The organism is Zobellella iuensis (assembly GCF_016746085.1).
In the GTDB taxonomy this organism is placed as follows: domain Bacteria; phylum Pseudomonadota; class Gammaproteobacteria; order Enterobacterales; family Aeromonadaceae; genus Oceanimonas; species Oceanimonas iuensis.
In genome coordinates, this window is sequence record NZ_JAERTZ010000018.1 from 284,913 (window position 1) to 396,436 (window position 111,524).

The 111,524-nt window shown below is 63.4% G+C and carries 111 protein-coding genes, 3 tRNA genes and 1 other annotated feature (2 of these 115 cut by a window edge); of the genes, 52 read left to right on the forward strand and 62 right to left on the reverse strand.

Annotated features, from left to right (window positions below; all coding sequences use genetic code 11):
* On the forward strand, positions 1-815 hold the end of the coding sequence (locus JKV55_RS08105; RefSeq protein WP_202084004.1) for an AMP-binding protein. Its footprint begins 2,047 nt before the window's first position; the window shows 815 of its 2,862 coding nt (coding positions 2,048-2,862); its start codon lies off the left edge, out of view; its stop codon occupies positions 813-815.
* Positions 816-852: 37 nt separating this feature from the next.
* On the opposite strand, the gene JKV55_RS08110 is transcribed toward JKV55_RS08105, so the two are convergent.
* Positions 853-1,044 (reverse strand): hypothetical protein, encoded by a 192-nt coding sequence (locus tag JKV55_RS08110; RefSeq protein WP_094038805.1) that lies wholly within the window; start codon positions 1,042-1,044, stop codon positions 853-855.
* 113 nt (positions 1,045-1,157) lie between these two features.
* On the opposite strand from JKV55_RS08110, the gene JKV55_RS08115 reads away from it, so the two are divergent.
* Positions 1,158-1,934, forward strand: a complete 777-nt coding sequence (locus tag JKV55_RS08115) for a dienelactone hydrolase family protein (protein ID WP_202084006.1) — start codon at positions 1,158-1,160, stop codon at positions 1,932-1,934.
* Between the two features lie 283 nt (positions 1,935-2,217).
* Here JKV55_RS08115 and JKV55_RS08120 read toward each other — a convergent pair whose 3' ends face one another.
* The 8 genes from JKV55_RS08120 to JKV55_RS08155 are packed head-to-tail and all read right to left on the reverse strand — an operon-like array spanning position 2,218 to position 8,731.
* Positions 2,218-2,814 carry a VOC family protein gene (locus JKV55_RS08120; protein ID WP_202084008.1) on the reverse strand — a complete coding sequence of 199 codons (597 nt, stop codon included), beginning with the start codon at positions 2,812-2,814 and terminating at the stop codon, positions 2,218-2,220.
* A 29-nt stretch (positions 2,815-2,843) separates the two neighbouring features.
* Positions 2,844-4,418 (reverse strand): GMC family oxidoreductase, encoded by a 1,575-nt coding sequence (locus tag JKV55_RS08125; protein ID WP_202084010.1) that lies wholly within the window; start codon positions 4,416-4,418, stop codon positions 2,844-2,846.
* A 40-nt stretch (positions 4,419-4,458) separates the two neighbouring features.
* Entirely contained in the window at positions 4,459-5,043 is a 585-nt protein-coding gene (locus JKV55_RS08130) for a gluconate 2-dehydrogenase subunit 3 family protein (RefSeq protein WP_202084012.1), read from the reverse strand.
* The gene (locus tag JKV55_RS08135; RefSeq protein ID WP_202084014.1) at positions 5,027-5,767 is read right to left on the reverse strand and encodes a lipoate--protein ligase family protein; all 741 of its coding nucleotides are present in this window, start codon (positions 5,765-5,767) and stop codon (positions 5,027-5,029) included. The genes JKV55_RS08130 and JKV55_RS08135 overlap by 17 nt, the downstream gene beginning before the upstream one ends.
* Positions 5,748-6,455 (reverse strand): 2-oxo acid dehydrogenase subunit E2, encoded by a 708-nt coding sequence (locus JKV55_RS08140; RefSeq protein WP_202084016.1) that lies wholly within the window; start codon positions 6,453-6,455, stop codon positions 5,748-5,750. The genes JKV55_RS08135 and JKV55_RS08140 overlap by 20 nt, the downstream gene beginning before the upstream one ends.
* The gene (locus JKV55_RS08145) at positions 6,452-6,694 is read right to left on the reverse strand and encodes a biotin/lipoyl-containing protein (RefSeq protein ID WP_106728269.1); all 243 of its coding nucleotides are present in this window, start codon (positions 6,692-6,694) and stop codon (positions 6,452-6,454) included. The genes JKV55_RS08140 and JKV55_RS08145 overlap by 4 nt, the downstream gene beginning before the upstream one ends.
* Entirely contained in the window at positions 6,691-7,719 is a 1,029-nt protein-coding gene (locus JKV55_RS08150) for an alpha-ketoacid dehydrogenase subunit beta (RefSeq protein WP_202084018.1), read from the reverse strand. The genes JKV55_RS08145 and JKV55_RS08150 overlap by 4 nt, the downstream gene beginning before the upstream one ends.
* A 25-nt stretch (positions 7,720-7,744) precedes the next feature.
* Positions 7,745-8,731, reverse strand: a complete 987-nt coding sequence (locus JKV55_RS08155) for a thiamine pyrophosphate-dependent dehydrogenase E1 component subunit alpha (protein ID WP_094041379.1) — start codon at positions 8,729-8,731, stop codon at positions 7,745-7,747.
* A gap of 222 nt (positions 8,732-8,953) precedes the next feature.
* Between JKV55_RS08155 and JKV55_RS08160 the strand changes: the two genes are divergently transcribed.
* Positions 8,954-10,846 (forward strand): sigma-54-dependent Fis family transcriptional regulator, encoded by a 1,893-nt coding sequence (locus JKV55_RS08160; protein WP_202084020.1) that lies wholly within the window; start codon positions 8,954-8,956, stop codon positions 10,844-10,846.
* Positions 10,847-10,849: 3 nt separating this feature from the next.
* On the opposite strand, the gene JKV55_RS08165 is transcribed toward JKV55_RS08160, so the two are convergent.
* Complete coding sequence (locus JKV55_RS08165) at positions 10,850-11,320, reverse strand: hypothetical protein (protein ID WP_202084022.1); 471 nt, start codon at positions 11,318-11,320, stop codon at positions 10,850-10,852.
* A gap of 309 nt (positions 11,321-11,629) precedes the next feature.
* Between JKV55_RS08165 and ccoN the strand changes: the two genes are divergently transcribed.
* From ccoN to ttcA, 11 genes are all read left to right on the forward strand, one after another.
* The gene (ccoN, locus tag JKV55_RS08170) at positions 11,630-13,054 is read left to right on the forward strand and encodes a cytochrome-c oxidase, cbb3-type subunit I (protein ID WP_202084024.1); all 1,425 of its coding nucleotides are present in this window, start codon (positions 11,630-11,632) and stop codon (positions 13,052-13,054) included.
* A 12-nt stretch (positions 13,055-13,066) separates the two neighbouring features.
* Positions 13,067-13,675 (forward strand): cytochrome-c oxidase, cbb3-type subunit II, encoded by a 609-nt coding sequence (ccoO, locus tag JKV55_RS08175; protein ID WP_202084026.1) that lies wholly within the window; start codon positions 13,067-13,069, stop codon positions 13,673-13,675.
* 12 nt (positions 13,676-13,687) lie between these two features.
* The gene (locus tag JKV55_RS08180) at positions 13,688-13,906 is read left to right on the forward strand and encodes a cbb3-type cytochrome oxidase subunit 3 (RefSeq protein WP_202084028.1); all 219 of its coding nucleotides are present in this window, start codon (positions 13,688-13,690) and stop codon (positions 13,904-13,906) included.
* Positions 13,903-14,871 carry a cytochrome-c oxidase, cbb3-type subunit III gene (gene ccoP / locus JKV55_RS08185; RefSeq protein ID WP_202084030.1) on the forward strand — a complete coding sequence of 323 codons (969 nt, stop codon included), beginning with the start codon at positions 13,903-13,905 and terminating at the stop codon, positions 14,869-14,871. The genes JKV55_RS08180 and ccoP overlap by 4 nt, the downstream gene beginning before the upstream one ends.
* Before the next feature lie 86 nt (positions 14,872-14,957).
* Positions 14,958-15,443 carry a FixH family protein gene (locus tag JKV55_RS08190; protein ID WP_202084032.1) on the forward strand — a complete coding sequence of 162 codons (486 nt, stop codon included), beginning with the start codon at positions 14,958-14,960 and terminating at the stop codon, positions 15,441-15,443.
* Between the two features lie 7 nt (positions 15,444-15,450).
* Entirely contained in the window at positions 15,451-17,820 is a 2,370-nt protein-coding gene (locus tag JKV55_RS08195) for a heavy metal translocating P-type ATPase (protein ID WP_202084273.1), read from the forward strand.
* Complete coding sequence (gene ccoS / locus JKV55_RS08200) at positions 17,817-18,017, forward strand: cbb3-type cytochrome oxidase assembly protein CcoS (protein ID WP_202084034.1); 201 nt, start codon at positions 17,817-17,819, stop codon at positions 18,015-18,017. The genes JKV55_RS08195 and ccoS overlap by 4 nt, the downstream gene beginning before the upstream one ends.
* Entirely contained in the window at positions 18,001-18,684 is a 684-nt protein-coding gene (locus JKV55_RS08205; RefSeq protein WP_202084036.1) for a sulfite exporter TauE/SafE family protein, read from the forward strand. The genes ccoS and JKV55_RS08205 overlap by 17 nt, the downstream gene beginning before the upstream one ends.
* A gap of 64 nt (positions 18,685-18,748) precedes the next feature.
* Positions 18,749-19,495, forward strand: coding sequence for a fumarate/nitrate reduction transcriptional regulator Fnr (gene fnr, locus JKV55_RS08210; RefSeq protein ID WP_202084038.1), 747 nt, complete (start codon positions 18,749-18,751; stop codon positions 19,493-19,495).
* 29 nt (positions 19,496-19,524) lie between these two features.
* On the forward strand, positions 19,525-20,445 hold the full coding sequence (gene uspE / locus JKV55_RS08215) for a universal stress protein UspE (protein ID WP_202084040.1): 921 nt from the start codon (positions 19,525-19,527) through the stop codon (positions 20,443-20,445).
* A 69-nt stretch (positions 20,446-20,514) separates the two neighbouring features.
* A complete protein-coding gene (gene ttcA, locus JKV55_RS08220) occupies positions 20,515-21,441 on the forward strand; it encodes a tRNA 2-thiocytidine(32) synthetase TtcA (RefSeq protein WP_439654903.1) in 927 nt (308 codons plus the stop codon).
* A gap of 26 nt (positions 21,442-21,467) precedes the next feature.
* Here ttcA and JKV55_RS08225 read toward each other — a convergent pair whose 3' ends face one another.
* Both JKV55_RS08225 and JKV55_RS08230 read right to left on the reverse strand, forming a co-directional pair.
* Entirely contained in the window at positions 21,468-22,067 is a 600-nt protein-coding gene (locus tag JKV55_RS08225) for a DUF2987 domain-containing protein (RefSeq protein ID WP_202084044.1), read from the reverse strand.
* Entirely contained in the window at positions 22,064-22,837 is a 774-nt protein-coding gene (locus JKV55_RS08230) for a DUF2189 domain-containing protein (protein WP_202084046.1), read from the reverse strand. The genes JKV55_RS08225 and JKV55_RS08230 overlap by 4 nt, the downstream gene beginning before the upstream one ends.
* 225 nt (positions 22,838-23,062) lie before the next feature.
* Here JKV55_RS08230 and potA point away from each other — a divergent pair, with 225 nt between their 5' ends.
* Genes potA through JKV55_RS08250 form a run of 4 tightly spaced genes read left to right on the forward strand, consistent with a single transcriptional unit; the run spans position 23,063 to position 26,845 of the window.
* Positions 23,063-24,172, forward strand: coding sequence for a spermidine/putrescine ABC transporter ATP-binding protein PotA (gene potA, locus JKV55_RS08235; RefSeq protein ID WP_202084048.1), 1,110 nt, complete (start codon positions 23,063-23,065; stop codon positions 24,170-24,172).
* Positions 24,159-25,034: a spermidine/putrescine ABC transporter permease PotB gene (potB, locus tag JKV55_RS08240; protein ID WP_202084050.1), complete on the forward strand. Its 876-nt coding sequence runs from the start codon at positions 24,159-24,161 to the stop codon at positions 25,032-25,034. The genes potA and potB overlap by 14 nt, the downstream gene beginning before the upstream one ends.
* On the forward strand, positions 25,027-25,794 hold the full coding sequence (gene potC, locus JKV55_RS08245) for a spermidine/putrescine ABC transporter permease PotC (RefSeq protein WP_202084052.1): 768 nt from the start codon (positions 25,027-25,029) through the stop codon (positions 25,792-25,794). Before potB ends, potC begins: the two co-directional genes overlap by 8 nt.
* Position 25,795: 1 nt before the next feature.
* Entirely contained in the window at positions 25,796-26,845 is a 1,050-nt protein-coding gene (locus JKV55_RS08250) for an extracellular solute-binding protein (protein ID WP_202084054.1), read from the forward strand.
* A 53-nt stretch (positions 26,846-26,898) separates the two neighbouring features.
* On the opposite strand, the gene cobB is transcribed toward JKV55_RS08250, so the two are convergent.
* From cobB to JKV55_RS08295, 9 genes are all read right to left on the reverse strand, one after another.
* Entirely contained in the window at positions 26,899-27,609 is a 711-nt protein-coding gene (gene cobB, locus JKV55_RS08255; protein WP_202084056.1) for a Sir2 family NAD+-dependent deacetylase, read from the reverse strand.
* 116 nt (positions 27,610-27,725) lie between these two features.
* Positions 27,726-28,031, reverse strand: a complete 306-nt coding sequence (gene ihfA / locus JKV55_RS08260) for an integration host factor subunit alpha (protein ID WP_202084058.1) — start codon at positions 28,029-28,031, stop codon at positions 27,726-27,728.
* Positions 28,032-28,035: 4 nt separating this feature from the next.
* Complete coding sequence (gene pheT, locus JKV55_RS08265) at positions 28,036-30,423, reverse strand: phenylalanine--tRNA ligase subunit beta (RefSeq protein WP_202084060.1); 2,388 nt, start codon at positions 30,421-30,423, stop codon at positions 28,036-28,038.
* Positions 30,424-30,438: 15 nt separating this feature from the next.
* Positions 30,439-31,422, reverse strand: a complete 984-nt coding sequence (pheS, locus tag JKV55_RS08270; protein ID WP_202084062.1) for a phenylalanine--tRNA ligase subunit alpha — start codon at positions 31,420-31,422, stop codon at positions 30,439-30,441.
* Positions 31,423-31,578: 156 nt separating this feature from the next.
* Positions 31,579-31,935, reverse strand: coding sequence for a 50S ribosomal protein L20 (gene rplT, locus JKV55_RS08275; protein ID WP_202084064.1), 357 nt, complete (start codon positions 31,933-31,935; stop codon positions 31,579-31,581).
* Positions 31,936-31,949: 14 nt separating this feature from the next.
* On the reverse strand, positions 31,950-32,147 hold the full coding sequence (rpmI, locus tag JKV55_RS08280) for a 50S ribosomal protein L35 (protein ID WP_014292509.1): 198 nt from the start codon (positions 32,145-32,147) through the stop codon (positions 31,950-31,952).
* A gap of 75 nt (positions 32,148-32,222) precedes the next feature.
* Positions 32,223-32,765 (reverse strand): translation initiation factor IF-3, encoded by a 543-nt coding sequence (gene infC, locus JKV55_RS08285; protein WP_202084275.1) that lies wholly within the window; start codon positions 32,763-32,765, stop codon positions 32,223-32,225.
* Positions 32,762-34,696, reverse strand: coding sequence for a threonine--tRNA ligase (gene thrS / locus JKV55_RS08290; protein WP_202084066.1), 1,935 nt, complete (start codon positions 34,694-34,696; stop codon positions 32,762-32,764). Before thrS ends, infC begins: the two co-directional genes overlap by 4 nt.
* A gap of 194 nt (positions 34,697-34,890) precedes the next feature.
* The gene (locus JKV55_RS08295) at positions 34,891-35,331 is read right to left on the reverse strand and encodes a tellurite resistance TerB family protein (protein ID WP_202084068.1); all 441 of its coding nucleotides are present in this window, start codon (positions 35,329-35,331) and stop codon (positions 34,891-34,893) included.
* An 85-nt stretch (positions 35,332-35,416) separates the two neighbouring features.
* Here JKV55_RS08295 and JKV55_RS08300 point away from each other — a divergent pair, with 85 nt between their 5' ends.
* From JKV55_RS08300 to JKV55_RS08310, 3 genes are read left to right on the forward strand one after another with little or no spacing between them, the layout of a single operon-like run.
* Positions 35,417-36,280, forward strand: coding sequence for a fructosamine kinase family protein (locus tag JKV55_RS08300; RefSeq protein WP_202084070.1), 864 nt, complete (start codon positions 35,417-35,419; stop codon positions 36,278-36,280).
* A gap of 8 nt (positions 36,281-36,288) precedes the next feature.
* Positions 36,289-37,035: a pteridine reductase gene (locus tag JKV55_RS08305; RefSeq protein WP_202084072.1), complete on the forward strand. Its 747-nt coding sequence runs from the start codon at positions 36,289-36,291 to the stop codon at positions 37,033-37,035.
* A gap of 27 nt (positions 37,036-37,062) precedes the next feature.
* Positions 37,063-37,266: a CPXCG motif-containing cysteine-rich protein gene (locus tag JKV55_RS08310; protein WP_202084074.1), complete on the forward strand. Its 204-nt coding sequence runs from the start codon at positions 37,063-37,065 to the stop codon at positions 37,264-37,266.
* 41 nt (positions 37,267-37,307) lie between these two features.
* On the opposite strand, the gene JKV55_RS08315 is transcribed toward JKV55_RS08310, so the two are convergent.
* Entirely contained in the window at positions 37,308-37,913 is a 606-nt protein-coding gene (locus JKV55_RS08315; protein WP_202084076.1) for a riboflavin synthase subunit alpha, read from the reverse strand.
* Between the two features lie 174 nt (positions 37,914-38,087).
* On the opposite strand from JKV55_RS08315, the gene JKV55_RS08320 reads away from it, so the two are divergent.
* The 6 genes from JKV55_RS08320 (at position 38,088) to aptA (ending at position 42,314) form a co-directional block, all read left to right on the forward strand.
* Positions 38,088-39,470 (forward strand): MATE family efflux transporter, encoded by a 1,383-nt coding sequence (locus JKV55_RS08320; RefSeq protein ID WP_202084277.1) that lies wholly within the window; start codon positions 38,088-38,090, stop codon positions 39,468-39,470.
* Positions 39,457-40,449: a DUF3080 family protein gene (locus JKV55_RS08325; RefSeq protein ID WP_237332746.1), complete on the forward strand. Its 993-nt coding sequence runs from the start codon at positions 39,457-39,459 to the stop codon at positions 40,447-40,449. Before JKV55_RS08320 ends, JKV55_RS08325 begins: the two co-directional genes overlap by 14 nt.
* A gap of 91 nt (positions 40,450-40,540) precedes the next feature.
* A tRNA-Val gene (locus tag JKV55_RS08330) sits at positions 40,541-40,617 on the forward strand.
* A 35-nt stretch (positions 40,618-40,652) separates the two neighbouring features.
* Positions 40,653-40,729, forward strand: a tRNA-Val gene (locus tag JKV55_RS08335).
* 15 nt (positions 40,730-40,744) lie between these two features.
* A tRNA-Val gene (locus tag JKV55_RS08340) sits at positions 40,745-40,821 on the forward strand.
* Between the two features lie 170 nt (positions 40,822-40,991).
* On the forward strand, positions 40,992-42,314 hold the full coding sequence (gene aptA / locus JKV55_RS08345; RefSeq protein ID WP_202084080.1) for an omega-aminotransferase AptA: 1,323 nt from the start codon (positions 40,992-40,994) through the stop codon (positions 42,312-42,314).
* 56 nt (positions 42,315-42,370) lie between these two features.
* Here aptA and JKV55_RS08350 read toward each other — a convergent pair whose 3' ends face one another.
* The gene (locus tag JKV55_RS08350; protein ID WP_202084082.1) at positions 42,371-42,958 is read right to left on the reverse strand and encodes an FMN-dependent NADH-azoreductase; all 588 of its coding nucleotides are present in this window, start codon (positions 42,956-42,958) and stop codon (positions 42,371-42,373) included.
* Between the two features lie 698 nt (positions 42,959-43,656).
* Here JKV55_RS08350 and JKV55_RS08355 point away from each other — a divergent pair.
* From JKV55_RS08355 to JKV55_RS08365, 3 genes are read left to right on the forward strand one after another with little or no spacing between them, the layout of a single operon-like run.
* Positions 43,657-45,579, forward strand: a complete 1,923-nt coding sequence (locus tag JKV55_RS08355) for a PrkA family serine protein kinase (RefSeq protein WP_202084084.1) — start codon at positions 43,657-43,659, stop codon at positions 45,577-45,579.
* Between the two features lie 22 nt (positions 45,580-45,601).
* Positions 45,602-46,870 (forward strand): YeaH/YhbH family protein, encoded by a 1,269-nt coding sequence (locus JKV55_RS08360; protein ID WP_202084086.1) that lies wholly within the window; start codon positions 45,602-45,604, stop codon positions 46,868-46,870.
* 7 nt (positions 46,871-46,877) lie between these two features.
* Entirely contained in the window at positions 46,878-48,401 is a 1,524-nt protein-coding gene (locus tag JKV55_RS08365) for a SpoVR family protein (RefSeq protein ID WP_202084088.1), read from the forward strand.
* A 28-nt stretch (positions 48,402-48,429) separates the two neighbouring features.
* Here JKV55_RS08365 and fadR read toward each other — a convergent pair whose 3' ends face one another.
* Complete coding sequence (gene fadR, locus JKV55_RS08370; protein WP_202084090.1) at positions 48,430-49,143, reverse strand: fatty acid metabolism transcriptional regulator FadR; 714 nt, start codon at positions 49,141-49,143, stop codon at positions 48,430-48,432.
* A 130-nt stretch (positions 49,144-49,273) separates the two neighbouring features.
* On the opposite strand from fadR, the gene dsbB reads away from it, so the two are divergent.
* Entirely contained in the window at positions 49,274-49,789 is a 516-nt protein-coding gene (gene dsbB, locus JKV55_RS08375) for a disulfide bond formation protein DsbB (RefSeq protein ID WP_237332747.1), read from the forward strand.
* 25 nt (positions 49,790-49,814) lie between these two features.
* Here the strand turns inward: dsbB and JKV55_RS08380 are convergent, their stop codons facing one another.
* From JKV55_RS08380 to JKV55_RS08390, 3 genes are read right to left on the reverse strand one after another with little or no spacing between them, the layout of a single operon-like run.
* A complete protein-coding gene (locus JKV55_RS08380; protein WP_202084092.1) occupies positions 49,815-50,249 on the reverse strand; it encodes a YcgN family cysteine cluster protein in 435 nt (144 codons plus the stop codon).
* Positions 50,250-50,254: 5 nt separating this feature from the next.
* Positions 50,255-50,917, reverse strand: a complete 663-nt coding sequence (locus tag JKV55_RS08385; protein ID WP_202084093.1) for a fumarylacetoacetate hydrolase family protein — start codon at positions 50,915-50,917, stop codon at positions 50,255-50,257.
* A gap of 42 nt (positions 50,918-50,959) precedes the next feature.
* Positions 50,960-51,241, reverse strand: coding sequence for a YcgL domain-containing protein (locus JKV55_RS08390; RefSeq protein WP_202084095.1), 282 nt, complete (start codon positions 51,239-51,241; stop codon positions 50,960-50,962).
* 105 nt (positions 51,242-51,346) lie between these two features.
* Here JKV55_RS08390 and minC point away from each other — a divergent pair, with 105 nt between their 5' ends.
* From minC to minE, 3 genes are read left to right on the forward strand one after another with little or no spacing between them, the layout of a single operon-like run.
* A complete protein-coding gene (gene minC / locus JKV55_RS08395) occupies positions 51,347-52,018 on the forward strand; it encodes a septum site-determining protein MinC (protein WP_202084097.1) in 672 nt (223 codons plus the stop codon).
* A gap of 25 nt (positions 52,019-52,043) precedes the next feature.
* A complete protein-coding gene (gene minD / locus JKV55_RS08400; RefSeq protein WP_202084098.1) occupies positions 52,044-52,856 on the forward strand; it encodes a septum site-determining protein MinD in 813 nt (270 codons plus the stop codon).
* 3 nt (positions 52,857-52,859) lie between these two features.
* Positions 52,860-53,159 (forward strand): cell division topological specificity factor MinE, encoded by a 300-nt coding sequence (minE, locus tag JKV55_RS08405; protein WP_202084100.1) that lies wholly within the window; start codon positions 52,860-52,862, stop codon positions 53,157-53,159.
* 41 nt (positions 53,160-53,200) lie between these two features.
* Here the strand turns inward: minE and rnd are convergent, their stop codons facing one another.
* The 6 genes from rnd to JKV55_RS08435 all read right to left on the reverse strand — a co-directional run bounded on the left by rnd (position 53,201) and on the right by JKV55_RS08435 (position 60,045).
* On the reverse strand, positions 53,201-54,298 hold the full coding sequence (gene rnd, locus JKV55_RS08410; RefSeq protein WP_202084102.1) for a ribonuclease D: 1,098 nt from the start codon (positions 54,296-54,298) through the stop codon (positions 53,201-53,203).
* A 72-nt stretch (positions 54,299-54,370) separates the two neighbouring features.
* Positions 54,371-56,080: a long-chain-fatty-acid--CoA ligase FadD gene (fadD, locus tag JKV55_RS08415; RefSeq protein ID WP_202084104.1), complete on the reverse strand. Its 1,710-nt coding sequence runs from the start codon at positions 56,078-56,080 to the stop codon at positions 54,371-54,373.
* A 122-nt stretch (positions 56,081-56,202) separates the two neighbouring features.
* Entirely contained in the window at positions 56,203-56,355 is a 153-nt protein-coding gene (locus JKV55_RS08420; protein WP_202084106.1) for a hypothetical protein, read from the reverse strand.
* Positions 56,356-56,366: 11 nt separating this feature from the next.
* Positions 56,367-57,047 (reverse strand): tRNA (adenosine(37)-N6)-threonylcarbamoyltransferase complex dimerization subunit type 1 TsaB, encoded by a 681-nt coding sequence (gene tsaB, locus JKV55_RS08425; RefSeq protein WP_202084108.1) that lies wholly within the window; start codon positions 57,045-57,047, stop codon positions 56,367-56,369.
* 8 nt (positions 57,048-57,055) lie between these two features.
* On the reverse strand, positions 57,056-58,975 hold the full coding sequence (gene yoaA / locus JKV55_RS08430; protein ID WP_202084110.1) for a DNA repair helicase YoaA: 1,920 nt from the start codon (positions 58,973-58,975) through the stop codon (positions 57,056-57,058).
* A gap of 95 nt (positions 58,976-59,070) precedes the next feature.
* A complete protein-coding gene (locus JKV55_RS08435; protein ID WP_202084112.1) occupies positions 59,071-60,045 on the reverse strand; it encodes an AraC family transcriptional regulator in 975 nt (324 codons plus the stop codon).
* A 152-nt stretch (positions 60,046-60,197) separates the two neighbouring features.
* Here JKV55_RS08435 and JKV55_RS08440 point away from each other — a divergent pair, with 152 nt between their 5' ends.
* Together JKV55_RS08440 and JKV55_RS08445 are read left to right on the forward strand one after the other, a co-directional pair.
* A complete protein-coding gene (locus JKV55_RS08440) occupies positions 60,198-61,517 on the forward strand; it encodes a tetratricopeptide repeat protein (protein ID WP_202084114.1) in 1,320 nt (439 codons plus the stop codon).
* A 36-nt stretch (positions 61,518-61,553) separates the two neighbouring features.
* Positions 61,554-61,970, forward strand: coding sequence for a DsrE family protein (locus tag JKV55_RS08445; protein WP_202084116.1), 417 nt, complete (start codon positions 61,554-61,556; stop codon positions 61,968-61,970).
* 21 nt (positions 61,971-61,991) lie between these two features.
* On the opposite strand, the gene JKV55_RS08450 is transcribed toward JKV55_RS08445, so the two are convergent.
* Entirely contained in the window at positions 61,992-62,828 is an 837-nt protein-coding gene (locus JKV55_RS08450) for a DUF2279 domain-containing protein (RefSeq protein WP_202084118.1), read from the reverse strand.
* Positions 62,829-63,191: 363 nt separating this feature from the next.
* Positions 63,192-63,316: a sequence feature (His leader region), on the forward strand.
* Between the two features lie 42 nt (positions 63,317-63,358).
* Between JKV55_RS08450 and hisG the strand changes: the two genes are divergently transcribed.
* The 11 genes from hisG (at position 63,359) to JKV55_RS08505 (ending at position 74,016) form a co-directional block, all read left to right on the forward strand.
* Entirely contained in the window at positions 63,359-64,255 is an 897-nt protein-coding gene (gene hisG / locus JKV55_RS08455) for an ATP phosphoribosyltransferase (RefSeq protein ID WP_237332769.1), read from the forward strand.
* A gap of 3 nt (positions 64,256-64,258) precedes the next feature.
* Positions 64,259-65,551 (forward strand): histidinol dehydrogenase, encoded by a 1,293-nt coding sequence (gene hisD / locus JKV55_RS08460; protein ID WP_202084122.1) that lies wholly within the window; start codon positions 64,259-64,261, stop codon positions 65,549-65,551.
* Complete coding sequence (hisC, locus tag JKV55_RS08465; RefSeq protein WP_202084124.1) at positions 65,548-66,606, forward strand: histidinol-phosphate transaminase; 1,059 nt, start codon at positions 65,548-65,550, stop codon at positions 66,604-66,606. Before hisD ends, hisC begins: the two co-directional genes overlap by 4 nt.
* On the forward strand, positions 66,607-67,677 hold the full coding sequence (gene hisB / locus JKV55_RS08470) for a bifunctional histidinol-phosphatase/imidazoleglycerol-phosphate dehydratase HisB (RefSeq protein ID WP_202084126.1): 1,071 nt from the start codon (positions 66,607-66,609) through the stop codon (positions 67,675-67,677).
* Entirely contained in the window at positions 67,674-68,264 is a 591-nt protein-coding gene (gene hisH / locus JKV55_RS08475; protein WP_202084128.1) for an imidazole glycerol phosphate synthase subunit HisH, read from the forward strand. Before hisB ends, hisH begins: the two co-directional genes overlap by 4 nt.
* 3 nt (positions 68,265-68,267) lie before the next feature.
* The gene (gene hisA / locus JKV55_RS08480) at positions 68,268-69,005 is read left to right on the forward strand and encodes a 1-(5-phosphoribosyl)-5-[(5-phosphoribosylamino)methylideneamino]imidazole-4-carboxamide isomerase (protein ID WP_202084130.1); all 738 of its coding nucleotides are present in this window, start codon (positions 68,268-68,270) and stop codon (positions 69,003-69,005) included.
* Positions 68,987-69,760, forward strand: coding sequence for an imidazole glycerol phosphate synthase subunit HisF (hisF, locus tag JKV55_RS08485; protein WP_202084132.1), 774 nt, complete (start codon positions 68,987-68,989; stop codon positions 69,758-69,760). Before hisA ends, hisF begins: the two co-directional genes overlap by 19 nt.
* Positions 69,753-70,358: a bifunctional phosphoribosyl-AMP cyclohydrolase/phosphoribosyl-ATP diphosphatase HisIE gene (gene hisIE / locus JKV55_RS08490; RefSeq protein WP_202084133.1), complete on the forward strand. Its 606-nt coding sequence runs from the start codon at positions 69,753-69,755 to the stop codon at positions 70,356-70,358. The genes hisF and hisIE overlap by 8 nt, the downstream gene beginning before the upstream one ends.
* A 208-nt stretch (positions 70,359-70,566) precedes the next feature.
* Positions 70,567-71,454 carry a DNA replication terminus site-binding protein gene (locus tag JKV55_RS08495; protein ID WP_202084135.1) on the forward strand — a complete coding sequence of 296 codons (888 nt, stop codon included), beginning with the start codon at positions 70,567-70,569 and terminating at the stop codon, positions 71,452-71,454.
* Positions 71,455-71,526: 72 nt separating this feature from the next.
* Positions 71,527-72,717 (forward strand): Bcr/CflA family multidrug efflux MFS transporter, encoded by a 1,191-nt coding sequence (locus JKV55_RS08500; protein ID WP_202084137.1) that lies wholly within the window; start codon positions 71,527-71,529, stop codon positions 72,715-72,717.
* 108 nt (positions 72,718-72,825) lie between these two features.
* Positions 72,826-74,016 carry an amino acid aminotransferase gene (locus tag JKV55_RS08505; protein WP_202084139.1) on the forward strand — a complete coding sequence of 397 codons (1,191 nt, stop codon included), beginning with the start codon at positions 72,826-72,828 and terminating at the stop codon, positions 74,014-74,016.
* A gap of 75 nt (positions 74,017-74,091) precedes the next feature.
* Here JKV55_RS08505 and JKV55_RS08510 read toward each other — a convergent pair whose 3' ends face one another.
* The 6 genes from JKV55_RS08510 to JKV55_RS08535 all read right to left on the reverse strand — a co-directional run bounded on the left by JKV55_RS08510 (position 74,092) and on the right by JKV55_RS08535 (position 83,564).
* Positions 74,092-76,251 carry an EAL domain-containing protein gene (locus JKV55_RS08510; RefSeq protein WP_202084142.1) on the reverse strand — a complete coding sequence of 720 codons (2,160 nt, stop codon included), beginning with the start codon at positions 76,249-76,251 and terminating at the stop codon, positions 74,092-74,094.
* 20 nt (positions 76,252-76,271) lie between these two features.
* Positions 76,272-78,671 carry an ATP-binding protein gene (locus tag JKV55_RS08515; RefSeq protein ID WP_202084144.1) on the reverse strand — a complete coding sequence of 800 codons (2,400 nt, stop codon included), beginning with the start codon at positions 78,669-78,671 and terminating at the stop codon, positions 76,272-76,274.
* 91 nt (positions 78,672-78,762) lie between these two features.
* Entirely contained in the window at positions 78,763-80,589 is a 1,827-nt protein-coding gene (locus JKV55_RS08520; protein WP_202084152.1) for a sensor domain-containing protein, read from the reverse strand.
* Between the two features lie 11 nt (positions 80,590-80,600).
* Positions 80,601-81,224, reverse strand: a complete 624-nt coding sequence (locus JKV55_RS08525) for a chemotaxis protein CheC (RefSeq protein WP_202084154.1) — start codon at positions 81,222-81,224, stop codon at positions 80,601-80,603.
* Entirely contained in the window at positions 81,221-81,592 is a 372-nt protein-coding gene (locus JKV55_RS08530) for a response regulator transcription factor (protein ID WP_202084156.1), read from the reverse strand. The genes JKV55_RS08525 and JKV55_RS08530 overlap by 4 nt, the downstream gene beginning before the upstream one ends.
* A 139-nt stretch (positions 81,593-81,731) precedes the next feature.
* Entirely contained in the window at positions 81,732-83,564 is a 1,833-nt protein-coding gene (locus tag JKV55_RS08535; RefSeq protein WP_202084158.1) for a sensor domain-containing diguanylate cyclase, read from the reverse strand.
* 366 nt (positions 83,565-83,930) lie between these two features.
* On the opposite strand from JKV55_RS08535, the gene JKV55_RS08540 reads away from it, so the two are divergent.
* The 4 genes from JKV55_RS08540 (at position 83,931) to JKV55_RS08555 (ending at position 89,250) form a co-directional block, all read left to right on the forward strand.
* On the forward strand, positions 83,931-85,235 hold the full coding sequence (locus JKV55_RS08540) for a PqiA/YebS family transporter subunit (RefSeq protein WP_202084160.1): 1,305 nt from the start codon (positions 83,931-83,933) through the stop codon (positions 85,233-85,235).
* Entirely contained in the window at positions 85,228-86,865 is a 1,638-nt protein-coding gene (gene pqiB, locus JKV55_RS08545; protein WP_202084162.1) for an intermembrane transport protein PqiB, read from the forward strand. The genes JKV55_RS08540 and pqiB overlap by 8 nt, the downstream gene beginning before the upstream one ends.
* 2 nt (positions 86,866-86,867) lie before the next feature.
* A complete protein-coding gene (locus tag JKV55_RS08550) occupies positions 86,868-87,452 on the forward strand; it encodes a PqiC family protein (protein ID WP_237332748.1) in 585 nt (194 codons plus the stop codon).
* Between the two features lie 73 nt (positions 87,453-87,525).
* Complete coding sequence (locus JKV55_RS08555) at positions 87,526-89,250, forward strand: GGDEF domain-containing protein (protein WP_202084166.1); 1,725 nt, start codon at positions 87,526-87,528, stop codon at positions 89,248-89,250.
* A 40-nt stretch (positions 89,251-89,290) separates the two neighbouring features.
* Here JKV55_RS08555 and JKV55_RS08560 read toward each other — a convergent pair whose 3' ends face one another.
* Positions 89,291-89,767, reverse strand: coding sequence for an SgcJ/EcaC family oxidoreductase (locus tag JKV55_RS08560; protein ID WP_202084172.1), 477 nt, complete (start codon positions 89,765-89,767; stop codon positions 89,291-89,293).
* Between the two features lie 186 nt (positions 89,768-89,953).
* Positions 89,954-90,820 carry a helix-turn-helix domain-containing protein gene (locus JKV55_RS08565; protein ID WP_202084174.1) on the reverse strand — a complete coding sequence of 289 codons (867 nt, stop codon included), beginning with the start codon at positions 90,818-90,820 and terminating at the stop codon, positions 89,954-89,956.
* Between the two features lie 174 nt (positions 90,821-90,994).
* Between JKV55_RS08565 and JKV55_RS08570 the strand changes: the two genes are divergently transcribed.
* The gene (locus JKV55_RS08570; RefSeq protein WP_202084176.1) at positions 90,995-91,930 is read left to right on the forward strand and encodes a DMT family transporter; all 936 of its coding nucleotides are present in this window, start codon (positions 90,995-90,997) and stop codon (positions 91,928-91,930) included.
* A gap of 7 nt (positions 91,931-91,937) precedes the next feature.
* On the opposite strand, the gene JKV55_RS08575 is transcribed toward JKV55_RS08570, so the two are convergent.
* From JKV55_RS08575 to JKV55_RS08670, 20 genes are all read right to left on the reverse strand, one after another.
* Positions 91,938-92,414, reverse strand: a complete 477-nt coding sequence (locus tag JKV55_RS08575) for a group I truncated hemoglobin (RefSeq protein WP_202084178.1) — start codon at positions 92,412-92,414, stop codon at positions 91,938-91,940.
* Positions 92,415-92,669: 255 nt separating this feature from the next.
* Complete coding sequence (locus JKV55_RS08580; RefSeq protein ID WP_202084180.1) at positions 92,670-92,960, reverse strand: sll1863 family stress response protein; 291 nt, start codon at positions 92,958-92,960, stop codon at positions 92,670-92,672.
* A 68-nt stretch (positions 92,961-93,028) separates the two neighbouring features.
* A complete protein-coding gene (locus tag JKV55_RS08585) occupies positions 93,029-93,502 on the reverse strand; it encodes a hypothetical protein (protein ID WP_202084182.1) in 474 nt (157 codons plus the stop codon).
* 209 nt (positions 93,503-93,711) lie between these two features.
* Positions 93,712-95,487: a methyl-accepting chemotaxis protein gene (locus JKV55_RS20090; RefSeq protein ID WP_202084184.1), complete on the reverse strand. Its 1,776-nt coding sequence runs from the start codon at positions 95,485-95,487 to the stop codon at positions 93,712-93,714.
* A 99-nt stretch (positions 95,488-95,586) separates the two neighbouring features.
* Entirely contained in the window at positions 95,587-96,192 is a 606-nt protein-coding gene (locus JKV55_RS08595; protein ID WP_202084186.1) for a PepSY domain-containing protein, read from the reverse strand.
* Between the two features lie 16 nt (positions 96,193-96,208).
* A complete protein-coding gene (locus JKV55_RS08600; RefSeq protein WP_202084188.1) occupies positions 96,209-96,991 on the reverse strand; it encodes a carbon-nitrogen hydrolase family protein in 783 nt (260 codons plus the stop codon).
* Positions 96,992-97,164: 173 nt separating this feature from the next.
* A complete protein-coding gene (locus JKV55_RS08605; RefSeq protein ID WP_202084190.1) occupies positions 97,165-98,532 on the reverse strand; it encodes a hypothetical protein in 1,368 nt (455 codons plus the stop codon).
* Position 98,533: 1 nt separating this feature from the next.
* On the reverse strand, positions 98,534-99,301 hold the full coding sequence (locus JKV55_RS08610) for a potassium channel family protein (protein WP_202084192.1): 768 nt from the start codon (positions 99,299-99,301) through the stop codon (positions 98,534-98,536).
* Between the two features lie 64 nt (positions 99,302-99,365).
* Positions 99,366-99,926 (reverse strand): hypothetical protein, encoded by a 561-nt coding sequence (locus JKV55_RS08615; RefSeq protein WP_202084194.1) that lies wholly within the window; start codon positions 99,924-99,926, stop codon positions 99,366-99,368.
* Between the two features lie 34 nt (positions 99,927-99,960).
* A complete protein-coding gene (locus tag JKV55_RS08620; protein ID WP_202084196.1) occupies positions 99,961-100,359 on the reverse strand; it encodes a GFA family protein in 399 nt (132 codons plus the stop codon).
* A gap of 93 nt (positions 100,360-100,452) precedes the next feature.
* The gene (locus JKV55_RS08625) at positions 100,453-102,009 is read right to left on the reverse strand and encodes a methyl-accepting chemotaxis protein (protein WP_202084198.1); all 1,557 of its coding nucleotides are present in this window, start codon (positions 102,007-102,009) and stop codon (positions 100,453-100,455) included.
* 263 nt (positions 102,010-102,272) lie between these two features.
* Complete coding sequence (locus JKV55_RS08630; protein WP_202084200.1) at positions 102,273-102,683, reverse strand: hypothetical protein; 411 nt, start codon at positions 102,681-102,683, stop codon at positions 102,273-102,275.
* A gap of 325 nt (positions 102,684-103,008) precedes the next feature.
* Positions 103,009-103,572, reverse strand: a complete 564-nt coding sequence (locus JKV55_RS08635; RefSeq protein ID WP_202084202.1) for a hypothetical protein — start codon at positions 103,570-103,572, stop codon at positions 103,009-103,011.
* A gap of 345 nt (positions 103,573-103,917) precedes the next feature.
* Positions 103,918-104,292: a VOC family protein gene (locus tag JKV55_RS08640; RefSeq protein ID WP_202084204.1), complete on the reverse strand. Its 375-nt coding sequence runs from the start codon at positions 104,290-104,292 to the stop codon at positions 103,918-103,920.
* Between the two features lie 204 nt (positions 104,293-104,496).
* Complete coding sequence (locus JKV55_RS08645) at positions 104,497-107,598, reverse strand: efflux RND transporter permease subunit (RefSeq protein ID WP_202084206.1); 3,102 nt, start codon at positions 107,596-107,598, stop codon at positions 104,497-104,499.
* A 10-nt stretch (positions 107,599-107,608) separates the two neighbouring features.
* Positions 107,609-108,736 (reverse strand): efflux RND transporter periplasmic adaptor subunit, encoded by a 1,128-nt coding sequence (locus JKV55_RS08650; RefSeq protein WP_202084208.1) that lies wholly within the window; start codon positions 108,734-108,736, stop codon positions 107,609-107,611.
* A 132-nt stretch (positions 108,737-108,868) separates the two neighbouring features.
* On the reverse strand, positions 108,869-109,672 hold the full coding sequence (locus JKV55_RS08655) for an SDR family oxidoreductase (RefSeq protein ID WP_202084210.1): 804 nt from the start codon (positions 109,670-109,672) through the stop codon (positions 108,869-108,871).
* Positions 109,673-109,733: 61 nt separating this feature from the next.
* A complete protein-coding gene (locus tag JKV55_RS08660) occupies positions 109,734-110,720 on the reverse strand; it encodes a magnesium transporter (RefSeq protein WP_202084212.1) in 987 nt (328 codons plus the stop codon).
* An 82-nt stretch (positions 110,721-110,802) separates the two neighbouring features.
* Positions 110,803-111,315 (reverse strand): GNAT family N-acetyltransferase, encoded by a 513-nt coding sequence (locus JKV55_RS08665; RefSeq protein ID WP_202084214.1) that lies wholly within the window; start codon positions 111,313-111,315, stop codon positions 110,803-110,805.
* Between the two features lie 78 nt (positions 111,316-111,393).
* Positions 111,394-111,524 carry the 3' portion of a VOC family protein gene (locus tag JKV55_RS08670; RefSeq protein ID WP_202084216.1) on the reverse strand. 244 nt of this gene lie beyond the right edge of the window, so the window shows 131 of its 375 coding nt (coding positions 245-375); its start codon lies off the right edge, out of view — the gene reads right to left on this strand; the stop codon is at positions 111,394-111,396.

A 111,524-nucleotide genomic window follows, 5' to 3' on the forward strand; every position in this document is an offset into this window, starting at 1 on the left:
ACATCGGCCAGGTCGCGCCCACGGCCCGGGTACAACTGCTGCGCTTAGGGGTAGGCAGCGCTGTGCTCTGGTTGCGCCGCCTGGGCGGGAAACTGGTTCGTGCCGCCTTCGGCCTGCACGCCATGCTGATGCTCGGACTGCTGACTCCCCCTGTCTGGCTGGCGACCCTCGCCACCCCATCGCCCACCGCCGCCTGGCGCCTGGGCGGCTGGGCGGCCCGCTGGCTGCTGCGCCTGACCGGCATCCCCTTCAGGGTGGAAGGCGTGGATCGGCTGCCGGCGGGCCCCTGCGTGCTGGTGTGCAACCACGCCAGCTACCTGGATGGCCTCTTGCTGGTGGCGGCCCTGCCCCGGCCCTACGCCTTCGTCGCCAAACAGGAACTGCGCGACCAGCTCGTCGCGGGTAGCTACCTGAAGAAGCTGGGGGTGGCCTTCGTCGAGCGCTTCGAACTGCGGCGCAGCGTGGAGGACGCCAACCGCATGGCCGGGTTGGTCAAGGGCGGGCACCCGCTGCTGGTGTTCCCGGAGGGAACCTTCGTCGCCCGCCCGGGGCTGCTGCCCTTCCACCTGGGCGGTTTTCTCGCCGCCGCCGGCGCGGCCGTGCCGGTGGTACCGGTCGCCATCAGCGGCAGCCGGGCGGTGTTGCCCGCCGAACGCTGGTGGCCCCGGCACGGCGCCCTGGCGGTGACCATCGGCTCCCCCCTGCCGCCCCGACGAGAGGACGAAGAAGTGTTTGCGGCGGCGGTGCGGCTCCGGCAGGCGGCCCGTGCCTGGATCGCCCAGCAGTTGGCAACGACAGAGCAGGAGGAGGAATAAGGGAATAAAAAACGACCCGCCGGAGCGGGTCGGATGGTCAGTAGTAGATATCTTCCGGGTTGTGCACCTGGGGGTCGTCCAGAATATCATCCAGATCCACGTCGAACTCCCGCTCTTCCCCCTGGGCCTTCATATGCAAGCTATGGTGTTCGGCATCGATCGACATTATCCAACCCGGGCCTTTTCGGGTGGCACAGAGCATGCCGCTGTGCAGCCTTGACAGTTCCATGATGGTTACCTCCTCCGCTGTACCTCTCTTCTAAAGTATTAACCCTCTGGCCAATACCCCCAAGTCGGCGGGTCTACACTGGGAGTGACGCGACATCAAAGGGAGACAACATCATGAAGGCAATGGCCATTCCCCTGCTGCTGGGCGCCTCCGCCCAGGCCGCCGTGGTTACCGAAGAGGTGCGCTACCAGCTCGACGGCCAGTCCTACCTGGGCTACCTCGTCTACGACGACAGCCTGCCTGCGCCCCTGCCCGGGGTGCTGGTGGTGCACGAGTGGTGGGGCCACAACGACTATGTGCGCCAACGGGCCGACATGCTGGCCGAGCTGGGTTATGCCGCCCTGGCCCTGGACATGTACGGCGACGGCCGGAACACCGAACACCCGTCCGAGGCGGGCGAGTTCGCCAAGGCGTCCCTGGCCTCCCTGCCCCTGGCGGAGCGGCGCTTCAACGCCGCCCGGGACTGGCTGGCCGCCCACAAACGGGTCGATGACGGCCGTATCGCCGCCATCGGCTACTGCTACGGCGGCGGCGTGGTGCTGCACATGGCCCGCGCCGGCGCCGAGTTGAAGGCGGTGGCCAGCTTCCACGGCTCGCTCGCGCCGCTGGCGGATCCCCTGCCCGCCGGCAGCCCGGTGCGCATCGCCGTGTTCAACGGCGCCGCCGATCCCTTGGTGCCGGCGGAGCAGGTGGCCGCCTTCCGCCAGGAAATGGACGCCGCCGGCGCCGACTACCTGCTGGTGGACTACCCGGGCGCCCTGCACGCCTTTACCAACCCCAGGGCGGACAGCGTGGCCGCCGAGTTCAATATGCCGCTCGGCTACGACGCTCAGGCCGACAAGGACTCCTGGCTGCAGTTGCAGGCGTTTTTGCATGAAAGCCTGGAATAAGAAAAGCCGGCCCGATGGCCGGCTCAGCTTGATGACAAGGCTGTTGTCATGACCGCATAAGTCGGCCAAAGGGCCAACTCCGCCGACACGCTGCAAGCACATCCCTGTGACGCTCGGCACATGCCGTCCCTGGCATGTGACGGTCGGCGGAGCCGTTCCCTTCGTCCGCCTGTTTTTGCATGGGTGTTACCTGTCTGGGTAAGCCTGAAGGGCAGTCTTAGCCGGCCTGGCGGCCGGCACAGGGCGAGTAGCGGGATCTGCGTTCCCGCCGGCCCAGACGGTGCTATTTCTCCGGCGTGCGCGGATCCCAGAGCCCGCGCTCCAGCCCCTGCTCGTAGGCCATGCCGCCGGGGGCGCTCACCAGCTCCAGCTGCAGGCCCCAGGGCGCCAGGAAGTAGACCCAGGTCAGCCCCGCCGCCGGCCCCTCGGTGAAGGTGCTGGGCTCACCCAGCACCCGCACGCCCTGCTCTGTCAGGTAGGTCACGGCGGCGGCCATGTCGTCCACGTAAAACGCCAGGTGATGGCCGCCGATATCGCTGTTGCGCGGCCCGCGCCGGTTCTGATCCGGGGCGCTGTACTCGAACACCTCCAGGTTGGTGCCGTTGCCGCAGCGCACCATCTGGAAGTCGCGGATGCGGGCCCGCGGGTGCACGTTCAGGTGGCGCTCCATCCAGTCGTCCTCGGAGCTGAACTCGCCGAAGGTGAAGAAGGGCTCGCAGCCGAGCACCCGTTCGAAGAAGTCGACCGCCTGCTCCAGTCGGGGCACGGTAATGCCGATGTGCTGCAGTCCCTTCATGCCCGGCATGGGATCGGCGGCGGCCGGGAGGTGGGTGGCCAGGGCGGCCCCGATCAGGGTACCGGTCAGTCCTTGTTTGATCATTGTTGCTTCCTTTTTGGTCAAGGGCGGGATCAGAGTTCCCGCCGGCTCATGGCGTTGGCGATGTATTCGGCCTGGCGTACCGCCAGCGCGACTATGGTCAGGGTCGGGTTGGCGGCGGAGCTGGAGGTGAACTGGCTGCCGTCGGAGACGAAGAGGTTGCCCACGTCGTGGCTCTGGCCCCACTTGTTGACCACCCCGTCCCGCGCCTTGGCACTCATGCGGTTGGTGCCCATGTTGTGGCTGGCCGGATAGGGCGGCATGTCGACAACCCGGGTGGCCCCCACCGCCTCCGACACCTTGCGCCACTGGGCCAGGCCGTGGCGGCGCATGATGGCGTCGTTGGTGTGATCGGTCTTGGTGACCACGGGCACCGGCAGGCCGTACTGATCCTTTTCGCTGGCATGCAGGCTGATGCCGTTCTCCTCCTGGGGCATGTCCTCGCCACAGACCCATACGCAGCTCATGTGGTCGTACTGCTCCAGGGCCGAGGTCACTTCCCGGCCCCAGCCGCCCGGCTTCATAAAGGCGGCGGTAAAGGGCAGGTGCAGGGCCAGGCCTTCCAGGTGGTAGCCGCCGAGGAAGCCCCGCTCCGGCTTGAGCTCGGCCTCGTCCGAGATCACCGCGGCGATGTCGAAGCCCCGGTACATGCGCACCGGCCCCTTGTGGATGGCCACCGCCGCCGCCGTGGTGTGGGTCATGTAGTTGCGGCCCACCTGGCCGGAGGAATTGGCCAGGCCGTCGGGGAACAGGCTGGAGGCGGAGTTGAGCAGCAGCCGGGGCGATTCGATGGAATTGCCCGCCACGCACACCACCCGCGCCTTCTGCAACTGCAGCTTGCCGTCCTTGTCGGCGTAGAGCACGCCGCTGGCCTTGCCCTGGGCGTCGTGCTCGATGCGCAGCACCATGCTCTGGGGCCGCAGCTCGGCGAGCCCGGTCTTCAGTGCACGGGGGATCTCCGCATACAGGGTCGACCACTTGGCGCCTATCTTGCAGCCCTGCATGCAAAAGCCGATCTGCTGGCAGGCGGGACGACCGTCGTTGGGCCGGGTGTTGGAGGCCACCGGCCGGCTGATGTCCTTGTAGCCCACCTTGCGGGCGCCGGCGGCGATCACCTGGTAGTGGTTGTTGGGCGGCATCTCGGGCAGGCCGCTGGCCTTGGTGCCCGCCACCCCCATCTTGCGCTCGGCGATGTCGTAGTAGGGAGCCAGCTCGTCATAGCCGATGGGCCAGTCCAGCACATTGGCGCCCTTGACCTCGCCGTAGACGCTGCGGGTCTCGAAGTCGTGGGGCAAAAAGCGCAGGGCCAGGCCGGAGAAGTGCATGGTCGAGCCCCCCACTCCCTTCACTATCCAGGCCGGCAGGTTGGGGTAGGTTTCGGCGTGGTGCCAGCCGCCGGCGGAAATGCGCTTGTCCAGCCAGGAAATCTTGTGGAACATGGCCCATTCGTCGTTCTCGAAGTCGGCCTGGGTGTAGTGTTTGCCCGCTTCGAGGATCACCACCTTGACGCCTTTTTGGGTCAGTTCGTCGGCCAGGGTGCCGCCACCGGCGCCGGAGCCGATGATCACCACGACGCTGTCGTCGTCCAGTGAGAAGGTCGCGCTCATAATGCTCTCCTTGGGATGGTTGTTGGCCGGGGCCGCCCGCTCAGGCGTCCTGCTCCAGCCAGTCGATGTCGTTGAAGCCCCGGTTGAGGTAGCCGCCCTGCTCCCAGGACGAGCCCTCGTAGCCGAACAGGGGCCAGACTTCCTTGTTGTCGTAAAAACCGGTGACCAGGTGGCCCTTCAGCCGCTGGAAGAAGGCGCCGTGCTCGATCTGGTAGAGCAGCACCAGGCGATCGCTCTCCCGCTCGATGGCGGCGTAGGGCCGCTGGAAGCGCGCCCCGGCCAGCTCGTCCAGGGCGGCCGTGCCCTCGGCCAGCAGTTGCCTGAGTTCGGCGTCGTCGGCGGCTTGGGCCTCAAGCGGCGCCAGGGCCTGCCGGTAGTAGCGGTCCTCGATGTGGTCGTGGGGAAAGATGTCCCGGGCCAGCACCAGCAGGGTGTTGCCGGCCTCGGCGCCCAGCAGGGTGAACTCCCGGGCCAGGGCTTCCCGGGCCGAGGCCTCGAGGCCGGTGGCCGACAGGGCACCCACCCCCAGGGCCACCATGCTGCCCGCGGCCAGAAAGCGCCGCCGGCTCAGGCCAGGGGGGGCCCCCACCTCGACTACCGGTATCCGTTCATGCTTGTCCTTCATCTTCATTCCTCCGTGAAAGATGCTGCTGCAGGGTGCGCCCCAGCAGCGCCATGGCGCTGTGGCCGGGCCCCAGCCCCAGCAGGCGGGAGACGGTCACGTGCCGGTCTTCCCGCACCCGCTGGGGTTGCCGGCAGTAGCGGTAAAAGTCGTTGGTCAGCCGGCACAGCTCGCCCTCGTCCTCGTCGCAGAGGATGGCGGCATGGGCCAGCACCGCCTGGGTCTCCCGCCCCTGCGCCTTGCGCCAACGCTGGGCGGTGCCGGCGAGCTTGCGGCCGTCCACCACCAGGTTGTAATCGCCATCGCAGAAGGCCCCGGGCACGGCGCCGCAGTAGGCGTCGATGCCCATCTCGGCCAGGGCCGCGAGCAGCGGCCGGCAGAAGCGCCGGTAGGCCTGGCCGATGGCCCCGGGGGCCGGGCTGAGGGTGAACACCATGGCCACGTTGAGCAGGTGCGGGCTCTGCACCGTGAGATCGCCCCCGGTCTGGCGCAGCACCAGGGGCCAGCCGCGCCGGGCCAGGCGCTGGCCGGCGAGCTCGAAGCCCGGCAGTCGGCTCGAGGCGGTGGGCACCACCAGGGCGCGGCGGCTGCGCCAGAGCAGGAAGCCGTAGTCCCGCTCGCCGCGCACCACCGCCTCCAGCAGTTGCTGCTCCCGGGCCAGCCCCTGCTCCGGGCCCAGCAGCGGCGGCAGGCCGCCGGGCAGGGCATCAGGGTTGGGCAGGCTCATCGGGTTCTCCTTCCAGCAACCGGCACAGGGTGTCGAAGAAGGCGGCGGCCGGTCCGCCGTCCACCGCCCGGTGGTCGAAGGTGAGCGACAGCCCCATCAGGGAGCGCACCCGTATCTCGCCGTCGGCGCCGACCACCGGCACCCGCCGGGTTTCGCCGATACCGAGGATGGCCAGCTGCGGCAGGTTGACCACCGGGGTGAAGAAGCGCACCCGCGAGCGACCCAGGTTGGTGAGGGTGAAGGTGCCGCCGGTCATCTCGCTCACCGACAGCCGGCCGGCCCGGGCCCGCGCCACCAGCGCCTTGCGCGCCGTCGCCAGCTCGGTCAGGCTCAGCCGCTCGGCGTCGAACAGCGCCGGGGCCACCAGTTGGGTCTCGCTCAGGGCCATGGCAAAACTCAGGTGCACCGCGTCGTAGTGCAGGATCTCGTTGCCCTCCAAACGGCCGTTGAGCAGCGGATGCCGCCGCAGCGCCCGGATCAGGCCGTGGGCCAGCAGATCCTCCAGCGACACCCGGATACCCGCCTCGGCCAGGGCCGCCCTGTGCTCCAGCAGGGCGGTGACGTCGCACTCCCCCTGGTGGCTGAGCTGGGCCGCCTCGTCCAGGCTCTTGCGCATGGCGCCGGCGATCATGGCGCGCATGCCCCGGAGCGGGGTGCGGCGGATGTCGGCAACCGCGGTCATGGTCATGATGCGTCCTCCAGTGCGGCGATCTGCTCGCCCTTGGCGACCACCTCGTCCGCGTCCTTAAGGATACGCAGGCGGCCGGCCGCCGGGGCCAGGATGTCGTGCTGTATCTTCTGCACCATGATCTCGGCCACCACCTGGCCGGCCTCGACCGCGTCGCCGTCGGACGACAGCCAGGCGGTGATCACGGCGTCGTCGGCTTCTTCCCAGAGATCATGGGGGATGAGTATGGCGTGGCTCATGCTTGTTGCTCCTGCATCAGTTGCCGACAGGCCTGGACGACCTTGTCCGCGTTGGGCAGCGCCCATTGCTCCATCGGCGGGGTAAAGGGAATGGGAATATCGGGAAAGGCCAGCCGTTTGGGCGGGGCCTTCAGGGCCAGCCCCCGTTCGGCGACGGAGGCGATGATCTCGCCGCTCAGCCCGAAGCTGTGGTAGTCCTCGTCCACCACCAGCAGCCGGCCGGTCCTGGCCACCGAGGCCAGCACGGTGTCGCGGTCCAGCGGCACCAGGGCGCGCAGGTCCACCACCTCGGCGCTGATGCCCTCCTCCGCCAGCAGGCGGGCCGCCTTCAGGCCGTGGTGCACCCCGGAGGTGATGCCGACGATGGTGATGTCGCTGCCTTCGCGCACCACCGCCGCCTGGCCGATGGGCAACTGGTAGGCCTCTTCCGGCACGTGGACGATGGCGTCCTTCTCGGTGCCGAGCCAGCCCATGCCCTGCAGCGCCTTGTGGAACAGGAACACCACCGGGTTGTTGTCGCGGATGGCGGCGATCATCAGCCCCTTGGCGTCGTAGGCGTTGGAGGGAGCCACCACCTTCATGCCCGGCAGGTGGGCGAAGGTGGCGTGCAGGCACTGGGAATGCTGGCCGGCGTCGCTGTAGCCGCCGCCGGTGGAGGCCATCAGCACCATGGGCACCGGGATCTTGCCGCCGGAGAAGTAGGTGTTCTTGGCCATCAGGTTGTAGATGGCGTCCATGCAGACCCCGAAGAAGTCGACGAACATCAGCTCGACGATGGGCCTCATGCCGTCGGAGGCCGCCCCCACGGCGGCGCCGATAAAGGCGGTTTCCGAGATGGGGGTGTCGCGCACCCGCTCCGGGCCGAATTCGTCGTAGAGGCCGCGGGTGTTGCCGAACACCCCGCCGAGCGGGCCTATGTCCTCGCCCATCACGAACACGGTGGGATCGGTGCGCATCTCCTGGGCGATGGCCTCGGCCATGGCCCGGGCTATGGTCAGTTTGCGTTCTTTGGTCTGGGTACTCATCAGGCTTTCCTCAAGGTTGAATGTTTCAAACGAATACCTTTTCCAGGGCGGCTTCCGGCGCCGGGTAGGCACTGTCCCGGGCGAAGCGGATGGCGGCGTCCACCCGCTCGCGGGCGGCCTGCACCAGGCGCTGATCTTCCGCCTCGGTCAGGGTGCCCTCTTCGAGCAGCAGGGTGCGGAAGGCGGGAATGGGATCCCTTGCCTGCAGCGCCTCCTTCTCGCCCTTGGGCCGGTAGCCCTCGGCGTCGCCCATAAAGTGGCCGGCCAGGCGGTAGGTTTCGATTTCGATAAGGCTGGGCCCCTCGCCCCGGCGGGCCCGGTCGATGGCCTCGCCCGCCGCCGCGAAGATGGCGACGGGGTCGTTGCCGGGCACGAAGGTGCCGGGCATGCCGTAGGCGGCGGCGCGGCCGTCGTTACGGTCCACCGCGGTGGACTGGCGCTTGGCCACCGAGATGCCCCAGGCGTTGTCCTCGATCACGAACACCACCGGCAGCTGCCATACCGCCGCCAGGTTCAGGGTTTCGTGGAAGGCGCCCTGGTTGGCCGCGCCTTCGCCGAGAAAGGCCACCGCCACCCCGGGTTTGCCCTGCAGCTTGCGCGACAGGGCCGCGCCCACCGCCGGGCCCATGCCCTGGGCGATGATGCCGGAGCAGGAGAAGTTCACCCGGCCGTCGAACAGGTGCATATGGCCGCCGCGGCCGCCGCTCAGCCCCGTTTCCTTGCCGAAGATCTCCGCCGCCATCTCGTTCAGGTTCACCCCCTTAGCGATGGCGATATGGTGGGGCCTGTGGGTGGCGGTGACGATGTCGCTGGCCGACAGGTGGGCACAGACCCCCACGGCGCAGGGCTCCTGGCCGTTGGACAGGTGCATTTCGCCGGGGATGGGGCCCTTGGCCATGTTGAAGGCGGGGCTCTTGCCTTCCATGTAGATTGTCTCGATCGCTTCCTCGAAGAAGCGACTGACCAGCATCTGTTGATACATCCAGTGCAATTGGGTGCGTTCGGGTTTCATATCCCCTCCTTCGCTGTGGTGATGACGAAGCAACACTCGCAAAGGCTGTGCCAAAGATGATAAAAGAGTGTTAATAGTGTGTTTACAGGCGGTGCCGGGGATCCGAGCGGGTGCTATCGGCGCCCAGGTGTTGCAGCCCTGCAACAGCTGTCGCAGCCCGGGTATTACAGCTGTCGCAAGCTGGACGATACTGAAACAAAGGAAAGAGCAAGGAGAGGTGCCATGTCGTTACCGGATGATGCCGTTGTCCGATTGCTGGGGGAGCGCCTGGGGCCGGACAACCGGATAGCGGATCCGCAGATTGTCGGCTCCTGGCGCCGTTGCCTGGAGCAGTACCGGCTCGATCCCGGCCATGCCCATCCCCGTCCCCGGCTGAGCGCCGCCGAACTGAAGGCTCTGCGCGAGCCCCTGGACGAACTGCTGAACCAGCCGGTCCCGGCCCTGACCCGGCTGCGCCGCAGCGCCTTCGAGGCCGGCTACAATCTGCTGCTGACCGACGCCCAGGGCGTGGTGGTGGCCAGCTACCAGGATGCGGACGCCAACCCCGAGCTGGCCCGCAAGGGCATGGCCCCCGGCTCGGTCTGGACCGAGGCCCTGGTCGGCACCAATGGCCTGGGTACCTGCCTGGCCACCGGCCAGCCCATCACCGTCTACGCGGGCGAGCATTTCGATGCCGGCCTCCACCCCTTCAGCTGCTCCACCGCCCCCCTGTTCGCCGGCGACGGCAGCCTGCTGGGGGCCATCGACATCTCCACCTACGCCCGGGGCAGCAAGGTTCGCCAGCAACTGGCCCTGGGGCTGGTGCAGCAGACCGCCGACGAGCTGGAGGCCCTGCTGTTCCGCCGCCACCACGCCGATGCCCTGCTGGTGGCGGTGAGCGCCCGGGGCCCGGTGGCGGAGCCCACCGCCCTGCTGGCCCTGGACGGGGGTGGCCGGGTGCAGGGCCTGACCACCGCCCTGCTGCGCCTGCTCTCCTTCCACCAGCGGGGCTCCCTGCTGGGCATGCCGGTGAGCGAGCTGCTCGGGGTCGGGATCGAGCCCCTGCTGGCCAGCCGGCCCGAGTCCCCCTGTCCCCTCGGCCTGTGCCATTGGCAGGCCTGGCGGCTGGCACCGGCCTTCCGCACCATCCCCGCCGTCAACACCAGCCGGGAGCCGGATCCGCTGGCGCAGGCCGCCAGCGAGGATCCCGGCCTGCTGCGCCAGGCCGCCATCTGCCGGCGCATGGTGGACAAGGGTATCAGCATCCTGATCCAGGGGGAAACCGGCACCGGCAAGGAAGTCTGGGCCCGGGCCCTGCATAGCAGCAGCGCACGGCGCGACCAGCCCTTCGTGACCCTCAACTGCGCCGCCATTCCCGAAAGCCTGATCGAAAGCGAGCTGTTCGGCTACGGCGCCGGCAGCTTTACCGGGGCGCTCAAGGGCGGCAAGGTGGGCAAGATTGCCGCCAGCTCCGGCGGCACCCTGTTTCTGGACGAGATTGGCGACATGCCGCTGGCGTTGCAGACCCGGCTGTTGCGGGTGCTGGCGGAGCAGGAGGTGACCCCGGTGGGCGAGCTCAGGCCGGTGCCGGTCGAGCTCAACGTGATCTGTGCCACCCACCGGGAGCTGACCGGACTGGTGACCGAGGGACGGTTTCGGGAAGATCTCTACTACCGGATCAGCGCGCTCAAGGTCGCCCTGCCGCCGCTGCGGGCGCGGCAGGACCGCCGTATCCTGATCCGGCGGCTGCTGGCGGAGCTGGCGGACGGGCCGGCCCCGGCGCTCGGCGCCGAGGTGGAACAACGGCTGCTCGGCTACGCCTGGCCCGGCAATATCCGCCAGCTCAAGAGCGTGCTGCAGTATGCCCTGGCCATGGCCGATGAGGAAATGATCGGGCCCGAACACCTGCCCGACGAGGTGACCGGCCCCGGTCTCGCACCATCACGGGAAGAGGAGGCGCCGCCGCCCCTGGCGGCGGTCCGGGAGCAGCAGGAGCGGCAGCTGTTGCTGGACACCCTGGAACGCTGCCAGTGGACCATTACCCGGGCGGCCGAGGCGCTCGGCATCAGCCGGGCCACCCTGCACCGCAAGATCAACCGCCACGGCCTGGTGTCGCCCAACAAGGGCGGGCGCTGAGGTTCAGCGACGCAGCTCGAACAGGAATGTCAGCCGCCGGCTTTCTTCCCCCTGCTCGATATCCAGCACCCAGGCCCAGACCATGCGGGCCTCGGTGCAGGCCCCCACCAGCGCCTGGCCCTGCCAGTGGCCGGGCTCGCCCTGCTCCAGCAGGGCCGGCAGGGTGCCCATGTACATGCTCTCCCCTTCCAGCACGCTGCGGGTCACCCTTACCTGCGGATCGGAGAAGCGCACCTCCAGCCGGAAGGGCTGCTCGGCCGCCAGCGGCTCCGCCAGCAGCCGTGCTTCTATTGCCAGGCCATCCAGGTGTTGCCGGCAGGCTTCGTGAGCGATGTCACAAAAATCAACATTTTCTTTCTCTAATACAGTGGTATCTTGGCCATCGGCGCAGGTTCGCAGCCAAAAGGCTCCCGACAAAATCCCCAACACCACCAAGATTTGCACCAGCTTGGGGCCGGTAAGACGGTCTCTCATACCAATTTATATCCTGTATTGCATACAATTCACTACTCCGATTGATCTCGATCAAAGCGGCCCCCTATGCCTTGTGGCGGGGTGAAGTGGTAATCATATTACTGTTTATACTGTTATTTTTGCAGCCACTCATTTATCATCTGCGCGGTGTCTTCAGTGCCTTCCGATTGCCTTTGTTAACAAACAGTTAACGAAGCCGTTCTGGCGCCTGAATATACCGATGAAAAACGGTTGTCTTTAATCCTTCCGACGTGAGCACCCTGGGTGAGCACAAACCTGAATAACAGCAGTGGAAGCGGAACTATAACGATGAGTCAAACTAATAATCAACCAAACTACAACTACACCGTAGTTCGCCAGTTTACGGTCATGACCGTGATCTGGGGCGTTGTAGGTATGTCGTTAGGCGTGCTTATCGCAGCACAACTTATCTGGCCTGCCCTCAACTTTGAAACTCCCTGGCTGACCTACAGCCGGTTGCGTCCGTTGCACACCAATGCGGTTATTTTCGCCTTTGGTGTCAGCGCCCTGATGGCAACCTCTTTTTACGTGGTACAGCGCACCTGTCAGGCCCGCCTGTTCGGCGGCCCCCTGGCATCCTTCGTATTCTGGGGCTGGCAGGCCATCATCCTCTCCGCGGTGATCACCCTGCCCCTGGGCTACACCAGCAGCAAGGAATACGCCGAGCTGGAATGGCCGATCGACATCGCCATCGCCGTGGTGTGGGTGGCCTACGCCATCGTGTTTTTCGGTACCCTGTATAAACGCAACACCTCCCACATCTATGTGGCCAACTGGTTCTACGGCGGCTTTATCCTGACCGTGGCGGTGCTGCATATCGTCAACAGCATGGCGATCCCGCTGAACGGCATGAAGTCCTACTCCATGTACGCCGGTGCCGCCGATGCCATGATCCAGTGGTGGTACGGCCACAACGCCGTGGGCTTCCTGCTCACCGCCGGCTTCCTCGGCATGATGTACTACTTCGTGCCCAAGCAGGCGGGCCGTCCGGTCTACTCCTACCGTCTGTCCATAGTGCACTTCTGGGCGCTGATCACCCTCTATATCTGGGCCGGTCCGCACCACCTGCACTACACCGCCCTGCCCGACTGGGCCCAGTCCCTCGGCATGGTAATGTCACTGATCCTGTTCGTGCCCTCCTGGGGCGGCATGATCAACGGCATCATGACCCTGTCCGGCGCCTGGCACAAGCTGCGCTACGACCCGGTGCTGCGCTTCCTGATCGTGTCCCTGTCGTTCTACGGCATGTCCACCTTCGAAGGCCCCATGATGGCGATCAAGACGGTGAATGCCCTGTCCCACTACACCGACTGGACCGTCGGCCACGTGCACTCCGGTGCCCTGGGCTGGGTCGCCATGGTCTCCATCGGTGCCGTGTATCACCTGATCCCCAACCTGTTCAATCAGGAACGGATGTACAGCATCAAGCTTATCAACACCCATTTCTGGCTGGCCACCATCGGTACCGTGCTGTACATCGTGGCCATGTGGATCAGCGGTGTGATGCAGGGTCTGATGTGGCGGGCGGTGAACGAAGACGGCACCCTGACCTACAGCTTCGTGGAAAGCCTGCAGGCGTCCTATCCGTTCTACTTCGTCCGCTTTATCGGTGGTTGCTTCTTCGTGGCCGGTATGCTGCTGATGCTGTACAACGCCTATCGCACCATTAAGGCGCCTAACGGCTCCCTTCAAGCTATCCCCCAACCGGCATAAGGAGACTCGTGAATGAAAAACCGTCATGAACTGGTCGAAAAGAACGTAACCTGGTTGGCGTTGTTGACCGTGGTCGCCATCAGCTTCGGTGGCCTGGTGGAAATCGTGCCGCTGTTCTTCCAGCAGCAGACCAACGAGCCGGTGGAAGGGCTGCGCCCTTATACCGCGCTGGAGATGGAAGGCCGCGATATTTATATCCGCGAAGGCTGCCATGTCTGCCACAGCCAGATGATCCGCCCATTCCGGGCCGAAACCGAGCGCTATGGCCACTATTCCGTAGCCGGTGAGAGCGTGTGGGAGCATCCCTTCCTGTGGGGCTCCAAGCGTACCGGCCCGGATCTGGCCCGGGTGGGGGGGCGTTACTCCGACGAATGGCACCGGGTGCACCTGATCGATCCGCGCGCCGTGGTGCCGGAGTCGAACATGCCGGCCTTCCCCTGGCTGGAAACCACCGAGCTGGACGGCAAGTATTCCGCCGCCAAGCTGCGTCTGTTCCGGGATCGCTTCGGTGTGCCCTATACCGATGCCGATATTGAAGGTGCCGAGGCCGCGGTGAAGGGCAAGTCCGAGATGGATGCCATCATTGCCTATCTGCAGTCCCTGGGACACGCCCTTAAATAACCGGAGTCGATAATGGATATCAGTACCTTGGAAGCCCTGAAGCCCATGCTGATCAGCTTTCAGACCCTGGCGTTGCTGGTGTTGTTTGCAGGCATCGTATTGTGGGCTTACAGCAAGCGTCGTAAAGGCTCGTTTGACGATGCCGCCAACTCCATTTTTGATGATGAAGACAAGGCGAAGGGAACACGCCAGGGTACTGAGCAGGATCGCGCAGGAGCTAACAAAAAATGAATACTTTTCTAAGTGTCTTTGTAACCGTGATTAGCTTGGGGACCATTTTCGGCTGCTTGGCGCTGCTGATCTGGTGTACCAAGGACAAGATGGGCATGGAAGAAGGCGCCCCGACCGGCCACACCTTCGACGGCATCTCCGAACTGAACAACCCTCTGCCCAAGTGGTGGAGCTACCTGTTCGTGTTCATGATCGTGTTCTCCCTGTTTTACCTGGCGCTCTACCCGGGCCTGGGCAACTTCAAGGGGCTGCTCGGCTGGCAGAGTTCCCACCAGGACATCCGTTCCCTGGAGGAGTCCCGCGCCGCCGCGGCCGAATCCCGTGAACAGGGGCTGCTGGTGCAATACGACCGCGAGATGATCCGGGCCGATGAGGTCTTTGGGGCCCGTTTCCGTGAACTGGCCTATGAGGCCGATGGCGAGACTTACCGCGCCATTGCCGATATCGCCCAGGATGCAAACGCCATCAAGGTGGGCCAGCGCCTGTTCCTGCAGAACTGTGCCCAGTGCCATGGCTCCGATGCCCGCGGTGCCCGCGGCTTCCCCAACCTGACCAACAACGACTGGTTGTGGGGCGGTTCGCCCGAGCAAATCAAGGCCACCATCATGCACGGTCGCCAGGGCATCATGGCCGCCTGGGGCGATATGCTGGGTGAGGAGGGCGTGAAGGAAGTGGCGTCCTACGTGCTGAGCCTGTCCGGTCGCCGGGTGGACGAGGTCGAAGCCCAGAAAGGCCAGGCCCGCTTCGCGGTCTGTGCCGCCTGTCACGGTGCGGACGGCACCGGCAATACCGCCCTGGGCGCGCCCAACCTGACCAACGGCATCTGGCTGTACGGGGGTTCCCGTGCCGCAGTAGAGGAAACCATCCGCTACGGTCGCCATGGCGTGATGCCGGCCTGGAACGACATCCTGGGCGAAGACAAGGTACACCTGCTCGCCTCTTATGTTTACAGTCTGAACAACTGATAAGCCCCCCGGGCTTGGATGAAAAAGCCCCGCTCGCCGGGGCTTTTTGTTATATTAAGCCCGCTTTTTTGTCGTAGGAATTTTTTATGCAACGTCCCTGGTATCTACAATTCTGGCCCTGGTTTCTGATCACCCTGCCGATGTGTGCGGTCGTCGCCAGCCTGTACACCTTCCATATTGCCCACAAGGGAGCCGACAGCATGGTGGTGGATGACTACTACAAAAAAGGCCGGGCCATCAACCAGGATCTGAGCGAGCTGAAGGAAGCCGAGCGCCTCGGCCTGGTGGCCGAGCTCATGCTTCAGGATGGCCTGCTGTCCCTGCGCCTGCAGGGAAACCACACCGAAGGCGAAGCCGTCCGCGTCCGCTTCAGCCACCCCACCCTGGCCGACCAGGATTTGGAGCGCCTGCTCACCAGCGGCGGTGACGGGGCCTATCGCTACCGCCCCGAACGCCCCCTGATGGAGGGCCAGTGGAACCTGCAGCTCGAAGCCTTCGACGGCCGCTGGCGGATACAGCGACGCATCGCCCTGCCGATAACGGACCGGCTTATTATTCGTGCAGAAGGTTAGCATGAGCATGGCCGGCTGTTTTCACTGCGGTGAGCCGGTACCGGCCGGCGCCGACTTCCGTTTCGAGTTCGACGGCGAGCAGAAGGCGTGCTGCTGCCCGGGTTGCCAGGCGGTGGCCCGCACCATCATCGACTGCGGCCTCGGCAGCTACTACCAGCACCGCAGTGCGCCGGCCCCCAAGGCCGATGCGGTCCCCGACGAGCTGAAGCAGCTGCAACATTACGATCTGGCGGAGATACAGCAGGACTTCGTCAGTGAAAAGGACCGCCTGAAGGAGGTACAGCTGTCCATCGCCGGCCTCAGCTGCGCCGCCTGTGCCTGGTTGATCGAACGGCACCTGTCCCAGGTGGCGGGGGTGGCCCTGATCCAGGTGAATACCACCACCGAGCGGGCCCGGCTACGCTGGAACGATGACACCGTCCCCTTGAGCCGCCTGCTGGCCGCCTTTGCCGAAATCGGCTACCAGGCCCGCCCCTTCCTGCCCCATCAGCAGGAGCAGGACTATAACCGCCAGGTGAAATCCTATTTGCTGCGACTGGGCGTGGCCGGCATCGCCAGCATGCAGGTGATGATGGTCGGCTTCGCCCTCTACGAAGATCTCTTTCCCGACATCGATGCGGATCTTATCCAGTATTTCCGCTGGATAAGCCTCTGGCTGTCGGTGCCGGTGATGGGCTATTCCGCCCTGCCCTTCTACCGCAATGCCTGGCGCGGGGTGAAAAACCGGGCGCTGAACATGGACCTGCCGGTGTCGCTGGCCATGATCTTCGCGTTCGTGGCCTCCGTCTATGCCACCGTCACCCATACCGGCGAGGTGTATTACGAATGTGTGTCCATGTTCGCCTTCCTGCTGCTGACCGGCCGCTTCCTGGAAATGCGCGCCAGGCGCAAGGCCTCGGAGACCACCGCCAACCTCAGCCACCATATCCCCATGCTGGCCCGGCTGGACACTCCGGACGGCGAGCAGGAAGTGGCCGCCAAGACCCTGATTCCCGGGCAGCGGGTGCTGGTGGCCCCGGGCAGCGTGATCCCGGCCGATGCGGTGATCCTGGACGGCACCACCAGCGTGGACGAGTCCATGCTTACCGGTGAACACCTGCCGGTGATCAGGCAGGCGGGCGATCCGGTCTTTGCCGGCACCACCAATGTGGAGTCGCCGTTGCGCCTGCAGGTCTTGCGGCCCCTGGCCGAGGCCCGGGTGTCCGAAATCCTGCGCGCCCAGGACGATGCCCTGGCGGAAAAACCCAGGGTTGCCATCCTGGCCGATCAGCTGTCCCGCTATTTTGTGGCACTGCTGCTGCTGGCGACCCTGGGCACCTACCTGGCCTGGCTGCAGTTTGCGCCGGACCGGGCCTTCTGGGTGATGCTGTCGGTACTGGTGGCCACCTGCCCCTGCGCCCTGTCACTGGCCACGCCCACGGCGCTGACGGTGGCCACTTCCCGCCTGACCCGCTCCGGTGTCCTGGTACGCCGCGCCCATGTGCTGGATACCCTGCCCAAGACAACCCGGGTGGTGTTCGACAAGACAGGCACCCTGACCCGGGGCGAGGTGACACTGGCGTCGGTGGTGTTGCTGGCGGAACACAGTGAAACGGAGGTGCTGGCCATCGCCGCGGCCCTGGAGGCCCATTCCGAACATCCCATCGCCCGCGCCTTCCTGCCCTATCGGGATCCCCGACTGCAGGTGAACGGGCGGGAAAACCGGATCGGACGCGGTCTCTGCGGCGTGATCGAGGGACGTAGCTGGCGCCTGGGCAGTGCCACCTGGCTCAACCCCGCCGCCGAAGATACGGAGCTCTGCGTCTATCTGGCCGATGACGATGGCCCGGTGGCCCGCTTCGTGCTGGCCGATCCGCTGCGAGAGGATGCCGAGTTGCTTGTCCGTCAGTGCAAGGCGCAGGGGCTGGCCACCAGCATCCTCACCGGTGATGGCTCCGGCCAGGCGGAGCGGGTGGCCGGCCTGCTGGGGGTGAACGAGCTGGTCAAGAATGCCGGCCCCGATGACAAGCTGGCCTATCTGCGCGCCCGGGACGCCGCCGGCGAGGTCTGCCTGATGGTGGGCGACGGCATCAACGACGCGCCCGTGCTGGCCGGCGCCCATGTGTCCTTCGCCATGGCCGGCGGTACCGATATCGCCAAGAACAGCGCCGACGCCATACTGCTCGGCGACGACCTGCAGCGCCTCCTCAGCGCCCGCCACGTGGCCGGGCGCTGCCGCCGGGTGATCAAGCAGAACTTCTCCTGGGCGCTGGGCTACAACCTGGTGATACTGCCGCTGGCGGCCATGGGCTATGTGTCGCCCTGGTTCGCCATGCTCGGCATGTCGGCCAGCTCCCTGATTGTGATGACCAACTCATTGAGGCTGTCGCGACTATGAGCGATAACGATATCTGGTACCTGATCATTCCCATCGCCATGATCTTCGTGGTGATTGCCATCGCCCTGTTCTTCTGGTCGGTTAAAAGCGATCAGTTCGAGGATCTGGATCGCCAGGGCAGCAATATCCTGTTCGATGACGACCGGGACTCCCACCGCCAGGCGCAGCAGCACAGCGACCATGACCAGTCAGCTTGATCCCTGGGCGGCGCTGCTGATCGGCCTGCTCGGAGCCGGCCATTGTATCGCCATGTGCGGCGGGGTGGCGGCGGCCTTCTCCATGGCGCTGCCCCGGGAGCAGCGCGGCTGGCACTGGCTCTATCTGCTGAGCTACAACGCCGGCCGTATCCTGAGCTATGCCCTGGCCGGCGCCCTGGTGGGCGGGGTCTTCGCCAGCCTGGCGGATGTCAGCCTGGGCCGGCAGGGCCTGACCCTGCTGCGGCTGCTGGCCGGGGTGATGATGATACTGCTCGGGCTCTATCTGGCACGCTGGTGGTTCGGCCTGCTGCGGCTGGAACGGCTCGGCAACCACCTGTGGCGTCATATAAAGCCCCTGGCCGGCCGTTTCCTGCCCTTCCGCCATCCCCTGGCCGCCCTGCCCTTCGGCATGGTGTGGGGCTGGCTGCCCTGCGGCCTGGTGTATTCGGCGCTGACCTGGAGCGCGGTGTCCGGCGGCATGACTCAGGGCGCCCTGGTGATGGCCCTGTTCGGTCTCGGCACCCTGCCCACCCTGCTGGCGCTGGGCGGGCTGGCGGGCCAGCTGCGGCATTGGCTGAACCACCCCAGATTCCGACAAGCTTCCGGCATCTTATTGATTCTTTACGGTTTGTTTACAGTTACCCAGGTGTTGCCGCTGCTTTACTAAGCTATTAAGTGCCGGTCATTGGTGCTATGATTGTGCTGTGATACCAATATAAAGTGTCGAGCCCATGGGAAATCAGTCTAAAGTCATCAAAGCTGCCACAACCGGCCGTGCCATTCACTGCCAGGATTGCAGCATCAGCCAGCTGTGTATTCCGCTCGGACTCAACTCCGACGAGCTGGACGAACTGGACAACATCATAGAGCGCAAGAAGCCCATTCAGAAAGGCCAGGAACTGTTCAAGGCCGGCGAAGAGCTGAAATCGCTTTATGCCATTCGTGCCGGTACCGTCAAGTCCTATACCATTACCGAACAGGGCGACGAGCAGATCACCGCCTTCCACCTGGCCGGTGATCTGGTCGGTTTCGACGCCATCAATACGGGCTCCCACCCTTCTTTTGCCCAGGCACTGGAAACCGCCATGGTGTGCGAAATTCCCTATGAGGTTCTGGACGATCTGTCGGGCAAGATGCCCCGGCTGCGTCAGCAGATCATGCGGTTGATGAGCAACGAGATCAATGGCGACCAGCAGATGATACTACTGCTGTCCAAGAAAACCGCCGAGGAGCGGCTGGCGGCGTTTCTGCACGGCCTGTCCAGCCGCTATTCCCAACGCGGTTTTTCGGCCCGCGAGTTCCGCCTCACCATGACCCGGGGCGATATCGGCAACTATCTCGGCCTCACCGTCGAAACGGTCAGCCGGCTGCTCGGCCGCTTCCAGAAGAGCAACCTGATCGAGGTCGACGGCAAATATATCCGTATTCTGGACTTGCCCGAGCTGGCCCGCCTGGCCGGGGCACCGGTGTCGGCCTGAGCATCACACCCAACCATAAGGGGCTCTGTATGATCAAGTATCAACGCATTCTGGTGGTCGTCGATCCGGTCGCCGAGACCCAGCCGGCCCTGCACCGGGCGGTGTCCGTCGCCGCCCTCGAGGACGATGCCACCATCACCCTGTTTCTGCCCATCTACGATTTTTCCTATGAGATGACCTCCATGCTGTCCAGCGAGGAGCGGGACGAAATGCGCGAAGGGGTGGTCCAGGGGCGGGAGGAGTGGCTGAAGACCCTGCTCGAACCCTATGCGGATAGCAAGGTTCACTTCGATGTCAAGGTGGTCTGGCACAGCCGTCCCTTCGAAGCCATCATCCACCAGGTACAGGACGGCCACCACGATCTGGTGGTGAAAAGCACCCACAAGCATGCCCTGATCCAGTCCTTTATCTTCACCCCCACCGACTGGCACCTGCTACGCAAGTGTCCCTGCCCGGTGCTGCTGGTCAAGGAGCGGGACTGGCCCATGGGCGGCCATATACTGGCGGCGGTCAACTGCTGCAGCGACGATAACGCCCAGGAAACCCTGAACAACAAGATCATTGCCGAAAGCGCCGAGGTGGCCCGACTGCTGTCCGCCACCCTGCACCTGGTGAACGCCTACCCTATCACCCCGGTGAACATGGCGCTGGAATTGCCCGACTTCGACCCCCACGCCTACAACGCGGCGGTGAAAAAACACCACGAGCGGGCGCTCTACGAATATGCGGTGCGCTTCGAGCTGGAGCCCAAGGTGCTGCACCTGCAGGAGGGGCTGGCGGAAGAAGTGATCCCCCGCTGCGCCGACGAGATCAGTGCCAGCCTGGTGATCCTGGGCTCGGTGGGCCGTACCGGCCTGTCCGCCGCCCTGCTCGGCAACACCGCCGAGCACGTGATCGACAAGCTCAACTGTGACGTGCTGGTGCTGCGACCCGACTCGCCCGCCACCTGACGCAACCACTGGCGCCTTGCCCTCGGGGCGCCAGTCACTATAATAGCCCCAGTTTTTTTGGCCGGGGTTATCATGTCAGTTCAAACTGCCAAGCAAGTGTACAACTTCAACAAGCTGCAAAAGCGGCTGCGTCGCCATGTGGGGGAAGCCATCGCCGACTTCAACATGATCGAAGAGGGCGACAAAATCATGGTCTGCCTGTCCGGTGGCAAGGACAGCTATGCCCTGCTCGACATACTGCGCAACCTGCAGGCCCACGCCCCCATCCGCTTCGACATTATCGCGGTCAACCTGGATCAGAAACAGCCGGGCTTTCCCGAACATGTGCTGCCGGCCTACCTGGACGAACTGGGGGTGGAGTACAAGATTGTCGAGGAAGACACCTACTCCATCGTCAAGGACAAGATCCCCGAGGGCAAGACCACCTGCTCGCTGTGCTCCCGCCTGCGCCGGGGCATCCTGTACCGTACCGCCACCGAGCTGGGCGCGACCAAAATCGCCCTGGGCCACCACCGGGACGACATTCTGGAGACCCTGCTGCTCAACATGTTCTACGGCGGCACCCTGAAGTCGATGCCGCCCAAGCTGGTGAGCGACGACGGCAGGCACGTGGTGATCCGCCCCCTGGCCTACTGCAAGGAAAAGGACCTGGTGCGCTACGCCGAAGCCAGGGCCTTCCCCATCATTCCCTGCAACCTGTGCGGCTCCCAGGAGAACCTGCAGCGCCAGGCGATCAAGACCATGCTGCAGGACTGGGATCGCCGCTTCCCCGGCCGCATCGAGAGCATGTTCCGCTCGCTGCAGAACCTGGTGCCCTCGCACCTGCTGGATCACCAGCTGTTCGACTTCAAGGGCGTCGACCGGAATTCCGGAGTGATCGACGGCGGCGATCTCGCCTTCGACAAGCCGGAGCTAGCGCCCCGCTTCGTCGACGAGGACGATGAAGAAAACGACGCCGATTTCGGCGAGCGGCTGCAGATTATTGAACTGAAATAACAAAAGGCGCCGCGGCGCCTTTTGAGTTACAGCCAGGGGCTGATCCGCACCGCCGGCAGCGTCAGACTCCGTTCGTCGGCCAGTTGCTGGTCGGACAGTTCCAGCCGGGCCTCGCCGTTCAGCCGCTGCCCCGGCTCGGCCGGAGTCAGGTGCAGGCCCTTGAGTTCGGGCACAAAATATTTCCCCGGCCAGCCCGCCATCTTCTGCAGCAGGCGCTGCATCTCATCCCGTACCTGGCGCAGTTCGGCGACGTTCACCTCTCCCGCCGGCAGCTCGGCCTGGATGCGGATGGAAATATCGCACCGTTCGGGGTGTTCCACCTCCAGCAGTACCACCGCCTTGTCCAGATCCAGCTGCTTGTCGAAGGGCAGCAGAAACTGGCCGTGGGGCAGCACCTCCACCCGGCCGCGGCGATCCCTGGCCACCATGACGGTGCCGGACTCGATATGGCACAGGCCCTGGCCGTCCTGCCGGCTCAGGTAGAAGCCCAGGGTGGCCTGCTCCACCCTGGCCTTGGCCACGGTTTCCATGTGCTTGTAGAAGCCGCTGTAACCCAGGGCCAGGGGCTCGGCCTGGACGGCGGTACCGGCCAGGGCCAGCAGCGTGGCTATCACCGGCATCTTCATGCGTCGAAGTGGTCCTTGGACTGATTAAAGGAAGAGGGCTGCGACTCGCCTTCGCTCACCACGGAGCCGGCACCTTCGATACCGCAGGCTTCGCGGTAGATGATGCCCTTCACCACGACATAGAGCGGGGCCACCCAGATAAGGCCGATGCCGAAAGTCATCACCCCTACCATAAAGCACAGTACCAGCAACATGTGGATCAGCAACATCGCCATCCACTGGCGGGCAAACAGCCGCAGCGAGGTCAGGATGGCCTGCAAGGGCGTCATGCCCTTTTCCAGGATCAGCGGAAAGGTAAACATCAGCGCCACGCTCAGCACCAGGGTCGGCAGCAGCGACAGCATGGGCGGCAATCCCAGGCTCTGCCCCAGGGGCAGGAACAGGCTGGTGATCAGCCCCATGATCATGCTGGCCAGGGCCAGCGGCACCAGGTAGCGGAAGTAGTCGAAGATCTGACTGGGCCGGATGGGCCTGTCCACCGCCCGGTAGATGCCCATCATGTCCAGGCCGCCGCTCATGGGCGCCATGATCATGGAAATGGCCAGCCCCATCAGGCTGGCGCCCCACATGCCGTCTTCTCCCTCCCCGGTCGCCATCACCAGCAACTGGTTGAGCAGCAGCCAGCAGCCGACCACGCCGATGGCGGCCAATAGAATCGGCATCTTGGCGCCGTAGATGCGGCCCCAGGCTTCCTGCAGCACGGCCTTTGGGGCCAGTTCGAAGCCCTGTTCCAGCGAGCGTTGCAGCCGGGCAAATCGTGGTTCATTCATAATGCATTCTCATTTCAAGGGTGGCGGTATTATAACGGATGACCGCGTCGGGGGAAGCCAAGCTAACCCATTATAAAAGTTGGGGAATTTTACAAAATAACAAACAGCAAAACCGCATCTTTCAAGCATAAAAATTCGCTTTGATTTCCGCAGGCCGGGATCTAGAATGCGCGCTCATTTTCATATCAGAACGCGGCGCGTTTTCATCGAGGTGAATAAAGGCAAATGGCCGAGCACAGCCCCCCCTTGGTCTCCCTGACCGGTATCAGCAAACAGTTTGACGGCAAAGCTATCATAGACAGCCTGGATTTATCCATTTATGACGGCGAATTCCTCACTATCCTGGGTCCGTCCGGCTGTGGCAAGACCACGGTGCTGCGCCTGATCTCGGGGCTGGAAGAAGCGGATAGCGGTCATATCCACCTGGCCGGGGAAGATATCACCCGGGTGCCCGCCGAGCTGCGCCATGTCAACACCGTGTTCCAGAGCTATGCCCTCTTCCCCCATATGTCCATCTTCGACAACGTGGCCTTCGGCCTGCGCATGCAGAAGGTGCCGGCGGCACAGATCCGCCCCCGGGTGATGGAGGCGCTGAAGATGGTGCAGCTGGAGCAGATGGCCAACCGCTATCCCCACCAGCTGTCCGGCGGCCAGCAGCAACGCATCGCCATCGCCCGGGCCGTGGTCAACAGACCCAAGGTGCTGCTGCTCGACGAATCCCTGAGCGCCCTCGACTATAAGCTGCGCAAGCAGATGCAGACCGAGCTCAAGCAGCTGCAGCGCCGGCTCGGCATCACCTTCGTATTCGTCACCCACGATCAGGAAGAGGCCCTGTCCATGTCCGATCGCATCGTGGTGATGCAGGGCGGCAAGATAGTGCAGGACGGCGCGCCCAAGGAAATCTACGAATCCCCCGCCAACCTGTTCGTGGCCAGGTTCATCGGCGAGATCAACATCATGGACGGCGAGCTGCTCGCCCCCGCCGGCGAGGCCGGTGCCTGGCACGCCCAGGTGGAAGGCCGCGGTTGCGTGGTGCACAGCCAGTACCCCTTCAGTGCCGGCGACAAGGTGTGCGTGCTGCTGCGCCCCGAGGATCTGCGCATGAAGATGCGCACCAGGGACGTCGCCGCCGAGGGCGTGCCCGGCCGTATTATCGATCGCCACTACAAGGGCGCCACCCTGGACTCCCTGGTGGAGCTGGAGTCCGGCCAGCAGGTGCTGATCTCCGAATTCTTCGACGAGGACGATCCCGACTTCGACTATTCCATCGGCCAGCAGGTGGATATCCACTGGGTCGACCGCTGGGAGGTGGTCCTGCCCTATGAACAGCACTAAGGGTTTTCGCGCCAACCTGTTCCGCAACATGGCGGTCAGCCTGATCGTGGGGTGGCTGCTGCTGTTCGTGTTTATGCCCAACCTGATGATCATCGGCACCAGCTTCCTGACCCGGGATCACGCCAGCCTGGTGAGCCTGGTGTTCACCCTGGACAACTACGGCCGGCTGCTGGATCCGCTCTACGTGCGGGTGCTGTGGCATTCGGTGTATATGGCCGGCATCGCCACCCTGATCTGCCTGCTGCTGGGCTATCCCTTCGCCTTCATCATCGCCCAGAGCCCCCGCCGCTGGCGCCCCCTGCTGCTGTTCCTGGTGATAGTGCCGTTCTGGACCAACTCCCTGATCCGCACCTATGCGCTCAAGGTGGTGCTGGGTACCAAGGGGCTGCTCAACAACGCCCTGCTGGCCCTTGGCCTTATCGACCAGCCGTTGCGCATCATGTTCACCGAACTGGCGGTGATCATCGGCCTGGTGTACATACTGCTACCCTTTATGGTGCTGCCGCTCTATGCCGCCATCGAGAAGCTGGACGGCCGCCTGCTGGAAGCGGCCCGGGATCTGGGCGCCGGCGCCTGGTCCCGCTTCTTGCGGGTGATAGTGCCGCTGACCATGCCCGGCATCGTCGCCGGCTGCCTGCTGGTGTTCCTGCCGGCCATGGGCATGTTCTACATCTCGGATCTGCTGGGCGGGGCCAAGAACCTGTTGATCGGCAACATCATCAAGACCCAGTTCCTCAATATCCGCGACTGGCCCTTCGGCTCGGCCACCAGCATCACCCTGACGATGCTGATGGCGGGCCTGATCTTCGTCTACTACCGGGTGGGCAAGCTGCTGAACAAGAAGGTATCCATCGATGATTAAATGGTTCAAGGGCGGTTTCCTGCTGCTGGTGTTCGCCTATCTGTACATCCCCATCGGGGTGCTGATCGCCAACTCCTTCAACAGCTCCCGCTTCGGCATCCGCTGGGACGGCTTTACCTGGGACTGGTATGTCCGCCTGGCCAACAACGCCGGCCTGATGGAGGCGGCCCGTCATTCGGTGACCATCGCCCTGGTGTCGGCCACCTTCGCGGCGCTGATCGGCACCCTGGCGGCGGTGGCCCTGTACCGCTACCGTTTCCGCGGCAAGGGCTTCGTGGGCGGCATGCTGTTTGTGGTGATGATGTCGCCGGACATCGTCATGGCCATCTCGCTGTTGGCCCTGTTCGTGGTGTTGGGCATTTCACTCGGCTTCTGGTCGCTGCTGTTCGCCCATATCACCTTCTGTCTTCCCTTTGTGGTGATCACCGTCTATTCACGCCTCAAGGGGTTCGACCTGCGCATGCTGGAAGCCGCCAAGGATCTGGGTGCCAGTGAGTTAGTGACCTTCAGGAAAATTATTTTCCCGCTGGCCAGGCCCGCCATCGCCGCCGGTTGGCTGCTGAGCTTCACCTTGTCCCTGGACGATGTGATCGTCAGCTCCTTCGTGACCGGACCGGCCTACGAGATCCTGCCGCTGAAAATCTATTCCATGGTCAAGGTGGGCGTGTCCCCCGAGGTCAACGCCCTGGCCACCATCATGCTGGCGGTATCGCTGGTGCTGGTGGTGACGTCTCAACTTTTGTTAAGGGATAAACGCTGATATGCAATCCTGGTTCCGTCCTCTGGCCATTGCCGTGGCCGCCAGCCTGCCCCTGGTGGCGCAGGCCAATAATCGCCTGTCCGTCTACGCTTGGGCCGAATACCTGCCCGACGCCGTACTGGCCCAGTTCACCAAGGAAACCGGCGTCAAGGTGGACTACGCCACCTTCGATTCCAACGAGGCACTCTATGCCAAGCTGAAGCTGCTGCAGACCAGCGGTGCCCGCGAAAGCTACGATCTGATCTTCCCCTCCAGCTACATGCTGAGCAAGATGGCGCGGGAAGGCATGCTGCAACCGCTCGACAAGAGCAAGCTGCCCCACCTGGAGCAGTTGGAGCCGAGCCTGCTGGACCGGGAATTCGATCCGGGCAACCAGTACAGCGTGCCCTACGCCTTCGGCAGCACCGCCATCGCCCTCAACCGGGACGAGCTGGCCGACGCCGAGGTGAACTCCTGGGCCAGTCTGTGGGACAGCCGCTGGCAGGGCCAGCTGATGCTGACCGACGACATCCGCGAGAACTTCCAGATGGCGCTGCTGACCTTGGGCCATTCCGCCAACAGCCAGGACGCGGGCGAGATCAAGGCCGCCTTTGAGAAGCTGCAGGCGCTGAAGGACAACGTGCTGCTGTACAACTCCGACAACCCGCGCATGCCCTACGTGACCGGTGAGGCCTCCATCGGCCTGATCTGGAGCGACCAGGCCTACAAGACCCAGCAGGACGGCATGAACCTGGAATACATCTATCCGGAAGAAGGCGCCATCTTCTGGGTGGACAGCGCCGCCATTCCGAGCAACGCCAAGTCGGCGGACGCCGCCCACCAGTTCATCGATTTCCTGATGCGCCCCGAAATCGCGGCGAGCATCATCGAGGAGCTGGGCATAGCGGTGCCCAACCAGGGCGCCAAGGCCCTGCTGCCCGCCGAGGTGGCCGAAAACCAGGTACTGTTCCCGAGTGGCGAAACCGTGGCCAAAGGCCACTTCCAGGACGATCTGGGCGACGAGGTGCTGGCCGTCTACGAAGAGCACTGGGTACGGCTGCGCGCCAACTAAGGAGCCGCCCCCTCCCCCATCAAGACCAAAGCCCGCATGATGCGGGCTTTTTGCTATTTTTTCCTGCCCGCCAGCAGCTCTTCCACATAGCGGCTGACCATCTGGGTGGCCGGGCCATAGCGGTGCTCGTCGAAATGGTTGTTGACCTGGCTCGGCTCCAGGTTGATCTCGATGGTATGGGCGTCGTGCATGGCCGCCTCGTGCACGAACCCCGCCGCCGGGTAGACGTTGCCCGAGGTGCCGATGGCGATGAAGATACTGGCTTGGCTCAGGGCCTGGTAGATACGATCCAGCAGCAACGGCATTTCGCCGAACCAGACCACGTGCGGCCGCAGCGGTTCGGGGAACTGGCAGCAGTGGCACAAATCCGTGGTATGCAGCGGGCCTGTCCAGGCCACCGTCTGGTTGGAATGGGGGCAGCGGGCCTTGAGCAATTCCCCGTGCATGTGCAGCACCTTCCGGCTGCCGGCCCGCTCGTGCAGATCGTCGATATTCTGGGTCACCAGGGTCACCTGCTCCGGCCATTCGGCCTCCAGCCGGGCCAGGGCATGGTGGGCGGCGTTGGGCTCCACCGTCTGCAGCAGCGCCCGGCGGGCGTTGTAGAAGCCGTGCACCAGCTCGGGATCCCGCCGGTAACCTTCGGGGGTGGCCACGTCTTCGATACGATGCTCTTCCCACAGGCCGTCGCTGGCCCGGAAGGTTCTGATGCCCGACTCGGCCGAGATACCGGCCCCGGTGAGGATAACGATATTACCTTTGCGCACGGAGGCACGCCTCTGCTGGATGAACTTGTATTCAGGCTAACAGCATAGCGGGTCGCAGGCCAATGCTGCCTTAGTCTAACCAGCAAAAAGCCAGGCTTGCGGCCTGGCTTGTGGTTTTACTCTGCGTCGTCGAGCAATGTTGTGTTTTCTACCCTGGCCTTGAGTTTCTGACCGGGGCGAAACGTCACTACCCGCCTGGCCGATATGGGAATATCCTCCCCGGTTTTGGGATTGCGCCCGGGGCGTTCACCCTTATTGCGTAATTCAAAATTGCCGAACCCGGAAATTTTGACTTGTTCACCTTGCTCCAGTGCAGTACGAATCTCTTCGAAAAACGCTTCGACCATTTCCTTGGCATCACGTTTACTTATGCCAAGCTCGGTGAACAAATGTTCTGCTATGTCGGCCTTGGTTAACGCCATACGCTTAATCCCTCAAGGAAGCATTAAACTCGTCGGAAAGGGCGGATACGATGCGCGCCACCGTATCGGCGATTTCCTTCTCTTCCAAAGTCCGTTGGGTATCCTGCAACACCAAGCTGAGCGCCAGGCTCTTCTTGCCGTCGGCAATACCTTGTCCTTGGTATACGTCAAACAAGTTTATGCCAACCACTTGATTTCCGCCAACTTTCCTAACTAAATCAAGGATATCCCCGGCGGCGACCGATTGCTCCACCACCAGGGCCAGATCCCGGCGGTTGGCGGGGAAGCGGGACACTTCGCCGGCCTCGGGCACCAGGCGTGCGGTCAGGGCGTCCAGCTCGATTTCAAACACATAAGCCTGGGATTTCAGCCCCAGCTTTTTCAGCAGGCTGGGATGCAGGGCACCGAGCAAACCCACCTGACGGCCAGCCCGCAACAGTGCGGCGGATTGCCCCGGATGCAGCGCCTTGATATCGGTGCGGGCAAAGCCGAAGTTCAGCTCGTCGGCGGTCAGGGCCAGCAGGCTCTCCACGTCCCCCTTGAGGTCGAAAAAGTCCACGCCTTTGTCGGCCATGTCCCAGTGCTCGTCCACCACCGGCCCCAGCAGCAGGCCGGACAGCACCGGGGTCTGGCGTACGCCGTTTTCGGCGGTTTCGTCGGGAATGAAGGTCAGGCCCTGCTCGAACAGCCGCAGCCGGGACTGCTGGCGGTTCTGGTTATAGACCGCCGCCTGGATCAAGCCCGGCCACAGGGACACCCGCATGGCAGACATGTCGGCGGCGATGGGATTCGGCAACACCATGGCTTCGGCCGCGGGGAACAGCAGCCGCTGCTGTTCCGGATCCACGAAGCTGTAGGTGATGGCCTCCTGGTAGCCGAGATCCACCAGGGCATCCTTCAGCCGGTTCAGGGGCAGCGCCGCCTCCTGATGACGGGACATGCTCAGGCCGGCCACCGGCGCCACGTTCGGGATCTGGTTGTAACCGTAGATACGGGCCACTTCCTCCACCAGATCTTCCTCAATGCCGATATCAAAGCGATAGCTCGGCACCACCGCCTGCCAGCCCTCGTGGGTCGGAGTGACCGCCAGTCCCAGGCGGGTCAGCATATCGGTCACCTGGTCGGCGGGAATGTCGATACCGATCAAGCGGTTGAGCTTGTCGTGGCGCAGGGTGACGGTGGCCGCCACGGGCAGCTCGGCGTCCGACACCGCCTCCACCACGGGGCCGGCTTCGCCGCCGCAGATGTCCAGCAGCAGCGCGGTGGCCCGTTCCATCACCTTGTGTTGCAGCCGGTAGTCCACGCCGCGTTCGAAACGATGGGAAGAGTCGGTGTGCAGGCCATAGCTGCGGGCCCGGCCGGTAATCGCCAACGGGCTGAAGAAGGCGCACTCCAGCAGCACATCACGGGTATTTTCATTCACTCCGGTGGCCTCGCCGCCGAAGATGCCGGCCATGGCCACGGCTTTCGAGTGGTCGGCTATCACCAGGGTATCGCCGTTCAGGCTGACCTCGTTGCCGTCGAGCAGGGTCAGCGTTTCACCCTGATCGGCCTGACGCACCACTATGCCGCCGTCGAGACGGGCCAGATCGAAGGCATGCATCGGCTGGCCCCACTCCAGCAAGACAAAGTTGGTGACGTCCACCACCGGATCTATGCTGCGGATACCACTGCGGCGCAGCTTTTCCTGCATCCACAGGGGCGTTTCGGCCGTGACGTCGATGTTCTTCACCACCCGTCCCAGGTAGCGGGGGCAGGCGGCAGGGGCGTCCAGCCGGATGTCGACCTTGTCGTCGATAGTGGCCGGCACCATCGGGATCTCGGGCCAGTTGACGTCCTGCCGGTTCAGTACCCCGACTTCCCGGGCCAGCCCGGCCATGCTCAGGCAGTCGGCCCGGTTGGGGGTCAGATCCACTTCGATGATGGCGTCGTCGAGGCGCAGGTAGTCGCGGAGCCCGGTACCGATGGGCGCATCGGCGGGCAGTTCGATAATACCGTCGGCGTCCACCTCGATACCCAGCTCACTATAGGAGCAGAGCATGCCGTGGGAAGGTTGGCCGCGCAGCTTGGCTTTCTTGATGGTGAAGTCGCCGGGCAATACGGCGCCGACCACGGCCACCGCCACCTTCAGGCCCTGGCGGCAGTTGGGCGCACCGCAGACGATGTCGAGCAGCTCGTCCGCGCCCACGTCGACCTTGGTGACCCTGAGCTTGTCCGCGTCCGGGTGCTGGCCGCATTCGACCACCTGGCCGACCACTACCTGGCTGAAGGCAGCGGCCACCGGCGCTATGCCGTCCACTTCCAGACCGGCCATGGTGATCTGCTCGGCAAGAGCCTCGGCATCCAGACCGGTATTGACCCATTCGTCCAGCCATGATTTTGAAAATTTCATTATTGCTCCTGCCGCTTACCGGAATTGCTTGAGAAAACGCAGATCATTTTCGAAGAAGGCGCGCAAGTCGTTGACGCCGTAACGCAGCATGGTCAGGCGCTCGACCCCCATGCCGAAGGCAAAGCCGCTGTAACGCTCGGGATCGATGCCCACCGAACGCAACACGTTGGGATGCACCATGCCGCAGCCCAGCACTTCCAGCCATTTGCCGTTCTTGCCCATCACGTCCACTTCGGCGCTGGGCTCGGTAAAGGGGAAGTAGGAGGGGCGGAAGCGGATTTGCAGATCCGCCTCGAAGAAGTTGTTGAGGAAGTCGTGCAACACGCCCTTCAGCTGGGTAAAGCTGACATTCTCGTCCACCAGCAAGCCTTCCACCTGATGGAACATGGGAGTGTGGGTCTGATCGTAGTCGTTACGGTAGACCCGGCCCGGCGATATGATGCGGATCGGCGGCTGTTGCTGCTCCATGGTGCGGATCTGCACGCCCGAGGTCTGGGTGCGCAGCATCAGCTTGGGATTGAAATAGAAAGTATCGTGATCGGCCCGCGCCGGATGGTGCGCCGGAATGTTCAGGGCGTCGAAGTTGTGGAAATCGTCCTCGATTTCGGGGCCTTCCGCCACCTGGAAGCCGAGTTCGCCGAAAAAGGACTCGATGCGCTTGATGGTGCGGCTTACCGGATGCAGGCCGCCCGCCGACTGGCGGCGTCCGGGCAGGGTGATGTCCAGGGTTTCGGACGCCAGCTTCTGGTTCAGTTCGGCCAGTTGCAGTGCCTCGCGCTTGCTGTTGAGGGCATCGCCCACCGCCTGTTTGGCGTGGTTGATGGCCTGGCCGGCGGCGGGACGTTCTTCGGCGGACAGCTTGCCCAGGGCCTTGGATTGTTCGGTGAAAATCCCCTTCTTGCCCAGATAGTGGACCCGGATTTCATCCAGTTCGACGGCGTTGGCGGCAGCCTGGATCTCCGCCTGTGCTTTGACGATCACGTCTTCCAGCTGATCCATGTGTTCCTCGTACTTGCCCGCGACAGGGCGGACGCTAAATAATTTGAAAGGCCTTGATAATAAAGGAAATGCCCCGCTCCCGCCACCACTGAGCCGGCTCGGGGCCAACAAAAAAGGAGGCCGGAGCCTCCTTTTTTATTTAATCGTCTGAACGACTTAAACCAGGGCTTCTTTGGCTTTGGTAACCAAAGCGGTGAAGGTGGTCTTGTCGTGCACGGCGATGTCAGCCAGGATCTTGCGATCGATTTCAACGGAGGCTTTTTTCAGGCCATCGATGAAGCGGCTGTAGGACAGACCGTTCTGACGGGCCGCCGCATTGATACGGGCGATCCACAGCTGACGGAACTGACGTTTTTTCTGACGGCGGTCACGATAGGCATATTGACCGGCCTTGGTTACGGCCTGGACGGCAACGCGATAGACGCGCGAACGGGCACCGTAGTAACCTTTGGCCTGCTTCAGTACTTTCTTGTGACGAGCGCGGGCAGTAACACCACGTTTAACTCTTGGCATTGTTCACTCTCCTCTTAAGCGGTCGGCAGCATGGATTTGATCTGAGCGACGTCAGACGCGGCCACCAGACACTTACCACGCAGCTGACGCTTACGCTTGGTGCTTTTCTTGGTGAGGATGTGACGCAGGTGGGATTGCTTGCGCTTGAAGCCACCGGAGCCGGTTTTCTTGAAGCGCTTGGCAGCGCCCTTGTTCGATTTCATTTTCGGCATAAAAACTCCGCATTGTTAATAACAACAAACAGCAAGGCGAGCCGGGCAAGTCATTGCCCGACTACTTGCAGGGCCTTACTGTTTTTTCTTCGGGGCAAGCACCATGACGGCTTGACGACCTTCCAGCTTGGGGAAGGCCTCGACCACGGCCAATTCGTCCAGATCCGCTTTGATGCGGTTGAGCAAATCGAAACCGAGCTCCTGGTGCGCCATTTCACGACCGCGGAACCGCAGCGTAACCTTGGCTTTGTTGCCCTCTTCCAAAAAGCGAATCAGGTTGCGTAGTTTTACCTGATAGTCGCCCTCATCGGTACCGGGCCGGAATTTGATTTCCTTGACCTGGATTTGTTTCTGCTTCTTCTTTTGTTCCTTGGTAGCCTTGCTCTTCTCGTAGAGGAACTTGCCGTAATCCATGATACGGCAAACGGGCGGCTCCGCATTGGGACTGATTTCCACCAGGTCTACACCTGCGCCGGCGGCGGCTTCGAGTGCCTCGGTAATGGACACAATGCCTAATGCTTCGCCTTCCAGGCCGACCAGACGGACTTCTTTCAGTCGGATTTCTTCATTCAGTCGATTGCGAGGAGCTGGTTTGCCCCCTTTTTTAGCGCCTTTTATAACCTATCCTCCACTGTTTTCTTACCGCGAGTACGGATCTCCTGCTGAATCAGCTGAGTCAGCGCTTCTACGTCGAAGGTACCGAGATCCTGTCCTTTCCGGGTACGAACCGCTACTTGGCCGGCTTCGACTTCTTTATCGCCGCAAACCAGCATGAAAGGTACCCGCTTCAGAGTATGCTCGCGGATTTTAAAGCCTATCTTCTCATTTCTCAAGTCCGCTTTGGCCCGAATGCCAACATTATTCAAACTGTTAGCCAGATTGCGGGCGTAGTCGGCCTGATTGTCGGTAATATTGAGCACCACCACCTGGGTGGGAGCCAGCCAGGTCGGAAACAGGCCGGCGTATTCTTCGATCAGGATGCCGATGAACCGCTCGATGGAGCCCAGGATGGCGCGGTGGATCATCACCGGCACGTGGCGGTCGTTGTCTTCACCCACGTAGCTGGCCCCCAGGCGGCCCGGCAGCGCGAAGTCGAGCTGCACTGTGCCGCACTGCCAGGCCCGGTTCAGGCAGTCGTGCAGGGTGAATTCGATCTTGGGACCGTAGAAGGCCCCCTCCCCCGGCTGCAGTTCATAGGCGATGTCATTGGCCTTGAGCGCTTCTTCCAGGGCCAGTTCCGCCTTGTCCCAGATCTCGTCGCTGCCGATGCGCTTTTCCGGCCGGGTCGACAACTTGACCGCGATATTGGTGAAGCCGAAAGTGCCGTAAGTGTCATATACCATCTGGATGCAGGCGGAGACTTCTGCCTGTATTTGCTCTTCGGTACAGAAAATGTGGGCATCGTCCTGGGTAAAGCCGCGTACCCGCATCAGGCCGTGCAGGGCACCGCTCGGCTCGTTGCGATGGCAGCAGCCGAATTCCGCCATGCGCAGCGGCAGATCCCGGTAGGACTTGAGCCCCTGGTTGAAGATCTGCACATGGCCCGGGCAGTTCATCGGCTTGATGGCATACTCGCGGTTTTCGGAACTGGTGGTGAACATGTTCTCGGCGTACTTGTCCCAGTGGCCGGATTTCTCCCACAGTACCCTGTCCATCATGAAGGGACCCTTGACCTCTTCATACTGGTACTCGCGCAGCTTGTCGCGCACGAAATGTTCCAGTTCGCGGAAGACGGTCCAGCCGTCGTGGTGCCAGAACACCATGCCCGGCGCTTCTTCCTGCATGTGGTAGAGGTCGAGCTGCTTGCCTATCTTGCGATGGTCGCGCTTGGCGGCTTCCTCCAGCTGGGTCAGGTAGCCTTTGAGCGCTTTCTTGTCGGCCCAGGCGGTACCGTAGATGCGCTGCAGCATCTTGTTCTTGGAATCGCCCCGCCAGTAGGCGCCGGACACCTTCTGCAGCTTGAAATGCTGGCAGAAGCGCATGTTGGGCACGTGCGGGCCCCGGCACATGTCGACGTACTCTTCGTGGTGATAGAGGCCCGGCTTGTCGTGCTGGCTGACGTTCTGATCCAGGATTTCAATCTTGTAGGATTCATGCCGCCGGGCGAAGGTGTCCCGCGCCTCCTGCCAGCTGACCTTCTTCTTGATCACCGGGTACTCGGTCTTGGCCAGCTCCAGCATGCGGGCTTCCAGCTTCTCGATGTCTTCTTCGGTCAGGGTATGATCCAGATCCACATCGTAATAGAAGCCGTTGTCGATCACCGGACCTATGGCCATCCTGGTTTGCGGCCACAGCTGCTTGATGGCATGGCCCAGCAGGTGGGCACAGGAGTGGCGGATGATGTCCAGGCCATCCTGATCCTTGGCGGTGATGATGGCCAGCTCGGCATCCTGGGATATCGGGTCGCAGGCATCCACCAGTTCACCGTTGACCCGGCCGGCGATGCAGGCCTTGGCCAGGCCGGCCCCGATATCCTGGGCCACATCCAGTACGGAAACGGCATGTTCAAAATGGCGTTGGCTGCCATCGGGAAGCGTAATTGTCGGCATGAAGCGTCCTTAACAGTGGTGCACCCTACCAAAGTGCACATGTAGTGTATGAAAAGTGAAAAAATTCATGACTGCCCCGACCATCTGGCTTTACCTTGCCAGTCTGGCGCGCCTTATGGTGCTACCCGGCGGCACAGGTCAGGGAGAGCAGACTCTACCAAACTTGAACACTTCCCGCCATGGCTGGCCAAGGATTATAGGCACTGCCGTTCGGCCCTGTGCTTCAGCTGGATAAAGCGGCTGTGGGGAATATAGAGCAGATCGGCAATCTGGCGGATCACCGCTTCCTCCAGGGGATCCAGCACCCCGTCGGTAAAAGCGATCAGCCAGAGGGCATGGAGGATGTTTTCCCGTTGCCCTGCCGGCAGGGTCTTGAGGCGGGAGGTGAATTCGTAGAGCGAGGCCGACTCCTGCTGCTGTACCCTGCCCTGCTCCAGCCAGTCGTGCACCTCGCCCTGGGTCTGGCCGAACAAGCGGGCCAGCAGCTGTTCCATCCGCAGCTGCTCCGCTGCACTGTCCGAGCCGTCGGCCAGCATGACTTCGGTCAGCAAGGCCGCCACCGCCACCTCTTGGCTCAGCTCGATCGGCTCCGCGGGTCTAGTACTTTCAAACCATTTTTTCAGCTTATCTATCATGGGGTCTCCAATTTTGATCCCGATGCGGTTTGCTCGCTTGCGCATGGCCTATACTGTTGACAAACCAAGCCTAAGCGGAGGCATTATGTGGCCAGTGATCGCCAATCAGATCTCGGAAGCAACCGGCAGCGACTTCACCATCCTCGACAAAAAGCCGCTGTCCGGGGGTGATATCAACCAGGCATTCCGGATTTCCGACGGTCATAAAAGCTACTTCGTTAAGTTAAATGACCGTGCCCGGGTGGATATGTTCCGCTGCGAATGGAACAGCCTGGACCATCTGCTCCGTACCCAGACCCTGGTGATCCCCAAACCCATCTGCTGTGGTACCACCGTCGGCAGCAGTTTCCTGGTACTGGAATATTTGCCTCTCGGCGAGTCGGACGAGCAGGACTGGCACATGCTCGGCCGTCAGCTGGCCCACCTGCATCGTAGCCACAGCCAGCCCATGTACGGCTGGGATGAAGACAATTTTCTCGGCACCAGCGTACAACCCAATGCCTGGCATAAAAAGTGGTCCACCTTCTTTGCCGAACAACGGGTCGGCTGGCAACTGAAACTGCTGGAAGAAAAAGGCATCCGTTTCGGCGATATCGAGGAAATCGTCGGCGCTATCAAACTGCGACTGGCCAACCATCATCCCAGCGCCTCCCTGTTGCACGGCGATCTCTGGCGTGGCAATCTTGCGTTTACCGAGCACATGGGGGTGCTGTTTGACCCTGCCAGTTATTTCGGTGATCGGGAAACGGATATCGCCATGACCGAGCTGTTCGGACAGTTTCCCCTGGTCTTTTACCAGGGCTACCATGCCGTCTGGCCGCTGGATGAAGGCTATACCGAACGGCGGGAGCTCTATAACCTGTATCACCTGCTCAATCATGTGAATCATTTTGGCGAGCCTTATTTTGCTCAGACCAAGACCAGTCTATATCGGGTTATTGCCAGTTAGGAGATGCTATGCCCCATCCCGTGGTATTGATTACCGGTGCCGCCAAGCGCATCGGTGCCGAAATGAGCCGTTACCTTCATCAGCGAGGCTACCGGCTGGTTTTGCACTACCATCGCAGCGAATCCCCGGCCATCGCCCTGGCCCGGGAGCTGAATGCCCAACGGCCGGACAGTGTCCGGCTGGTGTCTCAGGATCTGACCCGGCTCGATGAACTCAAGGAAATGGCCGACAGGGTGCTGAGCTGTTTTGGCCGCCTGGACGGGCTTATCAACAATGCCTCCGCCTTCTACCCCACCCCCTTCGGTGAGGCGACGCCGACGCAATGGCAGGAACTGGCGACAACCAATGCGGCCGCCCCCTACTTTCTGACCCAGGCCCTGGCGCCGGCGCTGAAAGACAGCAGCGGCGCCATCGTGAACATGGTCGACATTCATGCAGAAAAAGGCCTGAAACACCACTTGCTCTACAGCATGGCAAAAAACGCCCTGGCTACCCTGACCCGCGGCCTGGCCGCGGAGCTGGCTCCCGGCATCCGCGTCAACGGTATCGCCCCCGGCGCCATCATCTGGCCGGAGCATGAGCTGAACGAAGCACAAAAGCAGCGGGTGCTGACGTCCATTCCGATGGGACGGCTGGGCCAGCCCAGGGAAATCGCCGAAACCGCTGCCTTTTTACTCGAGGGCCCCGGCTATCTGACCGGTCAGATAGTCGCGCTGGACGGAGGCCGCTCCTGCCAGGGACTACCAGAGGCCTGAAGCCGACCTGAAACGAGGACAAGCCCGATGCGTGACTATTTCGAACAGAATATCCTGTGTCCCCACTGCGGGCATCATACCCGCATTATGGTTGATGCCTCCGAAGGGGATCAGGACTACTACGAAGACTGCATGGCCTGCTGCAATTCCATCCATATCACCATCACCCGCAACGAACAAACGGATGAGGTGGAGGTGATGGTGGATGCCGATGACGAGCAATATTTCTGAGCGGGCGACGGGGTTCAGAACCTATTGTATGTTGGCATAATTTATCGACCGGCCAGCACCCGCTCCACCGTATCCACTATGGCCTGGGTCTGGGGGTCGATCTCGATGTTCACCCTGTCTCCGGGCAAAATAGTCCCCAAATTGGTGCGCGCCAGGGTCTCGGGGATCAAATGCACGGCAAAACGATCGGCTTTCACTTCCCCCAGGGTCAGGCTGATACCGTCGATGCCGATATAACCTTTGGTAAAGACATATTTGGCCAGCCCGGCCGGCAGCGCGAACCAGAGGCAGGTATTGGTGTCCCTTTCCACTCGCTCCAGCAGTTCGCCCTGGGCCATGATATGGCCGGACATGGCGTGGCCGCCGATCTCGTCGCCGAAGCGGGCCGCCCGTTCCAGGTTGACGCTGTCCCCCGTCCGTAACCGTCCGAGGTTGGTGACCCTCAGGGTTTCCGCCATCAGATCGAAGCTCACCCTGTCGCCCTCGATGCGGGTGACGGTGAGGCAGCAGCCGTTATGGGCCACGGAAGCCCCCGGCTCCAACCCGGGCAACAGCGCCGCCGGCAGCCGGACCACATGGGTGCGAAAATCGGCTTTATCGATTATTTCAAGCACAGTACCCTGGCCTTGCACAATTCCGGTAAACATAGTTCTCATCCAATTTTAAAAGACAGTTGAATATACTGGGAAAACCCCATGATCGACGCTATATTGCCAACACCAGCCGAAGTTCCATGTGCTTTCCCCCACCCAGCGGACGCCAGATCCGTGTTTCGGCGGTGAGTTATCCCTATATTGCCGAGCGAGAATAACAAGATGGCGCTGAAGTCCTATTTTTCCGAAACCCTGCATCTGTTGCGGCTCTGCGCTCCCATACTGGTGGCGCAGATAGCCCAGACCACCATGAGTTTTGTCGATACCGTCATGGCCGGCCAGGTCAGCGCCACCGATATGGCCGCGGTGGCGGTGGCCACCAGTTTCTGGCTGCCCATCATCCTGCTGGTACAGGGCGTGGTCATGGCATTGACGCCCATCATATCTCAACTGAATGGTGCCCGTCGCCACGGCGAAGTGGCCGCTGCCGTGCATCAGGGCTTCTGGCTGACCCTGTTGGTGACCCTGCCCGCCATGCTCGTTCTTTATTATTCGCCGCTGGCCCTGCACTGGATGGAAGTCGAGCCGGTGCTGGCGGAAAAAACCACCGGTTATTTGCACGGCATTCTCTGGGGCATGCCCGCCTACGCCCTGTACCAGGTGCTGCGCAATTTCAGTGAAGGCTTGTCCCATACCCTGCCCACCATGGTGATCGGCTTTATCGGGCTGGCGGTCAACGTACCGGCCAACTATATCCTGATTTACGGCAAGCTGGGGATGCCCGCCCTGGGCGGGGTGGGCTGCGGCTATGCATCCGCCCTGGTATTCTGGGCCATGCTGGTGGCGATGATCCTCTATACCCGCCGCTCGGCCCTGTTGCAACGCTTTACTGTCTTCACCCGGCTCACCCCTCCCGACTGGCGCCAAATCAGCCGGATTTTCCGGCTGGGCTTTCCCATCGCCATGGCCATCTTCTGTGAAGTCACCCTGTTCACCGTGGTCGCGCTGCTGCTGGCCCCACTTGGTTCCGAGGTGGTCGCCGGCCATCAGATTGCCATCAACTTCTCCAGCATGGTGTTCATGCTGCCCCTGAGCCTGGGCATCGCACTGACCATCCGCGTCGGACACAGCCTCGGCGAAGGCCGGGCGCAACAAGCCAGGGTGGTCAGCATCGCCGGCATAGTGTTCGGCTGTACCCTGGCCGTATTCACGGCGCTGGCCACCGTACTGGGACGACACTGGATCGGGGGAATTTATACCGACAATAATGCCGTACTGGATCTCGCCGCCAGCCTGCTGCTGCTGGCCGCCCTGTACCAGATATCCGATTCGGCCCAGGTCATCGGTGCCGCCGCCCTGCGTGGTTACAAGGATACCCAGGTTATTTTCTATATCACCCTGGTGGCCTACTGGTTGTGTGGCCTGCCGATCGGCATGGTACTCGGTCTGACCGACTGGCTGATGCCGGCCATGGGCCCGCACGGCTTTTGGATCGGTTTTCTGATAGGCTTATCGGTAGCGGCATTCATGTTGATCTGGCGGTTGCGCATTATCTATGAAAGGGTGGAAGAACGCAGTCGGGCTGCTCTGCCTCTGGTTGACAGCCTGTAGCCCGCATAATGAACTGGAACATCATTTCCAGACCTACCTGGCCCGGGTCGCCAATGTCCTGGAGGTCACCCCGCCGGTACTGACCAAGGCCCCCCCCTTGCCTTCCCTGCCCGCGCAGCGGGAACTGCAACAGCAACAACAACGGGTCACCGCCGGCCTGCTGGACACCCTCAAGCTGGGGGAGTGCCGGCTGCTGGGCCTGGTCGGCGAACACAACAGCCCGGTGGGCAAGAGCCAGAGTGCCGCCGCCGTCTTGTTGTATCACCTGCAGTTCCAGCTCGGCGTCCAGGAATGCCTTGCTGCCGCCGAGGACCAGGCATTGAAAGACTGGTTGACCCGGGTTCAGACCCAGAAAGCGCCGCTGTTACCCGGCTATCACTGGAACATGATGGTGGCCGAGCCGGAGATCCGCGCCGCCCTGATGCCCCGCCTCCGTCCCCTGCGCTTTGCCCAACAGGGCGGCTACCAGGAAACAGTCACGGCGTTCAGCCTGTTTGAACGCCTGCTTCGCCTGGCCCAGGGCCAGGACGAACCTGGCCCGCTCCACGCCCGCGAATTGAATCAGGCCCTGAGCGGACTGTACGACAACGATTATCTGGGGCAGTTGTTCTACTCGCTGCACAGCGCCGCCCACTACCTTGAGGAAAGCCTGGCTTTCCTGCAACAGCTGGAGCTGTACGACTGCGGCCCCAGCGGCCGGTCCCGTGCCGAGCGGCTGCGTAATGCCATGCAGCACTACTATATCAGGGACATCCAGGCGTACCTGGGGCAGATCGATCGCCAGTTTGTGCAATTGGCCCCCCTGCTCGAACACACCCTGACCCCCCCCCCCTCCCAGCAGGATGCGCTGGCCGCCTATCGACGTTACTTTGCGCAGGGGCTCGACAGCCGGGTCTATACCCGTTACCGGGAGCGGACCCTGGAACATGCCCGGCTGTGGCAACGTTTCCTGGCTCGGTGCGATATTTCACCGACTTGAACAATAGTTCTTCATCCGCTTGTTCGATAAGAAAAAATGCTTGCCCCTGCCCGCGCCCTTGGCTAGTATACGCAGCGCCTGAAGGCAGCCTGCGTTCTTAGCTCAGTTGGTTAGAGCACCACCTTGACATGGTGGGGGTCGGTGGTTCGAATCCACTAGAACGCACCATCTTTTCCGCAGGAAAAGCTTCAGACTGAATATATGCGTCCTTAGCTCAGTTGGTTAGAGCACTACCTTGACATGGTAGGGGTCGGTGGTTCGAGTCCACTAGGACGCACCAGTTTGCCAAAGATTCGCGTTCTTAGCTCAGTTGGTTAGAGCACTACCTTGACATGGTAGGGGTCGGTGGTTCGAATCCACTAGAACGCACCAAATACTGAACCTGCTCCGGCAGGTTTTTTTATGCCCGCCCCCTGTTATGTCTAGCCCTATCAAACTGAACATTGAAACGGCGTGATTTTTCAACCTTAACTCTTTGACGACACTGTCTCCCGCTACGGTATGTTGCTGACCCGCAAACCATTCGACTAACGGAGAGACCCATGAATCATCAGAGTTTGGCCGCCCACTGGATGCCCTTTACACCAAACAAGGGTTATCGGGCACAGCCGCGCATGCTCACCGGCGCCAAGGGCATGTACTGGACCACGGACGATCGGCGCCAGGTGCTGGATATGACCGCCGGGCTGTGGTGCTGCAATGCCGGCCACGGCCATCCCCATATCGCCGAAGCCATCGCCCAGCAGGCCAAAACCCTGGACTACGCCCCTTGTTTCGGTTTCGGTCACCCCCTGTCCTTCGAGTTGTCGGAGCGCCTGGCCCGGCTGGCTCCCGGCAACCTGAACAAGGTGTTTTACACCAACTCGGGCTCCGAGTCGGTGGAAACCGCACTCAAGATGGCGCTGGCCTATCACCATGCGCGCGGCCAGGCCGGCAGGCAACTGTTTATCGGCCGGGAGCGGGGCTATCACGGGGTCAACTTCGGTGGTATCTCAGTTGGCGGCATCACCAACAACTACAAGGCCTTCGGCCAGTGGCTGCCGGTGGATCACCTGTCCCACACCCAGGATCTTGCGCTGAACGCCTTCTCCCGTGGGTTACCGCTGCATGGTGGGGTGGAGAAAGCCAACGAACTGGAACGGCTGATCAGGCTGCATGACGCCAGTCGTATTGCCGCCGTCATCATCGAGCCCATCACCGGGGCCGGCGGCGTGCTCCCTCCGCCGGTGGGTTATCTCAAGCGCATACGGGAAATCTGCGATCAGCACGGCATCCTGCTGATCTTCGACGAGGTAATCTGCGGTTTCGGCCGCACCGGCGAGCCCTTTGCCAGCCAGACCTTCGATGTGCTGCCCGATATCATGACCACTGCCAAGGGGCTGACCAACGGCGCCGCGCCCATGGGGGCCGTGTTCGCCGGAGACCATATTTATGAAGCGGTGGTGGACGATGCCGGCCCGGGTGTAGAATTTTTCCATGGCTATACCTATTCCGCTCACCCGCTGGCCTGTGCCGCCGCCATGGCCACCCTGGACGTGTATGAGCAGGGCGGCCTGTTCCGCCGTGGCGCCGCCGGGGGTGATATCGCCAGCTATTTTGAGCAGGGCCTGCACAGCCTGAAGGGCCTGCCCGGGGTCATCGACATCCGCAACTACGCATTGATAGCCGCCGTCGAATTCGAGCCGCAGGCAGGCAAGCCGGGCGCCAGCGGGGCACAGGTCCAGACAGCCGCCTGGGAGCAAGGCATGATGCTACGCTCGCTGGGAGATGCCATCGCCATGTCCCCTCCCCTGATCATTGAAAAACATCATGTCGACCAGACCATCGGCATACTCGAGCGGAGTATTCGTCAGCTGTTCGGCTGACAGAAAGCGGGCTGCCAAAGGCAGCCCGCTTTCTGTATGTTGGCATAATTTATTATTCAGGCGACCAGGGCCGCCAGGCTCTGTCGGGCCTGATCCAGCCCCGCCTGCTGCGCTTCCGCCCCCATGTTCAGGGCTTCCGCATACACGAACTCCACCTCGCGGAGGCCGATGAAACCCAATACGGTCTGCAGGTAGGGAGTAATCAAATCGGTCGGGCTATCCTTGTGCATACCGCCACGGGTCGTCACCACCACCGCTTTCTTGCCGGTGATCAGCCCTTCCGGCCCCTGCTCGGTGTAACGGAAGGTCACGCCGGCACGACAAACCAGGTCAATCCAGGCCTTGAGCTGTACCGGGATATGAAAGTTGTACATGGGGGCCGCGATAATCAGGGTATCGGCGGCCTTGAGCTCTTCCACCAGGCTATCGGACAGCGCCAGCAGGGCCTGCTGCTCTTCGCTGAGCCGATCGCCCCCCCGCAGGGCCATGGCGCCGGCACCATCCAGCATAGGCAACGGCTCGGCAGCCAGATCACGGATCTGTACCTCTTCGGCACCTGCCCGCTCAATCATGTAATCAATCAATTTTGCTGACTGTGAATATTCACCCAGGATGCTGGATTTCAGGATCAGTGTCTTGCCCATGGTTCACTCCGGTCTTAGTGTCATCAAGCAGCATTAACAACATGTTATTGTTATCCTTCGCTGCTACATTCGGTTGGTGATGGCACTTTAAGATAATGGAGCACGGGGATAAATCGGAAAAAAACGCATAACAACATCAAAAAAAATGAACAAACCACCCCCTCCGAATAATACGTTTACGTAAACGTAATTCAAAAGGCGTGGTTTTATGACAAAAAAGAAAACCCTCGCAAGCGAGGGTCAAACAAACGGAAACGTGCTTAAACAGAGCTACGCATCATACCTAACAAGTTGCTGAATTTAGGCTGGAGCAATTGGCTAGACCTTGATGCCCCCCCAATCTAACCGGGCACAAATGTGAAGTCAACGTAAAAAAATCACAAAAGGTGTAACTGAGCAGCAAACGAGCAAGATAGTTACGTTTACGCCAACGTAAGCAATGCCATGCTTCCTGCGCCTTCCACCGCGGACCGGGCGGCACCTGGTCAGGGCCTTTCCTCCCCTCTCGATGATGGGACTCACATGGGAAATATCGGAATGGGAACTGCTCCACAAAATCTTCGACTTTTCTGAGCGTTACACAAGCGCAATGCTGAAACCCTGTCTAACCTTTCAGTAAAGGATTGAAAGATGTGTGCGCAAGGCTCTTTCTTGTAATCAAGGATGTACGGAGCCGGGATTTTATGGGGGAAAGAACTATGGGAATCTTCGAGCACTACCAAACGCGCTATGAGAAAGCCAAGGAAGAAGAGTACAGCCTGCAGGAATTCCTGGACATGTGCCGGGAAGACAAGGCTTGCTACGCCTCCGCTTCCGAACGTCTGCTGATGGCCATCGGTGAGCCGGAAATGATCGATACCGCCCAGGTACCGAGGTACAGCCGGCTTTTTTCCAACAGGGTCATTGCCCGCTATCCGGCCTTCGCCGAGTTTTATGGCATGGAAGACAGCATCGAACAGATTGTCTCCTACCTGAAGCATGCGGCCCAGGGCCTGGAAGAAAAGAAACAGATACTGTACCTCCTCGGCCCCGTCGGCGGGGGCAAGTCCTCTCTGGCCGAATGCCTTAAATCGTTGATGCAGAAAGTGCCCATTTACCGGCTCAAGGGCTCGCCGGTCAATGATCACCCTTTCTGCCTGTTCGACACGAATGAAGACGGCCCCGTCCTCGAGCAGGAATACGGTATCCCGCGCCGGTATCTGAGGCCCATCATGTCGCCCTGGGCAGTGAAACGGCTGCATGAATACGGGGGAGACATCACCCGTTTCCGGGTTGAAAAGGTCCACCCCTCGGTACTCGACCAGATAGCCGTCGCCAAAACCGAGCCCGGTGACGACAATAACCAGGATATCTCCTCCCTGGTCGGCAAGGTCGACATCCGCAAGCTTGAACACTATGCCCAGGATGATGCCGACGCTTACTCCTACTCCGGGGCCCTGTGCAAAGCCAACCAGGGCATGATGGAATTCGTCGAAATGTTCAAGGCACCGATCAAAGTGCTGCACCCTTTGCTCACCGCCACCCAGGAAGGGAACTACAACGGCACCGAGGGGCTTTCCGCCCTCCCCTTCGAAGGCATCATCCTGGCGCACTCCAATGAATCGGAGTGGCAACACTTCAAGCACAACAAGAATAACGAAGCCTTCCTCGACCGGGTGTACATCGTCAAGGTACCTTACTGCCTGCGCATCACCGAAGAGGTGGAGATCTACAAGAAGCTGCTGACCAACAGCGAATTGTCCCAGGCCAAATGTGCCCCCGGTACCCTGGAAACCCTGGGACAGTTCACCGTGTTGTCGCGCCTGAAAGAGCCGGAAAACTCCAGCCTCTATTCCAAGATGAGGGTCTACGACGGCGAAAGCCTGAAAGATACGGATCCCAAGGCCAAGTCCTATCAGGAATACCGGGACTATGCCGGGGTCGATGAAGGCATGACCGGGCTTTCTACCCGTTTCGCCTTCAAAATCCTGTCCCGGGTGTTCAACTTCGACCATGCCGAGGTGGCGGCCAACCCGGTGCACCTGTTCTACGTGCTCGAGCAACAGATCGAGCGGGAGCAGTTCCCGCAGGATGTGCACGACCGCTACCTGGAATTCATCAAGGGCTATCTGATCCCCAAATACGTGGAGTTTATCGGCAAGGAAATCCAGACCGCCTACCTCGAGTCCTACTCCGAGTATGGTCAGAACATCTTCGATCGCTACGTGACCTATGCGGACTTCTGGATCCAGGATCAGGAATACCGGGATCCGGAAACCGGACAGCTGTTCGACCGCTCCGCCCTCAATGCCGAGCTGGAAAAAATCGAGAAACCGGCCGGGATCAGCAATCCCAAGGACTTCCGTAACGAAATCGTCAACTTCGTATTACGGGCCAGGGCGAACAATGCCGGCAAGAATCCTAACTGGACCAGCTACGAGAAGCTCAGGACCGTTATCGAGAAAAAAATGTTCTCCAATACCGAGGAGCTGCTGCCGGTCATTTCCTTCAACGCCAAGACCAGTGCCGACGAGCAGAAGAAACACGACGACTTTGTCGCTCGCATGATGGAAAAAGGTTATACCCGCAAACAGGTCCGGCTGCTGTCGGAGTGGTACCTGCGGGTACGTAAATCAACCTGATGGAAGGATGTTGGGGGAAACTATGGCGCATTTTATCGACAGACGACTAAATGGCCGCAACAAAAGCGCTGTCAACCGACAGCGCTTTATCCGCCGCTACAAACAACAACTCAAAAAGGCGGTGTCGGACGCGGTACTGAAACGCAGTATTCAGGATATCGACAAGGGCGAGAGTGTCTCCATTCCCACCCGCGATATCTCCGAGCCCTTTTTTCACCAGGGCAAGGGCGGTAAACGAGAGCAGGTTCATCCGGGTAACGATCAATTTATCACCGGCGACCGGGTCGAACGCCCCCTGGGGGGTGGCGGCAAAGGCGGCGGCCAGGGGGAGGCCAGCAACCAGGGCGACGGCGAAGACGATTTCGTGTTCGAGATCTCCAAGGACGAGTACCTGGACCTGCTGTTCGACGGCCTGGAACTGCCCAACCTGGAGAAAAACAAGCTCAACAAGATCAGTGAAATGAAAACCTTCCGTGCCGGCTACACCTCGGACGGGGTTCCGGCCAACATCAATATAGTGCGCTCCTTGCGCCAGTCCCTGGCCCGGCGCACCGCGCTGCAGGCCGGCAAGAAGAAAAGCGTGGTCGAGCTGGAGCTGGAGCTGGCCGAACTCGGCAAGCGGCCGGCGGAAAACTATGCCCGGATCCAGGATATCGAAGAGGAAATTCTCAACCTAAAACGCCGTATCGCGGCGGTCCCCTTTATCGATACCTTCGATCTCCGCTTCAATAACTTTGTCAAACGTCCCATTCCTTCTACCCAGGCGGTGATGTTCTGCCTGATGGACGTGTCCGGCTCCATGGATCAAGCCACCAAGGACATGGCCAAGCGTTTTTATCTGCTGCTCTACCTGTTCCTGACCCGGACCTACAAGAATGTGGACGTGGTCTTTATCCGTCACCATACCCAAGCCAAGGAGGTGGACGAACAGGAGTTTTTCTACTCCCAGGAAACCGGGGGCACCATCGTCTCCAGCGCACTGCAGCTGATGAAAGAGGTGATGCTGGAGCGCTATCCGGCCGACCAGTGGAATATCTACGCGGCGCAGGCTTCCGACGGCGACAACTGGGCCGATGACTCCCCCCTGTGCCGGCAACTGCTGTACAACGATATCATGCCGCTGGTGCGTTACTATGCCTACATCGAAATCACCAACCGGGCCCACCAGACGCTGTGGCACGAATACGAAACCATAGCGCGCAGTTTTTCCAACTTCGCGATGGAGCACATTCGTTCGGTAGAAGACATCTATCCCGTGTTCCGGGAACTGTTCAAGAAACAAGCGGCATGAGGTGACTATGGCAGAAGCAATCGCGAAAACCCGGCCACTCAGCGACGGTCCCGACTGGACCTTTGAACTGCTAGAAGCCTACCACCAGGAGATTGCCCGTATCGCCACCGGCTACGGGCTCAGTACCTATCCGAACCAGATAGAGATCATCACCGGCGAGCAGATGATGGATGCCTATTCCAGCATCGGCATGCCGATCGGTTACCATCACTGGTCTTACGGCAAGAAATTCATCCAGACCGAACAGACCTACAAGCGTGGCCAGATGGGCCTGGCCTACGAAATCGTGATCAATTCCAATCCCTGCATCGCCTACCTGATGGAAGAAAACACCATGCCGATGCAAGCACTGGTGATCGCTCACGCCTGTTATGGCCACAATTCCTTCTTCAAGAACAACTACCTGTTCAAAACCTGGACCGATGCCGAGTCGATCATCGACTACCTGCTGTTCGCCAAAAACTATATCAACGAATGTGAAGAAAAATACGGGGTCGCCGAAGTCGAGGCCATCCTCGACAGCTGTCACGCCCTGATGAATTACGGGGTAGACAGGTATAAGCGGCCGCAAAAGCTGTCACTGGCGGAGGAGCGGCGCCGGCAGAAAGCCCGTGAAGCCTACCTGCAAACCCAGGTCAACGAATTGTGGCGTACCCTGCCCCGCATGGATGATGCCAAGCAGGTCAAGAAGCTGCGCTATCCCCGCGAGCCGGAAGAGAACATCCTGTACTTTATCGAGAAGCACGCGCCCCTGCTCGAACCCTGGCAACGGGAAATCGTACGCATCGTGCGCAAGATCAGCCAGTATTTCTACCCGCAGAAACAAACCCAGGTGATGAACGAAGGCTGGGCCACGTTCTGGCATTACACCATTACCCAGCATATGTACGACGAGGGGCTGGTGACCGACCGCTTTATGCTGGAAGTGCTGCACAGCCACACCAACGTCATCTTCCAGCCGTCCTACAACAGCCGCTACTATTCCGGCATCAACCCCTATGCCCTGGGCTTTGCCATGTTCCAGGATCTGCGCCGCATCTGCGAGCACCCGACGGAGGAAGACAGGGCCTGGTTCCCGGATATCGCCGGATCGGATTGGGTCAAGACCCTGCACTTTGCCATGGAGAACTTCAAGGACGAAAGCTTTATCAGCCAGTTCCTGTCGCCCAAGGTCATGCGCGACTTTCATCTGTTCGCGGTGGCCGACGACGATACCCGCAATTACCTGGAAATTTCGGCCATTCACGACGAGCTGGGCTACCGCCAGTTGCGCCAGACCCTGTCGAACCAGTACAACCTGTCCAACCTGGAGCCCAACCTGCAGGTCTACAACGTAGAAGTGAAGGGGGACCGCTCCCTGACCCTGCGCCATGTGCCTCACAATCGCATCCCCTTGGCGGAGTCACGTCATCAAGTACTCAAGCATGTGCATCGCCTGTGGGGCTTCGATGTGCTCCTCGAGCAGGAAGAACCGGACGACGGCGCCACCATCATCGGCCGTTGCCCGGAGAAATCCCCTTCCTCCATCTAAAAAAACGCCTCCGTCAGGAGGCGTTTCATCAGTTCTGCACCAGGCTGTCCGGCATATGCTCGCGCATATCGAGCCACAGCTTACCCGACGCCTTGCCATATTCACGCACCGCTTCGGCCACCTCGTTCATCTTGCCGGCGGCAGCCAGGCCGGCCAAGGCCCGGTAGTAATCGGCGGCCAGGGTTCGGGCGGCGGCACGGGAAAAGTAATAACGCCCCACCCGGCAATAAAGGCCCCGGAAGCCATTGAGGATAAGCGCATAAATGGGGTTGCCGGAGGCGAACGCCAGTTGATGGTGGAACTCGTAGTCGAAGGCGGCGAAAGCATCGGCCTCGTCGGCCAACTGGGTCAGACCGGCCGCAGCACTGATCACCCGCTCCGGTGCGTTTTTCACCGCGCCGCGGATAAAGATGCTGCTGATATGGGTTCTGGCAGACAGCAACTGCTCGATAAGCTCAGGCACCTTTTCCTCGTCCAGACGGGCCAGGGTCTCCAGAATGTTCAGCCCCGACGTTTCCCAGAAATTGTTCACCCGGGTCGGCTTGCCATGCTGTATGGTCAGCCAGCCATCACGGGCCAGCCGCTGCAGTACCTCGCGCAGGGTGGTCCGGGTTACGCCGATCAGCTCCGACAATTCCCGTTCGGCGGGCAGGATAGAGCCCGGAGGAAATCGGCTGTTCCAGATGGACTCTATGATATATTGTTCTGCAAAACTGGCTGGGCTTTGTGCCTTGATGACCATGCAACCACTCTGTTAAATACGTTAAGGCAGGCGAGACTGATGACGATAATAACAGGGCAGACCAGTTTCTCACAAGCGTAACCACCCGGCCGATGTCGCCGTTCGTATTCTTTGACCTCATGAGGATCTGATGTTGTACGACTTTTCCCGCTCCCGTTTTGCCTGGGCCCTGCTCACTGCCGGCAGCCTTGCGCTGCTGCTGATCGCCCTGCTTTTCCAGTATGCAAAGGGCTATCACCCCTGTGTCATGTGTGTCTACCAGAGAGCGGCCCTGATCGGCGTCATCTTCGCGGGCGTGCTGGGCTGGCTGATGCCCCGACACCGCTTGTTCAGCACCCTCGCCCTGCTGGGCTGGCTGGCGGCGTCCGCCAAGGGGTACCTGCTGGCGGAAGAGCACGTGGGTTACCAGCTCAACCCCTCCCCCTTCAACCAATGCTCCAGTTTTGCCGAATTTCCGGCCTGGGCCCCGCTGGACCGCTGGCTGCCGGCGCTGTTCCACCCCACCGGCGACTGTGCCGACGTGGACTGGTCCTGGCTCGGCTGGAGCATGCCCCAGTGGCTGATGGGCGTCTTCGCGGTGCTGGCGGGCCTGGCAGCCTTCTTTATTGTGGTACGACTGGCCGGTGCATTGAGGCGTGAGGCGTGAGGCGTTCACGCCTTACGAAAGTCGGTTAGCTGGCCCAGGTAATGATATGGTCCTCCCAGTCGCCGGCCTGGGATTCGTGTACCACCTTGCCCCGCACCGACTGGCCGGCCTTGTGCATGGCGCTCTTGGAGCCGGTGCGCAGCGGATGCCAGGAAGGCAAGGCTTTGCCCTCCGCCAGCAGCCGGTAGGCACAGGTAGAGGGTAGCCAGTAGTAGTCGGCCAGCTTGTCCCGGGTGATTTTAAGGCAGTCCGGGACCCGGGCAAAGCGGTTGACATAATCGCTGCAGGCGCAGCTGTGGGTATTGAGCAGCTCGCAGGCCACGTTGGTGTGCACCAGTTCATCGGTTTCTTCGTCGATAAGCTTGTTGAGGCAGCATTTGCCACAACCATCGCACAAGGCTTCCCACTCCCGGTCGGACATCTCTGCCAGGGACTTGCTATACCAAAAATCAGCCTGCATGGGGATTATCCTGCTACCTTGGCACTGAAGCGGTACTGGCCGTCCAGCTGCATGTCGAGTTCATCATGCGGCTTCAGCTCCGCCACCCCCTTGGGTGTACCGGTCAGCACCACGTCCCCGGGATTGAGGGTAAAGCAGCGGCTCATCTCCGCCAGCAGCTCACCGATGGACCACAACATCATGGCGGTATTTCCGGCCTGACGTTCCAATCCATTCACCTTCAGGGAAAAGTCGAGGTGCTGCAAGTCATCCAGTACTTCGGGCAAGGCAAAGGGGCTGATCGGGCAACTGCCGTCAAAGGCCTTGGCCCGTTCCCAGGGATGCCCCTTGGCCTTGAGCTGCTCCTGTACCTCGCGCAGGGTCAAATCCAGCGCCAGGCCGACCCCAACCACCGCTTCCAGGGCATGTCCCGGCTCGGTATGGCACAACCGCCGGCCGACCAGCAAGGCCACTTCCAGCTCATGATGCACGGCGCCCTGGCCCTTGGGCAGCAGCAGGGGAACATCCAGTGCCACCAGGCTGGTCGCGGGTTTGATAAACAGCAGGGGCTGTTCGGGCACCGGGTTATCAAGTTCCGCCGCGTGCTCTTTATAGCTGCGGCCCACGCACACCACCTTGCCCACGGCGTAAGGCAAGGGATGTCCCTGTAAATCCAGATGTTGATACATACGCGGCTCCTGTTCGGTAGGCGGCGGAACAAACGAGGTCGGTCAGCTCGGTGACTGGGGGGCCGAGGCCAGATGGGCCTTCAGTAAATTTTCCGGCGGTGGCGGCAACTGCAGATAGTACCCCTGGGTGCGCAAGGCCTGCCGGACTTTGTCGATGTCCGCCTGCGCCAGCCGGGCCTTGGTGGCCAGATTGACGATCATCGCCAGTTGCGGAGAGCCAAAGGTATCCAGCAAGGAGCCGGGCACGCGTGAAAAATCGTCGCGACGCTCGATAAAAAGATAAGTATCGGCCTTTTTCGGGCTTTTATACACTACACACAACATGTAAATTGCTATAATCCGTCGGGTTTATTGCCAGTGAAGATGGCAAACTATAACATCAGCTCGACCAATAACAAAAAGGATCGCATCCTCGGGGGAAAGCCGCTTATGGCGGAGCGTGGCATCGAATTAAAAGGCAGTAGTTTTACCTTGTCGGTAGTCCATATTACCGATAACGACATTCAGCGGGTAAAGCAGCAGCTGGCGGAAAAAATTGCACAGGCACCGGAGTTCTTCCGGGCCGCGCCCTTGGTCATCAATATCGAAAAGCTCTCGCAGACACCCGACTTCAGTGCCCTGGCCAGCGCCATCAGGGAGCTTGAACTGGTGCCGGTCGGCGTCAGTGGTGTCCGGGACGAGTCGGCCCGTTCTGCCGCCCGGGCGGCCGGCCTGGCGGTGATGACCACCGGCAAGGTTCCCGTACAGGAAACCCCCGCCGCGCTGCTCAGCCAGCCCGGCACCAAGGTTCACCGTGGTCCGGTCCGGTCCGGCCAGCAGGTCTATGCTCCCAACGGCTCACTGGTTATCCTGGGAGCGGTCAGTAACGGGGCGGAAGTGATCGCGGACGACAGCATCCATATCTACGGCCAGCTGCGCGGCCGGGCCGTGGCCGGCGCCAAAGGCAACGACACGGCACGCATTTATTGTCAACAGCTGATGGCGGAGCTGATTTCCATTGCCGGCCATTACCAGCTCAGCGATGGCCTGCAAGGTCCCAAATGGGAACAGGCTGTCAGTATTTCCCTGGCGGGCGAACAGTTAAAGTTCGACAGGCTCTAATTTTACGACTTCTTAGGAACACACTATGGCACGAATTATCGTCGTCACATCAGGTAAAGGAGGCGTGGGTAAAACCACTTCCAGCGCAGCCATCAGCACCGGTCTGGCCAAGCTGGGCCACAAGACGGTAGTGATCGATTTTGATATCGGGTTGCGCAACCTGGATCTTATCATGGGGTGTGAACGTCGGGTGGTGTACGACTTTGTCAATGTCATCAACGGCGACGCCAACCTGAACCAGGCCCTCATCCGCGACAAACGGGTAGAACAGCTCTACATACTGCCCGCTTCCCAGACCCGGGACAAGGACGCCCTGACCCGGGACGGCGTCGAAAAAATACTCAACGACCTGGCGGCCATGGACTTCGACTACATCATCTGCGACTCCCCCGCCGGCATCGAAACCGGTGCCCTGATGGCGCTCTATTTCGCCGATGAAGCCATCGTCACCACCAACCCGGAAGTGTCCTCGGTACGGGATTCCGATCGCATCCTGGGCATCCTTTCCTCCAAGTCCCGCCGCGCCGAGAAGGGCATGGAGCCCATCAAGGAGCACCTGCTGCTGACCCGCTACTCTCCCGAGCGGGTCAGCCGGGGCGACATGCTGAGCGTGCAGGACGTGCAGGAGATCCTCGCCATCCCGCTGCTGGGCGTGATCCCCGAGTCCCCGGCGGTGCTCAAGGCCTCCAACGCCGGTGAGCCGGTGATCCTGGACGAAGAATCCGATGCCGGCCAGGCCTATGCGGACACCGTGGCCCGCCTGCTGGGCGAAGAACGCGCCTTCCGCTTCCTCGAGGAGGAAAAGAAGGGATTTTTCAGCCGATTTTTTGGGAGTTAACCTATGTCTCTACTGGACTATTTTCGTTCAAGAAAGCCCCAAAACAGCGCTAAGATCGCCAAAGAGCGTCTGCAGATCATTGTTGCCCACGAACGTAGCCAGCGGGATACCCCGGATTATCTGCCGCAGTTAAAACAGGATATATTGGACGTTATCCGTAAATATGTGGACATCGATCTCGATCAGATCTCGGTCCAGCTTGATCAGAAAGGGGACAACCTGTCGGTGCTGGAGCTGAACATCATGCTGCCCGAGCCGGAAGACAAGGATAAGGACAAAGAAAAAGACAAGGTCGGTCTGTAAAGGACAAGGGGCGCCCAGGCGCCCCCTTTTCTTCTACTCTTCTACCGGAGCCGGACGCCCAACAGCTCGCCGCGCCAGCCCTGCAACAGTGCCGGGGTGACGTCCTCGGCTTCTTCCAGCCGCCACTTCCAGCTCAGGTACTGATGGATCAGCCGCTTGGAGGCGATCAGCTCCGCCGGCACGCCGGCATCCGTAGCCGCCTGCTCGACGATGCCCTTGATGCGTTTGAGCTCACCCTTGTACCCCGGATAATCCACCAGCCGCTTCACCGGCTCGGGCCAGCTGTCGGGTGAGGCCAGCGCCTCCTGCACCAGCGCCAGCAGGACGTCGCCGTGGCGCTTGATCTCCATCGGCTCCAGGCCCAGGCGGTTGAGATCGCTCAAGGACCGGGGCGCCCGTTCCGCCACCAGGAACAGATGGGCCTCCTTGATCACGAAGTTGACCGCCAGATCCCGCCGTTTGGCCTCGCCCAGCCGCCACTGGCACAGCCGCTGCAGGACGCCCAGGGCCTGCCTGTCCAGGGTCCAGGCATTCTTGATGTCCAGGTAAGCCAGCTCCGGCAGGGTACTGACGCTGCGCCGCTTCACCGTCCACTCGCATTCCTGCTCGAACCAGGCGGTAAAGCCTTTCAGCTCAAGCTGCTGCCACAACTGCTGGTACAGTGGATAGAGGTAGATGACATCATCGGCGGCATAGCGCAGTTGTTCGGCCGACAGCGGGCGGGCCAGCCAGTCGGTGCGGGCATGGGCCTTGTCCAGGCCGACACCCAGCAGTTGCTCGACCAGGGCGGCGAAGCCGAGCTGGGTACCGAGCCCGAGGAAGGCGGCCGCCAGCTGGGTGTCGTGCACCCGGGCCGGCAGGGCACCGCTCTGGTGCTGGAACAACTCGAGATCTTCACCACCGGCGTGCAGCAGGCAGAGTCTGGCCGGATCGTGCAGCAGCCGCCACAACGGCGACAGATCGGTCACCGCCAGCGGGTCAATCAGCACGGTACGCTGGCCGTCATGGAGTTGATAAAGGCCGGGCTTGGCGTAAAAGGTGCGGGTACGGACAAACTCGGTATCCACCGCCAACAGCGGGGCGTCGGTGGTACAGAAGTCGGCCAGGGTCTGGTTATCGGTGATCAGTGTGTAGGTCATGGGCGCTCGATTACGGCAAGATAAGGCCCGGGCATCACCTCAACGGACAGTTGCGGATGCCCGGGTTTCGGCTCAGGCGGCCTGCTCTCTCAGCTCCCGGCGCAATATCTTGCCGACATTGGTTTTGGGCAATTCGTCGCGGAATTCTATCACCTTAGGCACCTTATAGGCAGTGAGATGTTGCCGGCAATGCCTGATCAGTGCTTTTTCATCCAGCTCCCCGCCCGGTTTCTTCACCACCACCAGCTTGACCATCTCGCCGGTCTCCTTGTGGGGCACGCCCACCGCCGCCGCCTCCAGCACACTTCTATGCAGCATGGCCACCTCCTCGACTTCGTTGGGGAAAACGTTGAACCCCGACACCAGTATCATGTCCTTCTTGCGGTCCACGATTTTCAGGAAGCCCTGCTCGTCCATGGTGGCGATGTCGCCGGTGCGCAGCCAGCCGTCGTGGAAGCTGCCGTCGTCGGCACTATTCTGTCCCCAGTAGCCGCCCATCACCTGGGGGCCTTTCACCTCCATCTCGCCGGGAGTATGGCTCAGGCTAATCACCTCACCGTTATCGTCCACCAGCCGCACTTCGGTGGAGCAGACCGGCAGGCCGATGGAGCCGTTGTAGCCGTCCATGTCGTAGGGACAGACGGTCACCAGCGGCGAACACTCGGTCAGGCCATAACCTTCCAGCAACTTGCTGCCGGTAATCGCCTGCCATTGCTCGGCCACCGCCCGCTGCACCGACATGCCGCCGCCGATGGTCAGCTTCAGGCTGCCGAAGTCGTGGCCCTGGAAGTCCGGGTTGTTCACCAGGGCGTTGAACAGGGTGTTGACCCCGGTCAGGCAGGTGGAATCGAAGCCCTTGAGCGCCTTGACGAAGCCGGGAATGTCCCGCGGGTTGGTGATCAGCAGATTCTGGGCGCCCAGGCGCAGGAACAGCAGGCCGTTCACCGTGAGCGCGAACACATGGTAAAGCGGCAGGGCGGTCACCACCCGCTCCGCCCCGGGGGCCAGCACGGGGCCATAGACCCCCAGGCACTGCTCCACATTGGCCAGCATGTTGCGGTGGCTGAGCATGGCCCCCTTGGACAACCCTGTGGTACCGCCGGTGTACTGCAGAAAGGCCAGGGCGTCGCCGGAGAGCTCGGGCCGGCGGTAGTCCATGTCCCTGCCCTTGGCCATGGCCTCCTTGTAACCGACATAGGCCGGCAGACGGTGGCGGGGCACCATCTTCTTGATGTGCTTGACCACGAAGTTCAGCACGCTTCCCTTCACCAGCCCCAGGTGATCCCCCATCCGGGTCAGGATCACCTGCTCCACCGCCGTCTGCTTGATGGCCTTGTCCAGGGTATGGGCGAAGTTTTCCACTATGACGATGGCGCGAGCGCCGGAGTCCCGCAGCTGGTGCTCGAGCTCGCGCGCGGTGTAAAGCGGGTTGACGTTGACCACCACCAGGCCGGCGCGCAGGGCCCCGAACAGACAGACCGGATACTGCAACAGGTTGGGCATCATCAGCGCGATGCGCTCGCCGGGCGCCAGCCCCAGCCCCTGTTGCAGGTAGGCGGCAAAGTCCCGGGACAGGCGGTCCAGTTCACCGTAACTGATGATCTTGCCGAAATTGCTGTAGGCCGGCTTGTCGGCATAGGCCGCCACGCTCTGTTCGAACATCTCCATCAGGGAGGCGAAGCAGTCCGCGTCGATATCGGCGGGCACGTCCGCCGGGTAGCGGTGCAACCAGGGTTTGTCGGATAAGGGAGCCGGCTGAACGCCGGACGGGATCTGTTCCATATCAGTCTCCTGCGACAGGGGAATAACTTTAAATCATCCGTTTAAAGTTTTAGCTCTAAAAATTTACCTGCGCATTCCAATAAAAACAACGAAATTTTAACAAGGGTGTGATGAAACCAAGGTCAGCGGCGTCGATGATGCCAGTGCCGGATCTGGCGCTGCTGCTTGCGCTGCCGACGCCGGCGGTACAGCAGCGCCCGGTGATAGGGTCGTTGCGGGTAAAGCAGCTGGGACTCTTCCTGCTCCTCCTGCTGCGGTTCTGGTAAGTTTGCCACCCGGGCTCCTGTTACCGACCCGGCAGTTTCTGCCAGGTGACCTTGTCTCTCAGATAGACGGGGCTGGCCTCGGCGGCACTGACCCCCTCCCCGGCCTGCAACGCCCGCAATGCCCCGGGCAGCATATCGCGCGCCTCGGGGAAGGGCACCGACTCGCACCCTTGTTCAACCCGTGCTGCCAGTTCAGGATAGGTGACAAAGCCGCTGCCGGCACCCTGCTCCCAGGACGAGGCCGTGCCCGCCAGGTAGTCGGCCGGAGCCAGTACCTGCTCTTCCTCCTCGATCACCATGACGCCCTGGTGCAGGCGAAAGCCACCCACATAGATTTCCCCCATGCGGGCGTCGATCGCCGTCAGCACCCGCTCGCACCCGCTCAGCCGGTGCGCGCCCTGGGCCAGGGCCTGCAGGTTGGAAACCCCGAACAACGGCAGATCGGCGCCGAAGGCCAGGCCCTGGGCGATGCCTAGGGTGATGCGCACCCCGGTGAAGGAGCCCGGTCCCCGGCCGAACGCCAGGCCGTCCAGTTGGCCAAGGCTGAGCTCCCCCTCGGCCAGCAGCTCGGCCACCATCGGCAGGATCAGATCCGTGTGTCCCCGGGGGGCGACCTGGTAGCGGCAGAGCACTTCGCCCTGCTGCCAGAGCGCGGCAGAGCAGGCTTCGGTGGCGGTGTCGATGGCCAGTAGTCGGGTCATGCTGTCTGTTACTCCAAGGTTGATAGAAATTCGGCCACCCGCTCCAGGGAACGGGTGCGCGGCATGGCCGGCAGGCTGGCGATAAAATCGGCGCCGTAGGCCCGGTTGACCAGGCGCCCGTCGGTGATCACCAGCACGCCCTTGTCCTGCACATCCCGGATCAGCCGCCCCACCCCCTGCTTGAGGGTGATGATGGCCTTGGGCAGCTGGACCCTGGCGAAACCGTCTTCGCCCCGACGGCGGCAATCCTCCAGCCGGGCGCTGAGCAGGGGATCGTCCGGCGCGCTGAACGGCAGCTTGTCGATCACCACGCACTGCAGGGCGTTGCCACGTACGTCTATGCCTTCCCAGAAGCTGCCGGTGGCCACCAGCACCGCCCGGCCGTCCTGGCTGAACTGCTCCAGCAGGCGGACCTTGTTGTCCTCTCCCTGCACCAGCACGGTCCGGTCGAGCCGGGCGCGCAGCACTTCGGCCACCTCGTTCATCACCTGGTAGCTGGTACAGAGGAAGAAACTGCCCCCGGGCACCCGGGCCAGGGTGTCGACCAGGGTATTGGCCAGTACCCGTCCGCGCCCGGGACCATTGGTTTCCGGCAGATAGCGGGGCACGCACAGGCGGGACTGGCGAGAGTAATCAAAAGGGCTGTCCAATTGCAAGGTGCGGCAGTGTTCGAGCCCGAGATCGGCGCAAAAATGGGCGAAACTGTCGCCTACCGCCAGGGTGGCGGAGGTAAAGACCCAACTGACCTCGTCCTTGGCCAGTTCGGTCGCGAAGCGATCCGCCACCGACAGCGGGGTCTTGTGGAAACTGATATGCAGCCGGCTGGTATCAAACCAGTAGGAATAACCGTTCTCCTCGACCCGGGTCACCGAGTCCAGTTGGGTGCGCAGACCGATCAGCCGCTCGAAGCACTGGCTGAGCTGCTCACCCCGGCCCAGGCACAGCTTGAGCACCTCGTAGGTAAACTCCAGGCTTTCGAGCAGCCGGGCCAGGGCCTGCGCCACTTCGGGCCGTGCCAGCATGGGCCTCAGCTGGCCACGCCCCGAGTCCAACCCCACACTGAGCCGCAGATCCTGGGCGCAACGTTCCAGTTGGTCCGCCGCCTTGCCCAGCTGCGCCATATCCCTGGCCTCCACCTTCTGGGCCAGCCGCAGATCCCGGGCCAGCTCCACGAACTGGCGGCTGGACTGGCTCTGGCCGAAATACTGGCCGGCGATCTCCGGCAGTTGATGGGCCTCGTCCAGGATATAGGCCTGGGCCTCGGGGATCAGTTGGCCGAAGCCGGTGTCGCGTACAGCCATATCGGCGAAGAACAGGTGATGGTTGACCACCACCACCTGGGCTTCCATCGCCCGGGCCCGGGCCTTGACCAGGTAGCAGTCCTGATAATGGCCGCAGTCGCGGCCCAGGCAATTGTCGTTGGTGCTGGTCACCAGGGGCAGGATTTCGCTGCGCTCGGGCAGGCCCGGGATATCGCCGATATCACCGCTGGTGGTCAGCGGGGCAAAGCGTCTGACCTTGTGCAGATCGGCCAGCCCCTCGGCCGACAGCGCAGGCACGGCGTCGTTCAGCAGGCCCAGCCGCTCCAGGCAGATATAGTTGGCCCGCCCCTTGAGCAGCGCCACCGGATGGTGATAGTCCATGGCCTTGACCAGGGTGGGCAAATCCCGGTGGAACAGCTGCTCCTGCAGGTTGCGCGAGCCGGTACTCAGCACCACCTTCTTGCCGGCCGCCAGCACCGGCGCCAGGTAGGCATAAGTCTTGCCGGTACCTGTGCCCGCCTCCACCACCAGAGGGACCTTGTCGTCCAGGGCCCGGGCCACCGCCGCCGCCATGGCTACCTGGGCCGCCCTGGGGGTAAAGCCGTCGATGGCCAGGGCCAGGGGGCCCTGCTCGGCAAAAAGAGATGAACTGTCGTGCGCTTCCACGGGCAAGCTGTATCCGCTGGCAAAAAACCGATGATAGCAAAATAGCGCGGCGACGGGCAGGTTCCAGTGCCTGCCCTGACACCGGCGGGAGGCGTTCAGGGGCCCCGGCCTTCTCCCCGATGTCGCCGGCGCCAGGTCGCTGGGGGCAGCCCGAAGGCGCGTTTGAAAGCCCGGCTGAAGGCCGCTTCGGAATCGTAACCCGCGTCGAGGGCGATACGGACGAGAGGCAAGGTGGACTCCGCCAGTTGCCGGGCAGCCCCCTGCATCCGCCAGCGGGCCAGGTAGCGCATCGGCGGCTCGCCCAGCAACATCCGGAACCGCTCGGCGAAGGCCGAGCGCGACAGCCCCGCCTCCCGCGCCAGCAGCGTCGTGGTCCAGCGCTGGCCCGGGCGGCCATGCAGCAGCCCCAGGGCCCGGCCGACCACGGGATCCCGCAGTCCCGCCAGCCACCCCTGGTGGGGCTGCGGCTGCGCCCGCAGCCAGCCGTTGACCGCCTCGATAAACAGCAGCTCCGCCAGCCGGGCCAGCATGGCCGGGGACTCCAGCCGGCCGCTCGCCAGTTGCCGGGCGGCGAACTGCAGGGAACTCTCGATCCAGTCCCCGGTGGCCGCGTCCACCACCCTGAGCACCAGCACCGCCGGCAGCAGCGGCAGCAAAGGCTCCCCCGGCCCATCGCAGCCGAGAAAGCCGCAGAGGATCCGGGTCCGTGCGCCTTCGCCCCCGTAGCGGATGGAGGACAGGCTCTGCCCTGCCCCGGCCGGCCGGATCAGGCCGTCGGCATCCATCGCCGGCAGCGTCAGGTCGCTGCCCAGGCGGTGCTCGTCGTTGTGGGGCAACAGCACCAGGTGGCCGCGGCTCAGGCTGACCGGCGCCCGGCCGGCCAGCTGCAGTTGCAGCTGGCCCTCGGTCACGTAGTGGTAGGCGATAAGATGGCGGGGCGTGGCGGAAAACGGATGGCAGTCCTCCGGCCCGACCCGGGCGACGACGCACCAGGGCGCGCCGAATTGCGCATCGAGAAAGAGGCCGCCACTCAGGTGCAGGCCATGCACTATGTCGGAAATGGGATCCATGGACGGCTCCGAAGGGTCGGCGGATCGGGCAAAAGTCCCGGCGCCCCGCGCATTGTTCAGGCGGTGCCCCGCGCCTAATCTTAGCACAGGAGAGCCGGGGGCCCGCGCAGGCGGCCCTGGCTCGGTCAGCTTCGCTTACCGGGAGTCCAACCATGAAGCTCAGCGATCAGCAAGGCAATACCCTCAGCGGCGCCTCGGCGGAGGCCGTCGTCCTGTTCGACCAGGCCGTGACCGCGTTCAACCTCTACCGGGGGGATCCCATCGGCCTGCTCGACCGCGCCCTCGAACTCGCGCCCGACTTCGCCATGGCCGCCATCATGAAGGCGCATATCCTGGCCGGAGCCACCGAGCCGGCGGCCTCGCGCGAGGCCGCCACCCTGGTCCGGCGTCTCGGCGCCATGCGCCTCAACGAACGCGAGGCTTCCCACCTCGGCGCCCTCGGGCTCCTGCTCGACGGACGCTGGACGGCCGCGGCAATCGCCCTCGAGCGGCACAGCATCGACCACCCCAGGGACATGGTGGCGCTGCAATGCGGTCACCTGCTGGACTTCTATCGCGCCAACGCCCGGGCGCTGCGCGATCGGCTGGCCCGCGCCCTGCCCTGCTGGTCGTCCGAGCTGCCGGGCTATTCCGTCCTGCTCGGCATGCATGCCTTCGGGCTGGAGGAGTGCGGTGACTATGGCCGGGCCGAGGAGCGGGGACGGCAGGCCCTGGCGCTGGAGCCCCTCGACTGCTGGGCCCACCACGCCGTGGCCCATGTGATGGAGATGCAGGGCCGGCCCGAAGACGGCATCGGCTGGATGCAGAGCCGGGAATCCTGCTGGTCGGGGGATGACAACTTCTTCAAGGTGCACAACTGGTGGCACCGGGCGCTGTGCCACCTGGAGCTGGGTCAGCCCGACCAAGCCCTGGCGCTCTATGACGGGCCGGTGCGCGAGGGACAGAGCACGGTCGCGCTGGATCTGGTCGACGCCACGGCCTTGTTGTGGCGGCTGCAACTGGCCGGCCTGGAGCCGGGCGCGCGCTGGCAGGAGCTGGCCGAGGTGTGGGAGCAGCACGCCGACGGCAGGCTTTATCCCTTCAACGACTGGCACGCAGCCATGGCCTACCTGGGCGCGGGGCAAGAGCAGAAGCTCGCCCAGCTGCTGGCCCGGTACCAGGCCAACGAGGACGGCGAAACCGCGACCTGGGCCCGGGAAACCGGCCGGCCGCTGATCGAGGGCTTCGTCGCCTTCCGGCACGGGGACTACCCGCTGGTGGTGGAGCTGCTCTACGGTGCGCGCCATATCGTCAACCGCTTCGGCGGCAGCCACGCCCAGCGGGACATCATCGATCTGACCCTGGCCGAGGCGGCCCTGCGCGGCGGCCAGACCCGGCTGAGCAAAGCGCTGGCCCGGGAGCGCCTGGCGCTCAAGCCCCACAGCGGCATCAACCGCAGCCTGCTGGCGAGAAGCCGCACGGCCTTATCCTGACCCACGACGGGGCGGAGCCTGCCCCGGGAGGCAACGATGAAACACCTGGCCATGGTCGTGCGCGAAGACGCCTACGACAAGCTGCTGACGCCCCTCACCTTCGCCTATACCCAGGCAGTGCAAGGGGTAGAGGTGGACATGCTGTTCGTGCTCTGGGCGGTGCGGGTACTGACCCCGGCGGGGGCGGCATCGCGCCGCATCGAGGGGGCCCACGCCGCCGACGCCGGCTGGCTGCGCGCCCGCCTGGCGGCGGACGGCGAGCCCACCGAGATCGCCGATTTCCTGCAACTGCTGGCCGACACCGGACGGGTGCGGCTCTACGGCTGCCGCTACGCGGCCCAGACCTTCGAGGTGGCGCCGGCCGAGCTGATGCCGGCGGCCACGGGCATCGTCGATCCGGGCTGGTTCCTCTCCGAAAAGGCGCTGAAGGCGGATCACTGCCAGTATTTCTGAGCGGCGTCTTGGCCGCGCGGGCTAGGGCGGCAGCGGCAGGGCAGTGCCGGGAACCTGGATGTACTCGAACCAGCGCCGGCTGGCGGGCCCGGCGCCGAGGCGCTCGAGCGCCAGGGGCACATGGAGGCCGATACCGATGAAGGGGTGCCGCCTGGGCTCGTCGAAAAAGTCGCGATCCCGCTCGGCAAAACCGCGGCTGCCGTAGCCCGCCTGCAGTTCTACCCACCGCAGCGCGTTTCCCTGGGCACCCCAGGCGTTTAGGGGAAAGGCCAGCAGCCAGCGCGAGCCCGAATAATCGGTGAAAATATCATGGTGCCGGCCCCGGCGCACGATGGGGGACGGCCAGTATTCCCAGCGGAACTGCACCCGCTCGCGCCAGGCCGGATGCCGCTGGCGCAGATATTCCAGCCCCACCCCGGCCAGGTTGACCACCTGATCTTCCCAGCTGAAGCCGTGCTCGGGAGAAAAGCCGTCGCCCAGCTCGACCGTGGTAGTCAGCAGCAGGCCGCTGAAGGCGCCCAGCCGGGCCGCCTCGGCATCGTCGTAGCCCCAGCGGCGATAGAGGGCGGCGGCCAGCGCCGTGGTCGCGGTGCCGGCATAGGCATGGCCCAGCTTGTCGGCGCCGCCGTGCTCGGTGTCGCGGCCGAACCAGCCCTCGTTTTGGGTGCCGAAGCTCGACTCCCCCCAGTCCCACACCGCCATGCCGTAGGCGGTGACCCCGCCCACTATCGCCAGGTTGAGCGCCCAGGTTTTCTGCTCCCGCGACCAACCATGAGTCTCGCCGCCCGGCTCCCGGGCCATGGCCAGCGGTGCCATCAGCAGCAAGGCTATCGACAGCACACTCGACTTGAACAACATGGGGGCTCCTTGCAGCGGAAACAGCATCCTCCTAAGTGTAGCGAGTCGGGCCCGGGGCGCCCTTGTCATCATTGCCATGGCGCTTGCTGGTGCCATTCAGCGCAGCCAGGGAGGTGAACGCAATTCAATATTCAACGCTACCAGTGCACATTACTGCGGAATAAAATCACTTTTAATAATAAAAATATGGAGCTTATCTCCAAAACTTTCTCCCCGAGGCCCTGCCCCGCCCGCCGCCCGCCGCCCTGCTCCGCCAAGTTTCTCAGGCGTCGGGGTTGGCAAAGCCCGCCCGGCTTGCTATGGTGAGCCCAGACCATTAGAGAGATTCAGGTTACGCCTTTATATGAACTTCCTGCACAACGCCAAGCATCATCATCATCCCGACTAGTCTTTCAGGATATCTATTCTGGAAGACCTTGCGCTTGGCGGCTTCCAGCAGGACAGAAATACCAGACCCTCGGAAGCTACCCTTCCGGGGGTTTTTCGTTTTACGGCTTTACGGTTTATCACAAGGAACACAGCACATGACATTGGATCAGAATCGCCTTCGCATCGCCCTTCAGAAATCCGGCCGCCTCAGCACCGACTGCCAGCAGTTGCTGAAAGGCTGCGGCGTCAAGCTCAACCTGCGCGAGCAGCGCCTGATCGCCCACGCCGAAAACATGCCCCTCGACCTGCTGCGGGTGCGGGACGACGATATCCCCGGCCTGGTGATGGACGGCGTGGTCGATCTCGGCATCGTCGGCGAGAACGTGCTGGAAGAAACCGTGATGGAGCGCCAGGCCACCGGCCAGTCCGCCGAGTACAGCGTGCTCAAGCGGCTCGACTTCGGCGGCTGCCGGCTGTCGCTGGCGGTCTCCGAAGAGTTCGACTATCAGGGCCCCAAGAGCCTGGAAGGCAAGCGTATCGCCACCTCCTACCCCTGGCTGCTGAAGCGCTACATGGACAGCCAGGGCGTCAAGTTCAAGAGCGTGATGCTGAACGGCTCGGTGGAAGTGGCGCCCCGCGCCGGCCTGGCCGACGCCATCTGCGACCTGGTGTCCACCGGCGCCACCCTGGAGGCCAACGGCCTGGTGGAAACCGACGTCATCTACCGCTCCAAGGCGGTATTGATCCAGAGCGCCAATCCCCTGGCCGCCAACAAGCAGAAGGTTATCGACAAGCTGCTGCCCCGCATCCAGGGCCTGCAGCAGGCACGGGAAAGCAAGTACATCATGCTGCACGCGCCCCAGGACAAGCTGGAGGAGGTGATCGCCCTGATGCCCGGCGCCGAGCGCCCCACCATCATGCAGCTGGCCGGCGAAACCAAGCAGGTGGCCATCCATGTGGTCAGCACCGAAGATTTGTTCTGGGAAACCATGGAAGGCCTCAAGGCCCTGGGCGCCTCTTCCATCCTGGTGCTGCCCATCGAGAAGATGATGGAGTAAGCCATGCAAACCTTCGACTGGAACCGACTGAGCACGCAAGAGCAGGCCGACGCCCTGCGCCGCCCCGCCCTGGCCCAGGGCGGGCGTGACGCCCAGGTCGCCGCCATCATCGGCCAGGTGCGCGCCGGCGGCGATGCCGCCCTGCGGGAACTGACCCGCACCCTGGACAAGGTGGAACTCGAGCGCCTGCAGCTGACCGACGAGGACATCGCGGCCGCCGGCAGCCGGGTGAGCGAGGAGCTGAAAGCCGCCATCGAGCTGGCCATCGACAATATCGAGGCCTTCCACCGGGCCCAGCTCCCCGCCCCCGTGGTGCTGGACACCCAACCGGGGGTGCGCTGCGAGCTGCACTACCAGCCCATCGAAAAGGTCGGCCTCTATGTGCCCGGCGGCAGCGCGCCCCTGGTGTCCACCGTGATGATGCTGGCCATCCCGGCCAGGCTCGCCGGCTGCGAGCGGGTGGTGCTGTGCTCGCCGCCGCCGGTGAACGACGCCATCGTCTATACCGCCCGGCGCTGCGGCGTGGACGCCATCTATAGCCTGGGCGGCGCCCAGGCGGTGGCCGCCCTGGCCTACGGCACCGAGACGGTGACCAAGGTGGACAAGATCTTCGGCCCGGGCAATGCCTGGGTGACCGAGGCCAAGGGCCAGGTGTCCGGTGATGTGGACGGGGCCGCCATCGACATGCCCGCCGGCCCCTCGGAGGTGCTGGTGATCGCCGACGAGTCCGCCGACGCCGCCTTTATCGCCTCGGATCTGCTGTCCCAGGCCGAGCACGGCCCCGACTCCCAGGTGATACTGGTCACCCCCAGCCGCGTCCTGGCCGAGCGGGTAGATGCCGCCCTGGCCGAGCAGCTGGCCAGCCTGTCCCGGGCCGACATCGCCCGCCGGGCCCTGGCCGAGAGCCGCACCTTTATCTGCGACGATCTGGCCCAGGCCGCCGCCATCTCCAACGCCTATGCGCCCGAGCACCTCATAGTGCAGACCGAAGACCCGCGTGCCCTGCTGCCCAAACTCAGGAACGCGGGCTCCATCTTCCTCGGCGCCTGGACCCCGGAGTCGGTGGGCGATTACGCCAGCGGCACCAACCACACCCTGCCCACCTACGGCTATGCCCGCACCTGCTCCAGCCTGGGGCTGGCCGACTACCAGCGCCGCTACACGGTGCAGGAGCTGAGCCCGGCGGGGCTGCAAGCCATAGGCCCGGCGGTGGAGCTGCTCGCCGCCACCGAAACCCTGGATGCCCACAAAAACGCGGTCAGCCTGCGGCTGGCCAAACTGGAGAAACAACAATGAGCCTCACCCAACTGGCCCGTGCCCAGGTTCAGGCGCTCACCCCCTACCAGTCCGCCCGCCGCATCGGCGGCCAGGGCCATATCTGGTTGAACGCCAACGAAGCGGCCGACAGCGGCCAGTTCACCCTGGACTGCTCGCGCCTGAACCGCTACCCCGAGTGCCAGCCGCCCGGGGTGATCAACGGCTACGCCGCCTACGCCGGCGTGGCCCCCGAGCAGGTGCTGGTCAGCCGCGGCGGTGACGAGGGCATAGAGCTGCTGATCCGCACCTTCTGCGAGCCGGGCCGGGACAAGATCATCATCTGCACCCCCACCTACGGCATGTACGCCATCAGCGCCGAGACCAACGGCGTGGGCATCATCGACGTGCCGCTGCAGGCGAGCCGCCAGCCCGACTTCGACGGCATCATCGACCGCCTCGGCGAGGCCAAGCTGGTGTTCCTGTGCTCGCCCAACAACCCGACCGGCGATCTGGTGGAGCAGGGCGGCCTTCTCCGCCTGCTCGAGGCCGCCCGCGGCCGCGCCCTGGTGGTGGTGGACGAGGCCTATATCGAATTCTGCCCCGAGCACAGCCAGGCCGGCCTGCTGGCCGACCACCCGGAGCTGGTGCTTATCCGCACCCTGTCCAAGGCCTTCGGCCTGGCCGGCATCCGCTGCGGCTTCACCCTGGCCAACCCGGAAGTGGTGGGCCTGCTGCTCAAGGTCATCGCCCCCTACCCCATCCCCGAGCCGGTGGCCCAGATCGCCGCCCAGGCCCTCAGCGAGGACGGCCTTACGCGGATGCGCGCGCGGGTGGCGGAGATCAACCGGCTCAAGGCGGAATTGGCGGCGCAACTCGCCGGCAGCGCCCAGGTCAAGGAAGTGTTCGCCCCCAACGGCAACTACCTGCTGGTGCGCTTCACCCCCGGCAGCGCCGTCTTTGCCCGCATGAGCAGGGCGGGTATCATACTGCGTGATTTTTCCAGCAAGCCGGGGCTTGCCGACTGCATTCGTATCACCATCGGCGATCAAGCCGAAATGGACGCGGTACTGGCCGTACTGCAACAGGAGCAATAAGTGACTAAGGAACGTATTTTATTCATCGACCGCGACGGCACCATGGTGGAAGAGCCGCCGGTCGACAAACAGCTGGACCGGCTCGACAAACTGGCCTTCCTGCCCGGCATGATCCCCGCCCTGCTCAAGCTGCAGGACGCGGGCTACCGGCTGGTGATGGTCACCAACCAGGACGGCCTGGGCACCGACAGCTTCCCTAAAGAAGACTTCGACGCCCCCCACAACCTGATGATGCAGATCCTGACCTCCCAGGGCGTCAAATTCGACGACATCCTGATCTGCCCCCATTTCCAGCACGACGACTGCGCCTGCCGCAAGCCGCGCCTGGGGTTGGTCAAAGACTACCTGCAAGGCGGCCGCATCGACTTCACCGACTCCTGGGTGATCGGCGATCGCATCACCGACATGCAACTGGCCGAGAACATGGGCCTGCCCGGCCTGCACTACGGCCACCACGACCTGGGCTGGGCCGAGATAGTCGCGCGCCTTCTGAGCCGCGGCCGCACCGCCGAGGTGACCCGCACCACCAAGGAAACCGACATCCGCATCAAGCTGGATCTGGACCAGAGCGGCGGCAACAAGATCCACACCGGGCTCGGCTTCTTCGACCACATGCTGGATCAGATCGCCACCCACGCCGGCTTCCACCTGGAAGTGGCGGTCGAGGGCGACCTGCACATCGACGATCACCACACGGTAGAAGACACCGCCCTGGCCCTGGGCGAGGCGCTGCGCAAGGCGCTCGGCAACAAACGCGGCATCGGCCGCTTCGGTTTCGTGCTGCCGATGGACGAGTGCGAGGCCGCCATCACCCTGGACCTGTCCGGCCGCCCCTATCTGGTGTTCGAGGCCGAGTTCCACCGGGACAGCGTGGGCGACATGGCGGTGGAGATGGTGCCCCACTTCTTCCGCTCACTCAGCGACAGCCTGGCCGCCAACATCCACCTGCGGGTGACCGGCGACAATACCCACCACATGGTGGAAAGCCTGTTCAAGGGCTTCGGCCGGGCCCTGCGCCAGGCCATCCGGGTGGAAGGCGATGATCTGCCGTCGAGCAAGGGGGTACTGTGAAGGTCGTCATTATCGATACCGGCTGCGCCAACCTGTCTTCCGTGCGCTACGCCATCGAGCGCCTGGGCTACCAGGTACAGGTGAGCAAGGATCCGCAGGTGGTGCTGGCCGCCGACAAGCTGTTCCTGCCCGGCGTAGGCACCGCCCGCGAGGCGATGAAGAACCTGAAGGCGCGCAACCTGATCGAACTTGTCAACCGGTTGCAGCAGCCGGTGCTCGGCATCTGCCTCGGCATGCAGATGCTGGTCAACCGCTCCGAAGAGGGCGACGTCGAGTGCCTGGGCAAGATCGACGCCGACTGCACCAAGCTGGTGGGCGGCGACGGTATCCGCCTGCCGCACATGGGTTGGAACCAGATCACCCCCATGCCCGGCCACCCGCTGTTCAAGGACATTCCCGACGGCAGTTTCTTCTACTTCGTGCACTCCTACGCGGTGCCGGTGGGCGAATACACCCTGGCCTCCTGCCGGTATGGCCAGGCCTTCAGCGCCGCCATCGGCCAGGAGAACTTCTTCGGCGTACAATTCCACCCGGAGCGCTCCGGTGCCGCCGGCGCCCAGTTGCTGAAAAACTTCCTGGAGCTGTAACCCATGATTATCCCTGCAATAGATCTGATCGGTGGTAAGGTGGTGCGCCTGTACCAGGGCGACTACCAGCAAAAAACCGAATACACCGCCTCGCCCCAGGAGCGCTTCGACCTCTATGTGGCCGAAGGCGCCAGCCAGCTGCACCTGGTGGATCTGGACGGCGCCAAAAACAGCGACCAGCGCCAGCTTGCCGTGATTAAAAGCCTGATTGAAAACACCGCCGTGCCGGTGCAGATCGGCGGCGGCATCCGCACCGAGCAGGACGTGAAGGACCTGCTCGACATCGGCGCCCAGCGGGTGGTGATCGGCTCCACCGCGGTGAAAAACCCCGAGCTGGTGGCCGGCTGGATCAAGCAGTACGGCCCCGAGCGCATCGTGCTGGCCCTCGACATCAACATCACCCCCGAGGGCGAGAAGAAGATCGCCATCGCCGGCTGGCAACAGGACAGCGGCATCACCATCGAGGCCCTGCTCGAGCACTACCTGCCCGCCGGCCTGTGCCATGTGCTGTGCACCGACATCTCCAAGGACGGCACCCTGTCCGGCTCCAACGTCGCCCTGTACCGGGAGCTGGCCGCCCGCTATCCCACCATCCTCTGGCAGGCCTCCGGCGGCATCGGCAACATCGATGATATCGAGGCGCTCAAGGGCACCGGCGTGGCCGGGGTGATCCTGGGCCGCTCCCTGCTCGAGGGCAAGTTCACCGTCAAGGAGGCCATTGCATGCTGGCAAGACGCATAATCCCCTGCCTGGACGTCAAGGACGGCCAGGTGGTCAAGGGCGTGAAGTTCCGCAACCACGAGATCATCGGCGACATCGTGCCCCTGGCCGAGCGCTACGCCGCCGAGGGCGCCGACGAGCTGGTGTTCTACGACATCACCGCCTCCAGCCAGGAGCGGGTGGTGGACAAGAGCTGGGTCAGCCGGGTGGCGGAGGTGATCGACATCCCCTTCTGCGTGGCCGGCGGCATCAAGTCCATTGAGGACGCGGCCCGCATCCTCGAATTCGGCGCCGACAAGATCTCCATCAACTCCCCGGCCCTGGCCAATCCGGCGCTGATCACCGAGCTGGCGGACACCTTCGGCGTGCAGTGCATAGTAGTAGGCATCGACTCCTACTACGACGAGGCCAGCGGCCAGTATCAGGTGCACCAGTTCACCGGCGACGAGAGCCGCACCCGGGTCACCCAATGGAGCACCTTCGATTGGGTGGAAGAGGTACAGCGGCGCGGCGCGGGCGAAATCGTGCTCAACGTGATGAACCAGGACGGCGTGCGCCAGGGTTACGACATCGAGCAGCTGCTGCGGGTGCGCGCCCTGTGCCAGGTGCCGCTCATCGCCTCCGGCGGCGCCGGCGAGATGGTGCATTTCCGCGATGCCTTCCTCGAGGCGGATGTGGACGGGGCCCTGGCCGCCTCCGTGTTCCACAAGGGCATCATCGACATCGGTGATCTCAAGCAATACCTCAAGCAACAAGGAGTGGTGATCCGTGATTGACGCCAACCAGCTGGACTGGGACAAGGTCGACGGCCTGATGCCCGCCATAGTGCAGGACTGCCACAGCGGCCGGGTGCTGATGCTCGGCTACATGAACCGGGAAGCGCTGGAAAAGACCCAGGCCACCGGCCAGGTCACCTTCTTCAGCCGCACCAAGAACCGGCTCTGGACCAAGGGCGAAACCTCGGGCCATGTACTGCAGCTGCGCGACCTCAGCACCGACTGCGATCAGGACACCCTGCTGGCACTGGTGGAGCCCATCGGCCCCACCTGCCACCTGGGCAATGTGTCCTGCTTCAACGATCAGCAACTGCCGTCCTTGAGCTTTCTCGCCGAGCTGGAGCAGGTGCTGGCCAGCCGCAAGGGCGCGGATCCGGCCACCAGCTACACCGCCAGCCTCTACGCCAAGGGCACCAAGCGCATCGCCCAGAAGGTGGGTGAGGAAGGGGTGGAAACGGCGCTGGCCGCCACGGTGCACGACCACGAAGAGCTGGTCAGCGAGTCCGCCGACCTGCTCTACCACCTCACCGTGCTGCTACAGCAGGAAGGGTTGCAGCTGACCGACGTGGTCAACAAGCTGAAAGCGCGGCATAAGTAAGCCGCCCCCCCTAAAAGGGGTCCTAGTCACTTTTTAATTGACTAGGACCCCTTTTTCTCTTTTGCTTCGCCCACACACAGATTATGTAAAATAGATGCGCCTACAGCCCCCCTCCCTGCCGGCCTGGCGTGCCACCCGATCCTGCTGCTTGCGCCGCGCCGTCTCGCCTGCTAGATTCAAAAGCACCCAAAGTATGTTGGCATAAATTATGTTCACCCTCGCCGCCCGCCTGCGCCACGCCTTCGCCGAGCTGGAAAGCACCACCAGCACCCTCTGCCAGTTCCTGGCCGAGGCCACCCCCTTCGCCCGCTGCTATACCCTGCCGCCCGTGCCCCTCGGCCAGGAGCATGAGCCGGTGGCGCGGATCCCTGTCAGCCCCCTGCGGGATGAAGATGCCCTGCACGCCGCCCTGGCGGCCTATCGCCGGTGGCACCTGCAACCGGACTGCTCGGCCAAGGCCAGCTTCCGCCTGCCCGGCCTGCTGCTGCTGCCCGCCGCCCTCGGGGACGACACCACCGCCCTGGTGGACGAGGTCAACCGGCTCAAGCAGGCGTTCAGGGCGCTGGTGCAGGAAGCCGAGGGCCGCGACCAGAAGTTCGCCCTGGTGCACGACACCCTGCCCGGCCTCGTCACCCTGCAGGTCTACCGCCAGCTGGTGCTGCTGCCCCGCCCCGCCTCACGGCTGGGCTTTACCTGGGCCAACAAGCAGATCATCCAGAAGCTGGATAAAGAGCAACTGGTCCGCCAGCTTACCGAGTCCCGGCAGAAGCCCCCTCCCCTGGTCGATGCCCTGACCTGGCTGCAATGCGTGGACCGGGAGATCTACGACGTCAAGCGGCTGCCGCCGGGGGTGGAGCTGCGCCTGCGCCGGCCGGTCAAGACCCACCCCATGGTCAATGTGCGCTGGTGCGAGGAGATCAAACCCCGCCAGCAACAGGTCAAGGCCCACCTGCCCCTTATCCTGTGCCAGGACGAGCCGCCGGCGGTGACTCCGCTCGGGGACTATCCCCCGGCCAACCACCGCAAGCGCCGGGAAGCCAGCATCAAGGACGAGCCGCTCATTCCCCGGCTGCATATCTACCCCTACCGGCCCTGAGACGAACATCTTTTGCATGATAATGGTTATCATGTTTAAATTGGTTGCACTTGTTACCGCCGGAAGTTCCTCATGGGTCTGCCCCTTTCCCTGCTGCTGTTGCTGGCGAGTCTCGCCGGCCTGACGCCGCTCGCCATCGACATGTACCTGCCGAGCCTGCCCACCATAGCCCGGGATCTGGGCGTGCCGGTGGCCCAGGCCCAGCTCACCATCAGCGTCTTCCTGGCCGGCTTCGCCCTCGGCCAGCTGTTCTACGGCCCCCTGGCCGACAGCGTGGGCCGCAAGCCGGTGATGCTCGGCGGCCTGGCGCTCTTTACCCTGGCCAGCATCGGCTGCGCCTTCGCCGACAGCATAGAGACGCTGATGGCCTTTCGCCTGCTGCAGGCCGTGGGCGGTGCCGCCGGCTCCGTGGTGCTCAACGCCCTGCTGCGCGACATGTTCGAGCGGGACATGTTCGCCCGGGTCATGTCCATGGTGATACTGGTGATGACGCTGGCCCCCCTGCTCGCCCCCATTATCGGCGGCTACCTGCTGCTGGTGGCCCACTGGCACAGCATCTTCGTGCTGCTGGCGGCCATCGGCGCCCTGGTCAGCATCGCCCTGGCCATCAAGATCCCCGAAACCCTCAAACCCGAGCTGCGCCAATCGTTCCGGCTGCTGCCCATACTGCGCAACTACGGCAAGGTGCTGAGCCACCGGGCGGCCCTGGGTTATATCCTGTGCGGGGCGCTGACCACCGCCTCCATGTTCGCCTTTATCTCCGGCTCGCCGCTGGTGTATATCGAACTGTTCGGGGTCCCGGCCCAGCACTACGGCCTGCTGTTCGGCCTGAATATCCTGCTGATGATGGTGCTCACCTTCGGCAACAGCCGGCTGGTCAAGCGCCTCGGCAGCGATCGCCTGCTCAAGGTGGGGCTCACGACGGCGGCCCTCGCCGCCCTGGTGCTGATGTTCAATGCCGCCACCGGAGCGGGCGGCCTCTGGGGCATAGTGCTGCCGATCATGGTGCTGATCGCCCAGATCAGCCTGATCGGCGCCAACGCCATGGCCGGCCTGCTCAGCCACTTTCCGGAAACCGCCGGCACCGCCTCGGCCCTGGCCGGCACCACCCGTTTCGGCCTGGGCGCGGTGGCCGCCTTCGCGGTCAATGCCAGTCATGTGCCCTCGGCCCTGCCCATGGCGCTGGTGATGAGCCTGTGCACCTGGCTGGCCCTGTCCGGCTACTGGCTGCTGGTGCATCCGGCACTGAAAGCCCGGGCATAAATTCCCCGGTGAAAGCCGTTTTTTAATGGGGGCGCAAGTGTTATAACTAGGGGCTGTCGCAGCCCGCGACCCGGACCCAATTTATTATCACAAGGAATCAACACTACCATGTTCGAGAAGGTCACCGCCGCCCCTGCCGATCCCATCCTGGGCCTCACCGACGCGTTCCGCCAGGATCCCCGTACCGACAAGATCAACCTGGGTGTGGGCATCTACAAAGACGAAGCCGGCCAGACCCCGGTGCTGCGTTGCGTGAAAAAAGCCGAAGCCCGCCTGGTGCAGGAGCAGACCACCAAGAACTATCTCAGCATTGAAGGCACCGAGGCCTACGGCCGCGTGGTGCAACAGCTGCTGTTCGGCACCGGCTCCGCCGTGACCGAAGCCAAACGCGCCCGCACCGCCCAGGCACCGGGCGGCACCGGCGCCCTGCGCATCGCCGGCGAATTCATCGCCCGCCAGCTCGGCGCCGGCACCATTTGGATCTCCAACCCCACCTGGGCCAACCACAGAGCCGTGTTCATCGCCGCCGGCCTGGAGGTGAAGGAGTACGGCTACTACAACGCCGACACCAAGGATCTGGACTTCGACGCCATGCTGGCCGACCTGGCCCAGGCCAAGGCCGGCGACGTGGTGCTGCTGCACGGCTGCTGCCACAACCCCACCGGCATCGACCCCACCGCCGAGCAATGGCAACAACTGGCCAAACTGTCCGCCGAGAAAGGCTGGCTGCCGCTGTTCGACTTCGCCTACCAGGGCTTCGCCAAGGGCATAGAGGAAGACGCCTACGGCCTGCGGGTATTCGCCGAGCACAACCAGGAGCTGCTGATCGCCAGCTCCTTCTCCAAGAATTTCGGCCTGTACAACGAGCGGGTGGGTGCCTTCACCCTGGTGGCCAGCGACGCCGCCGTGGCCGACACCGCCTTCAGCCAGGTGAAAACCATCATCCGCGCCAACTACTCCAACCCGCCCTCCCACGGCGCCGCCGTGGTGGCCCTGGTGGCCGAGGATCCGGCGCTGTACCAGGACTGGCTGAACGAGCTGGCCGAAATGCGCGACCGCATCCAGGAAATGCGTACCCTGCTGGTGGAAAAACTGTCCAGCCGCGGCGTGGATCAGGACTTCAGCTTTATCGCCCGCCAGAACGGCATGTTCTCCTTCTCCGGCCTGGACAAGGAGCAGGTGGAGCGGCTGAAGAACGAGTTCGGCATCTACATCGTCGGCTCGGGCCGCATCAGCGTGGCCGGCATCACCAAGTCGAACATCGACGCCCTGTGCGACGCCGTCGCCGCGGTGATCTGAGCCCGTTCACCCGGACGACAAAGCCCCGCTCCGGCGGGGCTTTTTATTGTTTATCGCCGTGCGGGCCGCGCCTGCTCAGCCCTTATCCGCCGTGCCATGTCCCCGCTCGCGGCTGCCGACCCGGTGCAGCAGGGTGGACAGCGCCTCCTGTCGATCGGGGCGGATCACCTCCAACTCCAGTGCATAGCTCAGGGGGAAGGACAGCGGGCCGCCGGCATTCACTGCCGCCAGCATCTGCTCCAGGCGTTCGAGGGCATGCTCGGTCTGTTGCCGGCCGGTATCGATCAGCAACACCACAAACTCATTTCCCCGCAGCCGGGCCTTTAAATCCGACTCCCGAAACGCTTCCTGCAGTACATCGGCAAAGGCCACCAGGGCCTGCTCCCCGGCCGCCTGCCCCCCCTGTTCACTGAACCGCTTGAACTCGTTCAGATCCAGCCACAGCAGGGCTGCCGGCAGCACCCGACGGGCACAGAAGCCCAGTATCTCTTCGGCCGCCTGCTCAAACCCCTGCCGGTTAAGCAGGCCGGTCAGGTGGTCGATACCGGCGGCCCGGTCGGCAACCAGCTCTCGTTCCACCAGATAAGCCAGATCGGCCAACAAGGCGACGTCCTTTTCACCGAACAGCCGGGGCACCTTGTCGATCAGGCAAAGGGTGCCCAGCTTGTTCCCATCGGGGGCCCGCAATGGACAACCGGCATAGAACCGGATACCGGGCTCGCCGGTCACCAGCGGATTGCCGGAATAGGCAGGGTCGGCCAGGGTATCCCCGACCACATAGACCCCGTTCTGCTCGATGGCGTGGGTACAGAAGGATATCTCACGCGGCGTCTGCTCCACCTCCAGTCCCTGCCGGGACTTGAACCACTGCCGCTTTTCATCCACCAGGCTGACCAGTACAACCGGCATGTCGAACAGCCGCCTGGCCAGCCGGGTCAGGCGATCGAAACGCTCTTCCGGCGGGGTATCCAGCAGCTGAATATCGTGCAGGCTCTGCAAGCGCCCGGCTTCCCGGCGCGTCTGGTAGTCCCGGATCCAGGCCAGCAGCTCCGCCTCCGCCATGGGCCGGGCGATCAGATAGCCCTGCGCCAAATCGCACCCCTGCTCCCGCAAATAGCCGAGCGTATCCTGATCCTCTATGCCTTCCGCCGTCACCTGCAGGCCAAGGCTGTGCCCCAGATCGATCACCGACTTGATCACCGCCCGCGATTCCTGGGACTGCCCGGCCGTCATCACGAAAGACTTGTCCACCTTGAGTTCGGAAAACGGCAGCCTGACCAGCTGCAGCATGGAGGAAAAGCCGGTACCAAAATCATCCAGCGACAGCTGGAACCCCTTCATCCGCAACCGGGTCAGGATATCCAGGGAGGCCACCGGATCTTCCATGGCGCTGGTTTCGGTCAGTTCGAAAATCAACCGCTCCGGCGCCAGCCCCAGCGCCTCGCAACGGCGCTCCAGCCGTTCGAACAAGGCCAGGTTGCCCAGGGAACGGGCCGAGACATTGATGGAGAGGGTCAGTTGCTTCAGGGGCGAGACCGGGGTCAGCACCGCCGCCAGCGGTCCGTCCACCCGGTGCAGCCGGGCGAACCAGTCCAGGGTCAAGGCCAGCACCTGCTCGGTCAGGGTGTCGATAAGCCCGCCCGACTCGGCCAAGGCGATAAAGGTCTCCGGGGCGATGGCGCCCAGCTCCGGGTGCTGCCAGCGGGCCAGCACTTCGAAACCGGTCAGCTCGGAACTCCGGCAGGCTACCTTGGGCTGGTAGACCACATGGATATCGCCGCGTTGCAGGGCCTGGCGGATGTCTTCCAGGCTGGGCGGCCGCAGGGCCGCCGCCTTGGTGTCGGCGGCGGCCTTGCCGGCCGGCGGCTCATCGGCCAGCAAGGCCCTGAACTCCGCAGGCGTAAAAGGCTTGGGCAGCACACCGGCAATATTGAGGCCATGCCCGGCGGCAGAGCGACCGGCGGCATCCAGCACCCGGCTGCCCACCCCGCTGCTGATGATCAGGCGGGCGGTGCAGCCCCTGTCGGCCAGGACCGACATCACCTGCACCCCGTCCATCTGGGGCATCACCAGATCGAGCGCTATGGTATCCGGTTGCCATTCCTCCAGCAGCCGGAAAAATTCGTCCGGGCTGGTGGTAAACCGGACTTCGGCCCCGGCAAACTCGGCGATGTGCGCCAGGGTCTGCCCGGTCATGGGGTCATCATCCAGGATTAACAGCCGTGTCTTGCTCATAAGGAAACCGCGCATCTTTGTTATGAATGATCAATCGCCTGGCGAACCTTCGCCATCAGCTCCGCCCGCCGGTAGGGTTTCCCCAGCAGCAGCACCCCCTGCTCCAGGCGCCCCTGATGGACAATGGCATTCTCAGTGTAGCCCGAAGTGAACAGCACCTTGAGCTCCGGCCTGAGTGCTCTCGCCCTGGCCGCCAGCTCGGCCCCTCCCAGGCCGCCGGGCATCACCACATCGGTAAACAGCAAATCGATGTCATCTCTCTGCCGCAGCAGGGCCAGCGCATCATGGCCGTTGCCGGTGCTCAGCACCCGGAATCCGTGGCCCAGCAGCTGCTCCTCCGCATACCGGCGAACCAGCTCATCATCCTCTACCAGCAGGATGCATTCGCCGCCACCATGCTGCACCGGCACCATGTTATCCGCCGGCTCCGCCTCGCGCGCCCCGGTTTCGGCCCTGGGCAGGTACATTTTCACCACGGTACCGATACCGAGTTCGGAATAGACGCTGATATGACCGTTGGTCTGGCGGATAAAGCCGAACACCATGGACAGGCCCAACCCCGAGCCCTTGCCCTTTTCCTTGGTGGTGAAGAAGGGCTCGAAAATCCGCCCCAGGTGTTCGGGGGGAATACCGCTGCCGGTATCCGATACCGCCAGCAGCACATAGTGGCCGGGCGCCACCTCCGCATGGCTGGCGGCATAATCCCGGTCCAGCCGAATATCGGCGGTTTCCAGGGTCAGTCGCCCGCCTTCGGGCATGGCGTCCCGGGCATTGAGGCAAAGATTGAGCAGGGCGCTTTCCAGCTGGCCCGGATCCACCAGCGCCGGCCCGAGCCCGGCGGACGGCCGCAGTTCCATGCTGATATGCTGGCCCAGGGCCCGGGTCAGCAGCGGGCCCATGCCCTCGACCAGCTCGTTGACCTGGATCACCCTGGGCTCCAGCGCCTGACGGCGGGCAAAGGCCAGCAGCCGATGGGTCAGATCCGCCCCCCGCTGAGCGGCCGTCACCATCATCCGCGCCAGCTCGGCCAGCGCCGGCTCCCGCGCCAGCTGTTCCTGCAGCAGTTCGCCGTTGCCCAGGATCACCGTCAGCAGGTTGTTGAAGTCATGGGCGATACCGCCGGTCAGCTGGCCCACGGCCTCCATCCGCTGGGCATGGCGCAACTGCTCCTCCAGGGAGCGCAGGGTGGCTTCCTGCCGGTAGCGCTCCAGCGCCAGCCCGACGATATGGCCGGTACGGCCGATCAGGGTAAGGTCAGCCTCGGTAGGCGCCTTGGGACTATGGTGATAGAGGGCAAAACTGGCCAATACCCGGCCCTCGCCGTCCAGCACCGGAATGGACCAGCAGGCCCGCAGCCCATGGGCCAGAGCCGGCTCCTGGTAGGCCGTCCACAGGGGATCGGTCGCGATGTCTTCCACGATCACCGGCTGGCGCCGGTACATGGCGGTGCCGCAGGAACCGGCCTCGGGCCCGATGGGCTGGCCGTACACCGCCTGATTGTAACTCTCGGGCAGGCTGGGAGCCGCCCCTTCGCGCAGGTGGATGCCGTCTTCGTCCAGCAACAGCACCGACGCCAGGGTATTGGGCAATACCTGCTCAATACCCAGCACTATCCGGGTCAGCACCTCGTGCCGGTTGGCGCCTTCGTAGATCATCTGCAGCGCCCGGGCCTCGGTCAACTGGATCTGCTCGTTGCGCTTGCGCTCGGTACTGTCCTGCAGCGACAGGGCCAGGCCCTCGCCGGTGCGCACATAGTGGCATGCCAGCCAGCGCTCGCATCGGGGATAAAAGAGCTCGGCTTCTCCCTCCGTCCGGTCGGACGCCAGCAACAGCTGCAACTGGGGGAAGACGGCCACCAGCGGCTGGCCCAGCATGGGCCGAGACGCCGTGCCCAGCAGCAGTTCCGCCTTCCGGTTGGCGAAGACGACCCTCTGTTTCTCGTCCAGGATAAAGAACGCCTCTGTCATGCATTCCAGGATGCTGCTCAGGCGCCCGGCCAGCCGTTCCGACTCCCGCCGGCTCCGCAGCTGTGCCCGATAGGCCGACTGCACCTGTTGCAGGTAGTGGATAATGGCGACGGAAAGGAGGCAGCTCAGGCCTATGCCCGCCAGGGCAAGCACGCGGTTGGCCAGCACGAACACAGGGGCAAACTCCGCTGGCGCGGCCGGGGATATGAAAATGCCCGCCACGGTCAGGCCGGCCGCCGCCAGCGCAATGGCGAGCACGAAGCCGGTACTGCCGGTAAACAGGGCCAGCAGGATGACGGGCGGATACAGGCTGCCATGGGCAAAGCCGAGCTGGGTCTGGCCATCGGCGGCAAAGATCAGGGCGAGCCCGCCCAGGGCGCACCAGCGCCAGGCCGGATGCCCGCTCAGGGCATGCAGCCATCGCCATCCCTGGCCGGTCGTCAGTGTCATCATGCTCGGCTCCCCGCTCTCCGACGGTTCAATTGCTTGGCGCCCGCCAGGAGCGATCCCGGGGGCTCATTCACTCCCTCAACGGCAGCGCGGCTTATCCCCGCAGCCGCTCTATGCAGCCCTTGCCCCTGGCCTTGGCGCCGTACATGGCGTTATCCGCCCGGGTCAGCAGGGCGTCGGCGCTGTCGCCGTCTTCCGGATAGAGCGCGATGCCGATGGAGGCCGACACCTGCAGGGCATGCCCGCTCCAGTCCAGCGGCGTGGACAGCAGCCGTAATAGGGTTTCGGCGATGCGCCGGGCCGAGGCTTCGTCGGCCACCGCCTCCAGCAACACCACGAATTCATCGCCGCCGGTCCGGGCACAACAGTCGGTGGCCCGCAAATTGGTTTTCAGGCGGTGACCGAGGGCGGCCAGGTAGGCGTCGCCCGCGTCGTGGCCATGGGTGTCGTTGAGCGCCTTGAAGCCATCCAGATCGATAAACAGCAGCGCGAACGGCTGCTGTTCCCGGCGGCCCCGGTGAATGCCGCGCAGCAGCTGTTCGTTGAGCAGGCTGCGGTTGGCCAGGCCGGTCAGGGGATCGTGCAGGGCCAGGTAGCGGATCCGCTCCTGCTGCAGGTGACGCTCCAGGATCAATGACGTCAGGTGGGCGATACGCTGGATCACCATCTGTTCATGGGCCGACGGATGGATGCGTTGACGGGGAAACACCGCGAAGAGAGTCTGCTGCGCACGGGCGCTGTCGTGAATGGGCATCAGCCAGCAACCGGCCATGTCATGGTCTTGCGCCAGCGCCAGCCAGGGCTGCCAGCGGAACGCCGAACCTTCGGCCACGAACACCTGCAGCCGGCCGCTTTGCAGCCCCGGCTGCAGTATGCTCAGCAGGCTGTCGGTCTGCAACTCGGCCAGGCGGCGGCAAAAGTCTTCCGGCAGGGAGGGGCCGTTGCTGACCTGCAGGCGGTCATCCGCCGCCCATCGCAGCACCGCCACCCGGCACTGCTCCAGCTGCCGCTCCAGCGCCAGGCAGATATGATCCAGGGTTTTGTCCGGCTGCTCGCCGGCGGTGGCCATTTCCAGGATCTCCCGCTCCAGGCGCAGCAAGGCATCGGCCCGCTCCCGCTCGGTGATGTCCTGGCCGGTATAGATCAGGTAACGGGGGGGCTGACCGGCATCGCCGACGCATTTCACCGTCCAGCGGATATGTATCTGTTCCCCCGCCGCATTGTGCATGCGGCAGACGAAGGGCCGGGGCTCCTCGTACTCCCGGGGGCCGTCGACCAGGTTGTTGAAGAGAAGATCGATGCTGAACAGCACCTTCAGCGGCTGGCCCCGCACTTCCTCCTCGCTGAAGCCGGTCTGCTGCTCACAGCTGCGGTTGATGCTGATGATACGCCCATAGGTATCGGTGACCACCACCAGGGCGCTGATGGTTTTCAATACCGTGTCGATAAACTGTTTTTCTTCGGACAGGGTCTGGTGCACCTTGCGCAGCGCCTGCTCCTTGTCGCGCAGGTGACGCTCGCGCCGCACCGCATTGGTGATGTCGTGCAACTGCACCAGGGTCAGTCCGTCACTCTCCGCCAGGGGCCGCAACAGCATGGAATGGAACAGCGGGCTGCCCGCCCCGGACGACGCCTGGCGACGCAACGGCAGCAGTTGCGGATGCAGTTGGTGAGACAACAGCCGCGACAGCCGGTGCTCGCAGGCGTCGCCTACCGCATCCAGCAGTACCGCCGGCAGCTCGCCAAACAGCTGCTCCAGCCGGCGACCGGCGGCCTCGCCGGCAGCGATGCCGCTGTGCTGCTCCAGCCAATGGTTCCAGAAACGGACCCGCCGCTCCTGGTCGAGGAGGATAACGCCACATTCAATATGATCCAGGGTGATCATGCTCAGCCCGTTCACCTGGCCCAAGGCGGCATTCATGGCGGCTGTCCTCACTCGAGCTCGGCCAGATAACAGCGCAACGCCTCGATAAAGGTGTCCGCCGAATGGACGTCGATCAGAAACGCCAGATACCCCTGCAGGGCGCTTTCACGCAGGCTGAAATCTATCTGTACCAGCATGATCATGGAGTCGTCGCCATTCGTATCCAGCGACAGCCGGTTCAGCAAGTGAGGGGTATCGACATTGAACGCCTGGGGCAGATCGGTCTGGATCTGCTGGCTGAGCATATTGGCCAGGGTCGCCAGGCAGTTGTTGAGCAGGATATTGCCGAGTTCGGCCAGGGTTTCCTGCTCCAGCTCGGAAATCTCGTCGGCGGACAGATCCGCCCCGAGCATGGCCCGGACCAGCTCCAGGCTGCGCTCTTCGGGAAACAACAGCGCGGCCCGGCCGCTCATAAAGCCCCGAAAGCCCTGGATCACGCCGGCCAGCAAGCCGGGCATGGAGCGGCAGAAAATTTCCCTAGCCTCGGCCGGAGACAAAAACTGCAACTGGGGCACCGACAGCAACACCTCGTCCTGCACCAGTTGCGACAGCGCGCTGGCCGCCCGCCCGACGCCAATGTTCATCAGCTCGACAATGACATCATGTTCATCGGCAGTCAGGGTTAGGGTCATTCGGCTACCTCTAAGAAACGGGCCAGGCCTTCCAGGCTGGCGGGTTTGGCCAGAAACGTCATATCCAGCTCCCGGGCCCGTTTCACCAGGGCATCCTGGATATTGGCGGTGACCAGGGCCAGTTTCATCTGCGGGTGGCTCTGCCGAAAGAGGCCGGCCAGCTCGATACCATCGCGACCCGGCATATTGAAGTCGATCAGCGCCACGTCGGCCTGGCGCTCCTGCATCAGCGCCAGGGCGTCATCGGCCGAGGCGGCCTCCAGGATATCCAGCGACAGCGGCAAGCTTTGCAACTGACGCATCAGGCTGAGACGGGCTACTCTGCTGTCGTCGACCAGCAGCACGGTCATGGCTTTGGCTTGAGTCATTAATACATTCCGGAAACGGCTTAAAATTGCAACAAGCTAGGCATTATAGAGAAAACACAACCGTTTGAAATGGATATGAACGAATCTTTGGCAGAAAAAACGGCCCGCTCACGGGGTCCCGGACCAGGGCACCCGCGGTTCAGGCGGGCAGGACCACCAGCTGGTTTTTCCCCGCCTGCTTGGCGCGGTACATGGCGGCGTCGGCCCGCTGGATCAGGGCCTGTTCATCCAGCTCACCGGGACGGGACAGGATAAGCCCGATGCTCAGGCTGACCGGCAGCACGGCGGCTTCCCAGCGCACCGGCTGGCGGAGCACCGCCAGCAGTTTTTGCGCCACCCGCTGTGCCGTGGCCAAATCGACCTCCGGCAGCACCACCACAAATTCATCGCCGCCCAGGCGGGCGATGGTGTCGGACTTGCGCAGCGTCTCGCTCATTCGCTCCGCCAGGCAGGTGAGCACCTTGTCGCCGGCATGGTGGCCGTGGCTGTCGTTCACCCGCTTGAAGTCATCGAGGTCGATAAACAACAGCGCCACCTGCCGCCGGTGCTCGGCGGCCGTGCTCAGCGCCTGGGCCAGTTGCTCCCCCAGCAGGGTGCGGTTGGCCAGCCCGGTCAGGGCATCGTACTCGGCTCTTTCCCGCAGGGCCTTCCACTGGTCCTGCCGCTCCATGGCAAAACCCGCCACCCGGGCCAGCGCTTCCAGAAAAGCGGCTTCAGACGCGGAAGGACGGGTGGCTTGCCGGGGCAAAATCCACATGTCCCCCAGGATCCGCCACCGATCTTCGCTCAGTACCGGGAACCGCCACCAGGCCCCCGTTGCCGTATCGTGCCGGACAAAGGGAGTCTGCTCCACCCCGTAAAATACCGGCCGGGTGCCATTGAGGGGCGGCAGCGCAACCCTGGCCAGCTCCGGGTGAGAGACATACTCGGTATCCAGGCTGTTGTCGGTGAGGTGGCTGATCAGCACACGGGCTCCGGGCCGGTGATAAACGATGGCGTTGCCGATGGAGGCCAGAATTTCGGTCAGGGTATTTTCCAGGGTCACTTCGCGCAGGGTATGGGCCTGAGTGTCGCGCAGCGTTTCCTCTAGCCGCTCCTGGGTTTTATCCGTGACCACACAAAACAGGTAGGGCTGCTCATCCAGCCACAGCCGTTCGGCATTCACCCCGGCGATGCGCAGCGCCCCCTGTTTGTCCAGCAAGGGCCAGTCCCCCTTCACCCTCAGCCCCTGCGCCAGGCAGCTGTTGATCATCCGTGCCACGCTCGTCCTGGCCGCCGGCAGGGTCAGGGCCAGGGGATCGGCCCCCTTGAGGGCCTCGGCCGTCTGCTCCAGGATGCTGGCAACCTTTTCGTTGAGCTCGACGATGCTGCCGGCCTGATCCAGCAGCGCAAAGCCGATACCGGATGCGCGCTTGATCGCCTCCAGCAGTTGCGACTGGCGGTTGCGCACCCGCTCCGACTCCCGCAGGCGGCGGATGATCAGGCGGCTGCGCAGCCGCTCGCACACCAGCTCGGCCAGGGTGGCCAGCTGCAGCAGCTGCAATTCGCTCAGCCCCTGGGGCCGGGGGTCGGGATCGGCCACGCACAGGGTGCCCACGGCGCTGACGCCGGTTTGCACCAACAGGGGAATACCGACATAGAAACGAACGGATTGACGAGCCACCAGCGGGCTCTGCCGAAAGCGCGGATCCAGGGCGGCATCCTGCACCACCAGGGGCTGCCGCTGCAATATGGCATGGCCGCAGAAGCTGATCTCCCGCGGGCTCTGCCTGACGTCCAGCCCGTGGCGGGACTTGAACCACTGCCGCTGCCGGTCGACCAGGGTGATCAGGGCAATCCGGCAGCCGCTGATCTCCGCCGCCAGCCGGGTCAGGGCGTCAAACCCTTCTTCCGGCCCGGTATCCAGCACGGCCAGATCCCGGAGCAACTGCAGCCGGCGGGCCTCGTCATCAGGATAGCGGGGAAGCTGCAATGCGGTTACTCCATGTCATCATTCGGGCCAATCCTTGGCCGAACAGGGTCGGCTGAAACCATTCGAGGGCGCTACCACCAGCGCGCTGGTGGCGTCATTTTCATCATTTGTCAATATTCGTCAAGTAAACGGCTCTGGTTTCCGACAAAAAAACCGCACGCCTCGGCACCGGCCCGGCGCATATCGCCATGGCCCCCTGAAACACCGGGGCACCGGCCCCGGTTGTCCTTTATTAAGCAGGCAAAATTATCGTAGTATCAACCACTCATAGGCGGTATTCAGAGGTACAAGGTCATATTGACTGAACATAATACAGTTCCCGCACCCGGCGGGGCAGCCAACCCCCGCCGGCACCGGCGTCATTCCGTGTCCCGGCGCCGTTTGCGTGCCTGCCACGAGTGCGACCTGCTGGTGGCATTGCCGCCGCTGAAAGCGGGGGAGAAAGCCGAGTGCCCGCGCTGCGGCCACACCCTGGTGCGCCGCCACGCCAACCCGGCCGAGCGCAGCCTGGCGCTCAGCCTGGCCACCCTGCTCACCCTGGGGCTGTCTGTCGCCTTTCCCTTCGTCGGCTTCGATCTCAGCGGCATCGGCAACCGGATAGAGCTGACCGCCACCGCCTCCACCCTGATCGGCCTGCACCAGCCGCTGGTGGCCCTGTGCGTGCTGCTGACGGTGATAGTGCTGCCGGCGATTTACCTGTGCTGTGTGGCCTGGCTGTGCCTGGGGGTGCTGTTGCGCCGGCCGTTGCCCCGCAGCCGCCAGATTGCCCGCACCCTGCGCCACGTTACCCCCTGGATGATGGCGGATGTTTTCGTGATCGGCACCCTGGTGAGCCTGATCAAGGTGATGGGCATGGCCCATATCGAGCTGGGGCTGTCGTTCTGGACCTTCTGTGCCTACGCCCTGCTGCTGCTGTTCACCACCCAGTCCATCGACAGCGACTGGCTGTGGTTTTCCCTCGACCGGGAGCCGATGGCGCCGGAAGGCAGCCGCACCGGCATCACCGCCGCCGAGCAGGGCCTGACCGGCTGCCATACCTGCGGCCTGGTGAACCGCCTGCCGACAAGCGGCAAGGGCCGCTGCCTGCGCTGCGACGAGCCGCTGCACCCCTACCGGGGGGTGCGCAACCAGGCCACCCTGGCGCTGCTGGCCGCCTCGCTCATCATGTATCTGCCGGCCAACCTCTACCCCATCATGATCACCACCTCGCTCGGCAGCAGCCTGCCCTCCACCATCATGGGCGGGGTACTGTTGTTTATCCAGCACGGCGACTGGCCCATCGCCCTTATCATCTTTACCGCCAGCGTGCTGGTGCCGGTGAGCAAGATGCTGGCGCTGCTGTGGCTCTGTTACGTGGTGAGCCGCCGCCAGGACGCCTTCGACCGCCTGACCCGTATCCGGCTGTATCGCGTCACCGAGTTTATCGGCCGCTGGTCCATGGTGGACGTGTTCGTGGTCGCCATTCTGGTGGCGCTGATCCGCAGCGGCTCCCTGATGTCCATCGAGCCCGGCCCCGCCGCCCTGGCCTTCGCCGCCGTGGTGGTGCTGACCATGCTGGCCGCCATGGTGTTCGATCCCAGGGCCATCTGGGCCGGCACCGCCTCCGATACTCATTCCGACCGGCCGGATGACGGCCACCCCAACGCCTGCAAGGAACACGACCATGCCTGACAGCCTGCGTGCCGAACGCCGGACCCAAAGATCCCTCTCGCCCATCTGGATAGTGCCCCTAGTGGCCGTGCTGATCGGCGCCTGGATGATCTACGACAACCTCAGCAAACTGGGGCCCTCCATCACCCTGATCATGGACAACGCCGAAGGCATAGAGGCGGGCAAGACCCTGATCAAGACCCGCAACGTGGAAGTGGGTCGGGTGGAGCGGGTGAACCTGTCGGACGATCTGGCCCACGCGGAGATCACCGCCCGCATGAGCCCCCAGGCGGAAGCCATGCTCAACAGCGACACCCGTTTCTGGGTGGTCAAGCCGCGCATCGGCCGGGAGGGGATCAGCGGCCTGGGCACCGTGCTCTCGGGCGCCTATATCCAGCTGCTGCCGGGCAGCGGCGACCAGGCCCAGCGCACCTTCACCGTGCTGGAGCAGCCGCCGGTGGCCTCCCCCGACGCCCCCGGCCTGCGCATCACCCTGGTCAGCCAAGTGGGCAACGCCATCAGCACCGGCGATCCCGTCAGCTACCAGGGCTACACCGTGGGCCGGGTGGAAGACAGCCATTTCGATCCCAAGAAACGGGAAATGCGCCACCAGCTCTATATCCAGTCGCCCTACGAAACCCTGGTCACCAGCACCACCCGCTTCTGGAGCACCTCCGGGGTGGATGTACGGCTGGACTCCCAGGGCTTTCGGATCAATGTGGCATCGCTTGAATCCCTGATCGGCGGTGGCGTCACCTTCGGGGTCGCGGAGAACGCCGCCATGGGCCGCCCCGCCAAGCCGGGTGCCAGCTATGTGCTGTTCCCGGACGAAGACAGCGCCTACGAAGGCAGCTACAACCAGTATCTGGAATACGTGCTGCTGGTGGATGACACGGTGCGGGGCCTGAGCCCCGGCGCCCCGGTGGAATACCGCGGCGTGCGCATCGGTACCGTGGTCAGCGTGCCCTGGAACTTCAGCGCGCCCCAGCCCGACTCCCTCAGCCGCTTCGCCATTCCGGTGCTGATCCGCATCGAGCCCCAGCGCTTCGACGAGGAACAGCAGGAGATCGACATAGAGCAGTGGTACCAGCGGCTGGAACGGATGTTCGGCAACGGCCTGCGCGCCTCGCTCAAGGCCGGCAACCTGCTCACCGGCGCCCTGTTCGTGGATCTCAACTTCCACCAGGACGTGGTGCCCTTCCAGCGCATGAGCTTCGTGGAGCGGCCGGTGTTCCCCACCACCTCCGGCAGCTTCGCCCAGATCGAGCAGAAGGTGTCCAACCTGCTGGACAAGCTGAACAACCTGGACGTGGAGCCGATACTGAGCACCCTCAACGACACCCTGGCCACCACCCAGCAGACCATGGCGAAAGTCAGCGGCATCGCCGCCTCGGTGGATGCGCTGCTGGCCGATCCGGCCACCGGCCAGCTGCCGGAAAACGCCAACGCCACCCTGCGCCAGCTGCGCGACACCCTGCAGGGCTTCGCCCCCGACTCCCAGGGCTACGACGAGCTGACCCAGACCCTGTCCCGGCTGGAGAAGCTGATGCGCGAGCTGCAGCCGGTGGTGCGCACCCTGAGCGATCAGCCCAACGCCCTGATCTTTGACAAGAAACTGACCGAAGACCCACAACCGAGGGCCCCGAAATGAGAATGAGCACCCGCCCCCTGCCGGCCCTGCTGCTGGCCGCCCTGCTCGGCCTGGCCGGCTGTGCCGGCAGCCAGCCCGGCGGCGCCAGCTACCTGCTGCCGAGCACGGCGCCGGAGCGGCAGTTTGAACGCCGCCTGGCCATACAGGTGGCGCCGGTGCGGCTGGCCGGCCACCTGGACAGCGAGGGCATAGTGATGCAGCTGAACGACATCGAGGTGTACCAGGCGCGCCAGCACCTCTGGGCCGAGGACATCGCCGGCCAGTTGCAGCGGGTATTGCAGGAACGGCTCGGCCGCGCCCTGCCCCGGGCCCAGGTGGTGGGCCGCGGCCAGCCGCTGCTGGAGGGCGCGCCGGTACGCGACCTGCGGGTGCAGGTGAGCCGCTTCCAGGGCCGCTTCGACGGCGTCGCCCTGGCCGAGGGCCAGTGGCAGTTGCTGGACGGCAACGGCCGCCTGCTGGCCCAGGCCGCCTTCAGCGCCGAACAGCCCCTGGCCGACGACGGCTACCCCGCCCTGGTGCGCGCCCTGGGCGCCGCCTGGGAGCAAGTGGCCGACCAGTTGGCCGCGGAGCTGGGCGAAGCGCCCTGAGCCACAGTGCCGGCCCGGACCCGTCCGGGCCATCTCTCCGGGCTCCGCGCCCGGCTCCCATACCCGAGTCAAGATGCCGGATACCACGATACGACACAGCCTGAAATGGAAGCTCTGGTGCATGGCCCTGGTGGCGGCCCTGTGCACCGCCATACTGGCGGGCACCACCCTCTACCGCTCCGTCGACGGCTTCCTCCAGGCCCGGCATAACGCCCGGGACATCCGCCAGTTCACCACCGTCTTCGAGGCCGCCAACCTGATCTCCGCCGAGCGCGGGCCGGCCAACGCCCTGATGAGCGCCGACGAGGCACAACGGCCCCGGGCCCGGGCATGGCTCGAGCAGCTGCGCCGGCAGACGGACGACCACCTGCACCGGCTGGAGCTGGGCGCCTTTCCTCCCGAGCTGCTGGCGGCGGTGCATGCCCGGCTCGATGCCGGCCGCCGGGCGGTGGACAGGGTGGCGGCACAAGCCGCCGGCGCCCGCCGTGATGACGACATCCAGGCCGCCATCGAGGCCATGTTCGCGGCCTGGGACAGCTACTTCGGCCTGATCCAGTGGCAGGCCACCGAGCTGATGCGCCGGGACCAGGAGCTGACCGCCCCCCTGTTCAAGACCATGATGCTGGGCAACCTGCGCGAGTACGCCGGCCGGCTCGGCTCCTACCTGATCGCCCCCCTGGCGGCGGGCGAGCCCATCCCCTTGCGTAACCGCATCGAGGGCCAGATCACCCGCGGCCGCCTGCTCGAACTCTGGGCGCTGCTCAGGCCGAGTGCCGAGGCCCTGCCGCTCGACGCCGAGTTCCGCCAATTACGCCAGCAGGCGGAAATCCGCTACTTCGGCGACGGGCTCGGCCTGGTCGACCGCCTGCTGGCGGAGGCACCCGCCGCCGGAGGCTACTCGCTCGACGCCGTGCGCTTCACCGACCGCTACGTGGCCACCATGCAGCCGCTGGAGGCGCTGCGCGAGCGGCTGCTGGCACTGACGGTACGGGAGTTCGAGCAGCGCGAGCACAGGGCGCTGCAGGCCCTGGCCACGCTGGGGCTGACCACCCTGCTCTCGCTCTGCCTGCTGGCCGGCCTGGTGCTGGCGGTACAGCGGCGGTTGTTCGGCCCCCTGCTGCGGGCGGCCGACGCCGTGGTGACCCTGGCCGACGGCGCACCCGCCCTGCCCCACCCCCGGCCCGGTGAGGCCGGCGAGGTCCGCCGGCTGTACCATGCCATGGCCATGGTATCGGAGCGGCTGATGGAACGGGGGCGGCTCACCCGGGAGCTGGAGCAGCTGGCCCTGACCGACGGCCTGACCGGCCTGCTCAACCGGCGCGCCCTCGACGAGCTGGGCGAACGGGCGGCGGCCAGCCCCCGGCGCCAGGACTGCCCCCACCTGATCCTGCTCGACATCGATCACTTCAAGTCGATCAACGACGGCCATGGCCACCCGGCCGGCGATCAGGTACTGCGCGAGCTGGCCGAGCTGATGCGTGCCCAGCTGCGCCAGGATGATCACCTGGGCCGCTACGGCGGCGAGGAATTCGCGGTGTTGATCGAGGGCTACCGCCTGAGCGAGGCGGCCCTGCTGGCCCGCCGCCTGCGCCGGGCCATTCGCCATCACAGGGTACGGCTGGGGGGAGAGCAAACCCTCAGCATCAGCGCCAGCATAGGGGTGGCCGGCGGCCCGGGCCTGGGCTGGGAGCAGATAGTGCGCCGCGCCGATGAAGCCCTGTACCGGGCCAAGGCCGAGGGCCGCGACCGGGTGCGGATTTACCGCCGGCCGCCGGCCGGGGAACAGCCGTCCTCGTAAACGCGAATGGCTGCGTGTGCGGGCGCTCCTGCGGTGCGGATCAGTGGTTTTCCGGCATTTTCGAGGAGTGGTGGCTGGTGATCAGCCACTGCTCGCCATCCCAGCGGTAACTGTAGCTGTAACGGCCGCTGACGCTGGCGCCGGTGCGGGCGAAGGTGAAGGTATAGAGACCGGCGTCGACGGCACTGTTGCAACCGGTCTCAATCCGGCGCAGATCGATCCGCCCCGAGGGCCGGTCCGCCAGGAAATGCTCGAAATAGTCCTGCCGCTCCGCCTGGGTCAGCCGCGGCTGGTTGGACACCGTGGGCAGCAGGATGGCGTCCTCGGCGTAATTGGCCACCACCAGCGCCGGATCACCGCTGAGCAGGGACTGGTTCCAGCGTTCGAACAGAGCGGCCACTTCCTGCTCGGTGGGAGAGTGACACACCGGCTCCTGCACCCGCTGCACCTGGCGCCCGTCCTCGGCGGCACAACCGGCCAGTACGGCGGACACGACAATAATACCCATCAACCTCATTGCAATACTCCTTATCAGAGAAAAACTCCATGGGGGCGGCGCCCCTTGCGTACGGGTCACACCCGCGGGGCCGAGGGTCGCATCAATAAGATTCGATTGATACCCTTTCCATCTCAAAAACAGGGGATTGACGCCCGGGGCGGACTGAGCGCGACAGTTTTTTGCACGCCGGGCGCCCGCTTGCCCCTAGCCGCGCAAGGCCGAGGGCGGCAGGCCCCGGCTCTGGCGGAAGCGGTGGGCCAGATGGCTGGCGGAGCCGAAGCCGCAGGCCAGGGCGACCTCGGTGAGCGGCAAGGCGCTGTGGCGCAACAACTGCTCGGCCCGCAGCAGGCGCCGGGCCAGCACGTACTGGTGCGGCGGCAAGCCCTCGGACTGTTTGAACATGCGGGCGAAATGGTACTCGCTGAGGCAGGCCTCCCCGGCCAGCGCCTTCAGCGGCAGGGGCTGATCCAGGTGGGCCTCGATATAGTCCTTTACCCGCCGCAGCTGGGCCGGCGCCAGACCTCCCCGGACCGCCGGCGCCTGCCAGCGATACTGGGTATAGCCCTTGAGCAACTGGGTGAGCAGCAGGGTGACGGCGCTGCTGAGCGCCAGGCGCTCGCTGTTGTCCCGCCAGTCGCAGGCCAGCAGGAACTGGCGGTAGAGCGCCTTGATGCGCTCGTCCTCGGCGAAGGTGCGTTCCTCCAGCAGCAGGCCGGCGGGGGACTTGTCCCACACCTGCTCGGCCAGGGTGCGCAGATGGGCATCGGTAAAGTAGAGGTGCACGAACTCCAGGGGCCCGCGGATGTCCCAGGTGGACTCGTGCTGGCCCGGCATCAGGCAGAAGCGATCCGGCGCCCCGCCGTTGTGCCAGCCGGCGCCGGTTTTGCGGTAGGACTGGTAGCCGTCGGCCACGTAGAGGCTGAGGGTATGGTGCTCGGCCCGCTCCAGCTCGATAAAGTCGTCGTCGTTGTACCAGTGCGCCAGGGCGATGCCGTCGTCGAGGTCGACGCTGTCCTTGAGCTGGGCCTGGTGCTGGCTCAGGCAGTGGTGAACATGGTAACGGGGCGACATGGGCTTCCTCTCGGGCAACAACCCTGATGGTATAGGGCCGGCGCGGCCGGGCCAAGCCGGCGGCGGACCTTGCCGGCAAAAAAGCGCAAGAATCTGCAAGTCGGCCGCAAGAAGCTGGGCGCCCGGACCGGCACCGGCGGGCATGATGGCGGCTTGTCCACGAGGAGTACCGCCATGAACCTGACGCTTTACCTGCTGACCGTGCTGATCTGGGGCACCACCTGGATGGCCATCACCTTCCAGTTGGGCGAGGTACCGGTGACCGTTTCTATATTCTACCGTTTCGCCCTGGCCGCCCTCACCCTGCTGCTGGTGCTGGCCCTCTGCCGCCGGCTGCACCGCCTGGCCTGGCGGGATCACCTGTTCTGCGCCCTGCAGGGATTGTGCGTGTTCTGCCTGAACTTCTACTGCTTCTACACCGCCACCGGCCATATCAGCAGCGGCCTGAACGCCGTGGTGTTTTCCATGGCGGTGCTGTTCAACGCCCTGAACGGGGTGGTCTTCTTCCGCCAGCCGATCACCCGCCGCCTGCTGGCCGCCGGTGCCCTGGGGCTGCTGGGCATGCTGTGCCTGTTCTGGCCCGACATCCACCGCGACGGCTTCAACCCCGGGGTGCTGCTCGGCCTGGGCCTGGCGCTGCTCGGCACCTACGGCTTCTCCCTCGGCAACATGCTGAGCCTGCGCCACCAGCGACGGGGGCTGGATCTGCTGTCCACCAACGCCTACGCCATGGGCTACGGCGCCCTGGCCATGCTGCTGATCGTGCTGGCGAGCGGCCAGCCCCTGGTGCTGGACAGCTCGCCCCGCTACCTGGGTGCCCTCTTCTACCTGGCCATCATCGGCTCGGTGGTGGGCTTTGGCGCCTACTTCGCCCTGGTGGGCCGCATCGGTCCCGGCCCCGCCGCCTACGCCACCCTGCTGTTTCCGCTGGTGGCCCTGGGGCTGTCCACCCTGTTCGAAGGCTACCGCTGGACGGCGCCGGCATTCGCCGGCCTGGGCCTGATCCTGGCCGGCAACCTGGTGATGTTCTGGCGGCCCCGGCGACGACTGGCGCCGCCTGAAGCGAAACGGAAGGAATGGGACAGGGCCGGCGCGGGCCGGCCCGGATGACGGGAGATTACTGGGCGGCGGTACCGACGATATCGGCCTTGGTGCTGCCCACTATGTCGAGCAGCTCCCGGGTTTCCTGCTCGGGTACCTGGTGCCTGGCCAGCACCTCCTGGAACAGCACCAGCATGCGCTGCCACTCCGCCTCGGTGATATTGAGGTGGGCATGGGATTCCTTCATGCCCCGGCCGTGATAGCTGCAGGGACCGCCGGTCACCTCGCACACCATGGCGGTGATATGGTACTTGAGGTAAGGCGCGGGCACCCGCTGGCGGGCGGCATCGAGGGCCGGATTGGCATTGAGCTGCTCGTCCGGCAGCAGCACCTCGATAAAGTCGCTCACCACCACCGAAATGGGTGCCAGGCCGCCCAGCCGTTGATAGAGCGAAGGCGGCGCCTCCTGGGCCGGCAGCGGCGGGCTGCCCAGCAGGGCCAACAGCAGCGCCGGCAGCAGCCAGCCCCGGGTAAACACGGATTTGTTCATCATCTCGTCCTCGGTGCGGGGCGGGCGCCACCGCCCTTTACCGCCACCAATCGCCCTGGCGCGGGTGGGACCGGACACCAACGCCGGCCCATGACAAACAAATAGTCCAGCCCCCGGCCGATGCAAGGCGCAACCGGCAATAAATCCGGCTTTTACCGCCGGGCCCCGCCCACCAGGGGATGTGGCCTCTCATTCCCTCTGCGCCGCAGCCCGGACGGCTTGCCTGCATGCCGGCGCCTCGGCCGCCCTGGCGGATGGTCACTTCTTGAACTTGTCGGCCGCGTCCTTGAAGGAGGCCTTGAGCGCCTCCCAGGCGGACTCGAAGCCGTGCTTGACCGAGTCCCAGGCTTCTTCGCTGGTGTTGGCCAGCTCCGCCAGCTTTTTCTCGCCTTCCTTGACCTTGGCCTCCAGCCGGTGGATCTGCTCGTTCAGCCCCAGCCTGGCATCGGCGCCGACGGCGGACGCCCGGGCCCTGAGTTTGTCCAGCTCCGCCTTCCATTCGTCCAGCTTGGCCTGCACCTTTTGCCGGTACAGCTCTTTTTCGTTCATGGGGTTCTCCTTTGCCTGTGGTTGAACTCAAGGCCGCCCAAGGGAGCCTTCGCCCGCTGCGGCGCCGGCTACTTGAGGTTATCGGCCCGAACGCCGACCTGCACGATGCGCGGCTTGTCGACACCCGCCACGGCCACGTACTTGAAGCTCTGGTTGTCGATCTCGCGCACCCGGGCCTCCTGGATGACGACGCTCTCCGTGCCCTCGAGCAGCGGCCAGAATACCGAGGCCTGCGGCTGCACCGCCGGATCCGGGCTGAAGGTAAAATCCACGCCCGTGTTGGTCAGATAGGCATGGCCCTGCGAGTCGGTGATCCAGAACTCATCGATACCGGACTGGGCGGCCACCTCCTGCAACACCGCGTTGATGGCCGTGGCCTCCATGCCCGCCTGCTCGGCGGCGGCCACGAAATGAGCGGCCAGCAGCGCCTCGCCCACCATATGGCTCGCCACCATGTCCTCGACGCCCCTATCCTCCGCCCCGCAACCGCCGAGCAGGATGCCCGCCGCCAGGACGGCAGGGCCCAATCGGATATTTTTCATGCGTGCTCCTCCCCTGAGAAATGCCCTGTACCGCCGGACGACTCCGCCCCGGCGACCGAAAATCAGCCCCTGCTGGACAACAGATGGCGCCGGATATGGCCGGGCCATGGTGACCACAACTTGATCCTAGAACAGGTCTGCCCGGTTGCCGAGGACGCCCATGCTCCGCCCCGGCGGATGCCCCTGGCCGGCCCGGGGAATGACCTGCATCAGGACGCCTTCAACAGCTGGGCCGACTCTTGCGCTGTGCCCAGGCGGGCCAGGGTTTGCGACAGGCTGTTGAGCAGCTGCTGGTTCTGGCTGACCACGGCATTGATTTCGCTGGCCGAGTCGCTGGCCCGGCCGGCCAGGGTGCGCACCTCGGTGGCCACCACCGAAAAGCCCCGCCCGGCATCCCCGGCACGGGCCGCCTCTATCGCGGCGTTGAGCGCCAGCAGGTTGGTCTGATCGGCAATGGCGTTGATGCTGGATACCATGGCGTTGATGCTCTGCCCCGAGCGCAGCAGCTGCTCCATCACCGACTGGCTCGACTGCACCACCGCCAGGTGCTCGGTAATGTCGGCACCGTAGAGGATGATCTTCTGCAGGGCCCCGTAGGGATCCTTGACCGCGCAGAAGGTGGCGTCTACGCCCAGCTCCCGCCCCGCGACCCGAACCTGCACTTCCTGGCGCACATTGTCGCCATCCAGCAGTTGGCGCTGCTGCGGCTGGCTCAGGTAGTGCTGCCAGGAGTGCATGGCCTCGGCGAAACGCCCGGGCGCAATGCCATACTGGCTGAGCGGATAATCATTGATGTCGGCCAGCCCGCCCTCGGGCAGCCATTCCACCAGCAGGTTGGACTGTCCGATGGCCCGGAAACGGGTTTCGAACTCCAGCGCGTTCGACTTGACCTGGGTGATATCGGCCACGATGGCGATAAAGCCCTGGTGCTGCTGCTGCTCGTACACCGGGTTGCTGGTGACCGACACCCACAGCGAGCTGCCGTTTTTGCGGTAGATTTCGATTTCGTCGTAGAAGGCATTGGGCGCATTCACCTCGGCACGGATGCGCTCGCGCGTGGCCGGATCCGTTCTGTCACCCACCAGAAACTCCTGGGGCGCATGGCCCAGCGCCTCGTCGGCGCTATAGCCGGTCATGCGCGCAAAACCCTGGTTAACGTAGAGAATGCGGTGCTCGCTATTGGTGATGACCACGGCGTTGTCGGTTTCGTTGGCCACCATGGACAGCAGCCGGAACTGGTTGCGCTGGCGCACCTCTTCGGTGATGTCGCTGGCAAACTTGACAATTTTCAGTATCTTGCCGTCGGGTGTGGTGATGGGGTTGTAGGTGGCGTGGATCCACACCGCCCGCCCGTCCCTGGCCAGGCGCCGGTATTCGGCGGTTTGATACTCGCCCCCGTTGAGCCGCTGCCAGAACCGGCGATAGTCCTCGCCCTGCGCTTCTTCCGGCGCCACAAACATACGATGATGGCGCCCCCGGATCTCCTCCAGGCTGTAGCCCATGAGCGCCAGAAAGTTCTGGTTGGCGGTGATGATGGTGCCGTCCAGCTCGAACTCGATCACCGCCTGCGCCCGGTGGATGGCCCTCAGCTGCGACTCCAGGTGGGCTTTTTGCAGCACCTGCTCGGTGACGTCGGTGGCGAACTTGATGATTTTGCTGACCTTGCCGCTGTGCATGATAGGGGTGTAGGACGCCTGGATCCAGATTTCCCGGCCCCCCTTGCCCAGCCGCTTGAACTCGGCGGTTTGCGCCCGCCCTTCCCGCAACTGTTGCCAAAACAGTTGATAGGCAGTGCCGGCAGCCTCTTCCGGCTCCACAAAAATACGGTGATGCTTGCCCACCACTTCCTCGGCCCGATAACCGGTCAGAGCCAGAAAATGATCGTTGGCACTTTGAATGGTGCCGTCCAGAGCGAACTGGATAACGGCCTGGCTGTGGTTGATGGCATCAATGATTTCATCGGCAGCGGATTTTCTGCTGAACATGAGCAAGCTCCTTATGCGGTAATCCCGGCTTTTTATTTGTTGGGCCCGATCAAGCTTAATCACAGGATCAAGAGAGCGACAAGTGAAACCGATAGCCAATCAGCTCCTTTTCCGGAAACAGAGCCGGAATCCCACCAGCGCCATGGCCAGCAGCAGCGCCAGGCCCGCCAACCCCAGCATCCGGTTGGCCCCCGCCGAGGGCAGCCATTGCAGGTAATGCACCCGGTACAGGCCGTTGATAAGCCGGGTATCCCACCCTTGCTGGCGCAGGGTTAGCGTGTTCCAGTCCAGGTGGAGGCTCACCCCGGTGCTGGTGCGGGCACGAGCGCCTTCAAGCGCTACGATGTCGCCGTAACGGGTCGGATTGACCGAGATGGCATCCTGCAGCAGCCGCCACAGCCCCGCCTCGTCCGGCAGCGGCAAGGGCTGCTGGCTGCCCGGCTGCAGATGCAGCGGTGGCCCTTCGGTGGTGACCAGCAGATGCGCGCCCAGCACTGTGCCCACCAGCCGCACCTGCCGCCAGTGGGGCTCGGGGCGGATCTCCATCCCGTCCGCCAGCGGCCGGGCCTTGACCGCCAACTGCTCATAGGCCCCCTGGTACCCCGGCTTGATAAAGAACACCGCGCCGGTCAGTGCCCAGCCGAACAGGGGCAGCAGCAGGAGCAGCCCCAGCAGGCGGTGGAGTTTTCTTGTATTGATGGACATAAAGGACTTGTTGCGCTTACAGACTTACCGTGGAAGCCGGCTCAGCCTGGATGGGATAAAAACGACCGGCCTGCGGCTCTTCGCCGAGGGTACAGAGCACCAATCCGGTGTTTGCGCCCCGGGCCGCAAACACCGGCCTGCCGGCACCATCCCAGAAACCGCTGTTGCCGCAGGCTACCCAGCCGCCGGTGGCCCCGACATGGTTGCACAACAGCACCGGCACCGCCAACCGGGCCGCAAGGGAGGAAAGCATCCGGCTGTCCGCCGCAAAACCCTGTTCCGAGATCAGGGCACTGGCCAGATAGAACCCGGCCCCGGCGGCCTTGGCATCCCGCCCATGCCGGGCCTCGCCAAAGTCGGCGCAAATGGCCAGGGCCACCCGGTGGCCCTTGACCGGAAACTGATAATTCCGATGACCGGGAGCACAATATTGCTCCTCCCCCGGATGCAGATACTGCTTGGCGTAATACTCCACCCGCCCATCGGAAAAACAGATCACCGCACCGATAAAGGGCTTGCCCGCTCCGTTTTTAAGCGGACAGCCGGCCACCACCACAATACGGTGCCGCACCGCCGCCCGGGACAGCTCGGTCAACACGGATGAGCCCGCCTCCAAAGCCAGTTCCGCCGCCAGCTCCAGCTCATAGCCGGTGAGGGAAAGCTCGGGAAACGCCACCAGATCCGCCCCCAGCCGGGCAGAGGCCGCAATAAACTCCAGGTGGGTCTTCAGGTTGTTGACGAGATCGCCTTTCTCGGCCTGGATCTGAGCCAGGCCGACAATGAGGGTGCTGTTGTTCACACAGACTCCGTTAATGGGGTATTGGTACATAACGATAAAAGTGCCGCTTAATGCCTCACCGGGCGTAGACGCGAATTTATTCGCGTGAATGGGGTATTGGTACATAACGATAAGCGCGCCGCTTAATGCCTCACCGGGCGTAGACGCGAATTTATTCGCATGAATAGGCGGCTCTAGTTCGGCTCCTGCAAGGATGGAGAGGAGACGGCTGGCTCTTCTTCATCTTCTTCATGCTCCAGAGCCACCGGATCACGCCGTTGCAGCTTGGGGGGTGGCGCAACCCAGGCGCGCAGCGTTTGCCCCACTTGCTGATAAAAGTGCGGTACGGCTTTTTCCAATTCCTCTATAAATACCTTGTTGCCGGAAAACCGCGCGCCCAGGTCTGCGATATAAAACACCTCAAACGCACTCGGCACCACAGAGCTGGATGCATTGTCGAGAGCATTGGCATCCTGTAGCACCTTGGCCAGCGGTTCCTGGGTCTCCTCGGCCCGACCGGGCCTGATGGCCTTCACGTACATATTGTCGGTCTCGGCCTTGGCCAATTGTTTGGCCAACCAGTTGACCCTGGCCGATGAGCGCTTCCTATCCTGAGGTGCTGCAAGCCGCATAGAGCAAACAACGGTGCGTTTGGTCAGATCGGCGGTTATATTCAGGTCGGCCGCGGCATCCGGGATTTCCAGAGAGCAAGTCAACTTCTTTTCCCTGGCAAGAATGTCACAGTCATCTTTCAGTCGCTGTACCGGATCGGTACGATGGGCCTTGGCAATCTTCAATTTGACCTGGCGACTCAGCTTTCGGCTCATGACCAGACAAAGATCACGCTGCTCCTGATGCCAGCTTGAGACCGTGTTTTCCACCTCTTCGGAACTTTTACCCAATACCGCACCGCTCTTCACCTTGGCGACCACATCTTTCCATTCTCGATTCATGCTATCGAACCGGGTGATTCCGCTGGAATCATGACTGAGGTAACGCAACACTTCCTCAAGAATGAACTTCTGGTCGGGAGAGGTGATTTCACCAGACTCCAGCAGCAGGGTGGCTTGCGTCACAGCATACATCCATGACCAATGATACAGCTCCACCCCCTTGAGCAGCGACTTGGGCACTTTGACCGGATGGTGAGACGGCATGGCCACGAACTGATTGGTGATCGTGATAACCGCATCAATCTTGTTCTTCTTGGCCTGTTGCAAGTAATGTTTTAGCTGTTCTTCACCGATTTCGGCTGAGCCAATCTTTGCTTCGATCAGGGCGCTCCAGTGCTTGCGACCGGTGCCAAGGACAATCAAACCATCGGGACGATCATTCTTGCTGGTAACATCGTCGTTTTCCAACACCACCTCGGTCCAGGCGTCCAGGCTGGCCCGGTTACCCACTCTTAACCCCAGTGACGCCAGCATCATTTGCCGGAATTCATAAACACCACGCAGGGCGGCCAGCAGGATTGAAGCGGCCCGTTGTTCTCGATTGGTATCGGCAACAACGGGGATCAGGCGTGCGACTTCGCCACGTTTGACATATTCGGGTAGCTCCATTTTATTGTCCTTCCTTGGCGTTTTTTTTCTGGAAAGCATTGCTGCAGGCGGCAGCCAGAATACCGGTGGGCATGGCGATAAGACCGATGCCGGCAATGGCCGTAACACCGGCAAACAGCTTCCCCCAGGCCGTGATAGGCGTAACATCACCATAGCCCACCGTAGTCAATGTGGCTATGCTCCACCACAAGGCCCGAGGCACGCTGCCAAAGGCCTCCGGTTGGTGTGCCGCTTCAACCGCATACAAACAGGCGGACGAAAACAACAGCAACAACCCCGCCAGCCCCAGGCTTAATAGCAGTTCGTACATACGAGCCTTTACCGCCTCCGCCAGTGCCGACCAGGCCTGGCTGAAACGCCCCAGACGGGAAAGGCGCAACAGGCGGACAATCCGCAATAGCCGTAATAAAAACGCATTGTTGATGGCAAGAAAGCCGAGGAAAAACGGGAGGATCGCCAGCAAGTCCACCAATGCCCACCAGCTCAGCATATAGCGTAGGCGCCCGGCTATTCCGCCGTACTTCGGATTCTCCCCCGCGGCATAAATGCGCGCCAGATACTCGATGGTGAAGATGATCGCAAAGCAGGCCTCCAACGTATTGAACAGAAAGGGGGCTGTATCCCGGACGCTGGCTTCGGTTTCGATGATCGCGGTAAGCGCCGCCAGCAGGATAAGCAGGCAGATCAATTTATTCGTTGGTGAAAGGCCAAATTTTACCCAGCCCTCCGGTGCCAGCTGGCCGTAGAGCCGTGCCCTTGTTTTTGTCATTGCAGCCATCCGTTGCGTTAATGCGGTCCCGAAAAATCAGTCCAAGTAAGCGCAGGAAAAGACGCTAGGGATTCCAGCTCAGCATGCCATCGCTGATGCTGCAGTCGGCGACTGCGTCGGCGGCATCCACTATGAAGATCTGCTGGGTTTCGGACACGGGATAGGTCAGGTATTCCGAGCACTTCGCGCTTTGCCCGGTGCCGACGACCACCCTGCTCCCGGCTTTGAGGGTACAGCTGGCCAGCTTATCCAGCGGAGACCATTGGTAGCAGATTTCGTAATCGGCCCGGTATTGCGCGACCGGGCCGCTGGGTTTATTGAAGGCCCACCATTGCCCGTATTGGCTGTTGGGGTTGGTGCTGTTCCAGGCCCGGAATATTTCCACTTGGGTGTCGGCCTTGCTCCGGTAAACCTGCCCCTGGCAGAGTTTTCCCTGCTCGGGCTCGCCCAATGCCTGCTGGAGCAGCACGGGATCCTCGATGGCGTCGAACTGGCCGGCAACCGCCGCCGGCAGCGCCGCGCTGCCCACGCAGGCGGCGGGGGTATAAGAAGCCGTTTCTTGCGGGGCATATTGGGCGCATCCTGCCAGCACCGCCAGTGTGAGGTATGATCCTATTCTTTTCATTTTTTATCCCTTTGTTTGTATCAGTTTGTTTATATCAGCCTTTGGCCGAAAACTGCTCGAACACCTGCTGCCCGGTCAACTTGCGGGTGTCATTTTTAAGTTCGTAATAGGGCGGTTTTTCGTCGATAAAGACTTCATTGGTCAGGCTGAAATCCTGCTCCTGAAACAGGCCGGCGGGCAGGATGTATTCATCGTTGGGCAGCAGATGGTAGAACAGGTGGGTGCCGCACTGGGGGCAGAAGCCGCGCTCGGCCCAGTCGGATGAGCGGTACCTGGCCGGTTGGCCGCCGCTGAACACCACATCAGTACCGCAATGAACGGCAAACATGGGGCCGCCCGACCAGCGCCGGCACAGGGAGCAGTGGCACAGGCCCACTTCGTTATGGTCAGTCGCCACCACCTCTATCGAGCCGCAAAGGCATTTTCCTTTCATCATTTCCTCCTGGCTTATATGAACAACCCCGCTATCCGGGGATAGCGGGGGGCAATGGTGACACCCATAGGATCCCGGTTGCCCGCCACTGCATCAGTAGTTGCTAAAATGTCTTACCAACCCATTCAGCTCTTGGCTCAGCCCCGCCAGCCGGCTGCTGGCAGAAGAAATCTCCGCACTCGCGGTGGCAGAGGCTTCGGCCGACTGCCGCACCGTCGATACCCGATCATTGCTCTCGGCGGTGACCGTGGCCTGCTCTTCGGTAGCAGTGGCAATCAGCTCGCTCATTTGCTGAATATCGGATACCTGCCGGGTGATCACGGCCAGGGCGGCTCCCGTGTCGCGGACGGCGGCGACGGAAGCCTGGGTATGTTTCACACTTTCCTGCATGGTGCGCGTGCTTTCGTCGGCAATGCCCTGGAGCTCCGAAACCAGCTTGCCGATTTCATTCGACGACACCTGGGTGCGTTGGGCCAGGTTTCGCACTTCATCCGCCACCACGGCAAAGCCCCGGCCGGCTTCGCCGGCACGAGCGGCCTCGATGGCCGCATTAAGCGCCAGCAGGTTGGTTTGATCCGCGACCTCCTTAATCACGTCGAGGATGCTGCCAATACGCCCGCACTCCTGCTGCAGCCGGTTCATGAAATCGGCCGAGCTCGTGATCTCCGAGGCAAGAGACTCTATCTGGGTAATGGCCCGCTGCGACAATAGCTGGGCGTTGACGACTTCCTCGGCCGCGCCCTTGGCGGCCGTAGCCGTATCCTCGGAGTTACGTGCCACCTCCTGTACCGTGGTGGCAATCTCGCTCATCGCCGTGGCGATAAAATAGGTTTCATTCTTCTGGTCGTTAATTCGCTCTTGGGTACGGTCGGTCACGGAAGTTAATTGAGAGGCCGAGGCCGTAAGCTCATAGGACGCCGAGCCAATCTGTGACACAACAGTGCGCAGGCTGCCGTTCATTACCGCCAGGGAAGCAAGCAGTGCGCCCAATTCATCCCTGCGGTTAGCATCCGGCTGCTCCAACACCAGATCCCCCTTGGCGATACGCTGGGAAATTTCAACGGCTTGCTTCAAGGGCAGCACAATCTGCCGGCTGATCACCAGGGTCACCACGCCGCCCATGGCCAAGGTTACCAGGGTGATACTAACGAGCAGGTAATAGACTTGCTCAGCCTGGGCGGCGGCACGCTCCTCCTCGGCGAAATACAGCTCGTTGGTGTTGTCCTGCAGATCGGACAGCAATCCGTTGGCGGCAAGCAGTGCGGACTGTGTGCGCGCGGCCTCTCTTTCTTTCAGGTAGCGCGCCAGATCCCTTTTCAGTTTTTCCACCGCCGCCATGTCCTCGGAAGGCCAGCGACCGGTTTGGGTGTCGGTGTGCAATTGGTTAATGGCATCCTGGAGGATTTGACGGCGCTGATTGTGCAGCTCTGTACTATGATAGTCACCATCCAATGCCTGCTGGTAATTGGCTTCACGGGTAAATACTATCTCGTCGAACAGGTTGCCTATCTGACTGATGCGCTTTAGCGTTGCATCATTATTACTCAACCCATAGAACCCAAACATAGACAATAAGAGCACAAAAAATAACAGCGACCCAAAGCCTATACAAAGCTTCAAGGTCACGCTCAGGTTTTTAATACTTAACATACATTCCCCATATTTATATCCATTAAATCTTAAACAATCATCCCTAATTCCAGATCACTCGAGACAGAGACAGGGTTGGCTAACTTACTGTTAGAAGTCTGATAACAAGCACTACCAACAGGAAAAATTAAAATAAATAAATGGATGGCATGAAACTCGTACTCGGACAGCCCCCTCGCCCATCATTCCATAGCTCGTTTAACAAAAGGTTATGGTTCCTGGTTTACTTCACGCTCACTTTATGGCCTCGTTCGTTATATGCCTTATGCTTCGGCAGGCTCATTGAAGAGAACTTCAAGCCCAGGGTCCATAGTTTGAATATCAGGCTGATACAGGTAACAGCTAATTCGTGCATAATTGTCAAGATCTGAGCCAACCATACATGTTTGCTCGTAACTTAGGCCGTCTTCAACAAACCTAATGCGCAACACTTTTGCATCCGTAGCTGATTCAATTGTTCCATTCCCGATAACCAGCTTATCCGCAACCATGCGTGTGACCTTGAATCCGTTCTCGTCATCTTCAATGATCACCTTGCCAACATAAGTAGTTTCTGAATCCAAAGCCTTTCCTACCAGGATGTATTTCCCTGGAATCATGAGCCGATATAAGTCATCACCTGCATGACAAGTCAATGCTGAGAAGATCAAGGTCAGTATAAAAAATATTCGCATATAAAACCTATAATGCCCTGGTCACAGGGCCAGGGTAGTGGAACTTAAAGTGAACCCCTTCCTCCGTTCTTGTTCACACCCGGCCGAGATCGGAGGATCTGGGCATAAGGCATGCTACCGCCCGGATCTTGCGGGCGACCTTGCCTCTCTCCTCCCCTGTAGTCATGGGGTATTTTGCCGCGCGCGGCATGGAATTCAAATGAAACTTTATCATGCCGGGCATTTTGGTTTGCGAAATGGGTGGGGGGCTGTTCTGGATGCCCGTTTTCGTGGGGATAGCGAGGCGGAGCCTTGGCAGGGCAGCCGCCCTGCCAAGGAACCCGGATCAGAAATTGATGCCCATGCCCAGCACATAGGCCCAGGCGCCGTTGTCGAAGTTGTCTCTGGCACTGTCGCCACTGTCGAACAGGAACTGGTATTCGGCCCTGGCCTGCACAAAGGTGGCAGGCAGTACATAGTACTTGAGGCCAACTTCCAGGCCGGCCGTGCCGGTATCCTTCACGCCGTCGCCGTAGATGGCGCCCAGGGTGGCGCCCACGAAGGGACGGGCCGCCCCCTGGCCGAAGTGGTAGTCGACAAAGCCGCGGGTACTGCCGTTCCAGAAATCACCCGACAGATCCTCGCCTTTAACGTCGGCGTAGCTGATGCTCTGGCGAATGCCCGCCACCATTCTGTCCGACAGGTACCAGCCGTAATCAGCCGATACGCCAAAGCTGCTGTTGTCGAAGTCCTTGTTGCTGGTGCCGGTTCCCGAAAGGGAAAATTCCCTGTCGCCCGCGCTGGGGCCCAGTGTGTTCTGTCCTCCCATATGCGACTGGGCCATGGAATAAGCGGGCAGCAGGGTTGCTCCTATGAGAATGGCTAGCGGAACTTTTTTGAAGATGTTCATGATAATTCCTCGGATTAATCATCAACTTCCGGTTAAGCACTTTCATGTTTCCGCATTCCCGCATGGTCAACTTCCTGTTCGACATGGGCAATATCGCCCAAAACGGCCACTGTTTGCCGTCACTCCTTGTTGTAGGCCGCGGTTAGCAGGGTTGTCAGCCACCGTTAAGTATATGAAGGGGAGAAAAGCTCATGAGCGGATCATGGCCCCCTTGTGACAGCTATTGTCCGGTAGTCTGCAAGGGCCCAGGCGGCAGCGGTGCCCGCCGTCCGGTTAGGAAAGGGACAAGCACGCCCGCGGGTGGTTAATTGGTCCACTGAAGTGGACCCTTACAATGATGGGGGATTAGTCCAGGGATGCTTCATCCTGGCACAGCAGGTGGATGATCTGGGCCGGGTTGGCTATCCAGAAGGCGGCAAAGCCTTCCGGCAGCGGTTCTATCTCGTCCCGGCGCACCACGCCGGCGGCCTGCAGGTGTGCGGCGGCGCCCTCGAGATCGTTGGTGACCACCTCGAGCCAGGTTTCGGCCTGGCTGAGCCCGGGCACCTGGTCTATCCACAGCCGGCAGGCGCCGAACTCGAAGGCCACCGACGGCGGCTGTTTGTCGACCTGGCGCAGCGCCAGCACGTCGCGGTAAAAGGCCACCGTGGCCTCGAACTGATGGGGCGGAACCTTGAGCGCGATATTGCGCCCGCCGCCGAAACGGAGTGACTGGGTCATGGGGCCTCCCGGGATCCGGTTGAAGGTACATCCCCTCAGTATAGGAGGCACCGGCGCCGGGGTTCGGTCGAATAAATTCGACCCTACGGGAACCACCGGCACGGGCCTGCCGTAGGGTCCATTTCAATGGACCATCCCGGCGCCGGGGTTCGGTCGAATAAATTCGACCCTACGAGGGATCGGTTTTGCGGCGGAATAAAACAACTACCGGGGCTCGCCGCCATGCGAGCGGGCCAGCAGCATATAGAGCGAGGGCACCACGAACAGGGTGAAGAGGGTGCCGATGGCCATGCCGCCCACCAGCACCAGGCCGATGGAGTTGCGCGCCGCCGCCCCGGGGCCGTCCACCAGGATCAGCGGAAAGTGCCCCGCCACCGTGGCCATGGAGGTCATCAGCACCGGCCGCAACCGGGTCATGGCCGCCTCCTCGATGGCCGCCCGCTTGGCCAGGCCCCGTTCCTGCAGCTTGTTGGCGAACTCCACGATCAGGATGCCGTTCTTGGCGATCAGTCCCACCAGGGTCACCAGCCCCACCTGGGCATAGATGTTCATGGTGGTGGTCCAGCCGTCGGTCCAGTAGGGCAGGTCCGGGTTGGGCATCTTCAGCAGGGTGAACACCAGGGCGCCGAACATGGCCAGGGGCACCGAGCCCAGCAGGATAACGAAGGGATCGCGGAAGGAATTGAACTGCACCGCCAGCACCAGGAAGATCATCAGCACCGCCAGCCCCAGGGCCGGCAGGAAGCGACCGCCCTCGGTGCGCAGCTGGCGCGACTCGCCGGTGTAGTTGACGCTGTAGTCCGCCGGCAGTATGTCCCGCGCCGCCTGCTCCAGCACCCCCAGGCCCTCGTCCAGCCGCGCGGTCATGCCCGACAGCTTGATGGCATTGAGCTGCTGGAAGCGGTTGAGGGAGCGCGGCACCGTGCTGTGGCGCAGGGTGGCGAAGGCGCTGAGCGGCACCAGGGCGCCGTCGGGGCCGGTGACGTGGATGTTCTTGAGCTGCTCCGGGTTGAGCCGCTCCACCCGCGCCAGCTGGGGGATCACCTTGTAGGCGCGGCCGCGCACGTTGAAACGGTTGACGTAGTTGCCCCCCAGGGCCGCCCCCAGATCGGCGCCCACCTGCTGCTGGGTCAGCCCCAGGGCCGCCACCTTCTGGTGATCGAGCACAATTTCGGTCTGCGGCTGGTCGACCTTGAGATCGATCTCGGGCGGAAAATAGAACAGGCCGCTTTCCATCGCCACCTGCTGCAGCCGCTCCGCATAGGCCAGCATCTGCTCCGGCTCGGCGGTGGCGGCGATGATGAATTCCACCGGGAAGTTGCTGCCCCCGGGCAGGGCCGGCGGCTGGCCGGCGAAGATCTGCAGGCCGGGAATGGCCGACAACCCCGCCTGTATCTCGGGCACTATGTCGGAAATGGTGCGCTCGCGCTCGCCCCAGGGGCTGACCACCATGCCGCTGAAGCCGCCCACCCCCATGGCCGCGGCGAAAGGGTCCGAGGGCGACAGCAGGATCTGAAAGGTCAGCTCCCGCTCGGGCGCCTCGAGGAACACCTGCTCCGCCGCCCGGCCGAAGTGGATCTTCTGATCCGCCGAGGCGTTGGCGGCGTTGTTGATGATGGCGAACATAAAGCCCTGATCCTCGAGCGGCGCCAGCTCCTTGGGCGAAAACAGGTACATGGGCACCACCGCCAGGCTGAGCGCCGCCCACAGGGCATAGACCGCCGGCCGGCCGTTCAGGCTGTGGGCCAGCATCCGGCCGTAGCGCGCGCGCAGCCAGTCGAAGCGGTGGTTGACCCAGCCGGTCAGGCCCCGCTCCTCCCGTTCGGCGCTGCGCAGCAGGCGGGCGCTCATCATCGGCGACAGGGTCAGCGCCACCAGGCCGGAGATGGTGACGGCCCCGGCCAGGGTGAGGGCGAATTCCCGGAACAGGGCGCCGGTAAGCCCGCCCTGCAGGCCGATGGGGATGTAAACCGCCGCCAGGGTGATGGTCATGGTGATAATGGGGCCAATCAGCTCCCTCGCCCCTACCAGGGCCGCCTCCTGCGGGGTGCGCCCCTCGCGCAGGTGGCGCTCGACGTTTTCCACCACCACTATGGCGTCGTCCACCACCAGGCCCACCGACAGCACTATGGCCAGCAGGGTAAGCAGGTTGAGGGTGAAGCCCAGGGTCTGCATCAGGAAAACGGCGCCGATCAGCGACACCGGTATCGCCACCACCGGCACCAGCACCGAACGCACCGAGCCCAGGAACAGGAAGATAACGATCACCACTATGCTCAGGGTGTCGATCAGGGTGCCCACCACCTCGCGGATGGCGTTGTCGATGTATTCGGAGGCGTCGTAGGCCAGGCGGGCCTCCAGCCCCGGCGGCAGCTCCGGCCCGAGCGCTTCCAGGTCGACCCGCACCCCCTGGATCACCTCTATGGTGTTGGTATTGGGCAGGGGGAAGATACCCATAAACACCGCCGTTTCGCCGTTGAAGCTGACCTCGGTGTCGTAGTCCTCGGCGCCCAGCTCCACCTCGGCCAGATCCTGCAGCCGCACTATGGTGTCGTTCTCCCGGCGGATCACCAGCTGGCGGAACTGCTCCACCGTATGCAAATCGGTGTTGGCGGTGAGGTACACCTGCACCAGGGCGCCCTTGGTGCTGCCCACCGCCGAGATAAAGTTGTTGGCCGCCAGGGCGGCGCGCACCTGGGCCGGGCTGACGTTGAGCGCCGCCATCCGCTCCGGCTGCAGCCAGACCCGCATGGCGAAGGTGCGCGCCCCGAAGATCTCGGCCCGCTGCACCCCGGCCAGGGCCGCCAGCCGGGGCTGCACCACCCGCACCAGGTAGTCGGTGATGTCGCTCTGGGACAGGCTGGACGAGGAAAAGCTCAGGTAGGCGGCGGCGAACTCGGAGTCCGCCGACTGCACGCTGATGGAAGGCAGCTCCGCCTCCGCCGGCAGTTCGTTGCGCACCTGGTTGACCTTGGCGGTAATGTCGGCCAGCGCCTTGGTCGGCTCATAGTTGAGCTTGAGCCGGGCGGTGACCAGCGACAGCCCGAGCAGGCTCTTCGACTCCACATAGTCGATGCCGTCGGCGGAGGCGATGGCGCCCTCGATGGCGGTGGTGACGAAACCGCGCACCACCTCGGCGCTGGCCCCCACATAGGGGGTGGCGACGATAACGGCGGCGTTCTCGCTCTGGGGATACTGGCGCACGCTGAGCGACCACCAGGCCTGCAGCCCGGCGATGATGATGACGATATTGACCACCAGCGCCAGCACCGGCCGGTGGATGAAGAGATCGGTAAAGGCCTTCATGGCGGCGCGCTCAACTGTTGCCGGGGTCGGGATCGAGCCGGAATGCCGGCGCCAGCCGGTTGTCGACCACCACCGCCATGCCGGTGCGCAGCTTGAACACCCCGGTCGACACCACCCGCTCGCCGGCCGCCAGCCCCTCGCTGACCACCACAAAATCCCCCCGCCTGGCCCCGAGCCGCACCAGACGCTGCTGCACCTTGAGGGTATTCTCGTCCTGCCCGTCCGGCTCGATCACGAAGACGGCATCGCCGTAGGGGCCGTGCTGCACCGCCGTAATAGGGATCAGCAGCACCTGCTCGGTGCGCCCGGGCAACAGCTGCACCGACACAAACATGCCCGGGCGCAGCCGCCCCTCGCGATTGGCCAAGGTGGCCTGCACCCGCACGCTGCGGGTCTGGGGATCGAGATCCGGGTTGAAGGCGGTGACCCGCCCCTCGAAGGGCCGCTCGGGATAGGTGTCGGACCAGACCCGGACCGGCAGCCCGCCGGCCAGTTCGGCCAGTTGCGGCTGGGGCAGGGAAAATTCGACATAGACGGGATCGAGGGAATGCAGCGACACCACCGGGCTGCCCTTGTCGAGGAACTGGCCGATGCTGACGCGGCGGATGCCGAGCCGGCCGTCGAAGGGGGCGCTCAGGGTCTTCTTGGCGATCAGGGCACGGATCATGTCGGCCCGGGCGTCGGCCTGCTGCAGGTTGGCGGCGGCGGCGTCGAGCTCGCCCTGGGAGATGTGGCGGCTACGAGCCAGCTCCCGGGCCCGCCGAAAGGACTGCCGCGCCAGGGCGGTGGCGGCCTCGGCCTCGCGCAGCTGGGCCCGCTCGATGTCGGTGTCGAGCCGCACCAGCTCGTCGCCGGCCTTGACCTGGGCCCCGGCCTCGAAGCGGATCTCCCGCACCAGGCCCTCGGCCTCGGTGCGGATCACCGTGCCCTGCACCGCCACCACCGAGCCCACCGCCTGCAGCTCCGGTTGCCACTCGGCCTCGCGCACCAGTTCGGCGTTCACCGGCTCCGGCGGCATCTGCATCTGGGCCGCGGCCGCGCCCATGGCGCCGAACTGCAGCGCCTTGATCAGCACCAGGGTGCCGACGATGGGCAAGACCAGCAGCAGGCCCACCCCCACCCACAGCAGCTTTTTCATCCCGGGCCCCGTTGTTCCGTGATCATGCTCCCTCCCCCGCGCTCCGGTACTTAGCCGGGCACGCCACAATAGGAGAAGTTTAGATGGCGCCTTAAGGGCCCGCCTGCAAAGTCACTGACACCGAGGCCGGGTTCAGGCATCGGGCCTGGCGGCCGAGCCCGCCAGTATGCCGCCGTCGATGTTGAGCTCGGCGCCGGTCATGTAGGGCACCTCGTCCGAGGCCAGCATCACCGCCAGGGCCGCCACCTCCTCCGGGCGGCCGAAGCGGCGCTGGGGGCAGTCCTGCACAAAGTCGCGCAGCCGCTGCTCCCGCTCCGGCCCCGTGCCCAGCACCGGCTCCCACATGGGGGTGAGGATGGCCGCCGGGTGGATGGAGTTGCAGCGGATGGCCAGCCCCTGCTCGGCACAGTAGAGCGCCACCGTCTTGGTGTGGTTGCGCACCGCCGCCTTGGAGGAGGCGTAGGCGGCGGCACCGGGAATGCCCACCAGGCCGGAGCGGGACGAGATGTTGATGATGGCGCCCGCGCCGCCGCAGCGGCGCATGGCGCGGATGGCGTACTTGCAGCCGAGGAAAACGCCGTCCAGGTTGGTGCTGTGCACACTGTGCCAGTCGGCCAGGGAGGCATGCTCGGGATCCTGGGCCACCATCCCCTGCTCGAAGCCGGTGATGCCGGCGTTGTTCACCACTACCTGCAATCCCCCAGCTTCGGCCAGGATGGCTTCGGTTACCGCTTGCCAGTCGGCCTCCCGACGTACATCCAGCCGCCGGTAGCGGGCCCGCTCGCCCAGGCCGGCGGCCAGGGCCCGGCCCAGCTCGTCGTCAATGTCGGTGAGGTAGACGAGGGCGCCCTCGGCCACGAAGGCGTGGGCCATGGCCTCGCCGATGCCCCGGGCCGCGCCGGTGATAAGGGCGGTTTTATGCTGTAAACGCGGCATGCTTGCCTCCTGCAAGATAAGGGGGAAAACCCGGCTGAGGTGCCCGCAAGAAGGCCGGGGCTCAGCCGAGCACGACGGAGACGATGGCGAAGTAGATAAGAATAGTCGACAAGTCCTGGATCACGGTGGCCAGGGGGCCGCTGCCGAAGGCCGGATCCATCCCGGCGCGATACAGCAGCCAGGGCAGCCCCATGGCGGTAATGGTGGCGGTGGAGCAGGCGGCCAGCACCGCCAGGGCCACGCACAGGGCCACCGTCGGGTCGCTCCAGCGCAGCCACACCAGCGGGCCGGCCACCAGCGCCAGCACCAGGCCGATGGCCAGGCCCGCCAGCAGCTCCCGCCTCACCATGGCGCGCATGGCCACGCCCACCGAAAGGCCGCGCACCACCACGGTTTCGGTTTGGGTGCCCACCGCGTCCGCCAGGTAGACCAGGCCGGGGATAAAGAAGGCCAGCATCAGGGTTCGCTGCAGCTGGGATTCGAACCAGCCGACCAGATCGGCGGCAACCAGGGCGCCGAGCAGGCCCACCAGCAGCCAGGGCAGCCGGTGGCGAAAGCGGCGCGGCACCGGCTCCTCGCTGGAGGAGCGCGCCGCCTCGGTGCTTTTGGTAAAGCCGCCCAGGCGGGTAAGATCCTCCTCGTGCTCGGCCAGCAGCACCGCCAGCATCCGGTAGGGCGGGATCAGGCCCACGAAGCGCCCCTCCCCGTCCACCATGCCGAGGGCCGACTCCGCATGGCGCACCGCCCGCCAGGCCACCACTTCCTGATCCACCCCCGGTGCCACCACGGGCGGATCCTGTTCCATCAGCACTTCCAGGGTGACATGATCGGCGGCGGGCAGCAGATCCTCGATGCGCACCATGCCGCAGAGCCGGCCGTCCCGGCACACCACCACATGGCTGGCGCATTCGTAACTCCGCTCGGTAAGCCCCTGCCGGGCCTCGGCGGCACGGCAGTCGGGGGCGAACACCGGCACATCGGTGCAAACGTGCTCCGCCGCCGTTTCAAACACGACCGGCTCCTCGAGCGACTGGGGATCTCGCGGCATGGGGCCTCCTGGGCGACGGGCGGATAGCTGAGACTCATTTCAGCATAGCCCCGGTGCCTGCTGCCGGTTAACACCGGCGCCCCTACAGTGCCAGGGCCATGGCCACCCTGCCCTTAAGCCCCAGGCTCCGCTCGCCGGCCAGCTGCCGCGCCAGCCGTTCATCCAGCTCGGTGTCATCCAGGAAGCGAAAGCCCAGCCGGGCGTAAAAGGGGGCGTTCCAGGGCACATGTTCGAAGGTGGTCAGGGTGAGGCTGCGGTACCCCCCGGCCCGGGCCCAGTCGATGGCCACCTCGATCAACCGCCGCCCCAGGCCCAGGCGCTGGTGGTCCGGGTGTACATCCAGCTCCACCAGAAAGGCCGCCTCCATTCCCGGCTCCGCCAGGGTAAAGCCCACCGGCTCCCCCCGGGGCGACAGCGCCACCCACAGCCGCCGCCCCGCCCGGGCCTGCTCCAGCCGGGGCAGGGATACCGCCCCCTGCCTGAGGGCGGGCGGGAGCACCCAGTCCGGAAACAACGCCGCCGCCGCCCGCTCTATGTCCGGCAGCAGGGGCAGATGGGCGGGCTGGGCCAGTTCGATACGGTAATGGCTGCTCATGTCGGCTCCGGAAACAAGAAAAGAAAGGCCGGCAGTCAAAATGCCGGCCGCAAAACGATAGGGTTGCCCGGCCTGCGCTCAGGACGAGCGCGGCGAGCAGAACCACAGCTTGTTGCCTTCGCTGTCCAGGAAGCTGCCGATATAAAAGAGATCGTCGTACAGCGCCACCGGATCGGCGATGGTTACGCCCCGCTCCCGCAGCCGGGTCT

Excerpts from the sequence above, each read along its gene's own strand:
- JKV55_RS08165 (WP_202084022.1), bottom strand. The coding sequence starts at position 11,320 with ATGAGAGACCGTCTTACCGGCCCCAAGCTGGTGCAAATCTTGGTGGTG.
- uspE (WP_202084040.1), top strand. The coding sequence starts at position 19,525 with ATGATCAAGTATCAACGCATTCTGGTGGTCGTCGATCCGGTCGCCGAG.
- JKV55_RS20090 (WP_202084184.1), bottom strand. The coding sequence starts at position 95,487 with ATGTTCAGCAGAAAATCCGCTGCCGATGAAATCATTGATGCCATCAAC.
- JKV55_RS08310 (WP_202084074.1), top strand. The coding sequence starts at position 37,063 with ATGCGTGACTATTTCGAACAGAATATCCTGTGTCCCCACTGCGGGCAT.
- JKV55_RS08130 (WP_202084012.1), bottom strand. The coding sequence starts at position 5,043 with ATGAAGGACAAGCATGAACGGATACCGGTAGTCGAGGTGGGGGCCCCC.
- JKV55_RS08515 (WP_202084144.1), bottom strand. The coding sequence starts at position 78,671 with ATGATGACACTGACGACCGGCCAGGGATGGCGATGGCTGCATGCCCTG.
- JKV55_RS08190 (WP_202084032.1), top strand. The coding sequence starts at position 14,958 with ATGCAACGTCCCTGGTATCTACAATTCTGGCCCTGGTTTCTGATCACC.
- JKV55_RS08145 (WP_106728269.1), bottom strand. The coding sequence starts at position 6,694 with ATGAGCCACGCCATACTCATCCCCCATGATCTCTGGGAAGAAGCCGAC.
- JKV55_RS08150 (WP_202084018.1), bottom strand. The coding sequence starts at position 7,719 with ATGAGTACCCAGACCAAAGAACGCAAACTGACCATAGCCCGGGCCATG.
- JKV55_RS08605 (WP_202084190.1), bottom strand. The coding sequence starts at position 98,532 with ATGGAGCTACCCGAATATGTCAAACGTGGCGAAGTCGCACGCCTGATC.
- JKV55_RS08665 (WP_202084214.1), bottom strand. The coding sequence starts at position 111,315 with ATGAGCAGCCATTACCGTATCGAACTGGCCCAGCCCGCCCATCTGCCC.
- JKV55_RS08440 (WP_202084114.1), top strand. The coding sequence starts at position 60,198 with ATGAAGCTCAGCGATCAGCAAGGCAATACCCTCAGCGGCGCCTCGGCG.
- JKV55_RS08390 (WP_202084095.1), bottom strand. The coding sequence starts at position 51,241 with ATGTTGTGTGTAGTGTATAAAAGCCCGAAAAAGGCCGATACTTATCTT.
- ccoS (WP_202084034.1), top strand. The coding sequence starts at position 17,817 with ATGAGCGATAACGATATCTGGTACCTGATCATTCCCATCGCCATGATC.
- JKV55_RS08435 (WP_202084112.1), bottom strand. The coding sequence starts at position 60,045 with ATGGATCCCATTTCCGACATAGTGCATGGCCTGCACCTGAGTGGCGGC.
- JKV55_RS08180 (WP_202084028.1), top strand. The coding sequence starts at position 13,688 with ATGGATATCAGTACCTTGGAAGCCCTGAAGCCCATGCTGATCAGCTTT.
- JKV55_RS08300 (WP_202084070.1), top strand. The coding sequence starts at position 35,417 with ATGTGGCCAGTGATCGCCAATCAGATCTCGGAAGCAACCGGCAGCGAC.
- JKV55_RS08350 (WP_202084082.1), bottom strand. The coding sequence starts at position 42,958 with ATGGGCAAGACACTGATCCTGAAATCCAGCATCCTGGGTGAATATTCA.
- pqiB (WP_202084162.1), top strand. The coding sequence starts at position 85,228 with ATGCCTGACAGCCTGCGTGCCGAACGCCGGACCCAAAGATCCCTCTCG.
- potA (WP_202084048.1), top strand. The coding sequence starts at position 23,063 with ATGGCCGAGCACAGCCCCCCCTTGGTCTCCCTGACCGGTATCAGCAAA.
- ccoP (WP_202084030.1), top strand. The coding sequence starts at position 13,903 with ATGAATACTTTTCTAAGTGTCTTTGTAACCGTGATTAGCTTGGGGACC.
- JKV55_RS08110 (WP_094038805.1), bottom strand. The coding sequence starts at position 1,044 with ATGGAACTGTCAAGGCTGCACAGCGGCATGCTCTGTGCCACCCGAAAA.
- JKV55_RS08640 (WP_202084204.1), bottom strand. The coding sequence starts at position 104,292 with ATGACCCAGTCACTCCGTTTCGGCGGCGGGCGCAATATCGCGCTCAAG.
- fadD (WP_202084104.1), bottom strand. The coding sequence starts at position 56,080 with ATGGAACAGATCCCGTCCGGCGTTCAGCCGGCTCCCTTATCCGACAAA.
- JKV55_RS08595 (WP_202084186.1), bottom strand. The coding sequence starts at position 96,192 with ATGTCCATCAATACAAGAAAACTCCACCGCCTGCTGGGGCTGCTCCTG.
- JKV55_RS08135 (WP_202084014.1), bottom strand. The coding sequence starts at position 5,767 with ATGAGCCTGCCCAACCCTGATGCCCTGCCCGGCGGCCTGCCGCCGCTG.
- JKV55_RS08380 (WP_202084092.1), bottom strand. The coding sequence starts at position 50,249 with ATGCAGGCTGATTTTTGGTATAGCAAGTCCCTGGCAGAGATGTCCGAC.
- rpmI (WP_014292509.1), bottom strand. The coding sequence starts at position 32,147 with ATGCCGAAAATGAAATCGAACAAGGGCGCTGCCAAGCGCTTCAAGAAA.
- JKV55_RS08155 (WP_094041379.1), bottom strand. The coding sequence starts at position 8,731 with ATGAAACCCGAACGCACCCAATTGCACTGGATGTATCAACAGATGCTG.
- JKV55_RS08140 (WP_202084016.1), bottom strand. The coding sequence starts at position 6,455 with ATGACCATGACCGCGGTTGCCGACATCCGCCGCACCCCGCTCCGGGGC.
- JKV55_RS08570 (WP_202084176.1), top strand. The coding sequence starts at position 90,995 with ATGAACCTGACGCTTTACCTGCTGACCGTGCTGATCTGGGGCACCACC.
- JKV55_RS08205 (WP_202084036.1), top strand. The coding sequence starts at position 18,001 with ATGACCAGTCAGCTTGATCCCTGGGCGGCGCTGCTGATCGGCCTGCTC.
- aptA (WP_202084080.1), top strand. The coding sequence starts at position 40,992 with ATGAATCATCAGAGTTTGGCCGCCCACTGGATGCCCTTTACACCAAAC.
- JKV55_RS08505 (WP_202084139.1), top strand. The coding sequence starts at position 72,826 with ATGTTCGAGAAGGTCACCGCCGCCCCTGCCGATCCCATCCTGGGCCTC.
- potC (WP_202084052.1), top strand. The coding sequence starts at position 25,027 with ATGATTAAATGGTTCAAGGGCGGTTTCCTGCTGCTGGTGTTCGCCTAT.
- hisD (WP_202084122.1), top strand. The coding sequence starts at position 64,259 with ATGCAAACCTTCGACTGGAACCGACTGAGCACGCAAGAGCAGGCCGAC.
- JKV55_RS08445 (WP_202084116.1), top strand. The coding sequence starts at position 61,554 with ATGAAACACCTGGCCATGGTCGTGCGCGAAGACGCCTACGACAAGCTG.
- JKV55_RS08195 (WP_202084273.1), top strand. The coding sequence starts at position 15,451 with ATGGCCGGCTGTTTTCACTGCGGTGAGCCGGTACCGGCCGGCGCCGAC.
- JKV55_RS08650 (WP_202084208.1), bottom strand. The coding sequence starts at position 108,736 with ATGAAAAAGCTGCTGTGGGTGGGGGTGGGCCTGCTGCTGGTCTTGCCC.
- JKV55_RS08450 (WP_202084118.1), bottom strand. The coding sequence starts at position 62,828 with ATGTTGTTCAAGTCGAGTGTGCTGTCGATAGCCTTGCTGCTGATGGCA.
- fadR (WP_202084090.1), bottom strand. The coding sequence starts at position 49,143 with ATGGTCATCAAGGCACAAAGCCCAGCCAGTTTTGCAGAACAATATATC.
- JKV55_RS08580 (WP_202084180.1), bottom strand. The coding sequence starts at position 92,960 with ATGAACGAAAAAGAGCTGTACCGGCAAAAGGTGCAGGCCAAGCTGGAC.
- tsaB (WP_202084108.1), bottom strand. The coding sequence starts at position 57,047 with ATGACCCGACTACTGGCCATCGACACCGCCACCGAAGCCTGCTCTGCC.
- hisC (WP_202084124.1), top strand. The coding sequence starts at position 65,548 with ATGAGCCTCACCCAACTGGCCCGTGCCCAGGTTCAGGCGCTCACCCCC.
- JKV55_RS08655 (WP_202084210.1), bottom strand. The coding sequence starts at position 109,672 with ATGCCGCGTTTACAGCATAAAACCGCCCTTATCACCGGCGCGGCCCGG.
- JKV55_RS08585 (WP_202084182.1), bottom strand. The coding sequence starts at position 93,502 with ATGAAAAATATCCGATTGGGCCCTGCCGTCCTGGCGGCGGGCATCCTG.
- minD (WP_202084098.1), top strand. The coding sequence starts at position 52,044 with ATGGCACGAATTATCGTCGTCACATCAGGTAAAGGAGGCGTGGGTAAA.
- JKV55_RS08615 (WP_202084194.1), bottom strand. The coding sequence starts at position 99,926 with ATGAAAAGAATAGGATCATACCTCACACTGGCGGTGCTGGCAGGATGC.
- minE (WP_202084100.1), top strand. The coding sequence starts at position 52,860 with ATGTCTCTACTGGACTATTTTCGTTCAAGAAAGCCCCAAAACAGCGCT.
- JKV55_RS08520 (WP_202084152.1), bottom strand. The coding sequence starts at position 80,589 with ATGAATGCCGCCTTGGGCCAGGTGAACGGGCTGAGCATGATCACCCTG.
- JKV55_RS08635 (WP_202084202.1), bottom strand. The coding sequence starts at position 103,572 with ATGAACATCTTCAAAAAAGTTCCGCTAGCCATTCTCATAGGAGCAACC.
- JKV55_RS08560 (WP_202084172.1), bottom strand. The coding sequence starts at position 89,767 with ATGAGGTTGATGGGTATTATTGTCGTGTCCGCCGTACTGGCCGGTTGT.
- JKV55_RS08365 (WP_202084088.1), top strand. The coding sequence starts at position 46,878 with ATGGCAGAAGCAATCGCGAAAACCCGGCCACTCAGCGACGGTCCCGAC.
- JKV55_RS08360 (WP_202084086.1), top strand. The coding sequence starts at position 45,602 with ATGGCGCATTTTATCGACAGACGACTAAATGGCCGCAACAAAAGCGCT.
- JKV55_RS08230 (WP_202084046.1), bottom strand. The coding sequence starts at position 22,837 with ATGAATGAACCACGATTTGCCCGGCTGCAACGCTCGCTGGAACAGGGC.
- JKV55_RS08575 (WP_202084178.1), bottom strand. The coding sequence starts at position 92,414 with ATGATGAACAAATCCGTGTTTACCCGGGGCTGGCTGCTGCCGGCGCTG.
- JKV55_RS08525 (WP_202084154.1), bottom strand. The coding sequence starts at position 81,224 with ATGACCCTAACCCTGACTGCCGATGAACATGATGTCATTGTCGAGCTG.
- thrS (WP_202084066.1), bottom strand. The coding sequence starts at position 34,696 with ATGCCGACAATTACGCTTCCCGATGGCAGCCAACGCCATTTTGAACAT.
- rplT (WP_202084064.1), bottom strand. The coding sequence starts at position 31,935 with ATGCCAAGAGTTAAACGTGGTGTTACTGCCCGCGCTCGTCACAAGAAA.
- JKV55_RS08625 (WP_202084198.1), bottom strand. The coding sequence starts at position 102,009 with ATGTTAAGTATTAAAAACCTGAGCGTGACCTTGAAGCTTTGTATAGGC.
- JKV55_RS08115 (WP_202084006.1), top strand. The coding sequence starts at position 1,158 with ATGAAGGCAATGGCCATTCCCCTGCTGCTGGGCGCCTCCGCCCAGGCC.
- JKV55_RS08645 (WP_202084206.1), bottom strand. The coding sequence starts at position 107,598 with ATGAAGGCCTTTACCGATCTCTTCATCCACCGGCCGGTGCTGGCGCTG.
- JKV55_RS08120 (WP_202084008.1), bottom strand. The coding sequence starts at position 2,814 with ATGATCAAACAAGGACTGACCGGTACCCTGATCGGGGCCGCCCTGGCC.
- ccoO (WP_202084026.1), top strand. The coding sequence starts at position 13,067 with ATGAAAAACCGTCATGAACTGGTCGAAAAGAACGTAACCTGGTTGGCG.
- JKV55_RS08160 (WP_202084020.1), top strand. The coding sequence starts at position 8,954 with ATGTCGTTACCGGATGATGCCGTTGTCCGATTGCTGGGGGAGCGCCTG.
- JKV55_RS08500 (WP_202084137.1), top strand. The coding sequence starts at position 71,527 with ATGGGTCTGCCCCTTTCCCTGCTGCTGTTGCTGGCGAGTCTCGCCGGC.
- JKV55_RS08630 (WP_202084200.1), bottom strand. The coding sequence starts at position 102,683 with ATGCGAATATTTTTTATACTGACCTTGATCTTCTCAGCATTGACTTGT.
- hisF (WP_202084132.1), top strand. The coding sequence starts at position 68,987 with ATGCTGGCAAGACGCATAATCCCCTGCCTGGACGTCAAGGACGGCCAG.
- JKV55_RS08610 (WP_202084192.1), bottom strand. The coding sequence starts at position 99,301 with ATGACAAAAACAAGGGCACGGCTCTACGGCCAGCTGGCACCGGAGGGC.
- pheT (WP_202084060.1), bottom strand. The coding sequence starts at position 30,423 with ATGAAATTTTCAAAATCATGGCTGGACGAATGGGTCAATACCGGTCTG.
- ccoN (WP_202084024.1), top strand. The coding sequence starts at position 11,630 with ATGAGTCAAACTAATAATCAACCAAACTACAACTACACCGTAGTTCGC.
- JKV55_RS08530 (WP_202084156.1), bottom strand. The coding sequence starts at position 81,592 with ATGACTCAAGCCAAAGCCATGACCGTGCTGCTGGTCGACGACAGCAGA.
- hisA (WP_202084130.1), top strand. The coding sequence starts at position 68,268 with ATGATTATCCCTGCAATAGATCTGATCGGTGGTAAGGTGGTGCGCCTG.
- JKV55_RS08315 (WP_202084076.1), bottom strand. The coding sequence starts at position 37,913 with ATGTTTACCGGAATTGTGCAAGGCCAGGGTACTGTGCTTGAAATAATC.
- JKV55_RS08510 (WP_202084142.1), bottom strand. The coding sequence starts at position 76,251 with ATGAGCAAGACACGGCTGTTAATCCTGGATGATGACCCCATGACCGGG.
- JKV55_RS08620 (WP_202084196.1), bottom strand. The coding sequence starts at position 100,359 with ATGAAAGGAAAATGCCTTTGCGGCTCGATAGAGGTGGTGGCGACTGAC.
- JKV55_RS08125 (WP_202084010.1), bottom strand. The coding sequence starts at position 4,418 with ATGAGCGCGACCTTCTCACTGGACGACGACAGCGTCGTGGTGATCATC.
- pheS (WP_202084062.1), bottom strand. The coding sequence starts at position 31,422 with ATGGATCAGCTGGAAGACGTGATCGTCAAAGCACAGGCGGAGATCCAG.
- JKV55_RS08550 (WP_237332748.1), top strand. The coding sequence starts at position 86,868 with ATGAGCACCCGCCCCCTGCCGGCCCTGCTGCTGGCCGCCCTGCTCGGC.
- JKV55_RS08355 (WP_202084084.1), top strand. The coding sequence starts at position 43,657 with ATGGGAATCTTCGAGCACTACCAAACGCGCTATGAGAAAGCCAAGGAA.
- JKV55_RS08305 (WP_202084072.1), top strand. The coding sequence starts at position 36,289 with ATGCCCCATCCCGTGGTATTGATTACCGGTGCCGCCAAGCGCATCGGT.
- JKV55_RS08385 (WP_202084093.1), bottom strand. The coding sequence starts at position 50,917 with ATGTATCAACATCTGGATTTACAGGGACATCCCTTGCCTTACGCCGTG.
- potB (WP_202084050.1), top strand. The coding sequence starts at position 24,159 with ATGAACAGCACTAAGGGTTTTCGCGCCAACCTGTTCCGCAACATGGCG.
- ihfA (WP_202084058.1), bottom strand. The coding sequence starts at position 28,031 with ATGGCGTTAACCAAGGCCGACATAGCAGAACATTTGTTCACCGAGCTT.
- JKV55_RS08495 (WP_202084135.1), top strand. The coding sequence starts at position 70,567 with ATGTTCACCCTCGCCGCCCGCCTGCGCCACGCCTTCGCCGAGCTGGAA.
- dsbB (WP_237332747.1), top strand. The coding sequence starts at position 49,274 with ATGTTGTACGACTTTTCCCGCTCCCGTTTTGCCTGGGCCCTGCTCACT.
- JKV55_RS08660 (WP_202084212.1), bottom strand. The coding sequence starts at position 110,720 with ATGCCGCGAGATCCCCAGTCGCTCGAGGAGCCGGTCGTGTTTGAAACG.
- JKV55_RS08295 (WP_202084068.1), bottom strand. The coding sequence starts at position 35,331 with ATGATAGATAAGCTGAAAAAATGGTTTGAAAGTACTAGACCCGCGGAG.
- JKV55_RS08565 (WP_202084174.1), bottom strand. The coding sequence starts at position 90,820 with ATGTCGCCCCGTTACCATGTTCACCACTGCCTGAGCCAGCACCAGGCC.
- fnr (WP_202084038.1), top strand. The coding sequence starts at position 18,749 with ATGGGAAATCAGTCTAAAGTCATCAAAGCTGCCACAACCGGCCGTGCC.
- rnd (WP_202084102.1), bottom strand. The coding sequence starts at position 54,298 with ATGACCTACACACTGATCACCGATAACCAGACCCTGGCCGACTTCTGT.
- minC (WP_202084097.1), top strand. The coding sequence starts at position 51,347 with ATGGCGGAGCGTGGCATCGAATTAAAAGGCAGTAGTTTTACCTTGTCG.
- JKV55_RS08555 (WP_202084166.1), top strand. The coding sequence starts at position 87,526 with ATGCCGGATACCACGATACGACACAGCCTGAAATGGAAGCTCTGGTGC.
- JKV55_RS08250 (WP_202084054.1), top strand. The coding sequence starts at position 25,796 with ATGCAATCCTGGTTCCGTCCTCTGGCCATTGCCGTGGCCGCCAGCCTG.
- JKV55_RS08225 (WP_202084044.1), bottom strand. The coding sequence starts at position 22,067 with ATGAAGATGCCGGTGATAGCCACGCTGCTGGCCCTGGCCGGTACCGCC.